A 112,625-nucleotide genomic window follows, 5' to 3' on the forward strand; every position below is an offset into this window, starting at 1 on the left:
ATGGCGGCGGTGATGGATGAAGTGAATACCGCCGTAGCCAGGTTGCCCAATCCGTCGGCGGCGATGATAGTATGCGCGCCTTCTACTGCGCCGGGCACGGTGAAGACCCCGCTGAATGTTCCGTTGGCTAGCACGGTGAGAGTCGCCGGAGCGGTCGGCAGGGCGATGGAATCATACGCCAGTGTTATCTGTCCGTTGGGGTAGAAGCCGGTGCCGTTGATGGTCACTTGGTCGCCGGTGGAACCTGTCGCGGCGCTGATGGTTATCTTTGCCGAAACAGTGAAATTCGCCGAGGCGAACATCGCGGCGTCGGTAGTCACTTTGGCGGTGATCACGTGGACTCCCGATGGGGAATTCGCGATAGTTAGGGTCTTTGAGAAGCTGCCTTTGGTATCAGTGGTGACAGTCGTGCCGGTAAGCGCCGTGCCGTCGAATTCAAAACCGACCACGACGCTGTCGCCGAACCCGGTGCCGTTCACGGTGACGTTTGTGCCCACAGGACCGGAGGCGGGAGACAGGATAATCTTGGACTGGTTGATGGTGAAGGTCTTATAGGCAAAAACGGTGGTGTACGTGTTGTCTCTAACGTAAACTGTGTGCGGCCCCCGGACTGCCGGCGGGATGACGATAGCGGTGGCGGGGATCACCCCGGAAGAATTGGCGGCTACCGTTACCAGGGGGGTGCTCGTAAGGCTGTCAAAGAAAATACTGACCGAGCCCAGGGCGGTGAAACCGTCGGCGTTGACGGTGATCGTATCACCTACGGCTCCGGCTTCAGATGAAAGGCTGATGATCCTGGGTAAAATCGCCAGTTGGGTGTTGTAGGTATTGAGCGCCGTGTCGATGGCTGTCACGACATGGGGCACGGGCAAGTAAGGTGTTTGTGCCAGGGTAAATGGAACGCTGAACGCCCCGTTCGCGTTTTGAGCCGTGGTTACCTGTACCACGGGCGTCCCTGTCGTAATCGCAGTGGTGGCAAAATAGATGTTCACCGCAAGGTTGGCGCCGAAGCCGGTGCCGTTCACGGTAACCGCGGTACCCGCTGTCGCCGATATGGTTGATAATGTGATGAAAGGGGTGACTGCAAAAGTACCGACATTGACGGGAGTCGGGTTGCCGTCGCCGAGTACCGCAATCTGGTAGTTGCCTTTGGGCACAACCGGAACCTGGAAGCTTCCAGTGACGATTCCGCCTGCGGGTATGGCTGTTGAAGCAACTACCGTTATGTTAATGGTGTTGTTCCCGGCGTCCAACCCGATGAAATGAACCGTGTAGTTGGTGCCGGTAACCTGAGTAGGTGATGTGCTGAAACTCACGAGGGTGCCCACCGGTCCTGTGGTCGGTGCCGAACTGACCGCGGACACCGGAGAAATAAACACACCTATCGCCAACGATGCGGCAATGATGAGAGCAGGGAACAACTTGAACACCGTTCTAATCTTCATTTGCCTGCTTTATCCTCCTGACATTCCAAACGTATTCCCAATTTGCCGGTATTATAACACACGATTTTCCGACTGTATCCAATTTTCTTTAGAAATATTACGATAGTTTTCCCTTGCCCTCTATAACGTCCTTACCGGCAATCCGATAGCCGGATCGGCCCGGCAAAAAATATTTTTTTCGCAACCCGCCAAAAACGACACGAAACGCTTGACAGAACGCAGAACGCTCGTGCTATCATGTTAGCGCATCGGCCGGACGTAACCGCCCGGTAAACCCCAACAAACCTGAAATGGCCCGGCTGGTGCAGAAAATTAGAACATATGAGCGTTTATTTACAAATGCATGGAGACGGCGAGGATCTCGATGAAGATCCGGCAGACCTTGGCGCGCCGTGCGAAAACGCGCCTGCGGATGACGACCCCCTCCCCGAATACACCCACTACCGGGACGAGGGCTGCGGTCTTTCCAACTCCTGCCTCAACTGCCCCTTTCCCCGGTGCGTCTACGAGGTGCGCGGCGGCATGCGGCGCTATGAGAAAGACAAAAGCGCCCGGGAGATCATCTTTCAGTACGGCCGCGGATTTAGCGCCAAGCAGATCGCCCGGATGCTGGATGAAAACCTGAGGACGGTCCAGCGGGTGATCAAGGAATTCAAACGTGACACTGACATCGATACCGAAAATGGAAGGGAGACATGGGATGAATAGTTTTGATTTCAATTCGGCCGCCAACGACAGGCGCCGGCGCTACCGTGAGCTGCTGGACTTTTATCACGGCCGTCATTGGGCGGGCACTCGCCGCGAAGAAAAGCGCCTGACATTCAATTACGCCGCGGCGGTGGTGGACAAACTGACCGCCTACCTGGTGGGCGGGCTTTCAGTGAAGGCCGTGTCCCATGATGCCTCGGCCGAAACGGTTTTGAAGGCTCAGCGATTGCTGGAAAAGACGGGCGTCGGCAACAATCTCGACCGGTTGGACTACGAGACGGAGATCGATGCCGCTGTGCTGGGTGACGGCTGCTACCGCCTCGGTTGGGATGCCGCCTCGGGGACGGTCCGAGTTACCTCGCCTGATATCGCCTCTGTCGACGTGGGATACGCCATCGATGGGGTCGCCGTCGAAAAGGTCACCCTGTCATACACCGTTTTCAAAGCTGTAGCGATTCAAGCCTGGGGCTTTAATGGTGGGACAGGCATCTTGCCTGCCGGCTCAACTATTCCCGGTGGGATCGGCATCCTGCCCGTCGATTCGGACAACGTCGATGTCGTCGAAACCTGGACCACCGCTGAATACCAGGTCGCCTGCAACGGCGAGGTCGTGACGGCCAGTCCGAACCCCTACGGCTTCATCCCGTTCATCGTCTTCCCCAACCTCCCCAAGCCAAAATCCCCGTGGGGCATTTCCGATCTTGAGCCGCTGGTCGAGGTACAGAGGGAACTGAACCGGTCTACTTCGCAGCTTTCACGCATCCTCGAGTTGTCCGGCAATCCCATTGCCGTGTTGGAGAACGTCGAATCGTCGCAGGATATCGCCGTCGCCCCCGGCGCGGTATGGCATATCCCGGAGGAAGCCAAAGCTTACCTGCTCGACCTATTGCAGGGTGGCGGAGCCCAGCTCCATTTGAATTACATCGACCTACTTTTCCGCATGCTGCACGACCTTTCGGAAATGCCGCGGGCGGCTTTCTGCGGTATGGGTCGGGACGTCTCCGGCGTGGCGCTGGAGCTTGAGCTTCAACCCCTCCTCCACCGCATCTGGCGCAAACGCCTCATCCGCACCGGCGTTTACCGCAGGCGAGCCGAGATGATGCTGGCGCTTTATGCCAAATACCTCGGCGAGAACTTTGACGGCGTCGGCATTGAGGTCACCTGGGCGCCGGTACTGCCGCGGGACATCGCCGCCACGGTAGCCTCGGAACAGACCCTCGTCCAGAGTGGCATTCACTCGCGAAAGCGGGCCATGGCAGGGCTAGGCATCGCCGACCCCGACAAGGAATTCGCCGATTGGCTGGCGGAACGGGAATCAATTTTGAAGATGAACCGGAGCAACAACCTGAAAGCGGGAGAGAGCGCGGTATAGGTGACGGCGAAGGCCATCAACACTCCAACTTCCCTTGCCCCGGGTGGGAGAGGGGAGCACATTCATATTAGTCAAGGAGAAACATGGAAACCGAACAGGAAATCACAACCGAATGTAGGGACACGGCGTGCCGTGTCCGGGAAAATGAAGCGGCGCCGACACCCGATACCGAGATAACAGCCAAGCTCATCGCCCGGGAGGCGGAGGTGGCGAAACTTTCTCAACAACTCGCCGAGAAAGATGATGTTATCGGGCGGCTGAACGCCAGCCTCAATGCTGCGGTTGCCGCCTATCGAGGAACAACTGTAACTCTGCACCGCGACCTGCCGGAAGAACTCATCGAAGGCGATAGCATTGCCGCCGTCGATGAATCTATCAAGAAAGCGATGTCGCTGGTCGCCCGGGTGAAATCTACGATGGCTACCACCGCCCCGCCCCTCGTCGCCGCAGGGAGGTCACGATCATCCGAGGGATTGTCCACGGTCGACAAGATCATGCTGGGTCTTTCCCATTGAAGACTGATAACGCTTTGGGTGGTGGTGCCCCGGTCTAGAGGTTCCAGCGAGCGGGGTTTGCGAGCTGGAACCTCTTAAAAAACCACCCCTTTCTACCGCGAGCATCGGAAGGGAAGGGGTAGGGGATAGGCACCGCATAATTAAAGCTGACAGCTGATAGCTGACAGCTCTGTAAAGGAGACAACTGAATATGGCAATCACATTAACCGAGGCAGCTAAATTATCCAACGACCTGCTGAAACAGGGCGTCATTGAGACCATCATCAAGGACTCCCCCGTTCTCCGCCGCCTGCCCTTCATCGAGATCACCGGCAACGGCTTGACCTACAACCAGGAGAAAACCCTGCCGGATATCGCCTTCTACGATGTCGGCGACACCTGGACGGAGAGCACGCCGACTTTCGAGCAGAAGACCGCAACTTTGAAGATCATGGGCGGCGACGCCGACGTGGACAACTTCTTGAAAACCACCCGCTCGAACGTCCAGGACCTGCAAACGGCGATCATCCAGCAGAAGGCCAAGGCGCTCAAGGACAAGTTCGAGCAGACTTTCATCTACGGCGATGAGAGCGGCAACGCCAAGGAGTTCGACGGCCTGCGCAAACTGATCGACACCACCACCGCCGGTGCCCAGGTCATCGCCATGGGCGCCGCCGGCGCCACCCTCACCCTGGACAAGCTCGATGAGCTGATCGACGCGGTAAAAGGCGGCAAGCCCGACCTGCTCATCATGAGCCGCCGCACACGGCGCAAGCTTAACTCGCTGCTGCGGGCATCGGGCGCTCTTCTCGAAACCGACCGGGACGCCTTCGGCAATTCCGTCCAGTACTGGAACGGCGTGGCTATCGGCGTCGATGACTGGATGCTGGATACCCACGTCGTAGCTTCGAGCGTTGAGACCGCCACCACCGGCGGCCTGTGCTCCACCATTTACGCCGTGCAGTTGGGTGAAGGGGCCCTTGCCGGCTTGTCCGCGCCGGGCATGGTCCAGGTGGAAAACGTAGGGGCGCTGGAGGACAAGGACGCCAGCCGGACTAGGGTGAAGTGGTACGCATCGTTGGCGCTGTTCTCGTCGGTCAAGGCTGCCGCACTGATAGGGGTGAAGGACTAGTGTTAAACCTCCCCGCCCGAACCCTCCCATTACTGTCTTTGCGAGGACTGCCTGACGGCAGTCCGTGGCAATCGTCCTCGAATAGTACACCTTCTCAACTCCTCTCCCCCAAGGGGAGAGGGTAGGGAGAGGGTGGTTCCCTGAAAACTGAAAACTGATGGCTGACAGCTGATAGCTGAAAGCTAAAAGGAGAAAAACAATGAACCTTACAGAAATGCGCGATATGGTCCGCCGCGACCTTAAAGACACCATACCTGCCAACTACCGCTGGACCGATGACACGCTCGACCGCCACCTCCGCCGCGCTGTTGCCGAGTACTCCTCGGCGGCGCCGCGGCAGATGAAGCAGACCTTCATCTCCACGTTCGGTTCGATGGACCTTGATATCTCATCGCTGGCCGACCGCACCTCGGTCATGGCGGTGGAATACCCCGTCGATCTGAAACCCCGGAAGTTCCGCCCTTTCACCGTCTGGGCTGACCGGCTGACCCTGGAGAACTGCGCTCCGCCGGACGGTGGCGAGATGGCCGTTTACTACGGCATGGCACACACCCTCGACGCCGCCGGCACGACGCTGCCTTCCCAGCATTTCGATCTCATCGCCACCGGCGCCGCATCCTATGCTGCCATCGAATGGGCAGCCTATGCCGTCAACCGGATCAACTCAGGCTCCAACGCGGCCTCGGACTATTTCCGCTGGGGCAAGGAGCGGATGGGCATCTTCCGCGATGAAATCCGGCGGCTGGCGCGGAAGAACTCCTTCCGCAGCGGCAAATTCTTCAAGCCGGTCGAAACGTACATCTGCCCGGCGGAGACGGATTTCTGGAAATAACAAGGAGATTTATGGATTTCTATCGTTTACTCTGGTCTCATCTCGGAGGCCGACCATGGACATATATCCTGCGCGACCTATGGCACAGGTTCGAATGGCTGTGGATCATCGGACTGCTGCTCAGCGGCTATCTTATCGGCCGGAACGGCTTCGACGAACTGTTGGGCTGGCTCATCGCCTTCAACCTCGGCTACGTCGCCGGACACCTTTTCTGGGGCAAGGACTACGTCCCCGGCCAGAAAGCCGATGCCGAATAAAAATCTCGATAAACGTAGCCGTTCGTGGTGAGCTTGTCGAATCCATGAACGACGGTAAGGCCGAAATCTTGTTCACCCTTCGACAGGCTCAGGGCGAACGGAGTTGGTAGAGATGATTATTGGTTGTTTTTTATTCAGAGGAGAAACCGATGCATGAATTGTCACCCTCACTCCTCGCCGCCCAGCAATCGCCCAGCCGGGAGGGATTCGTTTCATTCGTTTTACACAAGCATCCCGCCTGGAAAATACTCTGCACCGGAACCGAAGAAGACTGCCTACACGCCGCGACTTTTGCCGGCGACGGCTCAATCATTCGAGCGAGATTGGGTAACGTGGCCGACTCCCGCAAACTCTACTTCCAGCGTATAGCCGCGCCGGATGAGACCAGCAACTTCTCCGTTTGGACGTACACCGGCGAGTACAATGCCGTAGCCATTGCCGTCGCCACCCTGGGCGCCGAAGTCTCCATCCTGTGGATCAAGAGTGATCGCTCGATTAGGCGCATCAAGTCCACGGACTACGGCGCAACCTTTGGTGCAGCCGAGCTTGTAGACTACTCGCCGACGACGTCCTGCGGCGGCTTGTCCATGGCCTATAAACCGAATGGCGACCTTGTGGTGTTCTACGCCGACCAGGCGACCCTCTATGTCAAAGAAGAGTTAGATAATGTATGGCAACCCAGGACCGCCTGGAACAAGACCACAGACGCTCTCACCGGCATTTCCTGCGCCTATGACGGCGATTTCAACCTGGTAATCACCGGTTGCGATACTTCCGGCAACTGTCGCCTCTGGTCTCTGGTCTACGGCGATGGATCGGCTCTCCCGGCTGGGACGTGGGGTGACCTCAAGGAGATCGCCACCTCACCCGCCGCCGAAGGTTTTGAGTTCTGCTCGGCGTTCCTCGATAAATCAGATGTCTACCACTGCGCCTACGTCGAGAAGTTCACCGGCGACGAGGCATATTCCCGCGTTTACCTGACTTCAACCGTTCCCGGCGCATCTTTCGACGCGTGTCTGTGGACGGAACCTCAGCCGATGGACATCACCGGAGATTACGGCGTATCCATTGCCCATTCCACAGATTCATCGTGGCTTTGTTCAGCCAACTCGGTGCGACGGGCTCCTGTCGATGCTTGCGAGATCGATTTGACCTCCACCCTCATCGCCGCTCGATACGATCTCACCGAGACCGGCGGCAAAGCTGTTATTGAACTGGACAACTCAAATCTAGGCCCGTCTCCCGCCGCCCCCGGCGATGAGGTCATCGTCAGCCCCGGCTACATCACCGACGACGGCGCCGAGACGAGCGAGGGACTGTCATTCACCATCAGCCGCATCGAGAGATCAAACGGCAAGATTCTCATCGAGGCTTCGGACGGCTGGCAGAAACTGAAGGGCTGGCGGGCTAAAAACCTTTTCCGCTGGAACGCATCTGCCTCGATAACCAGCATCAAGGACATCATCGCCTGGGTGGTGGGGAGGGTGGGGCTGCGGCTGGAAGTTGTCTTGGCCTCGGACACTATCGAGACACTCTGCCCGGACTTCTGCTTGAATCCCGGCGCTGATGGTTTTTCGGCGGTCCGGCGCCTGCTATCGATGGTCCCCGACCGGCTCTTCATCGAGGGTAGCGCAGCTTATCTCAAAAATCCGGTTGCCGATGAGGGTCCAGGCTACGCCTACGGCTCTGAACATGGATTCGCTGCTTGCCTGCTTGCTGAATCCAGTATTGTTTCCACCTGCGAGATCGCTACCCCGAACAACTGCGGCCAACAGCTCTATGACGTCATTGAGGTCACCGACGAGGCTTCCGGCCTCTCCGCCGCCCGCTACCGGGTGACTGGCATCGCCCTGGACTACCGGCCTATGAGCGGCAAATACAAGATGAAATTATCACTCTGTCTTTGCGAGGACTTGCCTTGAATAATATCCCCTCGCCCGCTTACGGCGGGAGAGGGCTAGGGTGAGGGTTTGCACAACCATGAAGACTGTCAACTGTTAACTGTCTACTGTCAACTAAGGAGAACAATGAATATCAAACAGGCGTTACTCAAAAGCTTCAATACCGCCACTTTCATCGCCACGGTCCAACTGGTCGGTTCATCCCAGGCTTACCTTGAAAATATCACGGTAGCCCGCAACATTCCGACGGCAGAAATGACCGCGGGGCGTGCGGTGGCTGTCCTTTTCTTCGATGAATTCAGGGCGAACGATGCGGTGGTGGCGGCGGTGTGGTAGTTTTTTAGATTATTGACATCAAGGATTACAATAAAGAAAAGAAGATGAAAATTGTCATTGGAATTCTACTAGGTTGGTTGGTGCTTGATATAGCACTGTTGTTTATTCACCCTTCTTTTCTTAATCAACAAATTTGGTTTTGGACGTTTCACCCTTCGATACCATCCACTGCTTTAGTTATCACGCTTTTAGTACGTGCCGGACGGCCGAAAAAAGTTACCTGAAATCTTTCTTATCTTGGTGTTGTGGAATTGACCCTGGTTTACAATAGAGATTAGAAGATGAAAATTGTCATCGGAATTCTACTGGCTTGGTTGGCTATCATTCTTATCATCGGATTTTCGGGTGTTCCTCTAAAAGCGGGATCCGCGTTTGCCGATATTTGGATGTATTTTGGGCAGCCTCTAATCCCGATCGTCGGTCTGGTTATAGCGGTTGCGGTGAGGGCGCTCCTAGAAAAAAAGTCCGCATAATCTTTTAGTTTAAAGCCACCACATCATTTCATTGGAACAAAGGTTAAAAAAAGATTGAATATGGATATGTTAATGAAACCCCGGGTTATAAGCATCGCCTCAATGGGTATTATTCTGTCCACGTTCGCCTGGGCCTTATTTTCCAATTTGCTAGGATTTAGTAGTGATATTATGGCCTTAACAACTGCGACAATCGGGGTTGGATTGATGGGGTTTGCTAGCTACAGATTGCCGATAAAACCCAAAGTCGAGTATGTAATAATTCTTATTCTCATTTTCACGCTCAGCTACTTTCTGCTGTTTCCAATTTTAGGAACCAATTTTGCCAAATTTATTTGATCAAATCGAGCGAGAAATCTTTTAAAGTGCACATATCCATGCAAGTATTAAAATTTATTTTGCTCCTGGTTTCTGCAAGACGTTGGTGATCAATTGAAAATATCTTCGGTCGTCCTAACCATACTTGGCTTGCTCTCTACATTTTTCTCGTGGGTTGTCGTTAGTTTCAGTGAAAACGACGGTGATATTACCGTCACTGTTCCCACTCCAAATATCTATTACGAGATCGCTTTGGTTGTGATTACCTTGTTGATCATTACGATAGCAATTGGACAATTATCCAAGAAAATGTATCTCTCCAAAATTCAACTAGTGTTTGGATTGTGCACTGGATTATTGACCTTTATTATGATCCAAGAAATCAATTCGCCCTATTTTTATTTAAGCGGACGTTTCCCTTTAGTCTATGCTTTACGTTCCGGTGGATTGTTGGTGTTTCTCGTTAGCTTAATTCAATTTTTAAATGCAAGACAGAAAGAACGAGCTTTGGAACAGGAATCAGGTAAACGATTATCCCCGTAAAATCTTATCCATTGCTCTTCCATTTGCTAACTCATCGACCAGCTTATCCAGATATCGAATCTCCCGCATCGTCGGTTCTTTAATATCCTCAACCCTGATGCCGCAGATCAGATCCTGTATAAGCGTGCGGTAGGGGTTGGGGTGGGGGAGTGATAAAGGAGATTGCTTTCTAAAAAGTATAAATGACACAAGATAAGGAAAATTGACATTAGCTGTATAATGGAAATAACCTGTTGTCTAAGTAAAAGGAGGTCGAAGTGTTCAGAAAAGCTCGTCTGGTTGCTCTCATTTCTTGCGTCCTGGCGGTGACACTCCTTTTACCCTCCTGTCAGCTTGCCGTCGATAAAACCACCACTTCGCCGCCCCCGGCGGACTCTTCCTTACCTCCGCCAACCACGACCAGCTCCGGCCCGCCGGCAGTAGGTTCCCCGGCGGGGGAATTAGCTCCTTTTGATTTGGGTTTAGTATCGAATATAGGGGGGAAGATCGCGGCCGGTATAGCCGGCCCCGCCGCCAGCGCCGCCTTTAGCTGGATAATGAAACAGGCGGGACTGGGCTACCTTATCGAGGACCAGACGACCCAGACTCTGAACCAGATTACCTCGCAGCTAAACCAGCTATCCACCCAGATCGCAGCTTTGCAGCAACAGCTTAATAATGTGGAATACGACACCGTGGCTGCCGAACTCCTGCCCATCGTGAGCAAGATCAAGTCCGCGCATTTGCTGATAGCTTCCCTGGCTGAAGGCAGGAAGGTACCAACCGGGACAACCCTACCTCCTACCCAAAAAACGCCTCTTACCGCGGGCGAGGAGCAGATGATCAAGGACATATTAAACTACATCGGTGGGCCGGACGGACTCTACGTCAACAGGACTGTGATTTCCGACGCCATGACTGGAGATTTGCTGTCGAGCGGCTTGATCGAGAAATGGAGTCGAGTGGTAGCCGGCAAACATCATTTTTTTAACAAGGCCGACTCCGATAACCAGCAGCGAATGTACGGCTACTGGTTAGCCCTTCAGGCGATCCAGGAAGAGTTGATAATCGAATACATGCACTACATGGACTATACGACCACCGCCATCGAGAACGAGTTCATCGAGTACAATAAGGCCAAGGCCGCTCAAAAGGCTAAAATTCCGTGGGAACTGCCGGACAAAGGTTGGCTGGTGGTTCCTTTGGTTCCTAACCCACCTTATATTCCCGCCGGAACCTGCATTATGATCGACGCCCGCACTTTCGCCACCAGGGGCAAGATGACTTACGCCGTAGCGGTCAATACCCTGGCTACTCTCAATAGCGCCGATATCACGCGGAACAACTGGGAGATTCCGGTGGGGGGTTACGATTATAGCCGGCTCGATGGAATTGTAAACGAACCCGGGAACTACCTGAAAGCGATGTTCTGGAACCCGTATCCCACGCTTAGCGTCAATCAATGGATGGTATCGCAGGGCTGGACTGAGATGCCGGTAGACATGTATACCGCGTTCAGCTTCTGGACGTCGGGCCCTCCCGACGTCCGGGTAGCGTATCTGTCTTCGGAGAACAGTGGCAAAGGCGGCGTGAAGGTCGTTGGCGCAGCAGGAGGTGTGGGCATCCCGGAATATACCGGAACACACTATCTCTTGCCGGTGCGCCTGCTGAATCAAAACGAGTTCTACTTTTGCACCTAGTCAGGGAATCCCGGCCTGATAGTTGACCGCCGCAGCTTCGCCTGCGGCGGTTCTTTTAAAGCCATGGTGCTGACTGTCTTTTGACCCGGCGATAAACGGGAAACACCGCGAGTCGCCGTTATTTCCACAAAATCTTCTCCATCGCTTTTCCCTTCGCCAGCTCATCGACCAGTTTGTCCAGATAGCGGATTTCCCGCATTATCGGTTCTTCGATATCCTCCACCCGGATACCGCAGATCAGGCCTTTAATCAGGGTTCGGGAGGGGTTGAGGCGAGGAGCCTTGGCAAAGAAGGTCTCAAGACTAGTGCCGTTTCCGAGTAACGCTTCCAGCTCCGCCTGGCTATAACCGGTCAACCAATGGATGATCTCATCGACTTCCGTCTTTGTCCGTCCCTTTCTCTCGGCCTTGGCAATGTAATGCGGATACACGTTGGCGACAGGCATGGTATAGAGATTGTGTTTGGCCATGGAGATCCCCCTTAATTATCAGGCTTTAATCTACCATGTCGACCGGCGGAGCAAAAGGTACGGGTCAGTTTGACGCAACTCGGGAGCCCGGTTAGAGTTAAACCGGATCCCATTAGGTTTACCGGAAATCATCGCTAGGAGAAGATCATGGCTGAGAAGAAACCTTCGCAAGGATTGTCGGAAGATGAAAAGGCGGCATTGCAAGAGCACTTACAAGAGATTGCAGCAGGCAAGGCGGCAGAGGGCGAAGGCGCCGTGATGGCCAAGATCGCCGAGATGTCGGAACCGGATCGCGCCATGGCCACCCGTGTCCACGCTATTATCATGGCCGCCGGTCCGGGGCTCAAGCCGAGGACGTGGTACGGAATGCCGGCGTATGCCAAAGACGGCAAGGTCGTTTGCTTCTTCCAGAGCGGACTGAAATACAAGGTGAGATATTCGACGTTAGGCTTCCAGGACGCCGCGAACCTCGACGAGGGCAATATGTGGCCCAGCGCCTTCGCCATCAAAAAGCTGACCTCCGCCGAAGAGGCGAGGATCACCGCTTTGGTGAAGAAAGCCGTGAGCTGAGTCGGTCCGGTCAACCCTGATCGATCATCCGGATAAAAGCGCTCAGGACGAATATCGAAAGGCCCAGTCCGACTGTGATCAAAATCCAATCGTACGGTTTTAGTTTGGATCGGGGGATTGGTATCTCCCCTTTGGTATTCATGAACGACTTGATTCCATGAACCATAATTGCGATTCCGGGAATTATCATCAATAACACTGTCAGCCCGATGGCGCCGAGGCTGTCGTTTAATATGAGCCATGCCAATCCGATCACCAGCAGGACTCCGCCGGTAGTAAAGGCTAAGCGCGTTTCCTGGCGTCTATCCATGATTTGTTTGCGGGAAGAAGGGCTACTTTCCGTCTTTGGTCGCCTGGCGCAGGCAGTAGTTGCAGAGCATGATACAGTTGGAAGAGGTCGGCAGACCTTTGGAGTTGAGGGCGTGGTAGTTGGCCGCAGAGGTTCGCCAGAAGGCGGTATCGCATCGCTTGCCGGTGTGAATGCCGCACCCGGACGTGCACTCGCAGGTGGCTTCCGCCCGCTTGTAAACGAACTCCCTGATTTCCCAGGGGAAATCGAGTTCCGGCATAGATTTATCCTGCCCTGATTATAGTCTCCCGGCACCGTAAGTCAACGATTTGTTTTCAAAAATTGTGCCGTTGGTCTACAATTCCCCCGTGGATGAATCCAAACCCTTAAGCCATGTCAAGCCTGTTCTGATCGCCGCCCTGGTGTGCGACGTGGCGGTGAAAGACCCCACCACCGGGAAAATCTCCCTCATCGGTATCTTTGATAAGATTCACGTCAAGCAATTTCCCGCCCAGCGCCCCGTTTCCCTCTATGCCAAGCTCACCGAGGCGGAGGGCAATTACCAGTTCCAGGCTAAATACGTTTTTTCCAACACCGGCGAGACCCTCGCCGAAGCCAAGGGCGAGTTCGCCGCCAAAGAGAAGCTGGGAACCATCGAGCTCAACCTCCAATATCCCCCTCTCCCGATCCCCGGCGAAGGCCGCTACGACTTCCAGATCTGGGTCAACGGCCAATTCCTCGGCCAGACCTTCATCGACGCCGCTATTATGGGTTGATCTGCAACTACGATTGAATATTTGCCGTTGAGTAGAGCAGTGCGTCCACTGTAAACTATCGTGTGTCAACTCGCTTTAAATGTGACCTAAGTCATGTTTAAGAGGCTCAAAAAGCCTTAAAATATCCTGCAAGGTTAAACAGGATAACCGAGACAGACAAGAAATCTCCCATCTCTTCTCAACAAAAACCAAACTGCTTTGGAAAATCCCCGCCATTCGCCACTGAAATTCCCCAATCTCCCTCGATAACTCCTAAGAGTTATCCCCCATTCCGCCAAAAATACCTCTCACGAGGAATACCTTAAATACAGCTTCTAAGTTAGACTTAACATAATCCCTCGCAAGACAAAAATGGAGGAAAAATGAAACGTCAGACTCTAATCACTACCGTCGTCGCCTTGTGTACCCTTTGGATTGGAAGCGCCACAGGTCTTCTATTCCAGCATAACACCCCGGCGACGTCCGTCCTGCCGATCCCTGTTTACTCCGATGCCGCGACCCTGCCGCCGGCTCCGGTCGACGAAGGCAATCTGGCGGCTTTGATCCCGGCCACGACCAATCCGGTGGTAGAACCTTCGGTAACCCCGGTCGTCACGGCTCCTGTGGTGACTCCGGCTCCGGTTCCCGCCACCACTCCCGCTCCTGTACCGACCGTTGTTCCTGATCCGGTCCCGGCGCCTCTTCCGACTACCCCGGTTCCGGCTCCCGTTCCTACTCCTGCTCCATTACCCACTCCTACCCCTGCGCCGATTCCAACTACAACTCCTACCCCGGTACCGACGGTGACTTCGCCGCCTGCCCCAACTCCCGCCCTGCCCGCGGTTCCGACCGGCAGCCTGATCAAGACTCACAAATCCCTGCCGGAATATCAGGGGCTTTGCGTCGCCTGCCACTAGTTAAAACTGAATAGAGAAAAGGAGGCCCGGTGAAAACCAGGCCTCCTTCTTTTTGACCTCGAAAATGTTGGTGTTATTCTTTGGGTGTTAGGGTGCTTTATTGATTCAGGGAGGGTGACAGATGAAAATTCGAGGCGTTTACATCGCGGTTGTCGCGGCTTTAATGATATTCGCCCTGGCCGCTGTGGGGTGTGTGACCAATAATCCTACTACGACAACGGCTCCTCCCGGTACGACCGGCACTGTCGCTCCCCCGATAACCTATTACCCAGGCGGCGGTTACGGTCCGGGCGGGATGATGGGCAACGGCGGCATGATGATCCCGGGAACGGGCATCTACGACCCGAACGCCCAGCGGCTGACCCTGGCCCAGGCCACCGCCATCGCCAATAAGTTCATTACCTCCCGGCCTGATCTGGGCTTCAAACTCGGCGAGGTGATGGAGTTCCAATTCAACTTTTACGTCGATTATATCGAGACAAGCACCGGCATCCACGCCTTCGAATCTCTGGTCGATCCCTACACCGGCGACCTCTACCCCGAACCCGGTCCTTCCGTGATGTGGAACACTAAATACTGCATGATGTCGGGCGTGCTATGGGGCATATCCGCCGGTACCAGCCCGATGTCTCTGACCGCATCTCAGGCGCAGACCACCGCCCAGTCTTTCCTCAACGGTTATTTGCCCGGCTCCAAGGTGTCTGATGCCTCGCAGTTCTACGGCTATTACACCATGGATTTCACGTTAAACGGCAAGACCTACGGCATGCTTTCGGTCAACGGCTACACCGGCCAGGTCTGGTATCATAACTGGCACGGCCTGTACCTGGGACCGTAGCTGTGACTATCAAGGTATGATAGCCGCTTGCGTCACCGTGATCTGGTAACTATAAGCGTCGAGGTGGCCGAACTTGCCGTACTGGAAAAGTCCGGTGATTTCGACGTGGCCGTATTTTTCCGGATACCCTGACGGCGTGTTCGTCTGTTGCATGAGATTTTGATACACTGCCTGTCCCAAGTCCCCAGTTATCCAGATGAGCGGCTGGACCGGAGTGACGTTCGATGGGTCGAATGTGGACTGGACCAGGGCTGAAGCCAGAGCAGAGATCTCGAAGCCAGAAAAATAATAGCCATTTACAGTGACCGCTCTGCTGTTGTACAGGGCTGGATGGTCGATAAGCTCGCTAAAGCTGAACGGGACCGTCTTCGGTGTTCCGGCGCCGCAGCTGGTCGCCATGGCGATCAAAAGCAGCGTGATTCCGACCGGTAACCAGCGTGCCAGGATTGTTTGCATTGCGGTTTTCCTTTTCAAAGTCCCAATAAGGATAACGAAAGACTGCGGCAAAGGTTTGGTCCTTGACATCATCTTTCCTCCAAGGCCTGAGGCTGGGTTCGGGCATTTCCTTTCATCACCACACTCTATGTCTCTTCCCGGTATATAATGGTCAGTATCCTGGTTGAGGGGTTCCATGAACCGGATATTTAAGATCGCGGTTTTATTGTTAGCTTTAGTTCCACTCCTGGCAGGATGTGTTAAAGCATCTCCAGCAGGTACTGAGACAACTCTCCCACCTTCACAGAGTATCTGGTCCAAGCAGGGTACCCGCCCTTACGGCGTCATGGGGTTGCCCATGCCAGTAACTTTGACTGATGAGGACAAGGACAGGTTCTCTTTCGTCGCCAGGATCAGCAGTTCAGTGTTCGAGGTTGAAGCGACATCCTTCCTTTGGGTCGCAATCATCTGGACAAACAGCAGTGTTGTTGACACCGTCTGGGTTTTGGACGAACAGACGGCGCTCAAGGGAATTCCCGCCAACGTCAATCCCAACGCACTATGGTATCCAGGAGTAACCTTAACCCACATCGAAGGCAATATCACCTACCAGATGCAAGTTGCCTATGATTATGACAGTGAGATGATAGTATACTCCAACGGCTCCTATGTCCCGGTTCACTGGGGGCAACCACCCATCACCCTGCCGGTCACGATCACCTCTCTTCCGACCGGAAATTTGCCGACGCAAATATATTACCCATAACTTTCTTTCGAGCTGATGTGATTGGTATCACCGGCTAGGTCGTTGTTCACCAGCTTGACATAAATTGTGTGCTACCCCGCCGCTACCCCGGTGAATGTGTAGGTGGTTCCGGAGACATGCGCCCAGACCCCGAACGGCGGAATGGATGGCTGGCCGGGAGTCGTCGGCGGCTGGACATCGAGGTAAAAAATGAACATGTCCCTTGTTGGCGACATTCGGCTGGCCCTGCTTATCGACGACGTTGAAGTTGCTGACCTGCTGTGTGTGTTAAAACGCGCCGCCCGCATTGGGCATATCCGGGGTGACCTGCTGGGTGACATCCCAGTATTCGACGATCTTTTCTTCATCGAACCGGAACAGGTGGATCTGCCGCAAGCCTCCGGCGCCTGGCTTCGCCTTGTCGTTCAATAGTTGCGTATAGGCTGCCGCCATGTTGCCATCAACCAGGGCATAGCGGACGACAAAGCTGGCATCGGGGTTCTGGGCTCGTCCTTCTTTGTTGGCGGCGGTCATCGCCTTGGTAAGATCCGCCATGCCTCCGGTGATGTAAGGGTTGTGGGTCTTACAGTCCTGAGAGCACAACAGGAGCAACTCGTCGAACTTCTGGGCGGCGATTAATTCAAAGAACTTGTTTACGATTTCGCGTTGTTTTTGTAAACTTGGCATCTCTCGTTCCTCATGTCTAACATTATTCTTCTCACCAATTTTAAACTATTACGCCCCGTGGCAAAATCCGTAAAACTACCTGATAATCTCCAGAAAAGGCACCTATTTTTCGGCAAGCCGGAACGGACGGTTCTCGATGTTTTTCCGGGCGGCTTTTATTGATAAACTGGGGTCATGGAATATGTAGCCCTGTTCAGGGGTCTCAACGCCGGCGGAAAAAGCACAGTTAAAATGGCTGAACTGACCAAGGCTGTTTCGGAACTGGGATATGAAAAGGCGCGCTCGTACCTTCCGAGCGGGAACATCATTTTCGAGACCGATGAAGGTTCAAAGACGGTTACCCGGACGTTGGAAGACCTGGTCCTTGAACACTTCAAAATAGAAACGAAGATAGTCGTCAAAAGCTGCCATCAATTGACCCGGATCGTGGCGGAGATGCCGGGGGAATGGGAGAACCGGAAAGATCTTCGGCGCCGCGTCGTTTTTATCCGGGAGCCTGTCACACCCGATGATGTCCTGCGTGAAGTCGAGACCAGGGAAGGCATAGATTTTATCGAAGCCGGGTCCGGCGTACTGTACATGTCGACTTTAATGACCGCCTTGACCAGGAGCTGGTTTACTCGGCTGATCACCAAACCGATCTACAAGGAACTCACGATCAGGGATTACGGAACCGTCCTGAGGATTCTTGAACTGATGGCCTGCCGTTAATGCCAACCTCATCCGCTTGCGATTAGATCGATCTTCGGCCTTTGACAGTGCCTTGGCCAGAGAATCTTAAGTTGTCGTCGGCGCTCCCGCTACCGGAGTCATTTTCACCGTCAACTTATTGTTGATCGTGGTAATGATGAACGAAACCTCGGCTTGCTCATAGTCAAAAAGGCTTATATAAAATTTGTAGGCGCCGACCTTGATACCGGCGAAGATGACGTTTCCATTGCTGTCCGTAAGACCTGTCAGCTTCAGTTGTCCACCCGGCTGCGATTCCGAGGCTACTTTGGCTCCCTCCAAGGGCGCATTAGACTTTCCGGTGACTGTGATCTTGAAATCGACTTTATCGGGAATTGTCGGTCCCTGCGCGCAAGCTAAAGGGAATAGAGCCAGCAGAATTGCCGTGAGGGCGATAACAATCTTTTTCACCTTGTCAGGCCTCTTTTCAAATTATCTCCTCGCCTAAGTGAAGATCATAAGGCAAGTATAATTGAAATCGGCGCCTTCCTCCACCGCACGGCCGACGCTTCTTTTAACGTTCAACCGAGAATCAAAAGTACCGAAGATGTAAATAAGACTTGACAAATAGTTTATAACGCATTACAATACGCTCGATATCAGGTTGGGGGGAGTTTATGAAGAATCGAGTCACCGATAAAGCAATCTATCTCACAGCCGTCGCCATGGCGATCGCTTGGGTCTTTGCTGCGACGCTGCTGGGAATACTTCACACAAACCTTGCCGTTAGGATCCTGATCGGCATGGTGCCCGTGGCGGTGCTGGTGTACCAGGTCTGGTTGTGTTTCCGCTACACATTGGGGCAAGACGAGGTCCAGAAGAGGATCATCCTTGAGGGTCTATCCATCGCTTTTATGATTGCCCTTCCGGTGATCTTCTTCGTCGGCTTCCTCATGGAGGCTGGTGTCAGCCTGCCGTTCCGGTTCATCGATGCCGGCTACTTTCTGGAAGTGATGCTCGTGATCGGCTACACCATCGCCTGGAGGCACTACCAGTGAAAAACCGACTGCGGGTACTTCGGGCTGAGCGGGACTGGACGCAGGAAGACCTGGCGCAGCGGCTGGGCGTCTCCCGGCAAGCCATTATTGCCATCGAAAAGGAAAAGTACGACCCCAGCCTGCCGCTGGCATTCAAGATGGCTGAACTCTTCGATAGACGCATCGAAGATATTTTCGGATCTTGACTGATCTGACTCATTATCCTTTCCTTTCTTCATTGTGACGTCATTGGCGGCTGTCGATTGCCGGCCTCTGGGTTTCTTCTGGATAACCACCAGAAGTGGAATTTCGACAAATGGGCTGAAAACTGCCGTTTGTTTTTAAATTTTTAACTAAGTGGTAACAACATTCACCATTTTTTGTATGAAATAATGCAAACACAAAAATAAATATATTTGATAATAAATAAACGTATGTCGGTGTTTGTTGACATCATTTTTGATGAAAATTCCATAAATCATTAAAAGTAGTACTTTTGGTTAGGTCAGATAAACTAAATGCATCTTGAAATACACTATTTCGGCGCAAATAATTGGTAGGGTTTTACCAAATATTCCCGGGGATTTCATGAACAGAGGAGGTGGTGCAAATCAATAATCGCCGACGATCCATGGATTGTCATCATTTTGAAAATGGAGGAGAAACGGTGAAAAGGATTTTACTCATGGTTGCCATGGCATTTGTCATGGTACTTTCCGGAGCGCTGGTTGTTTCGGCCGCACCGAAAGGAATTGATTTTAACGGCGCCCACTTCAATCTAAATCTTGTTGGTAAATCCAAGACAATGCCGGGCGATTATAACAATCCCGACCGGCATACAATGTTCGTCCCAACCGATACCTCGGATTTCGAGTTTGATCTGAACACCCCGAACAACTTGGACCAGACTACGATGGCTGGCGTCAAAATCAATATGACCCAGGGTTCTGAATTTGCTGTTCTCGACGGCAATGCCACCGATGGTCAGGGATCCTTCCAGCTTGGCCCCGGCAAGTATCGCGTTTACATTGCGGTCAAGGCCAAAATGCCCAAGACTTCAGGAACTGTTGACATCACTGGATGGGTCCAAGCCTACGACAACCTCGGCCAACTTTGGTATTACATTCCTGTTGGAGACGTTTCAGTTAGCAAAGGTAAGGTGTGGACGGACGCTTCCACTCTTTTCTATGTTAACACTTCCGAGGATCAGTTTGGATTCCTCACTGGCGGCGAATCCAACTACGAACAAGGCTTAGGCATGTGGGTATTTGACTATATGGCTGGACTCGACGCTTGGGTCACCGACGACTATAATTTCTCTGACTTGGCTTACTTCTGGCAATTCCAGAACGATGGTGCCAAATTGATTCAAGTACGTTTCTATCCCGTCAACTAATACCCCACGGTCCCTGAACTATAAAATAATATCGTGTCACAAGGGCTGGCGTAGTACGCCAGCCCTTTCCCTTTCTTTTGGTAGATCGGAATTACATATTTGTTTAAAGGAGTGATATTTTGTAATATTTAGCGTCGCTCGATCGAAAACTGGGAAAGGAAGTTTGGGAAATGGTGCAATACCACACCGACCACACCCTCCCTGCTGATTCGGAGATTTTTGTTTTTGGCAGCAACCTCAAGGGTATTCACACCGCCGGTGCCGCGCTGTTAGCCAGGCAACAGTTTGGCGCGGAACCGGGAATTGGTATGGGACCTACCGGACGATCTTACGCTATCCCCACCGAGACCGGCAGTTTTAAACCCAGGAGCCTCCCCGAAATCGAAAAATCAGTCAACGATTTCATCGAATACGCCGGGAAAAATCCGGCGAAAAAGTTCTTCGTAACCAGGGTAGGTTGCGGATTGGCTGGCTACGAGAACCACCAGATCCTGCCGATGTTCAGGAATTGTCCGCAGAACTGTTCCCTTCCGAAAGAATGGCGAGAAGTCTTCGAGGATATGGCTTAGATAAAAATGCTGGGTTCTATCGAACCAGCATTCTGTAGTTGGCTTTAGTCCAAAAACTCGATGCAAGCCGGCGGCCGGGGTCTTATCTCAACCTCAATGCCGACTTCTTTGAACAGATCGATGAAGGAGTCGTCGGCGTACTTGCCGTAACTCACGAACCGCTTGATTCTGACATTGGCTAGCATCTTGGCGCACAGGATGCAGGGGGTGTGAGTACAGTAGACAGTCGCCCCCTCCAAATTTACCCCGTGCTGCGCCGCCTGGATGATGGCGTTCTGCTCCGCATGGACCGCCCGGCAGATCTCGTGGCGGGTGCCGGAGGGAATGTTTTTCTGATCGCGCAGGCAGCCGAGTTCCAGACAGTCACGGGTACCAGCGGGAGCGCCGTTGTAGCCAGTGGTCAGGATATGCTTGTTTTTGACCGCCACCGCCCCGACATGGTGCCGCCGGCAGGTGCTTCTCTCGGCCACCACTGCCGCGATTTTCAGAAAATATTCATCGATGTTGGGCCGTTTGAGGGCTGTGGATACTGGATTATTTGTAGTATTGGTAGTATTTAACATTGGTAGTATTGATTTCACCCGAATGTGTTATTACCGGCGTTTTCATCGAGTTGGTGCATCAACTGCTCCACCTGCGCCCGCAGTTCCTCGAAACTGCCGCCGTTGACCACCATGTAATCCGCCACGGCGACCGGTCCGGCTTTGGAAACCTTTTCGATCTCTGATTTATCGCGGGAGAATGTCTCTTCCCGTGTCAGGGGCCTCACGGCGCGTGTCGAAAGCCTCTGGGCTCGGGTAGTTGGAGAAGCCCATACCGCCGCCACTGCCAGATTGTCCCCGTAGCGCTCCTTGAGGAACAGGTACTCCTCCCAGGAGTACATCCCGTCGATAACCACCGGCCCTTTTTTCAAAGCTTCATCGATGCGGGGCAAGTTAAGTTTGGCGTAAGCCGCCATCCCCAATTCGGACCTCAGTGCTTCGCGCACGGCGCGCTCGTTAGCCTCGTTGAGTGGCAGTCCGCGCTTTTTAACCTCTTCGTCCGTCACATCGCCGAAACGGATGCGGGTGTAACCGTGACTCTCGAACATTTTCGAGGCGGCGGTCTTGCCGGCGCCGGCCATGCCGACCATGGCGATGATTTTAGGCGTGCTCATTGGGGGACATTATAGGGGGAATCGGGCGGCTGGGACAAACGGGTATTATCCGAAGGTCTACCCAAAATTGTTCGATCAAGTTAATACTAATTTGGTAAAATAAAAGAGGTGGGCTGCCCGCCTCTTTTAATTAGATATGGTCCCGTCTCGTTTCCCTTAATTCTTCTTCTTTTACCAGTTTCTCCAGAATCCCGTCGAGTCGTTCATAGGACTCGATGACGCCCTCCCGCATCCCCGATTGAAGCATGCCGTCCCGGTCGGCGACTGATTGGAACACGGTCTGCTCCGTCACCCTGGAGCGGCCGTCTGGCAGTTCCTCGAATTTAGTCGTCACCAGCGATACGTGTCCGGCCATGTCTTCGAACTCGAATGTATCGATAATGAGTTGGGGCGTTTTTACTTCGTGGTAAACTCCATGAAAACCGAACTCCTCGCCGTTTGGATTAATGTGAGTGAACCGGTAAGAGCCTCCCGGTTTGGCTTCGAGATAAGTGAACGTCATTTCCATATCTCGGGGACCCATCCACTGTACCATAAGCTCCGGGTGTACGGAGCACCTGAAAACGAGTTCCCGGGGGTAATCGAACTCCCTCTCGACGATGACCTCCTGTTTGCCGTGGTCAGCGGTGATGTTTGTGGTAGCCATGTGGGCGACCTCCTTAAAATCCATTCATTTCCAATATTACTACGGCTCTTTTGGAGCTCATAATATTCTGATAGTCGAGGTGATGTTCTGCGCTAAAAATTAAGGGCGTTTGGAGGTGAAAATTCGGTAGTTTTACGGATATATGGAGGTGCCCCGGGGGTCCATGATTGAAATCACCATAAGTTTAGGAGGAGAATGTCATGGCGGAAAAAACATTGTACGAACGTCTCGGCGGAGTGTTTGCCATTGCGGCGGTGGTCAACAAGTTCAGCGACGATATTCTGAAAGATCCGGTTGCCGGACTGAATTCGCCGAATCCCGACCTGAGGGCTTGGGGCACCCACCAGGCGGAGCGGTTGCCCGGTCTAAAATTCATGCGGACGCTGTGGGTCTGTACTGTCGCCGGTGGGCCGTTCAATTACGTTGGAACCCGGCCAGGCGAAACTCAGATGGGTTTGGAAAAAGCCCATTATAACCTTCACATCTCACCTGAGGAGTTCGATGCTGTGGCCAATGTTCTGGCCCGAACGCTCGACTTTTATAAGGTCCCCGCTAAAGAGAAGGGCGAGGTCCTTTCGGCTTTCACCGCTCACAAGCAGGAAGTTAATCTGGGGTACTTCGCGGTTCATACCATGGCCGGGATGAAGCACTGAAGCTGGCATACTCCAGTGTCGGAAAGAAAATATTGCGGCGTGGTTGTGGCTGGGTATGTTCCCGGTCACAGCCAGCCGTTTGGTGTCCCTTTACATCACAGGTTAGTCTGACTTCTGGCTTTTGATTTCATTCTCAAGGACATAGCTCAGGATTGTCCTGATGATTACCAGGCCGCCAAGGATCGCCAGTTGCTCCAGCGTCGGGGTCACGATGGTGCGCATGATGTCCGCGGCTATCAGAAACTCTATTCCCAGGAGCAGATGTGAGCCCAGGGAATAGCGGATCTTTTCAAAATTGAACAGCTTGTCATTTCCAGCTTCGAACTGGCCCCATTCCTCCTGCGCAACTCTGATGATGGCAATAACGACGCCATAAATAATGATGACGCCGGCAATAAGGCTTATCCCTAAACTTATGAATTCAAGAACGTGGGTCAACAGTTCGCGCCTTCCAGGTTGATCTTAATTATTTATACCCCATAACCACCGCAGCTCAAACAGGGCGGTGATGCACTGTTGTCAATTGAGGGATGAGGGACACCAATTCTTGCCAATCCCTACGTTTGTTCTTATATAGCCCCTCCCAGGGAGAAGGATCAGAGGGTGAGGGAGGTTTCCCATCTGGCAATTGGACTGGGGAACCCTTTTTGTTAGTTGATACTTAGGCGTTGTTTGGATTTTGATATTATCTTGAACCGAAAGTGATAATATAACGCCATGCCAAATTCAAATGTCTCGCCCTTCATCCTCATCGGCGCCGCGGTTATCGCCATGGTTTGCCTCGTTGTCGCTTTCCATTTCTACCGCCGCCGTCACCTCATCGATGACACGCCCACTTCGAAGACCCAGGGCGTCTTCATCGGCCTTTCCGAACTCAAGGGTACCGCCGAAAGCGAGACCCCCCTCGAAAGCTACCTCGCTGCCGCCCGCTGCGTCTGGTACAGCTACAGGGTTGAGGAGCACTATGTCCGAACCTCTGTTGATGCCAAAGGCCGTCCGACGACCCACAGCGGTTGGGAGAGCGTCGAAAAAGGCTCGAAAAGCGTTCCCGTGTTCCTCAAAGATGACACCGGCGTTATCCGCGTGTTGCCGGGTGGGGCGGAAGTACACGGCCAGGAGGTATTCAAGAAAGAGGTCAAGCGCGACGATCCGCTTTACTACGGCAAAGGCCCCGACCGTTCGATTTCCGGCTCGACCCACCGGCGGCGCTTTATCGAGGAGGCGATACCGCTTCATACCGGCATTTACGTCATCGGCCAGGCGCGCGTCCGCACTGATGCCGTTGCCGCCGAAATCGCCGCCAGCAAGGGCTCCTTATTCATCGTCTCCGTGCATCCCGAGAAACAGCACAGCGACATCTTCCGAGTATGGTACTGGCTGTGGCTCGGCATAGGGTTGGTTGCGGCGATGGTTGGGGCGGGAGTCTATTTCAGCCAAACCGCAGTTTTTGCCAGTATAGTCGTTCCAGTCGTTTTTGCGGCGTTCATTTATGGCCTGGCTGCATTTATCGGCTGGGTCTGGACTGCCTACAATAGCCTGGTCAACCTCCGGGCGAGAGTGCGCCAGGGTTTCTCCCAGATAGATGTCGAACTCAAACGCCGCGCCGATCTCATTCCCAACCTGGTGGCCGCCGTCGAGGGCTACCGAGCCCACGAAAGCGGACTTCAGCAATTGGCCGCCGAGCTGCGAAACCAACAGACCCTCACCATGGATACCCGGGACGGAGAACTTAAAGGCCTCGCCGCCAGGTTGTCGATCGTTGCTGAAAAATATCCGGATCTCAAGGCCAGCCAGTCATTCCTGGCGTTGCAGACGTCTCTCTCCGAGACCGAACAAAGGCTCGCGCTCGCCCGGGACTATTACAATTCGATCGCCACCTTTTACCGGACTCGCCTCGAGATTTTCCCGGACGGGGTTCTGGGGAGATTGCTCGGTTTCAAACCGATGGCTTTGCTGGAAGCCGCCACCTTTGAAAGGGCTCCGGTTGAGGTGAATCTGGCAGAGTGAAGCTTTTACACCGCGTTTACACGGTAACATGGATCTAATCTTACGATCTAACATTGGGTTCACATTGAGGAGGTTGTGGAAAAACTGGACCAGGCCAACAAAATAACGGCGGCTTGGGAGAGAATACACAACAAGTAGTCAATTCGAACGATGTCAAAGAGCCCTCTTTGCGAAGGCTCTTTGTTTCTCGAACGCTGTATAATCACGCTGTGAAACGGATAAATCCCAGGATCATCATCGCCATAATCGCGTCTTTCCTCGATGAACTGCTACTGGTCGTTGCGGTGGTGTGGATTCTGCCGAAATTCGGGATATCGGTGCCTGTCTGGCTCGTGGTCTTGCTCGCGGTCCTTTTTTTATTCTCCGGAGCCTGGGCTTTCGTGGTGGTGAAGCGAAAACCCAGCCTGGGTTTCGAGAATCAGGTTGGGATTAAAGGGATTGCTGGAACCATTATCGGCAGGAAAAAAGGGCTGGTTAGGATCGGTCGGCAGAATTGGTCGGCACAAACGGGAGGACCTGAAATTCGGCCGGGATGCAAAGTTGTGGTCGTATCGCAGAACGCCCTTATTTTGACCGTTGCGCTGGATGAATCTGACGAACCGGTGTAGGTGAAATATTCGCGTTATTGTGGAAGAAATTCGCAGGGTCATAACGCTTTTTGACTTCCACCAACCGTTCCCAGGTCTTACCGGGATAGGCGTCTCTTATCCTGTCTTTCTCATTAAGCCCAAGAAAATTGACGTACACCGCGGGATTTCCCTGGTCGAGCAACTTTGCGAATGACTCCGCCCATTGTTGGCGCGCTTTTCGTTCATCCTCGGTTCCATAAAAAGCCGCGATATTGGCCATGATAGGAGCTTTCCGGTTGGCATAGGCAGTTTCGTCAATCGGAACCCGGCTCATCGCACCACCGAGAACTCTTAGTTGAAGCGCCCGCATCGGCGCGTCAATCGAATTGAGATGAGCGATGATTTTTGCTAAGTTAAAGTCGATCGTGTTCAAGTGCAGGTTTAACCCAACGGCTTTCGGGTGGTAGCTCTCATCTTCCGGGAAATAGATTTCCTTATACCGCATCGGTTTGACCATATCCACAATAGGTTTAGCGAGCGCGCGAACAGGAGCGATCACTCTTTCACCTTCTTTTGGGTCTCCCGCGTAGACCATCAGCGCTATTACCGAGAGTTTACCGATCTGGTCTTTATCAATACCGGGCATCGGAGGAGTCGGCATAATGTTGATGATCGTCGACAATTCGTCAGGGGCTTTTTGGGCAATATCCACAAAACCCGCAATCACCTCGGCGGTTGCGGGTAAAAACATCATTCCACCATAACATTCGGCAAGATCATGAAGTTGGTACTTGAATTTCGTGACAACGCCAAAGTTGCCGCCACCGCCGCGAATCGCCCAAAAAAGATCAGGATGATTGTCTTTATCTATTCGTAAAATCTTCCCATCAGCAGTCACTATCTCTGCGGCTAATAGGTTATCGATTGTCAGTCCAAATTTTCGAACAAGATATCCAACACCTCCGCCCAGAGTAATTCCGCCCGAGCCTACTGAGCCGGTGTCACCGAATCCAAGTACAAGGTTATGTTTATCAAGTTCATTTGTGACCTCACCTGAGGTGAGTCCGGGCTCCGCCCATGCTGTTTTCAATTCAGTATCGATTTCGAGTTGCCGCATGTCGGTAAAGTCAATCACGATGCTATCGTCGATAACACTATAACCGGCAACGCTATGTCCGCCGCTACGGACTGCCAACTCATAATTGTTTTCTTTGGTAAAAGCGATGGTTTTCTGAACATCTGATGCATCCTTGACTCGAACAATCGCTTTCGGCTTCCTGTCGAATCCGCCGTAGAAAAGTTTCCGGGCTGTATCATAGTCCTGGTTATTCGGGAGAATTACTCTTCCTTTGATAGCTCTGGCAAAATCTTGCAGCATCACTTCGTCCACCCCTTGATATTCGATAATGTTATAGTACTCGCTCTGGCGTTGAAACCCTATATGGATGAGTGAAAACATTGTGAATTCTTGTTTCATCCGCTCAAAACAAAGGATTTTCTATAAAGCTTCCATTTCCTGAATAGTTTTGCTGCGAATATAGTGGTCAACCTCACTTTGTTAGGGAAGAAGCAACCTAAGTCCATTACGCGGCGGAAATGCGGAAAACGCTTGTATCATTAGAACACGTGTGAGTACAGCCGCTGGTGCGACGGGGTGGAAGGGAAAAGCAATGGCTAAAGAAATATTGGTTAAAGCGGTTCTTCTAAACTCTGAGAAAGTCAGTTCAAAATCAGTTTTGTTTTGATTGCCTCGTAACCTTTTACCATCACGCGGTTGTGATTCCACATCAACACTGGTTTGAAAACTATACCGAGTGCGTTCATCAACCAACCGGATGTTGATACATCCCATTGGTAAATGGTTCGGCAGCCATCGCCCTCCTCCTCGAGAGTCCAGATTCCCTCACCCTCAAGGTCGCCGGTTACTTTCATTTTCAGCCGCTTCCCGTTCTCGATTTCGGTGATTTCCAGGGTAAAAGCGAGCTCACCGACTAATCCCTGGACGGCGGCGTTAATACGTTGACCGATTTTGAGCGATTTGTCATGACCAATAATTTCAAAACGCTTCACCCCCGGCCACCATTGGGGCATCGTTTCACCATCCCGGATCAGTGACCAAACGCGATCGGGTGGAGCATCAAAGTGCCACTTTGTCACGAAATGGTATTTCAAATTGTCCATGATGTGTGCCTTACTCTTTTTCAGCCTTGTGGCAAATCCCCCAGTATCGCCTCGCCTTTGACCAGCCATGACACGCCGAAGGCTACGATGGCGATCGATTCCAGCCAGAAAGTCGGATGCAACGCGTTGATCGCATCATTCTTTGGCAGTATTCCCCCGAGGAACATGACGAGTATGCACCCCAGGATAACCCAGCCGCAGACCCGATACACGATATTACGCTCTAGCTTGCGGGGAGTTGGAGTTTGGGTGGGATCTGTTTTTGTAAAGAGAAACAACGAAAAATAGGCCAACATCAGGAACATGCAGGCCGCAAAGATCAGGTGAAAAGTGCCTACTGTCTTTGCCAGGTCTGATGGTTGCATCTCCGGTGTCGCCGGAAACAAAGCCACTCCGATCGAAAATATGCATGCAAGGATGCCAGCCGGACCGTCGCCCTTGTACCCTCGGTATGAAAAAAGAAAAACGCCGATCGCGCACAGACTTCCGACGAATATGTTTCGCATGCCGGTGTAGTAATAGGAACTGATGGAATTTTGAATGCCGGGGCTTTCGAATATCCATTTGCCGATCACAAGGACGAAAGGCAGCGAGATGCCGATTATGCCTACCGCCTTGCGTAAGGTCAGGTAGCAGCGGACTAAAACGTCGTTGGACTGCTGGGCCATTAGGAAATTATAACACCGGCAAAAAGCGAAGATTCAAATTGCTTTGGGTGGATGGTGGGCGCTATCAGTCAATAGACAGAACTTTTAGCTTAACATTCAGCCTAACCCCGAGATGAATGTGGGTGCGCCTAGATCAAGATAACAATCTAGCTTCTTGTGACGGGAAAAAATTTGAATCGATTGACTAGAGTCTCTATGTCAGAGACTGAACACGGTGGCGCTTCGTGTTTAATACAAAACCCTGTCAGTTTTAATTCCTAGGTCACTGTCATATTTTTGCTTATTTCGGCACTTATCACTTTCCACTATCCTGTTTCTAGTATCTCATTTAGGAAGGCGTAGGGTATTGACTGGAAAGTAAAAATAGCTTTGACAAGATACTAAAGAGGAAAGTAGCAGGATAGTAGATTTAGCTTTGAATGATCCACCGTAGGCTGGTAATTGGAAAGTAGACGATACTGGAAAATTAGCTTCGACTGGATAGTGACTGGAAACTAGCACGGGCGAAGTGAATCAGTCGCCCAGCAGAGTGGAATAATCAAAATTAAAAAACAATCACCTGAACAAAAGCAGATAAAGTGACCTGGACGGGGAGACGGAGGAGAGTCGTGCGCTCTCCGAAACGCAACCGGATGTTTTTCAATGAATCGATAGGATTTCGCCCGAAGGAGTTCAATTGTCCCTCGGGTGTTTTTAGATGTTGTCTCTTTCAAGGAGTCGGACACTGCCTGAAGCACGACTTATCCTGGAGTGGATTTCCTTTGAGCTATTAAGGGGGGACGACGTAGGATATTCGATGTTCCTATTTACTTTAGATTTATTTTATATTCAACTAGTATTTTAGATTGTTTGTATACCTGAGGCAATAAATGATCCCGGAGCTTTAGGAGTATATTTGCCAAAAACTCTTTTTCAATATCAGTTAAACACTCCATCGAATCATGGCCGGCGGCTTCAATGTCTTGTCTGGCGTTCTCGAAAAGATCCCTTCCATTTTGAGTTAGTTCTACTCTAACCATGTGTTTCTCTTTGAGGTCTTTATGCTTAGTGACCAGACCTTGGTTTTCTAGTCTGCCGATCATTGCCGACACTGCTGCAGGTTCAAAAATCACAGACTTAGCTATCGAGTACGGAGTAGGCAAACCATTGAAGTTATTGATTTCATGTAATATCGCGAATGCTTCTCCGCTAAGATTAATTTTCTTTTTCTTTAGCCAACGTGACCATAACTTCGTAAGCAAATGGCTACTTTGGAAAAGCAAAATTCTTAAATACCAGTCAAGATCTATTGTTGGCGATGGAGTGACCGCGGGTTTCTTAGGCACTGCAAGAGCCCATCCTTTCTGCAGCATTCTATCTTTATTCGACAGCTCGAGCAACAATAACTGTTTAATTGGTCGTTTAGAGTCAATCCTAAAAAATTCTTGGTTCTAATACTTTAGGACGATGACACTAACAGATAGTAGACCTATACTAGTAGACGTCTACTATCTCTCTATTGAGGGTGAGACCAATGCGATTTCTAGTTATCGAACCTGTGCGAGCAGATTTGGAGGCGATCAACTCCATTTTTAAGATGTGTTGGCATGGGATCTTGATTATAGCGGCTCATACCGGCGCTGAAGCATGGGAAACGATTGAAAAACGTTTGCCTGACTTGATAATTCTTGATCTCACAATGCCTGACATTGACAGTTTTGAAATGGTTAAAAGTGTTCGTTTGTTTTCCTCTGTTCCCCTGATCGTCATAGATGCAAATCAAAATGAATCGTCGTTGGTTAGATCGTTTGAACTTGGTGCGGACGATTATCTCATCAAACCACTCCGGCCCTTAGAATTATTGGCGCGTACGAAATCTTTAATGCGACGAATATCGACTAACCGAAACGACCAGATTTTGGTTGCAGGGATGCTTCGATTACATGCCTCTCTCCACATGGCATACCTCGGCGATAAGGAAGTGGCTCTTACCCGGACGGAACATGTAATTTTACGCCATTTGGTAGAGAACATGGGTAATACCGTCTCCCACCGAAGCATCGCCCAAAAAGTCTGGGGGGATGATTCTGTTGATTCATCGGCCAGTTTAAGGGTTTATATTGAACACATAAGGAAAAAACTCGGCGACAATTCACGTTGTCCCTCATTAATTCTCACTGAGACTGGTTTTGGTTATCGACTCATTCCCCCAGAAACGAGAGTTAATGAACCTGTAATGGTGTAGCATCTACCTTCTTCCCTTTATATTTCTTTATCTGAACCTATAACTCTTTACGTTGACTTTATTTAGCTAATTACAACTCGTTACCGTTTTTTACGCCTTTCGATAGATTGATTGTCTATCATTGTGCGCATGAATATCCTGATTATCTCCCGTGATCAGGCAACTTCATCTCTGATTTCTAACGTAGTGCAAATGCGATGGCCAGAATCTGGGAAAGTGGTAATTGTGCACAAGTTAGATAAAACCCAAATGATCGGACAAGACGCTTATGATTTGGCAATTGTTGACGGTGACCTGAAACGTCCAGCGATGGGAATTATCTCGCGCTTGCGAAAGTATCCTAACTTACCGCTTTTATTCGTTGCTGATCCACATGGCGATCAAATGGAGACAGCTTGGGTGTTAAATCACGGCTGCACAGATTATCTATTCAAACCTATTAACGTCGATGATCTAATTTCAACGCTTGAGTCTATGGATGGTGTAGCGCGATTGCGTACTAGTCCTTCGGCAAGATTTCCGGTTATTAACCTAAACGGAAGTAAAAATTAGATGGACAACCAACAAATAATTAGCCGAAAAACCTTTATAAAAAATCTTGAACGAAGGACTTTAAGATGTCACCCAAAATCCTTCTCTAACAATTTGCTACGGAGTCTAGTTCACACGCCAAATCGACTAGATCAAATTCGGGTGATCAAATAATCGACATTTTGAACGGTAAGCATTCGTGTGCTCGAGATAGCGCCAGTGATAGTTCCTGATTTCTGTACGAAATAGCGATTTGTACGAATTGAAGATGCTTGATTTCATCGAAACCCCAACGTTTTCCGAAGTAAAACTCTCCGCAAATGGCTTGCGAGTGCTAGAGAAGCGTTACCTCAGGCGCAATAGAATAGGTGAGATGATTGAAACTCCCGAGGATATGTTCCACCGGGTAGCCAAAGCTGTTGCCTCAGCTGAATTCAAATACAAGTCTAAAGCTAACGCCGGCTCGGTCGAAAATGAATTTTATCAGGTGATGGCCAATCTCGACTTTTTGCCCAATTCCCCGACCTTGCTGAATGCTGGTACTGAAGATGGGCAATTAGCCTCGTGCTTCGTCTTGCCTATCCCAGATTCTGTTGAAGAGATCTTCGATGCGATCAAACACACCGCTCTAATTCACAAAAGTGGCGGAGGCATCGGATTCGACTTATCGCAAGTCAGGTCTAAAGGCAGTCCTGTCGGGAAACACCCGAACGCTGCAGGTGGACCCGTAGCGCTTATAAATGTCTTTGCCAAAGCAGCCGACTACATCAGACAGGGGGGTATTCGCCGTGGCTGCAACTCCGTAGTCCTGAGCGTAGACCACCCCGACATTTTGGATTTCATCAAGGCCAAGAACGACCCGCTAGCTCTAACCAATTTCTATAATTCTATTTCAGTTACCGACGATTTCATATCAAGAGTATTGGCTGGAACAGATTATCCTCTCATTGATCCACACTCAGGCAGCGAAGTTAAACGTCTGAAAGCTCGCGACGTCCTTAACCTCATTGTCGACCAGGCATGGCATACCGGTGATCCCGGCTTGGTCTTCATCGACCGTATTAACCTAGACAATCCCACACCCGCCTTTGGCAATATGAAAACCCTCACAGGCTGCGGCGAGCAAGCTCTACTTCCATACGAGTCATGTAATCTCGGATCCATCAACCTCGCCCGAATGCTTATGGATAACGGCGATGGGCTGAAGATCGATTTCGATAAGCTCGAGCGGATTGTGCCGTTAGCAGTTCGTTTCCTGGATAACATAATCGATATCAACCATTTCCCGGTCAAAGAAGTTGAACGGGCGACGAAACTTACTCGCAAAATTGGACTTGGTGTCATGGGATTCGCCGACATGCTTATCCGACTGCGGATCCCATATAACTCGACCAAGGCTATTACAGTGGCCGAGACAATTATGGAGTTTATCAATGACCTAGCCCATAAAGCCTCCCAACGGCTTGCTAGGGAGAGAGGTGTCTTCCCAGCGTGGCACGGCAGCACCTACGAAATAATAGGCATTCCAATGCGTAATGCCTGCTGCACCACTATCGCTCCCACGGGAACGCTGTCCATCATTGCTGGGGTCTCGAGCGGAATCGAGCCCATCTTTGCGGCGGTCTTTGTCCGCAACATCCTGGATGGTGAGAACCTCTTGGAGATCAACCCCTATTTCGAAGAAGTGGCTCGAGAGCGCGGTTTTTACTCCAGGGAACTCATCGAGCAATTGGTGACATCAAATCATTTATATCTTAGGAAAGAGGTTCCCGAGGACGTCCGAAAAGTCTTTGTAACAGCCCATCGGGTCTCGCCGGATTGGCATGTGAGGATTCAGGCTGCCTTCCAACGGCATACCGATAACGCGGTATCCAAGACAGTCAACTTCCCCAAGAGTGCCACTAGGGAGGATATCGCCAGGGTATTCATGATGGCTTATAAGCAGGGTCTCAAGGGAATTACCGTATATCGGGACAACAGCCGGGACTTACAGCCTCTATCTACCAGTGAGGAAGGGGTCAAGTTATTGGAGAAAATTGAATATTTATCGTTTCAAAAGAGGAATTAAATGCTATTACTCATAATTGTATTCATTATCGCAGCGATCGTAATTATTGTGATTGGTGCTCATAACTCATGGATAAAGAATTGTCTCGATGACGCAGGTCCTTTTGGTTCCGCAACAGGCCTTACCGCCAGAAAAAGACTAGGCATTCTACATTTAACTTACGTTTGGAATGAAAAGAATCGAAGTACTGAAACTGACGTAACTGATTTCAGTCAGAAACAAGAACCAGCGCCTTTGTCACAGGAATGGTTAAAAAGTGTCTACAGGAAAGCGTAGGTTCAACGATCGAAAGGTATTAGATGTCAACATGAACTTGCTGGGTATTAGGGTCGACAGGTCGTATTCCACCTACGAAGGATTGACATGATAGAACAACAAGTCCACAACGTGATGTCGTTGCAGGAACAAGCTTATTGGCGGCATCTCACCGACGAGTATGAAAGTTATCTCCGTCTAATGTCGCTACGAAATCCTATGGCAGTCAAGTTCGGGGTGAAGTCCTGCCAACGTTGTGGTCAATGCTGCCTCCGCTTCTGCACCCCTCGCCCCGACGAAATCGAACCGATTGCCAATTACCTCAAAATATCGGTTAGCGAGTTAATCGGAAAATATATGGTCATTGACACTCCTGATTGCAAGACCTTTTTCCTACGTTGGGCTAAACATGGCGAAGAGGACATCACCGGTGGGCGTATACCCACTCTAAGGACGTACGACCGAGGATATTGCATCATGTTCAACGAGAAGACACGGACTTGCCTGATTCATCCGGTGCGCCCCCGTGAAGCTAGATATGTCAAATGTTGGCGACAAGACAATGGCTTGGACAGAAATGAATGGGGCATAAGCGCCTGGAAAGAAAACGACATATATAAATTTATCGGCGATTGCGACCCTAGTTTAATGCGACCTCCGAGGGCTGCAGGAATAAATAAGTCTCCACCGACACAGAGAGGGCTTACAGCTTAACATGAGAGAGCTACTGGTCAATCCGTCCAACGACACAGGCACCAAAGACGCCATGACGATAAAAATGTCGATGAGGAAGTTATATGGATCGTTTTAGCCAATATCATCCCGAAGAAGCCCTCGTTTCCTGGAGCGGCGGGAAGGACTCGGCTTACGCCTGCTTCCTAGCCATGCGCCAGGGGCTAAATGTACGCTACCTGGCCTCAATGATGACCACGAACAACAACCGACTTTTTCCCCACTATCTGACTCCTGAAATCATGCAAGCCCAGTCTGACGCTATTGGCATACCGCTTGTTCAGCAGTGGGTGACCGTACCCGCGAAGGTGACACGCGATAAGACCAGGGTGACCGATTATGACGCAAAATTTACCGATATGCTGAAAAAGGCAAGAATTCAGGGTGTCACCTGTGGCGTCTTTGGTGTTGTGAGTGTAGGCAACCCATTTTACCAACAACAACACGAATGGGTCCATGAAGTGTGCCGTCCTGCAGAAATACGTCCTTACCTGCCCCTTTGGGGAATTGACCGCCAATCAATACTCACAAATATCATCGCTGATGGTTTTAAAGCCATCATTGTAATGTGCGACAACCATCGCTTGGGTAAGGAATTTCTCGGTCGTGTCCTTGACGAAGATCTTCTAGCCGAGTTTGTCGAACGACACCGGTCGACTCCCGATGGGAAAGTTGGCCTATACCACACGTTTGTTCTTGATGGACCAATTTTCAAAAAGAGACTAGAAGTGGATGAGTCCGCCGAGATCAAACTTAATGATATGTGGTATCTGGATATCAAGCGCTTCCACCAAGCCGAAAAATCCACCAAGGAGCCATCCATCATATATCAGGAAGAGGAGTTAGCTCTTGTCTAATGAGCAAAGTCGGAACCGATATTTCTAATTTAACCTCGTTCGGCAATGAGACAGGTTATTGAATTTCGCGTAGCAGCATATGGTACCAGGTGGGTTTGCGTGGAAAGAAACGTGGAGGATAAGACATGATAAGTTGACACTCAGGAAAGTCTGAGAAAAGCTAACGAAATAGAAAGAAAGGGAAGTAAATGTCTACTTTTCATAGTGCTATTAGCCGCCGCGAATTCATGAAAGGCTTAGGGTTAGCAGGAGTTGGCGTCGGAGCTTCAGCCCTAGTGGGACCTACCTTCCACGATATGGATGAAATGGTCGCCGCTCCCACAGCGATTTCCAGAAAACCTTGGTGGGTAAAGGTAGTCGATACGCCACCAATGCCGATGGATCTAAGTGTACTAAAGCCTGGCCGAACCAAGGCCTTGCCTCCTACAACCCCCGCGCAGGACAATTTGGGACCCTACATCGCGTACTTTCAGAAACAATTCCCTGATTGGAAACCATCAGGCCATTGGAGTGATTATCGAAACGGCCACACAGCCCAACAATTTGCAGACATCAAGTGGGATGCATTGGTCTCTCATCCCTGGATGATTCCTCCACCGGCGATGAAACCCCCGTATATTATGGGAATGAGGCCCCAAGGTTTCCGTGAATATGCAAGTTGGAAAGAGAGAGGATATTCATCACGGTGGCAGGGCACTCCTGAAGAAGCCTTGAAAATTTGTAAGGTGTCTGCACAGTTGGCAGGCGCTGCCGATCTCGGAGTTATTCCAGTCGACGACAATTTCCTTAGGGTGATGTGGGGGAATAACGGGACAACACAGTATGAATTCGGTGACGTTGAAGACTTTGTGTTCACACCCAATGACATCGCTCCTACGAAGGTGGTGATTCCAAAAACATGTAAATGGTACCTGCACTGGACGAGCCGTAATCCTTATTGGCAGGCTAATCAATATTGTGCGACGGCTGGATATGAAGGTATTGTCTCAGAACATCCATACTGGGTTAATACTCTACAATCTATAGAGAATTTCTTATGGGGCCTTGGCTATCTTTCTCTAAGTAATGTACATGGTACATATCAACCATCGGGTTATGCCGGCGTTATGGCAGGAAGTTCTGAGTTAGGACGAGCTGGGTATGCCATGAGTCCGAAGTACGGACTAGGGATGCGTGCCATGTGGGGCTTCCTTACCGACCTTCCACTCGCGGAAACTAAACCGATAGATGCCGGTATGTGGAAATTCTGCCACAACTGCGGTATCTGTGCCGAAGAGTGTACTTTCCAATCAATTCCGAAAGGGGATCCAACCTGGGAGGCTCCTTCTGATTATCAGTACGCTGACCGCTATAATCCCGGTTACTTGGCCTGGCGTAATGATACAACCAAATGCCATCACTGCCCCGTTTGTATGACTGTCTGTCCATTTAGCCGCAACAACCCAAGTGACGCGAGCATCCATGATATAGTTAAAGCCACCACAGCTAATACTTCAGTTTTTAATGGTTTCTTTGCGAAAATGGAGAGGACCATGGGGGGAAATAAGTTTAAACACCCTGATCTTGTCTGGGAAGCGGACTTTGAACCTATGGGAGTTTGGAGCGAGTGAAATTCTGTCAATTGACCTGAAGTAAAGCCTAAATAAAACAGGTGCCTAATTGGTTGAATCCGAAGGAGAGGTGCTGTTCGTATATTGGCACCTCTCCTTAATTTTTAGACCTTGATAAAGGGGGCAAATGAAGGTACATTGTAAAATTCTCAGTTGTTCGATGAAGGTTGTTGTTATCTCAATCCTGTTAGTTTCTGTTTGCGGGTGCTCGAATGAATCTCATGGGTCTAACCGTTTTTCGATTAAACCTACCTTTCAACAGGATACATTGGTATCAACATCAAGCGATGGCAGGGTAATCTTCGCCGATACTTGTGGAAAATGCCACATGTTGACAGAGATCTCCCTTCGGATTAGTAATTTGAGTGAAGCCGGTCTAAATCTCTATCTTACTGCTCATTACCCAAATTTTGCGTTACTCAATGCTGGGCAACAATCGACCTTGCAAGATTTTCTTAAAAGTTCCGTAGCGTCTTCGACAAGCAAATAAGGCAGAGAACATAGTCAAGTAGAAAATTTCTAACAAATTGACGAAATGTTCACTGTCCTCTTGAATAGACCCATTATCCTAAGTTAAAGATCACCTGTTGGTTACGCCCTGGAAACTTGTGTCGTTGGCGTTGTTTGCCGTCCGGGAGGTTGTCTAAGTCAAGCATATGGTTCAGTCTAGTGGATTTATACATTGAGATAGCATGGTAATTAAGGATTCAGTCCAGGTAAATAACGCAGTGGGCACACACTTAGTCCAACGATGAAACCAGAAGGGAGTATGTCGGCTCCCCTCTGGTTGTTCGCGCAACTCGCAGGACTACTTCTTGCCGCCGCCCTTCGGTGGATTGGTGGTTGGGGGTGGAGTGGTGCTAGGGTTGGCGGCTTTAATATCTATATTACCACCGCCAATGGATTGAGGGTCGGTGTTCGGTAATCTAACCGGCTCGCCAGAGACAAGAACATGGTTGATGTGAATGCCAAAGGTGTCCGGTATAGTTACCTTCTTACCATTGCCGGAAGCGCCGGAGCCGTTGTCGACAAAACTGATGGTAAAGGTAACGCCCGTCTCCGACACTACCCAATCGCCGAGGCCGCCGCGAGCCGTGGCGTCCCAACGATACAGTGTGCCTGTGCCGGAGCAGGCGCCGCTAGACGAAGCGGCAAGGTAGACGTAGCTGGTGAGATCGCCCTTCAACCGCCATTTCCCGTTGTTGATGAGCAGTATTTGTCCTTTGTAAGTCAAGGGATTAGCTAATGGATCAACGACTTTAACCGTGAAGCCGAAGTTAACGCGGCCGATACCTTCAGCAGTGTACCAGCCGCCGCCCGCCGCCGCTGCTCCAGGGTCGGCGATAGTGAGGGTTGCCTCATCACCGGCTGCATCAAGGTAATTACTACCGGCAAAGTCTGCGTAGAGATCGTAAATGCCAGACATACCCGAGGTATCGTTGATGGTCACTGAAGCCACACCGGAACTATCGGTAATTCCAGACCGTGTATAGCTGCCAAAGGTGAAGGTAATCGTCTGACCTCCTATGTACCCGGCAGGTCCGGTGAGTTTAGCGGACAACGTAAGACTATTACCGGCGACAACCTCCTGGGTGCCGATGTAGAGCAACGAGGTCAAGCCCTTGAAATTGGCCGTGACGGATTTGGCAGCGTCAATGGTGATCGAAAGCGGATTGACTGTAGCCGTGGCTGAGCCGATGTCTCCCGTCCACTTCCAGAAATGCCATTGGGAGTTAGGATTAGCGGTAAGCTGCTTTGTGGTACCGCTGTCAATCCAATCGCCGGTCACCGCGCCGAAGATAGACCCGGACACTCCGTGCTCGGTTGGTGATACAACCAGGGTGAGTTGGTACTGCACACCGTATTTGGCGGTGATGCTTCTGGCTTGGTTCATGGTCACGGAAACCGGGTTACTAGTATTGGGCGATGAAGACACATCGCCAGTCCAGTTCTTGAAAGCCCACCGTTTGCCCGAGCCATCAGCCACCGGAGTGGCGGCTGACAAGTTGAGCGCCGTGCCGTTGTCATACCAGGTGCCATCAACGGCGCCGGAAACATTGCTGAGGTTACCAGGGACGCCTTCGGTGATGGCTAGAGTCAGCTGGTACTGAGTTCCGTAATTGGCGGTGATGCTCCTGGCCTGGGTCATGGTTACAGAAACCGGGTTACTAGTATTGGGCGATGAAGACACATCGCCAGTCCAGTTCTTGAAAGCCCACCGTTTGCCCGCGCCATCAGCCACCGGAGTGGCGGCTGACAAGTTGAGCGCCGTGCCGCTGTCGTACCAGGTGCTATCAGCACCGCCGGAGAGGTTAATTAGGCTACCGGGGACACCCTCGGTGATGGACAGAGTTAGCTGGTATTGGGTCTTGTATCTGCCGGCCGAACCTCCGTAAATACTCACCGTTCCCGACCAGGATCTTCCTCCAACGTTATTCCAGACATACCGCTTTCCGGCACCCTCCACAACCAATGGCGTATGGAATTCGAAGCTGTGACTGGTGCCATCAGCCCACCAGAATTCCTTATATAGCCCATGCGTGAAATCCGAGTAGCCGTAGCCTGTCCCATCAGCCGTGAGGATGGCGCCGGTAAAGTCGTCGTCCACACCTGTCAGGCCGAAATAGATGTGCCATTCGTGCGTCCAAGAGGCGGTCTCGGTAATCGGTCCGTTCACGGTCACACCATCGGTGGCCGGGTTATCGGTACCAGAATAAGAACCGGTACCGCTGCCCGTCCAGCCATTGAACACGTAACGCTCCTGACCGCTGTAAGTCAATGATGGCGGCGTGGCCGATAAGGTGACTTTGGCGCCAGCATCATACCAGTGTTCATCGGTGGTATTTGGCGAGGTCGTACCTAAGTTGGTAGACACGCTGAGCTGGTACTGCGTCTTGTAGTTTGCGGTAATGGTCACAGGGCCGGTAACCAGAAAGTCGGTGGCCGGTGTTGGTACCGGCGATGTTACAACAAACCGCTTGCCACTAGTCGTACTTGCGATCTCAGGCTGGAAGTTATAGCTTACCTTCCAGTTGACTCGAACCCAGTATTCAAACACACCGAAGTAACCGTCGCGGTAGAATGAATCTACTGGCGGTGGAGATGATTGGTATTTACCAGCCTGGAGTACCCAGCCCGAGGCTGTTTCATCCAGTCCAGTCTGGGTAAAAGTTATACGGTATTCGTGCCACCACTGAGCGCCAGCCTGGGTCGGCGCGTTGATGGTGAAGATGTAAGGGTTATCCGTGTAGGTATGCACATCCACACCCGGAGTGCCGGGATTGGTTCTGAAGTCCCATGAGTTCCACACATATCGTTCGCCATCAACAATCGCGGGAGCCGTCGCCGTGATGGTGACGCTAGTGCCGGCATCAATCCAATGCTCGCCCATAGACGGGTCGGTAGTGCCAGTTCCGACCATGGTGAGCCTGTATTGCGTAGTGTAGTTGCCAGTTATAGTTACCGCTGATTCTGGATGGAAGTTGGATGACGGATCGTCTCCTGAGGTTCGGACAAACCGTTTTCCGGCAGAGGAACTGGCGATAACAGAATGATATTCGTACGAGATTTCATTAAAATCGTTGACCCAATATGAAGTATCGCTGAAGTTACCGCTGATTGTCTCCTGCCACTCAAGGATTTTGCCATTTACCGAAGGCCTCCAGGCACGGACATCAACTACGACGCCCGTCGCGGTGTTATCTAGGCCGGTATGGGCGAAGGTTATCAGGTACTGCATTCCATAGGTGGCTGAGTATGTCCCGGCCGCCGTGATAGGTGAAGACCCAGACTGGTTTCTTTTGACGAATCGTTCGCCGGTAGTGCCTTCAACTGGGGATGCCCAGCTGAAAGTGGTGCCGCTATCGAGCCAAGCGGCGCTGGGTAAGTGAAGATAATCATAGTCGGTCGTCCCTACCGTTAGAACGGTGTTGGTGCCGGCGTCGCTGCTGATTCCGGCCTGGGTGAAAGTCACCAGATATTGGGTGCCATAGTTGGCAACGACAGTGCCAGGCCCGGATACTGTAAAAGCGCTGTTGTTTTGTGCCGTAGACAACCCGGAGGTTGAACCCCAGACATATTGTTTTCCGGTTGCACCAGCTACGGTGGCGCTGTAGGCGAAATCGATAGTGGAGCGGTAATCGTACCAATCCGAATATTGAAGCTGGTGTATCGTTTTGTTAACGCCGTTAATAGTTAGCACAGTGCTGGTATCGGCGTCAGTACCGACACCGCCCTGGGCGAAGGTTACCTGATACTGGAGGACCCAATTCCAGGTGACACTGGATGACGCTGTGAGATTAAAAGTTGTCGAGTTGCTGTTGCCGCTTGCCGGGACGGAACCAGTGCCTGTCCAACCAGTGCAGCGGTACCTGCTGGATCCTGAGGTTTCAACTGGGGTCGTTACAGATGAAGTGATTGAGGCTCCGGCATCATACCAGCCCGCTCCGGTAGGCGTACCCTGGGCGGAGATAACGGTCACCTGGTATTGTTCCACGTAGTAAGCAGTAGCATTGACCGGCGCTCTCATCGGCACGATAATCTCTTGCTGCGACGTGTCGACTGGTGTTCCATCGATGACAACGGTCCAATGGTCGAAGCGCCATCGATGGCCAGTGCCGTCACCAACCGTGAGTGCCGCCGAGAGGGAAACATTTGTATCGGGGGCATACCAACCGCCCGTGCCTGTGATGTTGGCCGTTCCGCCGGGTACCCCACCGGTTACAGCTACGTTTAACTGGTACTGAGTATGATATGTGGCGAGGACAGTGCCCGCCGAAGGAGACAGATTCCCACTTTGCGAAGTGCTCAAGCCGGAGGTGCTGGCCCAGATATACTGTTTACCGGTCCCGGCTGCGACTGTCGAATTGTAGGCGAAGGTTATAGTTGAGTTGTGATCATACCAATCTGTAAACTGCAATTGTGTGACTATCTTATTATTGCCGTTTACCGTTAGGACTATCGCGCTGCCAGCGTCAGCCGTGATACCCCCTTGGGCAAACGTGATTTGATATTGGAGAACCCAATTCCAGGTGATGCTGGAAGGTCCGTTGATGTCAAAGGTGACCGAGTTTCCGGAGCCGGTGGCCAGGACGGAACCAGTGCCTGTCCAGCCGGTGCAGCGATATCTGGTCACACCGGAGGTGTCCGCAGGAGTGGTTACCGATACGGTGACAGAAGCGCCGCTGTCGTGCCAGCCGGCACCGGTTGGAGAGTCATGGGCTGATGCGATTGTCAGCAGATACTGTGTTTTATAAGTACCGGTGACGGTGGTTAAACCAGTTGTGATGGTGGCCGGCCGATCATCGCCTTGGAAAACGCATCGGGTATTATTAGCCTCGTTATGGACCGAGGCGGGGAAGACTCCCGTGGGCGCATGGCCGCCGGGCACCCACTCGATATAGTATCCGCCGGTTTCAATACCAGGCGGTGTGACCGGCAAGGTACTGCCGGCGGTCATGTAGATTACCAAGAATTGCGTCTCGAAAGTGACGTTTATAGTGGTATTCTCGGTTATGTTCGGGCTTCCGCTTTCCGGCGTCGGTACGTAACGAGTGAAACCAGACTCGATAATGCCGGTGAGCCAGTTATTGACCCCCGGGGTCACCCCGGTGATCACGATATCAGCGCCGGTACCCGTGTGGACCTCGCCGTCGAGACTGACCCCCCAAAGGGTATCGGCGGGCAAGCCTGACTGGTGAAAGGTGACTTGGCATTGAGTGGTCCAATTAGCCGTAGCCGTCTTTGGAGCATTCATTGTGATGTCATTCGAGATTGCACCGGTACCCGAGGCGTCACCTGACCAGCCGGCGAAGATATAAGGAATAGTTCCATCGATTACCGTCAGCGGGCTAATCGTGGCCTGAGCTTTGGCACCAGCTTCGTACCAGCCTTGGCCACCGGCGGTACCGTGGCCGCCGTTATTCACGGTGAGGTAGTACTGAGTAGTATAGGTCCCAGCGATGGTTCTCGGCCCAGTGATGGCGTCAGGCCGGTTATCTGTGATAAAGACATATTTGATTGTCTCATCGCTATTGTACTGGGGGCTGGCAAAAACGCCGGTAGCCGCCTCACCGGACTTGACCCACTCGTCCGTGGGCACTGTTAGGCCTGCCGGGCTGGAAGCATAGGTCACTTTATATTCCGTGCCATACGTTGCGGTAACCGATGAGGGACCAGTCAGACTAAAACTACCGGTCTGCTCAACCTGGCCATTGGCGCTCCCGGTTCCCGAAGTACCAGTCCAGGGATTACGATAGCCAGGGATGATATTGGCAACGGGTGAAGTACAAATAAAAGATATGCTGGTGCCGTAAGGAATATCACTGAAGATACCCGATGCAAGCCCATTTGTACCACAAGTCACTGAGACGGGATCACCATCGCCAATGGTCACTCTGAATATCTCGGCACCGTCTTCGGCAGAGGGAGGCAAACCGGCGAAAAATTGCAGACCGAAGGTATTGATGGCGAAGTTGGCGGTATAGGTCACCGACTCAGTCACGTTGCTCGGGAAGCTCGGCGTCCAGTCGACGAAGTGGAAGTGGGCAGCAGGCACCGGAGTTGGCACGGTAAATGTGGAAGCCCAGGAAGTGTTGTATGGAACATTTGAGAAGGTGGCGGTGCCGCTGAGCGAGCCGTTGCTGCCGGCCTCAAAGGTCACGGTATACATGGCAACCGCATCATTGTCGATGATTGTGCCGATGCCATCCTGTTTGGTGATGTTAGCCCCGCTGGCAGTGGACAACCTGATGATAAAGTTTTCATCTTCTTCGTGAACAGAATCGTCAATGGTAGGTTCTGTTATCGTACGGGTCAATGGGCTACCCGGGTTAAAATTCAAGATACCGAGGGTATTATTACAATCGCTGCCGATAACGGCGGTGCCGCTAATCGTATCGTAATGGACGGAAACGGTATTACCGCTGGGAGCGCTAAGAGTCACGGTAAAAACCGCGTTGCCACCCTCGGTAACGGTGACATCGTTGATCGAAAGCAATGGCGCAGCATCGTCATCGTTGATGGTGTAGGTGTGAGTGGTCGGGGCTCCCAACACCGCATTGACCGGGGAACTGAGACTGACAACAATCGTTTCGTTCGGTTCGTCCAGGCTGTCGTGAGCAACGGTGATGGGGATGTTCTGGCTGGTGACCCCGGGAGCAAAAGTGAGCGTACCGCTGGCCGGAGTGTAGTCAACCCCACTTCCGCCGGCGGTGCCGCCAGTGACGGAATATTGCACTGTCACCGTCGTGGCAACAGATGGCGTCAGGTTGACGGTGAGATTGGCATTCGCAGCCTCGAAGCCGTTCGAGGTCGCTATGGTAAATTGCACGGTTGGCGGGCCGGAACAGCGGGCATTGACCGCCCCCGGCGTGTTCAGAGCTTCCGCCGCTGTCTGCGTTCCGGCAAATCCGGGCAGGCCGGCGCCATCGAAGTCGTTTTTGACCCATGCCCCGGTGCCGTTTGGCAGGCGGGAGCCGCCGCCGGCATCGAAGAGGGTCGGCCAGGGGTAGAAAAATTCTTCTGTGGGCATGGGATTATATACCGCTATCGCATCGTACTGTAACAGGGTGTTCCAGGGCTTGATTTCCGAGTCGCGGTCGTTGTTGGCGTCCAGGTCCTGGCCTAGCGTCCCGGTGAAACCACTGACCAGGAACATGTTAAAACTGCCGTTCTCGAGTTCATTGTGAAGGAAAGGCGTCCGCCAGAAACCCTGGGCATCGGTGGTGCCGACGTTATAGATCCGGTCGATGACCCCTGGATTTTCACCAGGGTCGTTTTCGACAATCAGGATTTTGAAGTCGGAATAGTCGGTCGCTGGTGCCCCATATATCTCGATATATTCATACGTATCATCGCCTGCATGGTCGGCGACAAACTCGTTAATAACGGGCGGCGTATCATCGTTGCGGAGCATAACCCCACCCGGGTTGAAGTAGTTCAGGGACGCCCCGACAAAGTTGGAAAGGTTGAGCCAGAAATATTCGTCGGATTCATACCGTTTATCGCCCGAAACGGTGATGTTGATCGTTTTGCTGGTCTGGCCCGGCATAAAAGTCAGAGTACCCGAGACAGGCGCGTAATCGGCCATCGTCCCCGATCCCATCGCGGTGCCGTCGGCCGTGGCATAGTTGACGCTCACCGTGCTGGCGCCCGCCGCCGCCCCCCAGATGTTGATAGTCACCGGAACGGTATGCGGCCCGGAGTTACCTTCAATTGCATTTACGGGGATAACCTCCAGGTAAATCTCAGGATCGTCGTCATCTATCGTCCACGTGGCGGTGGTGATCGCCCCCAATAAAGCATTAACGGGGTTAGACAATGTATATATTATGGTTTCAGGTCCCTCATACATCTGGTCATTCAGGTGGTAAATACCTCTGACCGATTTCCGGGTCTCACCGGGAAGAAAGGTGACGCTACCCGACGATGCGTTGTAATCGACTCCGGGCGTGGCTGTACCCGGGGTGACCGAGTAGTTCACGGTTATCGTGTTGGTCGAAGCATTGCTGAGGACTATGCCGAAACCCATCTCGCCGGGAGCTGCTTCGGACTGGTGGGGATTGGCATATTCAAATTTGACATAGGGATTTACGTAGGTAAAGTTGATGACCATCCATACCGCCGAAACGCGGACGTCGGGTTGGGCATCATTAGTATAGACTCCGAACCCTTGGATCTGCGTTATCTCCCCCCCTACCCATTCTTGGCCTGTAGCAGGATTGACGTCCCAGGTATAGCTAAATGTGGTAAAATCACCCTCCCCCCAAATGTTGGTTCCTGGGGGATTGTGAGACCCCGCATGGTAACGCAAGCCTCCTATCTGTAACGATGATTGGATGTTATTGCCATCGAAAACTGCGTAGTCATTGTCTCTGGCCCTGTAGAAAATTGTCACGTTTGCATCGGTGTAGTTGGGGACCCCAAATGACGCGTAGCGAAACAGCATGTAACTGTTCTCATCGTTGGTCTCGCCAGCTTTAACATAATCGTCATCGTCCGGGGGGTATTCATCGACGCAGTCCCAACCGTGCTCCCCGCCGTTCCTAGTCCAGCTGCCGGTGAAATCCAAAAATCCTGTCGGATGACGTTCAATAGGTTCGCCGGGCAGATCAGCCGCCGCCACCGGTACAGGTGTGGTCGGCAACAGGAGGATGAATGCCATAATTAATGGGGTCAAGAATCCGAGCTTCATCAAAATCCGCGCTTTCATTTTGTCCTCCTTATGGGCTCTTTAATTTTCAAGATCGTCAAATCCCTTTGACTGCCGGCGCACTCTCAAGCTGTTCGTTGATTACATTGATAGGAATATCGATGAAAGCCAACAGCAGGACTTTCATTGATCTTTCGTTTCTTCTCCACTCCCTGTTTTAGTTCGTTCGTGAAGCGAAACCAATTGGGACGGCCGGTCCTATAGTTCGGAAAGTTGTTGCCTGAGACAATTGTGAAGAGTTCGTTAAAAATAAAAACCGACCTGTTCACAGGTCGGTTTCACTGTTGGCTCCCCGCTACCCAAGTGACCATTTACAGATGGCGGTTCACAGCCTCCTGGAGAACGAGTTCACTAGAGCGAAGTTTATTCTATTCTTGAGATTAATAGACGTCAATATGATGTTTCCTCACCCTACCTCACTATAAATCACAATTTGAAATCTGGAGGACTAAACCGAATTAAAATCTGAAATTATTACTACATCATTTAATCTACAAAACCTATTGACTTCAGTCAGTTAACCTGTCTATTATCACCTTGCCCTCATTCCTTCCGAGTGAGCCGTAAATGAAAAATAGGCTTTGCTTTTCGATAAGCTTATTTCTTCTAATCTCTCTAAACTTCTTTTCGGGTTGCACCGGAGATAATCAGCCTGCGTCTTCACAGAATGTCAGCCTTCGACAACTATCATTCCGACAACCCAGACGAAAACCCTTCCCCCAGTCGATGCTTTCATGAAAGGCATGTGGTTCAACGATTGGGGTTAGGCATTCGACCAACCAAGACCACCCGTCTATGGCCCGTTATATTCACCCGCCCAAGCCGACACGTCACTTAATGATTTGGCAAATACAGGGGCGAATTGGATTTCTGTTGTCGTTGGTCTTTTTCAGGAAACGGTTTCTTCAACAAGTATTACAAAGAATCAATATAAGACAGCATCGGACCAAGCACTTCGACACATCGTAGAGCTGAGCCACAGTTTCGGGATAAGGGTCATTCTGGTGCCATTTTTAACCTTGTCTAATGATCCCGAACACTCCTGGGTACAGATTGGTTCGGCTTTCATCAATGAAACCCAATGGCAGCAGTGGTTCAGTTCATATCGAGATCAGGTTAACCACTATGCGTCGATTACCCAAGAGTTTGGGGCAGACATGTTTTATATCGGAAGCGAATTACCTGGTACCACACTTCGAGAACAAGATTGGCGGCAGGTGGTCAAAGCGGTCGGCGAGCGTTTTAAGGGGCCAATTAGCTATGACAGCGTCTTCTGGGGAAATCCAATCCCCGAGTATAAACGCATAAAGTGGTGGGATGTTTTGGATTATGTTTGTACCGATTTTTGGATGCCGTTAACGAACAAAAACAATCCAATGATAGAAGAATTGAAGCGAGGTTGGCTGCGGACTGGCTTCTTAATTTCTCGAGAAGATATCGCCAAACAGTTCAACAAGCCTGCGATTATCTCTGAAATTGGTTACTCAAACTTAGACGGGGTCAATACAGATCCTTCAGGCGCTCGTTTAATAGGAGCCGCCGAGGATCTTCAAGAGCAGGCTGATTGCTACCAAGTTGCACTCGAAATGGTATGGGATAAGCCTTGGTTAAATGAATTTTCTGGTGGCAATGGAATGCCATTTCATTACCTATACTATGGCCCGGCGATCCCCCATGGAAAGCCTGCCGAGAACGTATTGAAGATTTTTTACCTGCTTAAATAGTTCAATAGCCCGCTTCAGGTCACAATTTAACAAATTGTTGAGCGTTTAATTAAAATGTCCACGCGGGATCAAAGCTACTCCCAAAGCTAAAGAGCTACCCCAATAAAGGAAGATTTATAGTAATACCTGTATTTCACAGTATTGGGTATTGGTCGTAAACACATCGTTCAACAAATTAACCTGCAATATAAGCCTGGGTTGTATTTTGTTCTGTGTCATGTATTCATTTAATTTATTAGTTTGCAGATGGGCATTCTGCAAGTTAAAACTAACGCATAAATACTCTCCAGTCGGAATGGTTGATAACAACGCCTTATTTGAGCGCTTATTGGCAGTAACCGCATTGTATACCATTGATGGACGAATTTCGCCTTTTTTATCAGGAATACAATAATAACCGGTTTCATATGTATCCAGAAGATTATTTTCCTCAATAATCATAAGAAATTTTGAAAATAACACCATTGCGTCCTTTTCTCCAATATCGTTGCTTACTTTTTGCGTAAGGATATACCGCTTAGGTATTAATCTAGTAGCAACCTCCCGGTTGGCAATCACCGAGATGGAGTGATCAATAGTATTGCGGGCCTGTTCTATCGTCTGAATTGAATTTTGCAACAGAGCTATTTTATTCAGCATGCTTACTTTTTGTTCAGCAAGATATTCCATTAACTGACCGGTATCCCTTTTTTCAAGAATTCCCACCATGTCTTTGGGGCTTACTTCAATAGACCTTAAAGCTCTTATTACATCTAGTTGGATTAATTGTTCAAAGGAATAATAGCGATATCTCGTCACCGGATCAGTGTAAAACGGATTTATAAGACCAATCCTTTCGTAAAAACGTAGTGCTTTTATTGTAATGCCTTTTATTTTAGACGTCTGCCCGATTGTAAAAAGATTATTATTCATGCTATTGACTCTCCCCTAAGGGGATAGTTTACATTAGACATTAGTTAAAAGATAGCGACGCAACATTCTGATAATGGCAAAAACGACATGACAAATATCAGCAGAGGGGAATTTATATGAAAAAGTTTATGGTAATCTGGACGAGCCAGGCGATTTCGCTCTTTGGCAGCGCCGTTGTGGAATTCGCCTTGGCCTGGTATCTAACAATCAAGACCGGCTCAGCTACTATTCTGGCTACCTCAATGCTGGTGGCAATCCTACCTCAGGTAGTTCTGGGGCCGTTCATCGGGCCATATATCGACCGCTGGGACCGCAAACGCATTATGATCGTAGCGGATATCGCTATATCCACGTTGACGATAGGATTGGCGGTGTTATTCTGGCTGGACGCCATCCAAATCTGGCATATCTATATAGCAATGGCAGGACGCGCCGTTGGGCAGGCCTTCCACTTTCCCGCCAGTATGGCAGCGGTGACCATGATTGTCCCGAAAAAAGACCTCACCCGGGCAGCCGGGCTGAATCAAATGATACAGGGCGTTATTACCATCGCTGGACCGCCTGCGGGGGCTTTTCTGTTCGGCATCCTGCCAATTCAGGGCGTTCTTATGGTGGACATTATGACGGCGGTGATTGCTGTTTTATGTCTGATTCCGATTGTGATACCGCATCCCAAACAGGCCACTGATAAGCCCAGCACTTCGATTATTTTCGAGATGATAGAAGGCTTCCGCTATATATGGAAATGGAAGGGTCTGACGTGGTTGATAGGTCTTTCAGCAATTATCAGCGTATTTATTGCTCCGGCCATCGCGCTGCTTCCCATAATGGTAAACCAGGCCTTGGCTGGAGATGTGCTAAAGCTGGGCTGGATTGAAGCGGCATTTGGAGTAGGTATAATCTTGGGAGGGCTGTTGTTAGGGGTTTGGCCGGGTTTTAAGAACAGGATAATAACCTGTTTAACTGGAGTAATTCTTTGCGGTCTGGCTGCCACCACGATGGGCTTAACATCCCAGGGCTGGTTCCAGGTGGGTCTGGCCTCAAGTTTCATCGTTGGATTCGGCATGTCGTTTGCTAATGGACCGATAATGGCTGTGTTGCAGGCTACAATTGAGAAAAACATGCAAGGACGGATATTTTCTCTTATGGGTTCAGTAAGTTCAGCAATGGTACCTATTGGACTGATAATTGCTGGCTCTACCTCAGATGCTATCGGTATCGGGCCTTTGTTCTATATTTGTGGAATTGCCGTCATGATGACAGGAATTATCCTTTTCTTTGTTCCAGCTCTGATGAATTTTGAAAATCAGATGAAACCTCATCTTACCGAATTAGTGCAAGGCGAGTAGAAATGCCTCGTTATCGTAAAGATATCATTCTTCAGAACAAGCAATAACAAACTGGTCTGTTTATTCTTTAAATGGTGGGCAGTACAGGATTCGAACCTGTGACACCCTGCGTGTAAAGCAGGTGCTCTAACCAGCTGAGCTAACCGCCCGCGTAGAATGTAATTGTAGACTAAAGCGCCGTTTGATGTAAACGGGTTACGGGTTGGCTTTGATATACTCCGTGACCAGCTTGTGTGCCTTTTCGTCGGCGCAGAGGGATTCCAATTCGCGGCTGGCATCGCGGTACAATGTGATTCCCTTGACCCCTTCGCGATAACCGAACAGGAAGATATCGGCCTGTTTCTGCGGCGTGGTGGTGTTTGGCACGTTGGTCATCTTGGACACCGCGCCGTCGGTGTGGCGCTGGAAGGCTGCCTGGATGCGGACATGTGCCTCGGGGCTGATGCGGTTGGAGGTGGCGAAGACCCTTTTGACGGTCTCCGGTACCGATTCAACCCCTTGCAAGTCAGCGCAGGTGACCAATTCCTGTAGCAGGTCGCCGGAATAGAAACCCTGGTGCCGCGCTGCGGCTTCGAAATAGGGGTTGATCTCCAGCAGGTTCTCGCCGTCGAGGACGTTCCTGACGAATACTGTGGCATAGAACGGCTCGATTCCGACGTTGCAGCCAGCGATGAGGCTTATCGTGCCGGTCGGGGCCACCGTGGTGCAGGAGGCATGTCTCTGCGGGCGTCCGCCGGGGGCGTCCCATTTGCTGCCCTTCCAGGCTGGGAAAACGCCGCGCTTTTTGGCCAGTTCCTCTGATGCGTCGTGGGCGGTATCGGTGATGAACGCCATTACGTATTCGGCCATCTTGACCGCCTCGCCGGAATCGTAGGGGATGCCCAGGAGCACCAGCATGTCGGCGAAACCCATGACCCCCAGGCCGATCTTGCGGGTTTTCTTGGTGACTTCTTCGATTTGCGGCAGCGGATAATGGTTGACATCGATGACGTTGTCGAGGAGGTTTATCGCGGTCTTGATCACGGTGCCGAGCTTATCGTAATCAACGACCGATTTACTGCCGTCCGGCTTGACCATTTTTGCCAAGTTGATCGAGCCCAGGTTGCACGATTCGTAGGGGAGGAGGGCCTGTTCAGCGCAACCGGTGACCGTCTCGATGGGGCCGAGGTTTGGCGTCGGGTTGCCACGGTTCACCCGGTCGATGAACACCAAGCCCGGATCGCCTGTCTTCCAAGACTGTGCAACGATTTCCTTAAAAACCTCGACGGCATTTAAATGACCGGTGACCTTGCCTGTTCGGGGGTTGATCAGGTCATAATCGGTCCCTTTGCTGAGCGCTTCCATGAAAGCGTCGGTTATGGCTACGGAGATGCAGAAATTGGTCAATGCCATTGGGTTGTCTTTGGCGGCGATGAACTTGAGGATGTCGGGGTGATGGACCGAGAGCAGGCCAATGCTGCAGCCGCGGCGGACTCCACCCTGGCGGATGACGTCGGAAGCAATGGAGAGGGCGTTAAGGAAGTTGACTGGGCCGCCGGCGATGCCGGTTTCGCCGCCTACCTTATCTCCGGCGGGTCGCAAACGTGAAAAGGAGAAACCTGTTCCGCCGCCGCTCTTGTGGATGATGGCGGTGTATTTCATGGCATCGAAAATGCCTTCGATCGAATCTTCCAGCGGCAGGGCGAAACACGCGGCGAGCTGGCCGTTCTTCTTGCCGGCGTTCAGCAGGGTTGGGGAATTGGGGAGGAATTCGAGGTGAGACATGACGCCGAAGAATTCTTGTTCTTTGGCGTTAATGTCGGCCGTGGGATCGTAATTGAGTTCGGCCGCGGCCAGAGCTTTGGCTACCCGCTGGAAAAGGCCTTCGGGGGTTTCAATCACCCGACCGCCGGAATCCTTTCGCAGGTACCGCTTTTCCAGTACTCGCCGGGCATTGGGTGTCAGTTCGATCCGGTCGCAAGCTTGAGGGGAGGGGTTTTTTGAGTTTTGGACTTTGGTCATTTGGATTTATTTAGGATTTAGATATTGGAATTTGGAATTTTTCTCCTACTCCACTTTGAGAATGTTTAAATACCAGAAGCCGTCCTCCAGTACTTTTCGCGACTCGACAATCTGGAGCGGTTTCTTAAAAAGGGGACCGCCCAAAACAGTCGTGTGATAGGCCCCGGCCTCGGCGGGGCGCGAGATATGCTTTTCACGCCTTACATCGTCCCAGGCTTTCAAAAAATCGGCGTCTAGTTTCTTGCCCAGCCACTCCTCGCCCATTACATCGGCCCTGGTAGTGACCACGATCGCCTCAAAGCCTCGATTGATGAATTCTTTGAGGATACGGTCCTTGGACATGCCGTCGAGGGGAAGATGTGCTTCGATACCGGCTTCACGACAGACGCAATCGATCCACTGTCTCTCGACATCGCCGTTGCCGAAAACGCCGCCGTCGACACCTTGTTTCTTGAGTTCCTTAAGGCATTTCTTGAAGTCCGCCTCGTAGCGGAATCCATTGGTAACCAATTGGATGAGCGGGATGCCCATGGCCTCAGCCTGGGCTTTCATCAGGTCCGAGGATAGGCCGTGGGTGCAGGAGGTACGGCCGTCTTCGTTCAGGATATTCAAAAGGTGGGTCACCTTCATTCCCGAATCCTGGGCAAGGGCCAGCGACAGGCAACTGTCTTTGCCGCCGCTCCATGAAGCTACAACCTGTTGACGCAAGGCTACCTCCGTGAAGAAGTTATCGCGAAAAAATACGCCGGTTAATTATGTTCACCGGCGAACAGTCAATATTAGCAAGACTGCTCATTTTTGGCGGTAATTATCCCTTGACAACAAGTACTTAGTATGTTATAGTGTAGCTAATCGAACCAGGGAGCAAGGAAATGGAACGCTACACTATCAAGGACTTCAACAAGGACTTCCCGGATGATGCCGCTTGTCTCGAATGGCTAAGGTCTTATCTTTACGCCGATGGAATCACTTGTAAGACTTGCGGCAAGGTCACTAAGCATCATCGCGTGACTAACCGCGCTTGTTTTGCCTGCGACAATTGCGGAACGCAGGTCTATCCAATGACTAATACAATCTTTGAGAAATCCAGCACTTCCCTAAAACATTGGTTTTATGCCATCTTCCTAATGAGCCAAACGCGTTGTGGTATTTCAGCCAAGCAGATTCAGCGTGAAACAGGCGTTACCTATAAGACAGCCTGGCGGATGTTCAAGCAGATTCGGAGCCTATTAGGTGAGGATTGTGCCCCGCTGAAAGGTAAAGTTGAGGCTGACGAAACTTACATCGGTGGCGCAAGAAAAGGTAAACGGGGACGTGGCGCAGACGGTAAGACTCCCGTTGTTGGTGTTGTTGAGCGCAAGGGCAAGGTTGCAGCTAAGGTGACTGGTGATCTCAAATCCAAATCCGTCAAGCCGTTTGTCATAAAGAAAGTCGAGCCGAGTTGTACGCTCTATACGGATGAATTTCAGGGTTATCGCGGGCTAGGCTTCTACGTCAATGGGCATGAAACTGTCAATCACAATAACGACGAATGGGTAAGGGGGGACGCACATACAAATACGATTGAAGGTTTTTGGTCTTTAATGAAGCGGGGAATTAGCGGGGTTTATCATGCGGTTAGCCCCAAATACCTTCAGGACTATGTGAATGAATACGCTTTCCGGTATAACCATAGAGACGATGAAAAACCGATGTTTAGGTCTTTTCTGAATCAGATTGCTCCACCTTGCGGCAAGCCTGTTTCAGGTCCTTAAAAAAATCATCGCGAGTAGGATGGTTGTTTGAATCGGGGTCTTCTTTTTCCCATCCCATGCTATCGTATTCGGCCTGAGCCCACTTTTGTCTGTATTCTTCCTTGCTATACACTCCGTTCATCTTTCATCACTACCTTTCTAATCAACCGTTACCGTGGTCGTCTCGTTTCCAACTCCAGGGGCTACTTGGCTCCGAGCTTTCGCCTCTGTTAGCAATTTCAAAACATCTTCTTTGGGTAAGTCCTTTTTATAACCATGTTCAATCAGATAGTAAACAGCATGGGGCGCACCAGAACCAATGGCAATATATCCTACACTGTCATGGCAGTTCAAATCACCCGGATTCGTGATTGAGAACAACTGGCAGCCCCCATCTCCCTTTCCAGCTACTATCAATTGTACCCCAACATCATTATTGCGCAAAGCGCCGTCAATCATCTGGATAATAGCGGGGGCTAATTTAGTTTGGTTATTATAGTAAGTGTCGAGGGTGAGTCCGCGTGGTTCGATTTCTGCCCTTAGGATTTTAAGTTTGCGTACATTGGAAAAATGTGCCCTAGCGATTTCGGCAATAGCGTCAACTGTGTTTGTGCCCTTGTTTTTAACATCCTTTTTAGTCGCACCGAGCATTTCGTTGGCGGTTATCACATTGCCCGATATTAAAGCATAACAAGTTGGTGGATCATTTAGAGGCATGATTTTGGTGATATCATCGCGTTCAAACTCATAACCCATCGGGAAATGAGACGTTACCATTTGGTCAGAGATCAAGACCAACCCCTGCCCGTTGCTGTATGATGCCGCGATACATATAGTCATGGCGGGGATTATAGAACACTATTAAATAAGAATTGTACTTGCCGCTAAGGGATACTTACCAAATATATTTTGACATTTACGTGTAAACCAACAAGAGATTGCTTCGCTCTCCTTCGGAATCGCTCGCAAAACGAGGAAGGTGGCGTCTGCGCCACCAAAAGTGGTATAAGTTCCAGCCATGAGCGACGATACCAAGAGCCAGGTCGAGGGGCATCGCGGGCGGCTTCGTGAGCGTTTCAAAAAGGGCGGCCTTCCAGCCCTGGCCGACTATGAGGTCGTCGAACTGCTGTTGACCCTCGGCCAGCCGAGGAGCGATTGCAAGCCCGCCGCCAAGGAAGCCATCAAGCGTTTCAAGACCCTCCGCGGCGTGCTGGAAGCCTCACCCGAGGAACTGTTGGAAGTCGCTGGCATCGGGCCCAACAACTGCATCGCCATCCGGCTCATCGCCGATGCGGCGCGGGAACTGCTCAAGGAAAAGATCGTAGACGGGAAGACTGTCACGACCCCGGAGCAAGTGAAGGATTACCTGAACGCATCGATGGGTGGGTTGAAGAAAGAGGTCTTCAAGGTGATCTACCTGGACAACCAGAACCGGGTAATTGAAACCATCGATATGTTCCACGGCACGATAAATGCCTCGGCGGTGTGGGTGCGTGAGGTCATCGAGGGCGCGTTAAAGCGGCATGCGGCAGCAATGATCTTCGTCCACAACCACCCCTCAGGTTCTATCACCCCCAGCCAACAGGACCGAAACATCACCAGGGACCTGGTACTAGCCTCCGAAGCGGTGGGCATTCGCGCGCTCGACCATATTATCGTCGGTGGGGACAAGCATTTCAGCCTGGCATCAGAAGGATTGATGGACAAATATGTGGCTGAGTTTCAGGGGCTGCGGGGGAAGCGGTAATCTAGGTTTTCCCCTTCTTTTCCATCGCCAGCAGTTTTTGCTTGGTCTTGATCCCACCGGAAAAACCACCCAAACCCCCGTCGGCCGCGACAACCCGATGGCAGGGGATAAGAATAGGAACGGGATTGGCGCCAAGTGCCTGCCCGACAGCCCGCGCAGCACCCGGTTTGCCGATTTCTTCAGCCAGTTGGCCGTAGCTTTTGGTCTCGCCGTAGGGAATGCGACAAGCGGCTTCATAAACTTGCTTCTGGAATTCGGTGGTCCCGGTAAGATCTATGCCGTCGTTGAAAACGACCGGCTGCCCCACAAAATAATGTCTCAATCTGTCACCCAGGCCGCTGCCGGGAGAAAGATCCTGTTCTTCTATCCCCAAGTCTGTCAACACGGATTTCCGGTTCCTGGCCGGAAGAGTAAGGCGCCTTACCCCGTTTTCTGAGGCTTCGATACCCACCCATCCCTGGGCAGTTTCGACCATTTCATATTTTGATCCCGGTTTGGGCTGCAATCGTTTTTGGGCCATTATCGCGTCACCAAGTTTTCGTTCAAGCTTTGCGGCCGGTTCAAGCGACGTCGATCTCCATCAGCTTAAATCCGCCGATCTCCTGGCGGTACAACAGGCTCACCTTGCCCTTGGCGTTGCGGAAAAGCAAGAAGTCATCTTTAGAATCGTTGATCCGGTCGACAGCCTGCGCCAGGGTCATAGGTTCCGCTGTAACCCGCTCGATGTCTATAGCCACATCGCTTTCAGTGGATAAGAGGGGCGGAGTCGGTTTGGTCTCCGTGTAAGTCACCGATCCAAAACGCTGGCTTTCACGATCAAAATCATTGCCCTTATTCTTGAAGTCCAGGGCTTGACGCTCCATCACCCCGGCCAGGTTATCGACCGCGGTGATTAGAGAGGCAGCGCGGCATTCGGAGGTGCGCACCGGACCCAGGATATCCAGGAAGCCGCGCGCGACGAAACGATCTTTGGCGGCCCTGGTGTTTTCCTCTAAGAGTTCCAAGCGTAATTCCCGGGCCTGGGGTACGTGACGCCCAATCTTATTGAGACTGCGCTCTACCTGTTTTCGGGTAATGTCATCCAGAGTCAGATTCTTGGCGGTGATGATGAGTTCCACGGGATGCCTCCTTGAACCTCTTCATATTTCCCTGGCCAGGGTCAATGCCCTCACCTCTTGCGCTCCCGCCGACGCCAGCGCCTTCGCGCAGGCAGAGAGGGTAGCGCCCGAAGTGGCCACGTCATCGATCAGGATGACCCGGCGGCCCATGAAATTATTATAACACCCGAAAGCGCCAACTACTGCAAGGCGCCGCTCTTCAACCGAACCGCTGTCTGCCTGGGGAGGTGTCGCCTTAAGCTTTCTGAGGGCCTCGAGGAAGACCGGCAACCCGGTCAATTTATGGATCGAGATCGCCAGGAGTTGAGACTGATTATAGCCTCGCTCGCGGAGACGGGATTTGTGCAGCGGCACAGGAACGAGGGCATCCCCCACAAAGTCGTTGGTCTTCAGGAAATCAGCCATGAAACCGCCAAGAGTCGGGGCGATATCTCTAAGGTTGTTATATTTGAGTTGGTGGACCGCTTTTTTGATGACCCCCTCAAAGCGGAACACCGAACTCAGTTGCCTGAGTTCAGGCGAAAGGCTGTCGCAGTCGGGGTGATGGTCAAGGCTCTTGCCGCAAGCGGGGCAGAAGGGAGGTTCCTGGAATGGCAAACTGGGGCGGCATCTTGGACATAAATAATCGCCCTCCCGGCCGCAACCCAGGCAGTACTTGGGGAAAAACACATCCAGCAGCTTCTCACTGCTGCCAAGGAGCCGCCCGAACATGGAGACTAAACTAAAAGTTTACCGGATTGCGCTGACGGCCGTTGACGCCGTTGCCGATAGGCTCGTTGATATAAACGTCCCCGTTGCGGATCTTCAGGTTATAGCCGCATTCGGGATTGGTGCAAACCCAAGCCTTATAATGGATCGGCGCGCCCTGGTTGCCGAAGTCCGACAAAGGCACCAGGTCGCCGGTCTGGCATTTCTGGCATTTGGGAAAACTTGATACTTCCACAGAAACTACCTCCCAACCAAATTGCTTTGATTGGGAAAGAAGTATATATCATGTCATATGGCTTATCAAGGTTTTTTATCAAATAATTGTTAAGGTTGGCGTATACAAAAAGAGCCCCGGAATAACCGGGGCTCACGTAAGCACCTTTTTTAATTCTGGGTTAAGCAAAATTCTTCAGGGTATTGATTATTATGTCCGCACTTTCGACAAAATCGATCATTGGCCGTACCGACCACTGAGTTAACGGGGATAATGGAAACGTAAGCAGCAATTTCATCAATTCCTCGTGACTGGAGACGTTCATGATGAAGACGCCACCGCCGTCTGTGAAGCTATACACCGCTTCAAGCTGACCAGCCTCTTTGTGGCGCTTGACCCAGGCCTTAGCCGCGCGAAGATAGTTTACCTGGTCAGTGTGGCCGGCTCCGGGAATGACCTGATGACCGGTGACCAAATATTTCATATCACAATCTCCTGATCGCGCCCGGCGGTAAATTTTGGAACGTTTTTACTTTAACATCTGGAAGGCCCGGGCACAAGACCGATGTCAGGATTTTTTGGTTATGGTCATGTTCAGCCGGTAATCGGACGTCGAGATGGTCTGGTTCATCTTCGGATAGGGCGTGACATTGAAGGCAATCTTATAGCGATCATATTCCTGGGTCGTCGGGTCCGTGGAACCTAACTGAGTAAGGGTTATCTGCGCCTTTTTGCCGTTTAAATCCAGCGTCACCAGACATTGGACCTGACCTGCCCAGATACAAGTCGCCCCATCCGGGCACCGGCTGTCGTTGAGTACTTTGTCAAATGTTACTTTCAAGCTTTCGGCTGAAATATCGGCAGATTGTCCAACCTTCAGCGTAAACTTATCTCCGAGACTTGCAGAAATCGAATTGGATCCCGATCCACAACCAGCCAGGGCAGACCCGAGGATCAGCATTCCCAGAAAAACCACTGCCAGCTTTTTCATAGCACCTCCAATGAATTTATTTAAATGACTCCCCCAGCACTCTCTATAACGCCTGAGCCGCATTTCAGTTAGCCTTTCCGCAAACGGAGCAGCCTTGCATTGACCGCCACGATGACCGTCGAGAGCGACATTAAAACGGCTCCGGCCGCCGGGCTGAGTAAAACGCCCAGACCGTAAAAAGCGCCGGCGGCTGCCGGAATGGCCAATGCGTTATAACCGGTCGCCCAGGCAAGGTTTTGCGTCATCTTGCGGTAGGTGTCCTGCGATAATTCGAAGATGGATAGGACATCCGCGGGATTGGAACGGACCAGGATGACATCGGCCGTTGCCTGGGCGATCTCGGTACCGGCGCCAACAGCGATGCCGAGATCGGCCTGAGCCAGTGCCGGCGCATCGTTAACCCCGTCGCCGGTCATAGCAACCGAGAGTCCACGAGACTGGAGTTCTTTTACCCTAGAGGCTTTTTGTTCCGGCAGCACCCCCGCCAGATACTCGTCCAGCCCGAGTTCCGAGGCCACCCATGCCGCAACCTCTTCCCGGTCTCCGGTCATCATGATCACTCTTTTACCCAGGCTCTTTAGCCGAGCCACCGCACCCCTCGATTCCGGACGAATAACATCAGCCAAAGCTATAGCGCCGGAAACCTTCCCGTTGACGACGACGAACACCACCGTCTTGCCCTGTTTAAAGAGTCCCTCGAGTTTAGAGCGGTCATAAGAAAGCTTCAACTCTTCTAGGTAACCGGGGCTAGCCACCAGAACGTCGTTCCCGCGAACCTTACCCTGGGCACCGCGGCCTGAGAGCGATTTAAATTCGGATAACTCGTAGTTACCGGCAGCCTCATCCACAATACCGCGGGCAAGGGGATGGGATGAATGCTGCTCCACCGAGGCGGCAAGTTTCAGGAGTTCAACTCGATCCAGGTCGGCCAGTACGACTATATCGCTCACCCCGAACTCCCCAGTGGTCAGGGTACCGGTCTTATCGAAGACGATGGCATCGATAGCACGAGCGCGTTCAAAGGCATTTCGGTCACGGATCAGCAGCCCTCGGCGCGCCGACAAGCTCGTCGAAACGGCGATCACCAGAGGCACCGCCAGACCGAGAGCGTGTGGGCAGGCGATGACCATAACCGTGACCATCCGCTCCACCGCAAATCCCGCAGGGCGGCCGGAAACGGACAGCCAGGCCGCCAGGGTGATCAGGCCTGCACCGACAGCAATGACGGTCAGCCAGCGGGCAGCCCGGTCTGCTATGTCCTGGGCGCGGCTCTTTGATTCCTGGGCTTCGGCTACGAGGCGCGCCACCTGGGAAAGGTAGGATTCCTCCCCGGTGAGGCTCACAGCGATTATGAGCGAACCCTCTCCATTGACCGAGCCGCCGATGACCTTAGCTCCCGAGGACTTATCGACCGGTGCCGATTCACCGGTAAGCAAAGATTCGTCGACAGAACTCTGGCCACTTTCGACTTCGGCATCGGCCGGGATTTTTTCACCCGGCTTGACTAGGACCCGATCGCCCTTCAGCAATTGATCGGCTGGGACATCCTCGATCATGCCGGTTCCAGAAAAGCGGTGGGCAACCGCGGGAAGCAGCTTGGCTAGCTCCTCGACCGCGCGTGACGCCCCGGCGACGGAACGCATCTCGATCCAGTGTCCCAGGAGCATGATGTCCACCAGGGTCGCCAGTTCCCAGTAGAAGATCTCTCCCGTTAGGCCCAGACTCACCGCCGATGAATAAAAAAAGGCGACGGAGATGGCCAGCGTCACCAGGGTCATCATGCCGGGGTTGCGTTCGGACAGTTCCCTCTTAAAGCCGACAAGGAAAGGCCAGCCGCCGTAGAGGTAGACAAAAGCCGCCAGAGCCCACAGCAACGCACTGGCACCGGTAAAGTCGAAGTTGAAATTGAAGGTGTCCTGGATAAATGGGGATAAAACCAGGATCGGTATGGTAACCGCCAGGCAGATCCGAAACCGCCGCGCGAAATCCGCCGTCATGTGTCCGGCGTGACGCCCGCCGCTCATTTTCGAGTGGTCCATCCCGGGCATAGCGGACATATTCACGCCTGTGCGGGCATCATGAGCCATATGAGACACCCCGTGCCGACCCATCTGATTATGAGAGTAAGCCATTCCACCCATTTCCATAAATCCATTCTATGGTAGGAGGAACTCAAGTCGGTAATCGGCTGTACCCGAAGGAAATGAAAAAGGCGACCTCGATGAGGTCGCCTCAAGTGAAAAACGCGGATAATGCTCTAATGGCATGAACCGCAGGATGATGACGAGCAGCTGGAGCAGCCGCCTCCGCCCCCCATGCTCTCGCCCCCTGAACCCTTGGCCATAAACGTGGAAGCAATCCGTTTTGCCTGCCCTTTGCAGACCGGACATTCTGCTGGATCAGATGATTGGCTCATCGGGCGCAGCAGGTCGAATTTCTTGCGGCAATCCATGCAACGGTATTCATAAATCGGCATTGTTTTCAGTCTCCTATCGTTACTTATTTTAATCCCGCGAAGCCCACGGCGTCAATTCCCCCTAACATAAAATTGCTACGCCGACATCCAATCTGTTATATTTACGCGGATTTTCCCCTGGCGTGACTGGATTGAACTGGCCTCAGATTCTACTTAACTCGGCAGTAACCGGAAGCCTGTACCTCATCTCAGCCATTTCGCTGACGCTGGTGTATGGGTTAGCCAAGTTTCCAAACTTTGCACACGCCGAGATCATGTCTCTCGGCGGTTTCATGGGCTTCTGGATCAGCGAACAGCTTGGCGCTCCGTTGCCGGTCGCCTTCCTTGTTGCCTTTATCTCCGCCGGCATCGCCGGATTCCTGAGTTACCGGTTGATTTTCAAGCCGTTGTCGGACAAGGGAGCCAGCCTTATCCACCTCATGGTCGCCTCCATGGCTCTCGGCTTCATTCTGCGCCACACCGAAGGGCAGATCTGGGGTTTCGCCCCGCTAACTTTCCAAAAGATAGTTTGGCCTAGCTGGGAAGTGGGCTCAGTCCACATAACACTGGACTGGATCATCCTCATCGCCACCGCGATTTTAATCGGCATCGCCCTTCATTTCATGATGACCCGGACCAAGATCGGTAAAGCCATAAGAGCGACAGCTTCCAATCCCAAACTCGCTTTGTCATCCGGGATCAATACGACAAGAGTGCTGGTCATCACCTGGTTCGTTTCTGCCGGTCTGGCCGGTATAGCCGGGCTTTTTCGCGGCGTTGAAACCCGCGTCTCACCCTACCTGGGGTGGGATATTCTGCTACCGACCTTTGCCGTCGCCATGCTGGGCGGCATCGGCAGCTTTTACGGGGCCATGGTAGCGGCGATCATCATTGGGCTGGCAGAGAATATCGGCGTAGTGTTGCTTGCCCAGGCAGGACTCTCCACCGATTACAGGATGGCGATCCCATTTATTATCCTCATCGCAGTATTGATCTTCAGGCCGCAGGGTCTGGCCAAGGCTTTCAAGGGAAATTGATGCGATGAACAGGAGAAAATCCGAAATCCGAATATCGAAATTCGAACCAAATTCGAATAATCAAAACTCGAAATACCAAACTGTTTCGGGTTCGGGATATTCGCGCTTTGGATTTGTTTCGTGCTCCGGATTTCGTGCTTCGAGTTTGAAATAAAATGGATCCGATACTTGTATACATATTAAACGCACTGGTGTACGTGGGGATCTTCTCCATCGTCGCCCTGTCGCTGAATGCCGAGTACGGCTATACCGGCCTCGCTAGCTTCGGCAAAGTCGCCTATTTCATGATCGGAGCCTACGGCTTCGCGATTCTGGTTGAAGCCGGGATTCCCTGGCCTGTGGCTATCATTCTTGCCGCGATCATCGCCTCTTTTTTCGGCTTACTTGTGGCGTTGCCGGCGATACGTCTCAGAGAAGACTACTTGGCGATCGTCACTCTGACCTTCGGTGAAATTCTGCGCATATTCATCAAAGCTGAAGATTGGCTGGCCAACGGAGTGTGGGGCATCTCAGTGCCGCCGTCATTTGCGACAGGCAACTTCTCCAATCAGCTGATCATCAACATCATCCTGGTGGGCGCCGTTCTGATTATCTGCTACTTCTTCATGCGGCTGCTGGCGAATTCGCCTTTCGGGCGGATCATGAGAGCCTTGCGGGACGATGAAACCGCAGCCGATGCCATCGGCAAGAACAGGGTGAAATACAAGGCGCAGGTATTCATGATCGGTTCGGCCATGGCCGGAGTTGGCGGGGCACTGTTCGCCAATTTCATCGGCTATATCACACCCGACTCTTTCCTGCCGATAATCACATTTACCATCTGGATGATGGTCATCCTGGGCGGACCGGGCTCCAATATAGGCGTGATTATCGGCGCCGCGGCGGTCCAATTGTTCGAACGCGGGACGATAATCCTCAAGGACTATATTCACCTGCCCATCGACCCGACCAACGTCCAGAACATTCTGTTCGGCTTGATCATCATCGTCATACTGATGTACCGCCCGAGCGGGCTTTTCGAGGAAAGCAAGGTGAACACACTCGGAACGAGGAGGGCCATGCGATGGTTGAACCCCTCCTCAAAGTAGAAAACCTGATAAAAAACTACGGCGGCCTGTGCGCCGTGGATGGCGTCAGCCTGGAGGTCGGGCGGGGCCAGTTCGTGGCGCTGGTCGGTCCCAACGGCTGCGGCAAGACGACGCTTCTATCTTCGATATACGGGCTCCGGCCTTCTGACGGGGGTCAGGTCACTTTTGCCGGGAGGCACATAGAAAAACTATCGCCTCACCAGATATTCGACCTGGGTATGGGCAATGCATTCCAATTCCCCCGGCTGTTCCCGAGCATGACGGTACTGGACAATATGATCATCGCCGCACGCAACCAACGAGGCGACCACCTCTGGAACTCACTCTTCCGCCGCGGCGCTTGGCACCGCGACGAGGAGCGGCTGGCTATCCGGGCGATGCAGCTTTTGGAGCTGCTGAACCTGTCCCACCTGACCTTTGCCAAGGCGGGAGAAATGTCCGGCGGCCAGCAGAAACTCCTGGAAATCGGCCGGACGCTCATGGCCGAACCTGAAATGATGCTGCTGGACGAGCCGGCGGCCGGAGTTAACCCGGTGCTTGGAAGGCAGATCTTTGCCGAACTCGACAAGCTAAAGCGCGAAAAAGGCATGAGTTTCCTGATCATCGAACACCGCCTGGAACTTATCATGGCATTCACCGACTGGGTGTACGTGATGGACCGGGGCAAGATCGCTCTCCAGGGCGAACCGGAAAAAGTGATCAACGACCCGGTCTTCTTTGAAGTTTATATCGGCGCTACCAAGGAGAAATCCTAGATGACCGATATTTTCACCGCCTCAAAAATCGTTGCCGGTTATGGCGACGTCCACATAGTGAACGGCGTCTCTTTGCGGCTTGAGGAAGCCGGAAGTGTGGCCATCGTCGGTCCAAACGGCAGCGGCAAATCCACCCTGGTCAAGAGTTTCTTGGGGTTCGCCCACCTGTTCAGCGGCAAAATCACTTTCGAAGGCAATGACATCACCGGACTTTCGTCGGATAGAACTGTGGCGCTGGGCTTGGGTTACGTTCCGCAAACCGACAACGTCTTCAGGAACCTGTCCATCCAGGAAAACCTGGAAATGGGCGCCTTCATCCGCACCGACCGTTCCCAGGTCAAGGCCGATATCGAGAGCATGTACCAGATATTCCCTGAACTTGAGCGGCGCAAGAAGTTTTATGCCGGAAGCCTTTCGGGAGGCGAACGTCAGATGCTGGCGATCGCCCGGGCGATGATGGCTAAGCCGCGGGTGCTTCTACTGGACGAACCCCTCGCCTCCCTTTCCCACAAAGCTGCTGAGGGTATCCTGGATAAGCTGAGACTGATCAACAGCCACGGTACGGGACTCATCGTCATCGAGCAGGATACCCGGCGCATCCTGGCTTTTGCCAAGCGGGCTTACATCCTGGTAGGAGGACAACTTGCCCTGGAGGGTGAAGCCTCAACTATCCTGGAAAACGAGGACGCCAGGAAAAAATACCTTGGACTCGCCGGTTAACCTTCCGGCACGAAATTTAATTTTCTGCTGATAATTTTAACCCACAAAAGTCCTAACACTAACTTTACAAACGTGATGGCACTAGGGCTTTGGTACTATCAGTGTTGACAGGTAATCGTTAAGCGTTGTAATATCAGCCAAATTTCTCATTTTATGGAAAGGGGGACCCAGGTGTTTAAAAAGGCAGTTATTCTTCTCCTGACACTTGTCATGGCAGTCACCTTTGCCGCCTGCGGCAGCGGCAACAACAACACTACAGGCCCAACCACCTCCGCTCCGCCCGCCGACGTTAACCTCGGCGTGGTTATGGATCAAACCGGCGCCCTGTCAGGCATCGGCGGAAGCTTAGTCAAAAGCATCCAGCTTGCCGTCGAACAGGCAAATGCCACCGGCGGCATCAACGGCGCCAATATCAAACTGTGGATTGAAGACGGCAAGACCGACCCAGCTGCGGGCTTTGAAGCCATCAAGAAATTAGCCCAAATTAACGGTTGCAAGGTCATAATCGGCCCCATGATCTCCGGTGCGGCCATGTCATCAGGTCAGTGGGCTCTTGATAATAAGGTCCTGCTGATTTCACCCTCGGCGACTTCACCTGATATCGCACAGCAGGCTTGGCGCCAATTCTTCATCAGAACCGCCACCACCGACGATGTCCAAGGCAAGGCTATGGCCAAGATCATCACCGACGCCGGAACAAACAAGAAAGTCGCCTTCATGGTACAGAACAACCAGTACGGCGTCGGCATTGCTAATGCTGTTACCGCTGCTCTGGCTGGTAAGGCTACTATTGTCTCCACCATCAAGTACGACCCGGTTAAGCTCGACTACCTGTCTGAATTACAGCAGATCAAGGCCGCTGCGCCGGACTTCATCGTCCATGCCGGATACGAGGATGATGCCATCATTGTCTTCAAACAGGCCGCTCAACTCGGACTCGGCAAGCCGATCCAGTGGATCACCTCCGAAGGCGTCAAGGCTGCCAAGACCCTTACCGACGCCCAGGCTGCTGCCTTCATGGCTCAGTCTGTTGTCGGTACCAACCCGGTTTCTCAAGGCACCCAGTTCGACACTTTCAAGGCTGCCTACAAAGCCAAATTCAACGAAGAACCGGGGACTTATAACGACACCGTTTACGATGCCACGAGGCTGGCGATCGCCGCAATGAAGACCGCCGGTACCACCGATTCCGCCAAGATCGCCGCCGCCGTACTGGCCGCCGGTCAAAACTATGCTGGCGCCTCCGGCCCGATCACCTTCAACCAGTACGGTGACCGGACCTCCGCCACCTTCGAGGAATGGGGTGTCGTCCAGAGTGGCAGCACCTATACCTATACCCAGATCAAGCTGATCACATCCTAGAAAAACTCGTTGACTACTAAAGAGAGGCGCTCATCGGAGCGCCTCTCTTTTTATTGCTAGCCTGAACGTTATGTTATAATTTGCGCCTAGTGGAGGCGGATAGGCTCTGGTGGGCCTCGCGGTCTTCAAAACCGTAGGCGGCGGCGCAAACCGTCGCGGGGGGTTCGATTCCCTTCCCCTCCGCCACTTACCCCAAATTCCGTTCCGAAAGGGGGTGGGGCAGATGGCTAAACGCCTGACCGAATATTCAGCGTACTCCGGTTGAGCGGCTAAGATAGGTCCGGGTGACCTAGCTAAAGCCCTGTGCGGCTTGCCTCTTAAATCCTACCCCGAAGTCCTGGTCGGCCTGGATAAAGCCGACGATGCCGGAGTTTACCAGCTCACGCCCGAAATCGCCCTGGTGCAAACGATCGATGTTATCACTCCCATCGTCGACGACCCCTTTGCTTTCGGGCAGGTAGCCGCCGCCAACTCTCTTTCCGATGTCTATGCTATGGGCGGTCGCCCGGTGACGGCGATGAGCTTCGTCGGTTTCCCAAGCGGTAAAATGGAAATAGAAATTCTCCGGCTCATCCTGGAGGGCGCCATCTCCAAGCTCGACGAGGCAGGCTGCGCGTTAGTGGGCGGCCATTCCGTGAAAGACGATGAGATCAAATTTGGGCTATCGGTGACCGGCGTTATCGACCCGAAGAATGTGCTCACCAAGGGCGGGGAGAGGCCGGGGGATAAGCTGATCTTGACCAAACCGCTAGGCACGGGCATCCTGAACACCGCACTCAAAGGCGGCCAGCTTAATGAAACTGAGACGGACGCAGTCATTTCGCAGATGGCATCCTTGAATAAGTCCGCCGCCGAAGTGATGACCGCATTGGGAGCCCACGCCTCCACCGACATCACCGGTTTCGGGCTTGTCGGCCATGCTGCTGAAATGGTCACTCTCGGCGAGGTTTGTTTCAGATTGAATTGGAATAAGATACCATTGATGGAAGGTGCGGAGCGCTGGGCCAAAGCGGGGCTGATCCCGGGGGGGGCATACTCCAATCGGGAATATCGAGAGGACTTACTCGATATTGAAATGGACCTCAAAGAGTGGATGCTGGATATCCTCTTCGATCCGCAGACATCAGGTGGTCTTCTGATCGCCGCCCCGGGATCAGTCGCGGACGAAATGCTCAGACGGATTCGCGCCGCTGGTTGCCAGACCGCCGCCATTATCGGCGAAGTGGTCGCCGAACCTAAAGGCAGGATAATCATCACTGAATAGAGGCAGAAAAATGCCTAACGAAAACCAGAGCGAACTGCGCAAGTTGCCTTCAGTTGAAAAGGTGCTGTCCAGTCCTGAACTTGCAGCTGACATCGAACGTTATTCTCACCCTGTAGTCACCGCTACCGTTCGCGAAATCGTCGATAAAATCAGGGATAACGTTTCAAAGGGCGGCCAAACCCCACCCCTGGACGCGATCCTCGAAATGGTCAAATATCACCTTATTATTGAGTGGCCCGGCTTGTTGGAACCTGTGATCAACGCTACAGGAATCATTCTGCACACTAATCTCGGCCGGGCTCCTTTGTCCGCTGCAGCCGTCGAGGTACTTTCAAAACTATTAGGCGGCTATTATGCCCTGGAACTCGACCTTGCCACAGGCGAGCGCGGAGTGCGCGCCCAATCCATGGAAAAGCTGTTGCAGATAGCCAATGGGGCTGAATCAGCCCTGGTGGTCAATAATAACGCCGCGGCTGTGTTGCTTGTTCTGTCTACCCTTGCCAAGGGCAGAGAGGTTATCGTCTCCCGCGGCGAATTGGTACAGATCGGAGGCGGTTTCCGGGTTCCTGAGGTAATGGCTGCCTCCGGGGCGATACTCCGCGAGGTAGGCACCACCAACCAGACTTTCATTCGCGACTTCGAGACTGCGGTTTCAGACCAAACAGCGATGCTACTTGCAGTTCACCGCTCCAATTTCGCTATCCGCGGCTTTACCCACGACGCCTCGCTACCGGAACTCAAGGAACTGGCCAAGCAGTTCGACCTGCCGCTGATCTATGACCTCGGTTCGGGCGCTATTATCGACACCGCTACGTTCGGTATGACCCATGAGCCGACGATTGGGGAAGCGCTGGCTTCCGGCGCCGACATCGTCTGCATCTCCGGCGACAAACTCTTCGGGGGGCCGCAGTGCGGCATCATCCTGGGCAAGAAGTTCTATGTCGACAGACTCCGCAGGAATCCCCTGCTGAGAGCCCTCAGAATCGATAAATACGCCGCCATCGCCCTCACTGCCACCGTTTTACAATACCTCAAGGGACAGGCCGCAGAACTGCCCGTCTACCGCATGATGGGCGAGACGCTGGATAATCTGACCCGCCGCGCCGATGTTTTGGTTGAGAACCTGGCGACGGCCGATTTCTCTGCAGAGGTGACCGATGGCGAGAGCCTGGCAGGCGGCGGTTCTCTGCCGGATGAAACCCTGCCGACCCGTCTGGTTGTTGTTGCCGTAAAAGGCTCGATGGATGAATTCTGCCGTAAGTTACGGCTTGGTACACCCCCGGTGATGGGATGCGTTCGCGAGGGCAAATTCGTCATCGATCTGCGGACGGTCTTTCCCGACCAAGATACCATATTGGTCAATGCCATCGCGGATGCCGGAAAATCCAAGCATTAATGTCTGAATTCTAAATAAATCCAAATATCTAAATACAAAATCCAAACCCTGGGGATTTTGAATTTGAAGTATTGGATTTTAACATTGTTTAGTGCTTAGCTATTGGGATTTAGGATTTGAGCTGCAACATCTTGAAATTGGGGACTGATTCTTGATCACATTAGGAACGGCCGGTCACATCGACCACGGTAAGTCGAGCATAGTGAAGGCGCTCACCTCCATCGATCCTGATCGCCTACCGGAGGAAAAAGAGCGCGGCATGACGATCGACCTGGGTTTCGCTTGGTTCGCCTTGCCTTCTGGTGAAAAAGTCGGCCTTGTCGACGTCCCTGGCCACCAGCACTTCGTCCGTAACGTCATTCCGGGCCTCACCGGCATCGACGCCGCAATGCTCATCGTCGCCGCAGATGACGGATGGATGCCGCAGACTGAAGAGCACCTGCAGATCATCGACCTTCTAGGTATAGATCGAGGTCTTGTCGTCCTCAACAAAGTCGACCTTGCCGAAGCCGACTGGCGGGAAATGGTCAAAAACGATATCGTAGCTCACCTTGCCTGCACCAGCCTCGAGGGAACCCCGCTAATCGAGGTATCAGCCAAAACCGGCCAGGGCATCGACGGATTAAAGACCGCTATCGAGGAATTGGCTGTCGATGTCCGTCAACAGGACATCAAGAAGCCTCGCCTTCCGATCGACCGGGTCTTCAACATCAAGGGCACCGGCACGGTAATCACCGGCACTCTGCATCACGGCTCGTTATCCCTCGGGGATGAAATCGTCATACTTCCGAAAGGCATTTCAGCCCATATCCGCGCTATCGAAAGCTACAAAGAGCACTTGGCTAAAGCGGTTCCCGGCTCCCGCGTCGCCCTGAACCTGTCCGGCGTCAAGAAAGATGAACTCGAACGCGGCGATATCATCGTAAAACAAGGGCAGGAGACGCCTTTATCAAGATTTTTGGACGCGGAATTGCGACTATTGCCCGGGGTCAAACAACCTCTTGAAACCGGGACCGAAGTCTCGGTTTTCTTTGAAACAACCGAACTCCCGGCCAGAGTCATCGGGCTGGAAGGCAAAGAGGTTGCCCCAGGCACTCCGGCCATGGTGCAGCTCAGGCTCGATCGCGAGGTTTCAACCTTAATCGGCGAGCGTTTCATCCTTAGAAAAAGTTCCCCGGCCGAAACCATTGGCGGCGGGCGGATCCTCGACCCATTGGCTGAACGATACCAATTAAAAACCGCCGCTCAAGAACTGGACCGGCTCATTGCTCGCCGCAAACTAGACCTGGATTCACTGGTAACGACCGAGTTGTTAAAATTCCATTTCGCAGTCAGGCGCCGCTTCCTGAGCGACAGTCCTTTCAGTGAAGCGGCAATTTCGAAGTCAATCGAGGGATTGACTCAAAAAGGGAAGTTGAACGCTCGCGGTGACTGGCTCGTCGGTGGCGATTTCTGGATCGACCAAACGCGCAAATTGTTCGATGTGCTGGCTGGAGAACACAAGGCTGAACCGCTCAAGAAAGGATTGTCTCAGGCGGAGGCAGCAGCGAAGCTGGCTCTGCCGCCTGAGCTGTTTGCCGCCCTCGTCGATGAACTCGTCAGCACCAATAAAATCATCCGCTCCGAAGACATCCTGGCTCTTTCAAGCCATAAGCCGATGCTCTCAGGCGGACAGTCGGATATGGAGAACCGCATCATTGCGGCGATAGGAAAAAACCCGACAGCACCGCCTACCAGGACCGAACTGCTCCAATCCCTGACCGGGGCATCGAACGTCCTTCGCTACTTGTTGGAGCAGGGGAAGGTCATCGAACTGCCGGACGGCATATTGCTGTCAGCCGCCCAGTACCGTTCAACAAGGCAAAAGGTTATCGATGTTTTGAAATCGAAGGGCCAAATTGCCATCCAGGACATGGCAGCCATCACGGGATTCTCCCGAAAATATTCGATCCCGTTTCTGACCCGATTGGACCAGGAAGGCATTACCAAGCGCCAGGAAAACGTCCGGATTCCAGCCCGCAAGCTGGAATAACATTCTCGGTCTTTTTAGCGCGTCGTGGTCGGTGGTACCGACGTTGTGGGGGCGGTAGTCACCGTTGCGGAAGTTGTCGGAGGGCGGGTCGTCGTGGTGACAGGTGTGAATGTCTGGGTCGGCTCAGGATTTATGGCCTCATTGACCCCGAAAACCAGGCTGATGACTGCTGCGGCAATCACCGGGGCTGTAACCACAATGCTTTTGGTCAGTGACGCATCAGCCATTTTCAACCTCCAAAAGAACCCTTAAGAATATCTGACTATTCCGGCAGGACCTGCACCGCACCCTCGAAACCGCTGGTGGTGTACTTGTTCATGTTCTTGTCGATGAGGAGCGCCTCAACTCCCGGCAGGCTTTCCAGAAGCGACAGGGCGTCGGTTTTGCCCAGAACCATCGCCGAAGTAGACAGTGCATCGGCGTAGGTCGTATCGGAGGCTAGAACCGTCGCCGAAGCCAGTTCCCTCGGCGAATGACCTATCCTCGGATCGATGATGTGATTCCAGCTGAAATCGGGGGTAAAGGTGTTTTCATAGTCCCCGGAGGTGGCGATAGAATCGTTGGTCGTCTGGAAGACCTCATAGTAACCCGCCAGGGCCCTCGGGTGAGTCAAGCCGATCTTCCACGGCTGTCCGTCGTCCCTGGCGCCCCGGAGTGACATATCGCCGGAGCCAGCGACGAGAACTCTCGAATAACCGCGGCCGCGGAGCAATGACGCGGTCTGGTCAACCACAAACCCCTTGGCGATGCTGTCAAGGGTTAGGCACATGCCCGGCGCCGCCAGTGAAATCCTCTTATCTTTGACCTCGATGCCTGAATAATTCACGAGGTCTTTGGCCGCATCGATCTGCTTTTCGGACGGAGGCGCGCCGCCGTCGGCAAAACTATCGACATAGAGGTTGAGGAGCGGCAGAACGCTTACGTCATAGGCGCCGCCGGTGATGTCGGATATATGTTTGGCTTTTTGCATGATGCCTAGAAGTTCGGGGGCGGCATTATCGACATAACCGTCACGGTTCAACATCGCCAGATCGCTGCCCGGGTCGAAACGCGACAGGATCGATGACAACCGCTCGACCTCGGCAAAGCCTCCCTGAATCGCCTTGGCGGCCAGTTCCGGTTCGGTGTCAACGAGTTTGATAGTGATGAACGTCCCCAGGAGTTGGCGCGTCTCGCTGACCTCTTTAACTCCGCCGGTAGCCAGCAGTTCTCTGATCCCCAATCCGCCAAGTGCCAGGACGCCTGCCCCGACGGCACTGATACGGACGAAATCGCGCCGGGTGAGTTTTTTGTTCAACATAATTCCTGCCTCACTGGAGGTTAAGCATTGATCTTAGAAAGCAGCACCGCCGCGATGAGCAGCACCCCGGCCGCCACCAGGATTCTCAGTGCGTACAAATATACTTTACGCTTGCCGGCCTGCTCGGCGGACTCGGCCTTTTCAGCCGCTCTCCTAGCCTCCACCACGGTGGTATAGCCGACGCCGGGCGTGATGGCGTTCCACATGCAGGCCTCCACGCAGCGGCCGCAGAAAACACAGGCGCTGGTGTCAAGTGAATAGTCTTTAAGGTCGTAGCACAGGTCGCACTTGAGACAGCGCTCGGCGTCGAGTTTGGCCGCTTTTTCTTCAAGTGTCTGCTCCGAAGCGGCCATGCTGCCGTCAGCCGCCCGTACCTGTTTCACCGGAACCGGTGAGGGCATTCTTCTTAAGAGGCTCCGGATTGGCGTTACCGCTTTGGAGGACTCCGGGGGAGCCAACTGCTGGTCGAGGTTGCCGCTGCCGCCTAAGTATCTGTCAACCATCGAGGCGGTCCAGCGTCCGGCGGCGATCGATTCGACTACCGAACGCTGTTCGTTCACGGCGTCGCCGGCGGCAAAAACGCCTCTTCTGCTGACCTCGAGATTTCCCTGTGGCGTGTCGCCGGCCCTGCCAAGCGCCGAAATCACTATGTCGGCCGGGTATCTTTCCTCGGTGTTAGGCAGCGGATCATAGCCTAACTCGCCTGCCCGATCGTAACCGAAGGCACGGATTTTCTGCCCCAGAATACCGGCAGCTTTGCTATTTTCCGAATACACACGGTAAAAGAGTGACGAGGAATGGACGATAACACCCTCGGCCACGGCTTCATCGACCTCGAACGAGTCGGCTTCACGATCACCGGTGTGTTCCTGGCCGAAGATGTGGACTTCCTTGGCGCCGGAGCGCGCCGCGGCCACCGCCAGGCGGAAGGCCAGGCTGCCGCCGCCCAGGATGATCACTTTCTGGCCAAATTCCACCGGCTTACCGGCGTCGACGTCAGCCATGACGGTCTCACCATCGGAAACCCCGGCATCCCGGGAGCCGGGAATGGGCAATTTCAAGGACTTTCCCCAGCCGAGGATGCCGATAGCCAGTACCGACGAGTCAAAACCCTGGGCAAACAGGGAATCGATTGATTCGACCCTGGAGTTAGTTTTGATGTCTACCCCGATGCTCTCGATGGTGCCTATCTCGAGGTTCATCACGTTCTTGGGCAGTTGGTACTCAGGAATACTTGAGAGCATCTTGCCGCCCTTGTCCGGCAGCGCCTCGAACACAGTTACCTTGTGCCCCAGGAGAGCCAGGAAGTAGGCGGTCGACAAACCGGCCGGACCCGACCCGATCACCGCCACTTTTTTACCGGTGGCGGGGGCGATCTTCAGATTCTTGCGCCATGAGCCATCGTCTTTTTCGGCGGCGAAGCGCTTGAGCGCTCTGATGAGGAGCGACCCTTCGTACTCGTTGCGCTGGCACTCTGCCTCGCAGGGGTGCTTGCAGATGTAGCCGAGCACCAGCGGGAACGGCACCCGCTCGCGCATGACCGCCACTGCTTCGGCATACTTGCCCTCGGCGATAAAGCGGATGTACCGGGAGGCGTCCAACCCCGCCGGACACGCCTGGGAGCAAGGGGCGGTACGCATGCGTTTCTTGACCTGCCGGGTACGATTAAGGGTGATGGCGTCAACCGGACAGGCGCGGTCGCAGCGGTCGCAGGCGGTGCATTTGGCTTCAGACCACTTGAATTCCTGGTGTGCGCCAAACGTCTGCCTGCCCCTTGAAACGGCTTGTTCCGGGACGATGACGATATTCTTATTGTCGATTTTAGCCAATTCAGTTTCCTCCGGCGCTAGCGGGCGGTGAGCCGTCCGTAGGTACTTACCGCCCATGTCCGAATCTTAAGCACGATATCCATGGTGGCGCCCACCGGACACAGGTAATGGCACCAGAAGTTGTAGATAAAGAGGCCGACCCCGAGGACCGACACTACAAGTATCCAGTTGGACAGGTTGCCCTGCAGGCTGAAAACGGTATTCCACGGCTCGAATACGGCAAGTTGTGGCGACCTGAAGATGAACACCAGCATGACTACTGCCCACAGGATGAAGTACCGGCTGTTCCTGAGGGTTATTTGGAGCCGGCTGACAGGCCTCACCTGGCTTCCGCCCAGGAAATGGATGCCTTCCTGGAGCGCCGAGAAAGGACAGATCCAGAAACACCAGAAGTTCTTACCCACTGTAAGCGCAAGTATCAGGACGCCAAATACCATGATGTAAAGAAGGGGATTGGTGAATATCGAAGGCGCGTAGCCGATCGGGAAGACGATGAAGTTGATGAGCGATAGCATCGCCGATGCCCAAACTCCGAATACCGCCAGGCCGAAAATAAGCATGACATAGCGCGGCCAACGCTTCTGTTTAAGTGCGGGGATTGTCCTGAATGCAACAACGAGGGCGAGGGCAATAATGAGGAGGATCTCCTCCGGACCGATTTTGAGTTGCTGGGCGGGTCCGACGAACGGCTTGCCGAGTTGTTCGGCCAGGAGCAGGCGCCCGCCGTAAACACCCTGGGCTACGCCGGTGGACGAACGCGTGGCGCCGGTTGATGCATCAATGTCGGTCCCGATAGTGAACGGGTCAGAGAAAGTCCGCCCTATATACTGGCTGAAATAGTTGGGGAAATCTCCGAGGGCTTTGTTTAGCCTGGCGTACCATACCGGCGTCTCTTTGAGTTCCGGCACCTGGACGTTGGTGATGGTGCCGTCCATGGTCCAGGCCACCATCACTACCATCGGGCCGGCATAGCCCTGTCCCTTGCCAGCGGTGACCCAGCCGGTCTGGGTACCGTTGGCCGATGCTGAATAAAGGTACTGTCCGTCGGAGGGTTTGCTTGAAACAAGCTCGAAAGTAGCGTTGGGGACCACATCCGGGAGGTATTTGGCGACGTCAGTGTTGAGATTGAGTTGTCCGAAGATCCAGGCGCCGGCGAGGGAAACTACGGCCGCGATGACAAGCACCGACCTGCCGTGATTACGCCAGAAACTGCTTTGCGTCAAATCATGCCTCGCTTCCTGTACCCCCGTCACCCCACGCGGGTAAACCGCCCTTAACAAAAGAAGTATCGGCAGATTATAGTTCTGGATTTTTGGAGTGTCAATACGCCAATAAACGCAGATAGCGAATATTTTGGTGATAAAATTAGAAAGTATAACGTTTAATCAGTTTAGGTCCGTAGAAAAAGGGATAAAAAAGGAAAAATGACACCAGGGGGAGAACAAATATTTTTAAGAGAATTCCCCGGTAAGGGTAAAACACCCGGTGGGTATCAGGCTATCGCGGGGACTCTTGGTTTACGCTTTTTGACAATCTTGGTCAGCCAGATACTCAGCTCGTAAAGGATAATGAGCGGAGCCGCCACAATCGACTGGTTGATCGGATCGAACGTCGGTGTGATGAAAGCTGAGATAATGAAGGCCAGCACAAACCATATCTTCCGTTTCGACGCCAGCCATTTTGAGGTGACCAGGCCCACGGCAGACAGCGCCATCAAAATGATAGGCAGCTCGAAAACTAAGCCAATTATCACCAGCATGCGCAGGACGATATCAACGTAATTCGAGATACGGGGCATGACGGTGACGTCGCCGATGGTGAAAGTGAACAGGAAGTGAATTGCCGGCGGCAAGGCGACGAAATAGGCAAACGCTACGCCGGCCAGGAACATGAGGACGATGAAGGGGAAGAATAAAAACAGGAAACGCTTCTCTTTTGCGGTGAGGGCTGGGGTTAAGAAAGCAAACATCTGGTAGATTATCCAGGGCATGGCGATGATAAAGCCGGCGGTCATGGCGACCTTGAAGTAGGTGCTGAAGGTCTCCAGCATCTCGGTGGCGATGATGTTCCCGGCAAGGTCCCCGGCAGGACGCTCGAGGAGCAGTACAAGCTTATCGGCAACAAACATGCCGATGACGACGCCGACGACAAGACCGAAAATAGACCTGATAAAGCGCTGCCGCATCTCGGTGAAATGTTCGGTGATGGGCAAACGTTTTTCGTCAATCATGTATCAGAGTGGTTCTTTCAAATATCCGACTATTTTTTATCGGAAGGCTTTGTGGGAGAACTGTCGATAGCTTTAGTAAATTCTTTTGTCATGTCGGTGGTAACCCTGCGGAAACTGCGCAGGAATTCACCGGCTTTCCTGGCAAATTCGGGAATCTTGTTGGGACCGAAAACAAGCGTGGCAACCACGAGAATCGTTAGGATCTCGAAGGTGCCCATGCCAAATAAATTCATCTAACCAACCTTGCTCACAGTCATGAAGATTAACCCTTCAACCAGCCTTGGGGCTTCTTTTCTGTTCTAACACGCGGCGGTTGATCGCTTTAGCCGCGGCACCGTCGTTGAGGCTGGTGACGACTTTGGTCTTGTTTTTGTCTCCACCGACAGCTTGCCGCAGTTGTCGCACGCCTTTACCCAGATTTTTCCCCAGGGAGGGAGCAAAACTGGCGCCGGTGATAACCAGGATAATTGTAAGTATGAGAATTATTTCGAGAGGACCAAATTTCATATTAGCCTTTCTTGGCCTGGTCAGCCTGCCATTTCTTGAAAGCGGTTAGATCTTCTTCGCTCACCTTGGCGGGAGCGTCCATCTCAGCGACCTCAGCTTTGGGTTGTTCGGCAACGGTTTCGGTGGCTTCAGTGTTCTTGGCTTCTTCGCCTTCGCCAGCTACGCCCTGTTTGAAGGACTTCAGCCCTTCACCCAGTGACTTGCCGATCTGGGGCAATTTACCGACACCAAAAATCAAAATCACAACAACTAAAATCAGAATAATCTCGGGCGGTCCTAACCTCATTTCAACCTCCTCAGTTGAAGTAAACCTAATTTGCGAATTACGGTTAATGATACCGCTCATTCATTTATTTTGTCAATCGTCACTAGACATAATGTTAGAGAAATTAGCAAACTCTTACAAGGACTGCTAAATGGCAATCCAAAAGCCCTTGTCACTCAACTTGTCCAACGCTATCATAAATGCTAATGAGCATTAAAGACCGGACACCCGCCCTCACCCGCATTAGCAATAGCGATTTCCAATGGGGAAACCGCACCTTCATCATTGGCATACTTAACGTCACCCCCGATTCCTTTTCCGGGGATGGCGTGGGGGCAGATATCGACGCTGCCATTGCCAGGGCAAAGCAACTGGTTATGGAAGGCGCGGATATTATCGATGTCGGGGGCGAATCAACACGCCCCGGTGCCCCTGAAGTCACCTCGGGGGAAGAAATCACTCGGGTTGTCCCTGTCATCCGGAAGCTAGCCTCCGAGATCGAAGTCCCCATCAGTGTCGACACCTATAAATCAGAGGTAGCGGATGCCGCCGTCAGAGCGGGGGCTTCGATGATAAATTCGGTGTATGGTTTGAAACGCGACCCGAAGTTGGCTGAAGTCGCCTCCCGTTTGAATGTTCCGATCATCTTGACCTCATCCCAGCGGGATAACCCGGCTACAGATATCATCAAGGCCATTCTTGCTGACCTAGGTAGTGCTGTTTCAGAGGCTGAATCCGCCGGAATCAAACGAGAAAACATTATCGTAGACCCGGGATTCGGTTTCGGAAAAACGGTGGTGCAGAACCTTGAACTGCTCAAAAGGTTGGATGAATTCAGGTGCTTGGGCAAACCCATTCTTCTCGGTACTTCCCGCAAATCAACCATCGGAAAAATCCTGGGAGACGTGCCCCTGGACCAGCGTCTTTTTGGAACTGTGGCCACTACGGTCATCAGCATCATGAACGGCGCCGATATCGTCCGCGTTCATGACGTTAAAGAAAACGTCCAGGCCGCGAGGATGACCGATGCCGTAATCCGGTGTTCCTTGATGGGTGAAAATCAGTTTCACAAGGTTTATCTAAGCTTGGGTTCAAACTTGGGCGACAGGTTGTCGAACCTGGAATCAGCAGTAAAACTTCTCCGGGAAAGAATATCAATCGCGCGAATCTCGCCGGTCTACCAAACCGAACCCGTCGGGGTGACTGAACAGCCCAAATTCCTGAACATGGTGGTCGAAGTGTGCACTGTTCTAGCCCCGGGGGAATTACTACTTTTCTTGAAGGACATTGAGCAACAGTTAGGACGCGGCTCAGCCGGATCGGAAGCTCCGAGGCCGATAGACATCGACATCCTTTTTTACGATACCCTAGTAATGACCAATGAATCGCTGGTTATTCCCCACCCCCGGTTGTCCCAGAGGGCTTTTGTGCTTGTTCCATTGCATAACCTTGTGCCCGACCTCGTTCATCCGGTTTTGAAAAAGACTGTTCGCGAGATGCTGTCAGCCCTGAATAATCCTCTAGGAGTCGAATTTTATCGTTGCAATCTACCCAATCTTTAATATGCAGAGGTCAAGCTATGTACTACATAACCGTCGAAAACCATTTTGACGCCGCTCATTTTCTACGCGGTTACGTTGGAAAATGTGAAAACCTTCACGGTCACCGCTATAAAGTGGCGGTAAAGCTTTCATCAGCTACGCTCGATGAGGTTGGCTTGGCTTTTGACTTTAGAGACTTGAAGAACGTCTTGAAACCCATCCTCAATCGCTTGGATCACACCCTCCTGAACGATGTATCGCCTTTCGACAAAATAAATCCCTCGGCAGAAAACATCGCGCGGAGCATTTTCAAGGAAGTCAAGGCGGGCATCGAGGGAGCAACCCTCGAATCAGTTACGGTATGGGAATCCCCCGAATCCTCAGCGGAGTACCGCGAGGACTAATCTTCGATCCTGAACAAAGGGTAAGCTGCCTCGCCGGCTGAATATTTATCGCCCCCAAATACTCCGTGTCCGGTCGTTACCGACTTGCCGATGACACTGAGATCCAGCTTGTCGGGGCAGTTCGTGTCGATGCGTCCGATCAGGTACGGTCCTTCATCTAAAGCAACGAGCGCCATCGCATAGGGAAGCTCCTTTTCCCGCCCCTCCGCCGCTACAAACAAGGTGGTATAGCTGGCTATTTTTCCCTTGCCGGAAAGCTGAATAATCTCAAGTTCTGCATTGCCGCACCGGGGGCAAACCGCCCGCGGCGGGCAAAGAATGTCTCCGCAGCCACACCTCAGACCAAGCAGGCGCCCTTCCCGTAAGGCGATGTCGTATTCTTTGAAAGAGAGCTTTATCGCCATCACCAGCCTCGCTCGAAGACCATGCTGACCATGGTGCCGCCATCGCCGCCCAGGGTGTCGGTCAAGCCGATTCGGGCATCCGGCACCTGGCGTTCCGGTTCTACCTCTCCGCGCAACTGCCGCACGATCTCAAAGACCTGCGCTGCGCCGGTGGCCCCGATGGGATGCCCCTTGCTCTTCAGGCCGCCGGATGGATTGATCGCCACTTTGCCGCCGATGTCCGCTTCACCCTTCATCCACGCCTCCCCGGCTTTTCCGTAATCGAAGAATCCCAGGCCCTCAGCGGCGATGAGACTGGCGATAGAGAAACAATCGTGTAGTTCACACACATCTATATCTGCCGGGGTGACCCCAGCCATGGCATAAGCCTGCTTCGAGGCTAGTTCTCGAGCCCTTAACCTGGGCAAATACTCGCCCTGCGATGCCAGCGGTCCTGATGAAGCCTGTCCCGCCCCGGCGATGAACACCGGCTTCGGCGACAGCACCCTTGCCTTGTCCTCAGCGGCGATGATCAAAGCCGCTGCCCCGTCGGAGAACGGGCAGCAGTCGTGGAGCTGGATAGGAGTGGCGACAGTGAAACTCTTGAGCACGTCGGGAATAGTGACTGATTTTCGGAGGTGGGCTTTGGGGTTGAACATACCGTGTTTATAGGATTGGACCGACACTTGGGCCATCTGCTCTTTCAGCTTTTCGATCGGCAGACCATACATGGCAGCATACCTATGTGCCAGCAGTGCAAACACACCCGGGAAAGTCATTCCGGCCGGGAATTCATATCTAGAATCGGAGAACATGGCGAAAGTGCGGGTGGCAAGGGGTGTGCCCAACGAAGCGGCACGTTCGACGCCGCCGGCAATCACAATGTCATAAATCCCCGAAGCGACGAGCAAGAAAGCGTCGCGCACCGCCATCGACGCGGAGGCGCAAGCGCCGTCGTAACGGTTGGCCGGCACGTTCCAGGTGCCGATGTAATCGGCGATAAACGCTGGAGTCATACCTTGGCCTTCGGCGAAATCCCCGAGCGCGTTTCCGACAAAAAGCGCTTGGACGTCCCGTGGCTGCAAATGGGCATCAGCCAGGGCGTCGAAGGCCGCTTCCGCGAATAGTTCTGAAAGGCTTTTATCTTGGGCACCCGAAAATTTCGTCTGCCCGATCCCGATTACCGCAACTTTACGCATACAACTCCGCGGTTAACTCTTTTGGATTTCCTAACTGAACGCCTTACCTGAATTTTCGGACCGTGAAAGCCACAACCTTCGGTCACGTATATCCCGATCGAACACCAGCCGGTTAATCAGGAGTTCTCCGGTCGAAAGATCGGTTGCGAGGTCGCTCCGGCCGCCGGCCAGCAGCCTCCTGGCGTAGGCGACAGCGGTGATCGCAACCATACCTGCAGTCACCGTAGTCTTATGGTCGATGCCGAAGAATTCCGCGAAATAATAGGCCAGGATCGGCAGGAGCAGCAGGCCGATGAAGACACCTAGCGATAACTGTTTAAAGGGAGCCAACGAGAACGCAATCAGCAGAACAGTGAGCCCCAAGAGTGGCGAGAATGCCAGGATAACGCCAAGGCTGGTCAGGATGCCCCGGCCGCCGCGGAAATTCAAATAGATCGGCCAGTTGTGCCCGGCAATTCCGGCGATGCCGACCACAAATTGCAGCCCGGTGTCCAACCCGGCCCACCGCGCCGCCAGCACAGCCAAAATGCCTTTTCCCAGGTCAAAAACGGCTACAGGTAACGCCCAGCGTTTTGAAGTCGCTGCCAGAACGTTAGAGGACCCTACGTTCCCGGAACCATATTTTCTGAGGTCTATGCCGCGAGTCCATTTGGCAACCAGGTAAGCCACCGGAATGCTACAGATCAGATATGCGGCTACGGCCAGGATTAAAACCATAATTTCTCCGAAATCCTAAATTCAGGCAGAAGGAACCCTAAATCTCTCCGTGCCTGGGATTTTCTCGTCGTTGAAGTAGTCCCTCGACGGCGGACATCGGCACCGGTTGACCCCCGATCATTGTCTCTGTCGAAGGGTCGAGCCCATGGTAGTCGGTGCCCCCTGTCGCAACCAGTCCCAGCCTCTCTGCCAACCGCTTCAATCTTTCGATCTCCCAATCCTTGAAGCTGGCATAATGGACCTCGATGCCGGCCAATCCGGCCGGGATGAGTTCTTCGATAAGCTTTTCATATCCGGGCAGGGTCAGCGGGTGGGCCATAACCGGCACGCCTCCAACTGATTTTATGAGCGCCACAGCTTCGGCAGGGGCCATCTTGATGCGTTCGACATAGCCCGGGCCGCCGCGGCTGATATATTTATCAAAGGCTTCGCCGAGGTAATTGATATATCCTTTTTCCAGCATCGCTTGAGCGATGTGCGGCCGGCCGATCACGGCGTCCCCGGCAATTTCTTTGACACGCTCCCATTCGAGGGGCACCCCAAGCTCTCGCAGACGTTCGACGATAGCCAGACCCCGGTCCTCGCGGGAAATTCGCATGATCTTGAGCCGGCGGATCAACTCCGGGTCCTGCCAGTCGATGAAGTAACCCAGGATGTGGACGTCGCCGGAGGCAACGTCGGTGGACATCTCCACGCCGGGGATGACGGTCATGTTAGGGAAATTCTTAGCCTCGGTCAGAGCCTCGGCGATGCCGTCCACCGAGTCGTGGTCGGTAAGCGCCATATACTTGAGTTTGAGGTAGCCTGCCTTGCGCACAACTTCGGAGGGTGAGAATACGCCATCGGAGGCGGTCGAGTGCAGGTGCAGGTCGACGCGGCTGACCATCAGATAGCCGCCTCCCGGTCGACTCGTTCTATGGCGATTGCTTTACCCTCTGAATTTGTTGTTATCAGCACCGAGTTAAAGGTAATTCGCGAGCCTTTGGCTACCGATAAGCGTTCGTGCATACCGGTGAGAAATCGCTTGAGTACATCGTCTTTATCATCGCCGATGATAGAGTGCCACGGACCCACCATCCCGATGTCCGAGACGCACGCGGTCCCGCCGGGCAGTATCCTTGCGTCTACAGTGCCAACATGGGTGTGAGTACCGACCACCGCCGAGACCCTGCCGTCAAGATACCAGCCTATCCCCTGTTTTTCGGAGGTTGCTTCGGCATGGAAATCGACGATGGTGTTACTCGGTTTCTTTTCTAAACTGTCCAGCAGAGCGTCCATAGCGCGGAAGGGATCATCGATTGTATTCATGAAGGTGCGCCCCATTAGGCTGACCACCAGGACCCCTTTGACGACAACGAACCCCTTGCCCGGGACGCCCGGCGGATAGTTCAGCGGCCGCAGCACCGGGGATGGTCCTTCGAGCATCGGGATGATCTCGGATTGCGCGAAGATGTGGTTGCCGGAGGTAATGACGTCGACGCCGTAGGAGAAAAGTTCGTCGGAGGTTTCGGGGGTCAAGCCTTTGCCGCCGGCGGCGTTTTCACCGTTGGCAATGACAAAATCGATGCCCAAACCCAACTTCAGCGCCGGCAGAATTTCCTTGACCGCCCGCCGCCCCGGTTTGCCGATGACGTCGCCGATGGCAAGTATTTTCATGAATCCCCAATTCTAGATTAAGGGTAGCGTACAACGCCCTATTATGCCACTCATTGGGCAGTCGTTCAATAACTTACGAAACCGCGAGAGAAAAGGAGGGGCTTTCGCCCCTCCTCGATAGTCACCGAATTTGATTGGGATTTCGATATTCGTGTTTCGGATTTATTTACCTTGCGTAATCGGTGGCGCGCGTTTCCCGAAGAACCGTTACCTTGATCTGGCCGGGATAATCCAGCCCCTCTTCGATCTTCTTGACGATATCGCGGGCCAGTCTCATCGAACCTAGATCGTCGATCTCTTCGGGCTTAACCAGGATGCGGATCTCGCGGCCGGCCTGGATGGCATAAGACCGATCCACGCCTTTGAAGCTGTTGGCGATCTCCTCCAGGGCTTTAAGGCGCTTGATGTAATTCTCGAGCGATTCGCGCCTGGCGCCGGGACGGGCGCTTGAAATGGCGTCGGCGGCAGAAACCAGGAAACCCCAGATGGAGGTCTCGGTCTGGTCGAAATGATGTTCAGCGACGCCCCGCACCACGTCCGGGTTCTTGTCCCACTGCTTGACCAGGTCGGCGCCGATGGCAGCGTGGGTGCCCTCGATATCGCGGTCGACAGCCTTGCCGATGTCATGCAGGAAGCCGGCCCGCTTGGCGACGTTGACATTGATGCCCAGGTCGGCGGCCATCATACCCGCCAGTTGCGCCACTTCGACCGAATGCTGCAACACGTTCTGGCCGTAGCTGGTGCGGTATTTGAGGCGGCCCATGATTTTGATCAGTTCGGGCCGCAGTCCGTGGACGCCGGCGGAATAGGCAGCCTGCTCGCCGGCAGCCTGCATCGCGGCTTCGACCTCTTCCTTAGCCTTAGCCACCACCTCTTCGATGCGGGCGGGGTGAATGCGGCCGTCGATGACCAGTTTGGATAATACCTGGCGGGCGATCTCTCGCCTGACGGGGTCGAAGCTGGAGATAGTCACCGCCTCCGGAGTATCGTCGATGATGAGGTCGACGCCTGTGGCCTGTTCCAGGGCGCGGATGTTGCGGCCTTCGCGGCCGATCAAGCGCCCTTTCATCTCGTCGGACGGGATCGGCACGACAGATACCGTCGTTTCAGTCACGATGTCCGATGCGGTGCGCTGGATGGCATGGATAATAATGTTACGCGCCTTCTCGTCGGCCTCTTCCTTGATGCGCTGTTCCCACTGTCGTATCCGCCGCGAGGACTCAACCTGCATCTCGGCTTCGACCATCTCCAGGAGGTGGTCTTTGGCTTCCTGGGTGGTCAAACCGGCGACTTCTTCTAATTTGCGCTGCTCCTGGCCGCGAAGCTCTTCCACTCTGGCCAATTCTTCGTCAATGGATTTTTCGCGGGCCATCAGGGCGTGCTCGCGCTGGTCAAGGGTTTCCAGCTTATGCTCCAGCGTCTCGACCTTCTGGGTCACCCGTGTTTCCTGTTTAGCCAATTCGGTACGGCGTTCGCGCAGTTCATTTTCATTGGCGAAACGCATTTTTTCGGCTTCGTCGCGGGCGCTCTGGGCAATTGTTTTAGCCTCGGCGTTGGCCTCGGCAATGGTGTGGGCGGCTTTGCGCTGCGCCACCCTGAGTTTGCGGCTGTAAATCAACTGTTTTGAAATAGAAATGAAGAAACCCCCAGCCACGCACCCGATTATGAAGGCGGCTAACACTGTTAAAGGATTCGTAAAGTCCATATTTTTAACCCCCGATTATTTTAAGTTTGTTGCCGTTTTGCCTGGGGGATAACGGCCTATCCTTGTTCTCTGTTCAAAAACTTTATTTGCCGTGATCAACCCCATCCGCATTGAGTCGAACGAGCGTCCGCTCGATGGTATTCCAATTGAAACCTCTGCGCCTCAAGAAGTCTGTCACCTTGTGCCGCGCTTCTTCCGCCGGCAATGTTTGAAACCGCTTGAGCCGCGGCAGAGCCGCCTGGTAGGCTGCCTCTCCGTCATCGATCGTTGAAACAGCATCGTTGGCGGTGGCGGCGTCGATGCCCTTGGTTTTAAGTTCCCGTTTGATGATGTAGGCCGACCTCGGGCTACCGGCAGCCCGGTTTTCGCTCCAGGATCTGGCGAAAGCGGCGTCGTCAATGAGGCCGGATGATTTCAACCGTTCGACCGTCGACTCGATCTCAGTCTCGCCATAACCCTTGCGGGCCAGCCGCTGCCGCATCTCGGATTCAGTGCGCGCCCGGTAACCCAGCAGTTTCAAAGCTGCCTGGTAGCAGGCATCGGCCAGTTCTTTAGGCGACCGTTCGAGGTCTTCGTTATCGATAAGCCTGGCCTTAACCATTTTCCCGGGTTGTCTCGCCAGAGGCAACTTTTCCCCCAAAAACAGTATCGGGCGGAGGGATGCCATGCCTCGCGCCCGACACCAAAGGGTTTTACCTAAACTAAGAGCCTTATTTTGGAGGCTATTCGGTCTCGATAAAGCTTGCGTTGGTGGCCGCCGTGGCACGGATATCCTTTTCGACGGCATCCGCCGTCTCCGGGTGCTGGACGAGGAAATTCCTCGCCGACTCCCGTCCCTGCCCCAGGCGAACATCACCATAAGAGAAGAAAGCACCGGACTTCTTGATCACGTTTGATTCGACGCCGAGGTCGATCAGGTTGCCCTCTCGGGAGATGCCCGAATCGAACAAGATGTCGAATTCGGCGCTCCTGAACGGAGGCGCCACCTTGTTTTTGACCACCCTCACCTTGACGTGGGTGCCGATGGCGGAGTTGCCGGATTTCAGCGTCTCTACCCGCCGCACGTCCAGCCGGACCGAGGCATAGAATTTAAGCGCCCGGCCACCGGGGGTGATCTCCGGGTTGCCGAAGACGATGCCCACTTTTTCGCGAAGCTGGTTGATGAAGATGACGGCGGTGCCGGTCGAACCGATGGCCGCGGTCAGTTTCCTTAAGGCCTGGCTCATCAGCCGTGCCTGCAGGCCGACGTGGGAGTCACCCATATCGCCTTCAAGCTCGGCCTTGGGCACCAGTGCGGCCACCGAGTCGATGACCACCAGGTCGGCGCCGCCGGACCTTACCAGTTTTTCGCAGATATCGAGGGCCTCTTCTCCGGTGTCAGGCTGGGCGATGTAAAGCTCATCGAGGTTGATGCCGCAGGTCTTGGCGTATTTCGGGTCGAAGGCGTGCTCTACGTCTATGTAGAAAGCCTTCCCGCCCTGCTTCTGACACTGGGCGATGATGTGCTGCGCCAGCGTGGTCTTGCCTGAACCTTCCGGACCGAAGATCTCGGTCACCCGGCCGCGGGGGATGCCCCCGACGCCCAGGGCCAGGTCCAGTGAGATGGAGCCTGTCGGGATGACGTCCACCGCGACGGTGGAGGCCGCGTCCGACAGCTTCATGATGGCGCCCTTGCCGAATTGCTTCTCGATCAGCCCGACGGCTGCTTCCAGTGCTCTTTGCTTCTCTAAGTCAATATTCGCCATGTTCTTCCTTCCATCATACCATAGGCTTCAAATGCTTGTCATAACGAGGTTATGAGTCGTCGATTACCGCGTTCCCGATCCAGGATAACGGTATTTGTTTGCCTCATTTTTACCGATATCGACGGAAACAACTCCTATTTTCATATTGAAAAAGAGCCAGAAAGCGACGGCGCCGGTTTGAAACAATTCCTTGATGTCACAAAACCAATGGGGAGGTTGAGATTCTTCACTTCGTTCAGAATGACAATAGGGTGGGACACACTGGCTATCATAGCACACGCGTACTAGAACACGCAAGCGATTTTTGTCGTTTTTAAAGGTTAGCTAAAAAATATTCCAGCGCCGGGGAGACTGTCGCAAGAATTGTCGGCCCCCACAAAGAGGACCCGGTTTTGGTAACGGAGTGGGTAAAATTCGGAGAGGCGGCTCAGGCTATTATAAACACCCTATCGCCAGGGCGAACCCGTTCCAAGACTTTAATGCCTACCGATTGTCCGGCGCCGGCTGCTGCGACTTCTTCTCGATCGATTTGCATCGATTCGACGGTCTGCGCTAGATCTGTGGTGTGTCCTTCAATGTGGATCCGATCGCCCTTCTTCAGGGAGTCGATCAGATCGATGCCAGCCACCCCAAGGTGCGAAAAGTAATCACTTACTGTGCCAACCATCGTTTCATCAGCCATCTTTGCCCTCCGTATTCAAAACCATATTTATCTCGATCAGAATCCGAAAACAGAGGATCTTCAACAACATCTTTCTTCAAGTTCCTTTTTTCGAGGGGAACCAGGAGTAACCGTCATAGTTCCATAAAACGCGTTTACACTGCGGACAGAGGAGAGTTATCCGGTTTCCATCCTGTTCCTTGACGCCTTTGACCAGGGATTTGCAGAGTGGGCAGTAGGTTTTTTGCGTTGTAAGTTTCATCGCCATTTACCCCTTTATAATTCTAACCCATCCATCAATAGCGGATTGGCCTGAAAAATCCTGATTTCATACGTCCGCAAGTTGTTCCTAATCAATTTTCTGGTCGCAAATACGTAATCAACCTGGCAATATTAAGCGAACAAGTTGATGAATTTTGGTACTCCTACGGATTTTATATTGGTTTGTCATCCTTTATTATGACTTCAAAATTGCGAGGAGGGGTTGAATGAAACGGGCACTTTTGGTCATGATGGCAGCGGCAATAATATGCATCGGAGGGGCTGTGCCTGTCTCAGCCCACGACGGATGGATACAGAGCAATGTATCCAGGGTAACCACCGGGGACATGGTCTACATCGACATGCCGTTCGGTAATCACCAGAATATGCATCGCGACTACCTGATCTACGGATCGAAGTGGGATCTTACGGCATCAACGTTCGTACTCCACACTCCTGACAAAAGGACTACGGATTTGGGCGACAGGGTTATCGATGTCGGGAAAGACGAAACAAAAATAATCGGCGGGGTCCAGTACACGGATAAAAACGGGTATCTGGTGACTTCGTTCCAAACGGACAAAAAAGGAATATATATCGTAGACGCCAGACAAGATACTGTCGTAAGTTATGCTCCCGAACGGTCCATAAAATGTGCCAAATCAATAGTCGGATCTGTCGAAGGATCCACAAAAAGCAATCCTGCCTTGAATGGTTTTGATCAGACCCTTGGCCAGGTGCTCGAAATTATTCCCTTGAAGGACACCACCAATCTCAGAGTGGGAGATACGTTGCCATTCCAGGTATTGTATAAAGGCGAACCTCTTACGGATGGTCATGTCAGCGTAATTCCCCGGGGGACTGTTCTCCCGGAAATGGGAACTCCAAATCCCTTTGACCTGATGACGGACTCCGAGGGTAAAGCCAGTTTCACTTTTACTGAAGCGAACTACCATCTCATTGTGGTCCATGTCGAAACCGATGAGAGCGGCGTTTTAAACGGAAAATCGTACTCGTTCACGAAATATACCGGCGATTTAACGGTAATCGTGAGCCCCGCACCATTACAGGATTCGGGCAACCGGAATTGGTTCACCAGGGCAATCGACAATGTTCGAGGGTTTTTTCAAACCATAAGCCTGTCCATCGGCAATTTTTTCAGCAGATAGAATCATAAACTAGAATTGATGTGGCGTTTGAAGTCAACAAGCCGAGGGTAATTACCCTCGGCTTGTCAGCTTTCAATTAGAAAACGTAAACCGCGGTTACACCACCACGTCCTGGATCAGACCGATGACGTTGTTGTCCGCGTCGCGCACTCTGGCGACGAGTTTGCCCCGCCCCACATCGATAACTTCCTGTTCAATTCGAGCACCAGAAGCAACCAGAGACTTCAAGCTCTTCTTGATATCGCTGACCTGCCAGTAGATAGTTGCCCCGGTCATTCCCTTGGCGTGTCCGGCCGGGTCCAGGCCGATCTCCTGGTCGCCGTCGCGAAAACCGACATAGTACGACTGGTCCGTATACGGAGGTACCCCCAGCAGGCTGGTATAGAGCGACTTGGCTTTTGCGATGTCTCTGACAGGGAAGATTATCGTCTTTATGCCAAAGTTCATAACTCCTCCTAACCGAGCGGCGTCAGGTTCCAGAAGGCCGGCTGCCTAAATAATAACATTTACTAAATTGTTTTTGTCATCTTTTCTCAGAAGATTGGCAGACCACGATACTCTTCAAAAATAGGGGCTTCTCTCCGCCCGAACGAGTAGTTCTACGGATACAAAAAGTTCAGGTAACGGGATATTGTCTTAATCGGAAAAAACAAACTAGGAGGAATAGCATGTCCAAAGGTCGAGTCCTGAAATGGTCAGGATTGATATCGTTAATGGTGGTTTTAGGCACCCTGCTCACCGCTACGCCGGTACTAGCCGGTAACGGGAAGATGTGGGGTGGAGGTGGTGGAGGTGGAAGCGGCGGCGGTGGCGCTGTGCTCACCCAGGTTGAAAAAGACTGGCTAGTACACATGAGGGAAGAAGAGAAGCTTGCCAGGGATGTTTACCTGACCCTTTACGCCAAATGGGGAGCAGCCACATTCAGCAATATCTCGTCCAGCGAACAGAGGCATACGGACGCCGTTGAAAGCCTCCTGGATAAATATGGCATAGCTGATCCTGTAACCAATGAAAACATTTTAGGCCAGTTCACGGCATCCTCGGGCTTCAATGAATTGTACGCCGCGCTGGTTGATCGCGGTATGTCGTCATTGAACGAGGCATTTAAAGTAGGAGTGGATATCGAGGTTCTTGATATTGGGGATCTTCAGGAAGCGATATCTCTCACTACCCACACTGACATACAAAATGTATATGGCAACCTGCTCAATGGCTCGTATAATCACCTCGCGGCGTTCACATCCAAGGTAAGATAGTCGAAAATACAGGCACAAGGGAGAGAGGGACACGTTTGAAAACGTGCCCCTCTGATTTTTCTCGACCTGTCGCCATACTCCTACATAATCGCAGCTTAAAACCTCGCCGAACATAGAAGCCGTCGGCACCGTCGGCGTTTACGAAGTCATTCCGATGTAACCGTTAGAAAATCTGGGTTTCTCCCGCAACTCTCATGACAACCATGAAGCAACTAGCGGTCTGAATCATCCCGGCCGTTTACAGATCCCGGTAGTATCCGTCTATTTAGCTTCTGTCTGATCCTCGATCGGTGCGGTTGGTGCGTTGGTTCTGACAGAATCAATTCCGTTGAGAAGACTCCCCTTCGTGGTATACCCTTCTCCAGAGTCAGCTATAATATTCCCGTTCTGGTGGCGGAGCCTCCACCGGAATTCGCCCTTTTTATCTTGAAACAGTTCAAAGGTAGCCGCCATTCTCACATACTCCTAATGTCTATTTTGCATCTCGATAAAAATCCGCCTGATAATGGGTTATCCGTTTAATAATATGATCCCGGCAGCCAACACAAAAAAAGCGGCCGCTACTATTATGGCGACCAAGGTAACCAGATCATTTTCGAGTAATTCCTGTTTTCGCGGGGCAGTCCGAACAGCCGCCTTCGGCGCACTTTGTGAAGCATTTGGAACCGCAGCCCTGGAGTCCGCACCCGAAGCCGGTCTGTCAGCAGGCTTGGAGGGTTGAGGTTCATTAGCCGGGCGCACATAGGCCTCTGATGCTTGACCCGAGGCAGTGTCAAAAGGTGCTTCATTAGTCTGCGACGATTGGGCCGGTGCTATATTTTTTACGGATTCCGACATTTGATCGCTAACTACTTTTTCGCCTGCAACATCTGAGGTTAATTGTGCAGCCTCGACCCTGGGGCTTTCGGTTGACAGTTGAGGTTCATTAGCCGGGCGCACATAGGCCTCTGATGCTTGACCCGAAGTAGTGCCAATTGGCACTTCACTAGTCTGCGACGATTGAGCCGGTGCTATATTTTTTACGGATTCCGACATTTGATCGCTAACTACTTTTTCGCCTGCAACATCTGAAGTTAATTGTGCAGCAACGACCCTGGGGCTTTCGGTTGACCGGGAGATATTCTTGTCGGATACGTTGGCTAATGAAACATTTTTCTTTACCGATTCGATTCCATTGATAGCGGCAGCTTTCGTCGAATAACCTTCTGCAGAATCGGCGATGATATTTCCATTCTGGTGCCGGAGTCTCCATCGGAATTCGCCGGCTCTGTCTTTAAACAATTCAAATTTAGCCGTCATGATATTCCTCCTCGATCTCTTTCTTGCTCGGCAGTAATGATGTTGGAAGTGACATCGTTATGAGTGACCGATCATGGGTATCGATTCTCAGTGTCAGGTATGCACTGGGCGCCCGGGATTTTGATTTCCCGGGCATCCAACAGCAGAAGTGTGAAAAAATGACCTAGTAGGTAACTATCCGGGGCAACTCTTTGGCTTGCTTCACCCAATCAGTCACGGCTGAGAGAACAGGCATACGACGGACAAGCTTTTTTTCCATATTGACTTCAGTCAACTTGGCGAGGAGATTGTCAGGCTTGCGTTGGGCTAATTCCTTGACGGTGTCGACCCCCGCAGCCTCCAACAAGTCGCTGAACTCCTCACCAACTCCCTTGATGCGGAAGAGATCTGCCCGGTTGACCCACTCCAATATAGATACTTCACCGATGCCTGTCTTTTCCGCAATTTCCTTCCGTCCTTTTGGTGAGGCTCCCATTTCCAGTAATTTCTCGACAGTCTTGATGCCGACCGTATTCAGTTTTTCTGCGTTCTTCGGCCCAATTCCCTCGATCTCAGAGATACTTGCCATCATTTTCCTCCTTTTTATTGCACAGCCAGTTTACCTAGCGTAGCTCTGAAGTACAGTTGGGGCAGCGCGTAGCCTTGATCGGGATGGATGTCGTGCAGTAGGGGCAGTCCTTGGTAGTCGGAACGGCCGGAGCGGCGGCGGCAGCCTTCTTGGCGGCTTCGCGGGCGGCGATCATATTGAGAGGCTTGACCACCACGAAGAAGATGGCGGCAGCGACGATCAAAAAGCTGATGATGACATTAATAAAAACACCGAAGTTCATAGTGACAGCCCCCGCGGCCTGAGCGGCGGCCAAGGAATCATAAGGTCCGGCGGTGGCACCTTCCTTAAGAACGGCATACATGTTGGTGAAATCGACACCTCCAAGGAGCATGCCGATAGGCGGCATCAGGATGTCCTTGACGAAAGAGTTGATAACGGCACCGAACGCCGCACCGATGACGATACCAACAGCCAGGTCGACGACGTTGCCGCGCATGATGAAGGTCCGGAATTCTTTGAGCATTTAACCTCCTTCTATATATTTCCCAATAAATCATATGCCTGGCTAACAGCGCTAACAAGATATCTAATCATCACTAAACTTAACTAAACATTACCATTTTCCCTAGAAACACTTTTATCAATATGAAGAATCTGTTTACCGTCACCCAAGCACCCTGTGAACGGATGAGTATTTCCCAAAACAAAACGGGAGGCTTTTTGAGCCTCCCGTTTCTCTTGTCTTTAAAAGATTCAGTCAATCCATGGTCGCGGAAAAGAATGCAGTTACGGTTTCGTCTGAATTCAAAACGATGGTGGTGCTGGCCGAGCGGGTATCGGTAACGGCGCCAAGCCAAAGGTTAAACGTCCAGTGTATATCACCAATGGCGCTTAAATTAACAACGGTCCCCTTTGGGTAGGTATATTTGCCGGCAGCAGGGGTGGTCTGGCCGCCACCTTCGATCAACATCGTCAGAGTGACATTGGAGACAGCGGGCGAAGTTGTCGTTGTCACGAGGTGGGAAGTGGTCGGGACCACGGTGTTCTGGTTTCCTTGCGTTGCCGGAGGGTTGGTTCCGCCTGAGGAGCACCCCAAGGACACTAAACTCAAGATCAAAATCGAAGAGATCGCCAGGATAAAATTGCTTCTCAAATCGCTTCCAAACTTGCCATCTAGCGGCAATTTTTATTAACGATCATTATATCGCATTTTGGCCTTGGTGGCGATTTCTGGCCATTGGACGCCATCAGCTTGCCGGAACAATCCTGTCCTGTCCTTGCAGAGCTGGAACTTGTAATTGGATAACGGGCCGAAAGTATACTTTTAAAAAAGAATGGAGCCTCAATTAGTCCTGACTGCCTGGAATATTGCAGGTATTAAATCCTCGGCTACATCGTCTTTAAGCACATAGCCAAGAGCGCCAAGTCTGTAGGCTGCTTCCTTGCATGCCTTTTCGGCGATTGATGTGACTAAAATAGCCTTAGTGGGCAAACATTTTGCCCGTATATGATTCAAGACTTCAAGCCCGTTTAAACCGGGCATCCGAACATCCGAGAGCAATATATCGGGACGCAATTTTTCTAGGGCTATAACCGCATCAGTCCCATTTGAGGCATCCCCAACAACCTCGACGCCGTCTTCAGTCTCCAGAAAGCACTTTAAGGCGCTTCTTACTGCCGGGTGATCATCTGCAATCAGTATCTTGATCATCTCAACTCCCCGATGCTTATTAAGGCTCAACTTTGCGATTCGATGGTATAATATCCAAAGAGTTAAAAATATGGGTCTAAAGTATACTTTTTGAAGAGGAAAGCCATGTCTGGCAACGAATTGCTTGAAAACATTGTGGGCAGCTTGAGCTTCGTCGAGAAGACCTGTGATGTTATGAGATTGGTCGATCCGTTAAAAAAGGAGAGTGGACTCAATCTGAAAAGTGGCGAAAATGCTGCCGAAAATCTAAACGCTACCTGCTTCGACTTCTGGGAACGGGGCCATGTTTGCGAGAACTGCATTTCGATGCGGGCGCTGAACCAGAAAAGAACAACGGTGAGGGTAGAGGAGAAGGACGGTTCCATATACACCGTCACTTCGGTTCCGGTGTTAGGAAATGGCTCTCAGACAAGGGTTGTCGAGTTAATCAAAGATATAACAAAAGACGGAATCATCAATTTCGAGGGAGTGGAAATCACAAATCTCCGTCACCTGGTCGATGGAGTAAACCGCCGCACCGTCAAGGACGCGCTGACGCGGGTCTATAACGAACAATATTTGATGGAGCGTCTACCCCCCGATATCATCGATTCCAAGAAAAAGGGCGTGAATATCGCTCTTTTTCTCGTAGAATTGAACTTGGTTGTAGATGAAAAGAATGGCTATGACCCCGTCCAGGTGCGTCTGCTCAGGCAAGTTTCAAGTGTTCTGAACAAGATGAAGCAAAAGAAGGGTGATTGGATTTCAAAATTCGGCAAGATGGATTTTGTGCTAATTTTCCATAATGTGACAGAAAACGGAGCAAAAAGACTGGCCAAACGTATCTACGAAGCGACGGACCTGTTGAAAATTGAGCCTGCGTTCAATGACCTCAAATTTCGGACAGTTGTGGGTTTTCATATTTTGAGTACCGAAGAGTTGACTCCTGATCAATTCATCGACAAAGCAAGAGAGTATTTGTTAGCTTCTGACTCGCGAAATCCTAAGAATTCATCCAAGTCATATGAAAAGGAGTTTGATCGATATTTACTCTCACCTCGCGAGCGGGAAGTCGCAATTGCGGTCACAAAGGGAATTTCAAACGCGGAGATTGGAAATTCACTTTTTATAGGATTATCGACGGTCAAGAAACATACCTCTGCCATTTTCGAGAAAACGAGGACAAAATCCAGGGCGGCTTTTGTGTCATTAATGGCCCATCCGGTGTCCAACTGACACCCATACCTATTACACTCGATCGAGTTTGAACGGCATTAAGGAAGGAGTTGACAGATGCTCTTACTTGTTCTCTTGATCGCGGTCCTGGTAGTCCTGTTCGTTGTTCCATTCAGAGGGGAATCGGGCGGGATCGGCAAATTGTTATTCAAGGGGTCGATGATCTGGAATGTTTTCTGGTCTTTAGCGGTGCTATTTGGAATCAGCCTTCTTGGGTTGGTCCCCGGTTTGGCCGACCTGTTTTTGGGTGCAGGGTACGCCGTCTTATTTCTGGCCATAATTGTTCTCAGTGTTGCACTAGTGATCCTGACAAGGAGAAGTGGTCTCAAAGGTAGTATCAGGACATCGCTACTGGTCACCGGAATATCGCCTTTAGCTATACTGGTGGTTTTCATAATCGGCTCCGCCTTTTATGAGGTGGCATCTTATGCGGCAGACATAGCCAACACCATAATCTATGGTTTGATGGCTGCATTCGTTGTGAGCATAGCTGTAACCATTTACCTGAAGAATAAATTGGTTCGCGGCATCGGATCATCGTAGCGCCAGGATATCTGGGGCGAAATATTTGTTTGTCCATTGAGTCATTCCTTGGATCTTAAAAAACCTCTCGACTGTGGGCAGGTAACGGAGTACTCTTAGGATACTGATAATAGCGTTTTCTGAGACGGTTGCCGCTTGGAAAGCGGAGGAGGCGACCAGATGGCCACCGAAAAAAGGAACGGCAGAAAGACCGGGGAACCGGTCAAGGAGACCAAACCTTCGCCCAAGTCCGAAACCGCCGCGGCCAAATCCAAAAACGACGAAGCCGTTAAACCTGTGGCGCCCAAAAAACCTGTCTCCGGCGTTGCACACGATGATTTCCCCATCGTCGGCATCGGCGCGTCGGCGGGCGGTCTTGAGGCATTCACCAAGTTCCTGACCGCCGCCCCAATCAACACCGGCATGGCTTTTGTCCTCATCCAGCATCTCGATCCCAGCCACGCCAGCAATATGGTCGACCTCTTGAAACGCTACACAACGATGCCGGTCCAGGAGGCAACCGACGAGGTCAAACTGGAACAGGACCATGTATACATGATTCCCCCCAATCGCAATATGACCATCCACGACCATACCCTGAAACTCCTGGAACAGTTCGAACGGCCGGGCATAGCTCACTCGATCGACCTGTTCTTCAAATCTCTGGCTGTTGACCTCAAGGAAAAGGCCATCTGCATCATCATGTCCGGCACCGGCACCGACGGGACGCTGGGGGCCAAGGCGGTCAAGGGTGAACTGGGGTTGGTCATCGTCCAGGACCCGGAAACCGCAGCCTACGACGGCATGCCGCGCTCGGCCATCTCCAACGGGGTGGCGGATTTCATTCTTCCGGCCGAGGCCATGCCGGCCCAGCTTGTCGAATACGGCGAGAAGTCATACGGCAAGCGGCTGGTGCGCCACAGCGAGGTTGAAAAGGACACCGCCAACCTGGCTCTCATCCTGCAGCTCATCCGGGCCCGCACCCGGCGCGACTTTTCCGGCTACAAGCAGTCAACTATCGGCCGCCGTATCGAGCGGCGGATGGGCCTGAACCAGATCGACACCCTGGATCATTACCTGCATTATCTGAGGGAGCACCCCTCGGAGATCGATGCCCTGGTCAAGGATTTTCTGATCAACGTGACCTCTTTCTTCCGCGATCCGGAAGCCTTCGCCGCGTTGAAACAGCAACTTAAGAATCTCCTGACGAGCCGGCAAGAAGGAACGGAGATTCGGGCCTGGATCCCGGGCTGCGCCACCGGCGAGGAAGCCTACTCCATCTTGATGACGCTCGAAGAAGCAGTGGATGAACTGAAAAAATATTTCGTTATCCAGGTTTTCGGCACCGACCTGGACCCCGACGCCGTCTCCATTGCCCGAAGCGGCATTTACCCGGCCTCCGTTTCCACCGATATCTCCGAAGAACGGCTCAAAAAATTCTTCGCCCGCAAGGACGACGCCTGGCAGATCAAACGGGAATACCGGGAGAAACTGGTTTTTGCCGTCCAGGACATCATCGCCGACCCGCCGTTTACCCGCATGGACCTGATCTCGGCGCGCAACCTGCTGATCTATTTCGACTCCGATCTGCAGAAACGGATGATTCCCCTTTTTCACTATGCGTTGAACCCGGCCGGCATCCTGTTTTTGGGCACCGCCGAGACTATAGGCGAGTTCACCCAGATGTTTTCTCCGCTGGACCGCAAATGGAAAATCTACCGCGTCGAAAACAAAAACCAGCCCGGATTTTTCCTGCCCTCGAACCGTCAATGGACCAGGGAACATCCGCTGCCGGAGCGCCTGGCTGAGACACTTCCCGCGCGTCCTTTCCCGGTTGCTACTCCGCCGGAAATGGTACTCCTGGAAGCTTTGCCGCCTGCGGTGGTCATCGACGATAACCAGCAAGTCATCTATTCCCATGGCGACACCCGGAGATACCTGGGGTTCCCCGGGGGCAAACCCAATGCCTCCCTTATGGAAGCGGCCCATCCCGAGATGCGGCCGCAGCTTGCCGCGGCGCTCAGGCAGGCGGCTCAGGAAAATCGTGAGGTAGTGACCGAAAAAGCCAGGGTGGATATCCTCGGGGCCAGCCAACCGGTCAGAGTCACCGTCAGGCCGATATCGCCTGCCGGCCCGGGCGAAACCGGCCGTTTCATCGTCACTTTCCAGGAACTGCCCAAATCCAAGATCCGTCCGCCAAAATCATTGGCGGGCACCAGCACCCGGGTTACCGAACTGGAACAGGAACTCCAGTTCACCAGGGAGACTTTGCGCTCCACCATCGAGCAGTTGGAGACGGCCAACGAGGAACTGCGCTCCACCAACGAAGAATACCAGTCCACCAACGAGGAACTGCAGAGCACCAATGAGGAGTTGGAGACTTCCCGCGAGGAACTTCAATCGGTCAACGAGGAATTGTCCACCGTCAATTCCGAGCATCAGCTCAAGATAGACGAACTGTCGACGGTCAACGACGACATGAAGAACCTGTTGAACAGCACCGGGGTGGCCATCGTCTACCTGGATACCAGCCTCAAGGTCAAGCGTTTTACGCCTTCCAGTACGGAGATCTTCAATTTCATCGCCTCCGATGTAGACCGCCCGATCCATCACATCACTTCCCAGATCGGCGAATATGACATCGCCTCCAAAGCCTCCGAAGTCCTTGACACGCTTATTCCGGTGAAGGAGATCGTCCAAAGTAAAGCGGGCAAATGGTACACAATCCGCATCTTGCCCTATCGCACGATAGAGAATTCTATCGCCGGAGTGGTCATTTCCTTCACGGACATCAGCGAGCAGGAACGGCTTAAGCTTGCCCTGTCCTACTCCGAAGCCGTCATCGACACCCTGTTCGAATCGATGGTAGTGCTCGACGCCGACCTGAAGGTGACAACGGCCAACAAGGCTTTCCAGGACTCCTTCAAAATCTCCAGGGCGGAGGCCGAGGGCAAGCTGCTGTTTGACCTCGGAGATGGCAGCTGGAACATTCCGGCGTTGAAAGAAGCGCTTAAAGCGGTGCTGGAGAAGGGTCATGATTTCCTCGGCCATGCCATCGAAGGGGATTTCCCGCGTGTCGGCCACCGCAGACTGTGCCTAAATGCAAGGCGCCTGCATGACAAGAGCAGCGACCTGAAGCGGGTGCTGCTGGCCATCGAGGATGTCACCTCTTCTAAGAAAGAGAGTTGCTCGTAGGGGGCATTATCTTACCCTCACCCTAACCCTCTCCCATCGACGATGGGCAAGGGGATTCGGAAGCAGGTACCGGCAGCTCGACGGTGATCCGGGTGCCGGTGCCCAGGTTTGAGTCTATCTTGAACTCCCCGCCCAGCGCCAGCGCCCGTTCGCGCATGCCGACCAGCCCGGTGGTGTGGGTCTTGACAGCCGAGTCGAAACCTATGCCGTCATCGGTTATCACGATGGAAAGCCTGGTTCCCTTTTGCGTCGCCTTTACGTTCAATTCCGAGGCCGCCGCGTGGCAGACCACGTTGGTCAAGGCTTCCTGGGTGATGCGGTAGGCCGCCAGCGCCACTTCTTTGGGAATAGACCTAAGCTCCGGGGCAACGGTGACCTCACACTTGATGCCGCTGCTGCGCTCGAATTCTCCCACGAGGCACTCCAGGGCCATAGGCAGGCCTGCGCTCATGAGAATGCCCGGCGACAGGGTGTGGGAAAGCTCCCTGGTTTTACCCATGGCCTCCTTCACGCCAAGCAAAGCGTCCTGTAGCAATTTTTCATTCGGCCGCCTGATGGCCTGGGCGAGAAGCAGCGTAACGTACGTCAGGGTCTGGCCGATATCGTCGTGGAGCTCGGCGCCGATTCTGGCGCGCTCTTTTTCCTGGATCTCCACCAGGCGTTGCGCCAATGTCCTGAGTTCCGCGGTCCGCGAGGAAACCTCCTGTTCGAGATGATCCCGGTACCGCCGGAGATCGTTATCAGTCTTTTTTCTCTCGGTAATATCCAGGATGGCAACCCGGTATCCGGCGGGCGCCCCTTCCGGGCCTTTCAACACTTCAGTGATGAGTTCTGCGTCAAACACGGCGCCGTCTAACCGGGACATTTTCGCCTCGCAGGTGGAAAGAAAACCGTTAGCGGCTGCGTTTTTCAGGCAAAGAAAAAACGAATCGGCGTCTTCCCGGGCGATGAAGCGTGATAAATGGGTTTTAATGAGCCTGGCGCGGTCTTCGCCGAGCATTTTGCATGCGATGAAGTTGACGTTAAGCAGGCGCTGATTCCGGTCCAGGGTGACATAACCGACCGGCGCAAAGTCATAAAGGCTGGCATAGGCGTCCCGCGATGACTGGAGTTCGATCTGGGCTTCGCGAAGCTCTTCGTTTTGAAGTTCAAGCTCGACCTGGTGCACCTGGAGTTCGTGAAGGATCTCGGTGAGGTCGGTGGCGGGCGCGGTAGCCGCATCGGAAGGCGTACCGCGCGCTATCAACCGCTCCGCCATCCTGCGCAGAGCGTTGTTATTTATATCCCGGTGTTCCTCCTTGAAGCCATACCACCCTCGCTCATCCTAATGTCAATTCAGCGAGGCGTTGAGACTTACAAATGCAGCGCCAGGCCACCAATTCCGATTATAGACTCTTTTTACCGAAGTCGTTATAGACCAACATAATACCGATTGTCATTCGTCAGCCTTGTCGCCGGTTTCTCCGCTGGCCGGTTTGCGTTGCCAGGGGTGGTCGCGGGGGCCGGAGCGGTGCCCCAATGGCAGGGTGCGGCCGGTCTGGATGGAACTGAAACCGTAGCGCTTGCGGATGCGGTCGAGTGCTCTATCGATGGCGGTCGATCTTATCGAAGCACTGATCGAAAGCGGCAATTGGGCTTTGCCCTCCGACAGATTGGCGACGCCGACGCCGAGCAGCCGTACCGCCTGGCGATTGCTCTCCAACGCTTTATCGAGCAGTTTCAATGCCTCATCGAAGATGACCTCGTTGGAGTCGGTGGCGTAGCCAAGGCTCTTCTGGCGGGTGATGGCAGAAAAATCCGACCAGCGCAATCTGACGTGGACCACTGATCCTTTGCTGCCGTAACGTCTCAATCTGGCGCCGATCTGTTCCGACAGGTAGCGGAGCGTCGCCTCGAGAAACTCCCGGTCTCGGCTGTCGTGGTCGAAGGTGCGCTCGGTGGAAATGGATTTAGCCTCCGAAGGCGGGTGGACGCGGCTGCGGTCGATACCCTGGGCGTGCAGTTTTAGCATCTCGCCGTAGGAACCGAACCGGCTGCTGAGGGAGTCAAGGGGCATACTGGCGAGTTGACCGAGGGTTCTGATGCCCAGGGAGTTCAAGGCTTTTTCGGTGACACCCCCTACACCCGGCATCCGGCCGATGGGCTGAGGAGCCATGAACGCCGCTTCGCCGCCGACAAGCACCTCCACCATGCCATCCGGCTTGGCTGCCTTGGAGGCCACCTTGGCGGTTATCTTACTGCCCGCCAGGCCTATCGACGCGGCGATGCCGATCTCGTCGCGGATGCGTTTCCTGATCTTTTCTCCCATCGCCCTCAGGCTGCCGTGGATGCTTTCGAACCCGGTGACCTCGAGATATGCCTCGTCTATTCCCGCCGGTTCCAGGAACGGCGAAAAGTCGGCCAGGATCGCCATGAACTTCTTGGAAGCCTCGGAATATCGATCCCAGTTCCCGCCGATAAAAAGGCACTTGGGACACCGCCTCTGCGCCTCGATGAGCGACATGCCCGAATGGACGCCGAACTTCCTCGCCTCGTAAGACGCCGTTGTCACCACGCCGCGGCCTTGGCCCGGGATGCCGCCGACAGCCACCGGCTTACCCTTGAGTGAAGGGTCGAACACCTGCTCCACGGACACGAAGAAGGCGTCCAGGTCGATGTGCATGATGCGCCGGGGCTTTTCGGCAGGGTTTAAGTCCGACATTATTCGCCTCGCGAGACGAACGTCTTGATCCGCTTCTCGAGGTCGGAGCGGGGTACGAGCAGACGGCGCTGGCAGGTGTTGCAGATGATGCCGATATCGGCGCCCAGGCGATAGACTTTCCACTCGTAGCCGCCGCAGGGGTGGGGTTTTCTCAGGCGCAGGACGTCGTTAAGCTTGAAATCGACCATCAAGGCAATCACCAATAACCAAGACACAAATTGCAAACAAATCACGATTACCAATCACCAAATTACACGAGTTTGGTTATTGAGATTTGGTTGCTTGTTTGGTTATTGTATCTTGGAACTTGGTTATTCCGCCAGATAGCGGTTAATTTCGTCCCGCAGCTTGAGAGCCGCTGTCCTAGCCGCGGCGGCAAAATCCGGACCGCTTGAGGCGTAGATTATTTGCCGGGATACATTGATAATGCCCAGCCCGTCGCCGGTATTGCCATATTTGACAGACAGTTCCAGCGAACCGCCCTGGGCGCCGACCCCGGGGATGAGGAGAGGGAGGGTTGGGTGGGCGTCGCGGATGGCTTTCAATTCATCCGGCTGGGTAGCGCCGACCACTAGGCCGAGGTTGCCTTGCCTGTTCCAGGATTCAACCTTGTCGGCGACAACCTGGTAGAGAGGTTTCCCGCCGCAGTCGAGCGACTGGAAATCTGCGGCTCCGGGGTTAGAGGTGCGGCAGAGAACAAAAATTCCTTTATCGCTGTACTCGATGAAGGGTTCCAGGGAGTCGAAACCCATGTACGGGTTGACGGTGACGGCATTGGCGCCGAGTTCATCGAAAGCAGAGCGGGCATAAGCTTTGGCCGTGTTGCCGATATCGCCGCGCTTGGCGTCCAGGATGACTGGGATATTATTGGGTACTGTATTGATGACCTTTTTCAGGGTAGAGCAGCCGTCGTCTCTCAGGGCTTCGAAGAAAGCCGCGTTCGGCTTGTAGGCGCAAACCAGGTCGTAGGTAGCATCGATGATTCCCTTGCAGAACTCGAAAACCCCGATTCCGGCCGGTAATTTCCCAGGTTCCGGATCGAGACCCACGCACAGGCAGCTTTGGTTGTGGCGGCGAGCACCGGTGATTTTGGTCAGGAAGTTCATCGGCACAATACTAGCAGTGTGTATCAGTGGTTTCAAGATGTATTGTTCCAATACTTGTAGTTATTTGACATGTGATAGCGCCGGTGATAGCATTAACCTGCTGTGACAGACCTGCAAAAACTGATCCAGAAATTCCTGTCTGATAATCAACACATTACCGTCGAGGACTGTCACCGGATCCTAATTGAGTTCGGATTCGAATTAAGAAAGTCTGGCGGGAGCCACCGCGTCTATCATAAAAAAGGCGCCAAGCCAATATCAATAATTGATCCCAAGAAAACAAAGTACATTAATAGCCTGTACGTTAGAGCCCTTGTAAAGGACCTGGGATTGGAGGGGTTGAAATGACACCTGCGACTGAACGAAAACCGCTTGAGTACTATTTGGATGCAACATATCCGGTTACTATCGAAGCAGCGCCAGAGGGTGGCTATTTTGCACAAATTGAAGACCTGCCGGGTTGTTATTCCCAGGGAGAGACCGTCGAAGAAGCGATACAAATGATCGAGGAAGCCCGCCGCCTATGGCTTGAAGTAGCTTGTGAAGAAGGCATCGACATCCCCGAACCGCGAAGTGGCGGTGATTATTCCGGCAAGATTCTACTCAGGGCGCCCAAGAATCTACACAGAGCCCTCGGCAGGATAGCTGACAAAGAAGGCGTGAGCCTCAATCAGTATCTCGTGGCGACCCTCTCAAAAGCAGTCGGTGTCTATGAAGGATCCAAACGTGCTTCACAACCACTTGAACCAAAGGTCGTAGAGCGTAAAGGAAAGGCAAGAATATCAGCGACCTCGGTAATTTCAAGGTCTGGCTCATTTCGTGGCAAAGAGCAGGTAGTAGAACCAATCTTGAAAAAGGTTCAATAACCCCGGTTGCATCAGGACCCGTCATCCCGTATAATCATATGCTTGTTGTCAGTGTATAAGTTTTAGGAGGCATCCCTTTGGCCAATATCAAGAGCTCGATTAAAGATATCATCACCTCGGCGAAGAAGACCGAGCGCAACCGCGCCGCCACTAGCGGCCTTAAGACCGCTGTCCGGAAGGCCGAAAAAGCCATCGCCGCCAAGGATCCGGCCGCCAAAGAGGCCGTTGCCGCTAGCCAGAGCGCCCTGGACGTCGCCGCCAAGAAGAAGCTGGTCCATCCGAACACCGCTGCCCGCAAGAAGAGCCGCATCGCCAGGAAGCTCAACGCCGCCAAATAGCTTTAATATCATTCATAATCAAAAGAGAGGCTTAAAAGCCTCTCTTTTTTGTTTCGTGCGCTTTGTATATGTTTGAGAACGATGAACACCAGGCAGTAGGTTGTCACCTCACTGAACTTGGGGTACATTCTTAGTCCCCTTCCGGGACAATCTTCAGGATATAGGGTTTCAATCCATTTCTTGACGGCAATGACCCTCAGCTGCTAATATGCCTATATATGAATATAGGCAGGTAAATATGAGAGATCTGATAAAAGTATTCAAAGCCTTGTCTGATGAAAACAGGCTCCGTATCCTGAATCTTCTCTTGCTTAGAGAATGCTGCGTCTGCGAAGTGGTTCAAGTTCTGGGTATCTCCCAAACCCGCGTATCTAGGAGTCTTAGCCAGCTATATGACGCCGGTCTTTTGGACCGGCGTTCCGAGGGTCTTTGGAACATTTACACTTTATCTTCCCATCTTACAGATGATTATCGCAATCTCATCGTCAAGGCGGTTGAACAAGCATTAAGTAACAACCCAATCGCCGTCAACGATCGAAAGCAACTTGCTCAGAGTAAAAGATTATGCCCCTCTGCTGCAGGAATAAAAGCTGCCCAGTTTAATCCGGCCAATTCCTCGTGTTCGTAATAGAAGGAGGGAAAATGTTAGAGATAAGGAAATCCGCAACCTCGTTTAATGAGCGGGAGATGTTGCAGTTGGAAAGCATCATCCTCGATCGAGATGCACCTGGGGCACTCGTATTCCTTAAAACAGCTGTTTATGACAAGATCGAACAATCTCAACGGGGCAAGTTGAAGAACCTCCTGGACGGCACCACCGACCCATCACAATCTTTCAATCAGCTGCAACGAAAGTAATATCTGGAGCGGGCGTATGTTTGGAAAAATCCTCTATCCAACCGATTTTTCAGAGCCATCTCAGAAAGCTCTCGATTCCGTGAGACGACTTTTCCAAGGTTGTGTTGAAGAAATTTTAGTGCTTCATGTTTTTGACCGCCGTGAGTTGCGTAATCTCGCAACGGTCGGTGGAATAATCGGTAAGTATCCGATTGACCTCGATGAAGAGTTCAATCGCCTGGAATCGGAGCATTTAACCAAGGTGAAAAAGATTGTCGATGACTTGAAATCGGTTGGTTTTGCAGCTACAGGGATCGTCAGAGAAGGGATTCCCCTCCGAGAGATTTTAAATGTTGCCGATGAGGAGAAGGCCTCAGTAATCGTTCTTGGTTCCCATGGAAAAAGCAATTTTGAAGAGGTGATACTGGGCTCTGTGTCAGAAGGTGTTATCAAACAAAGCCAACAACCGGTCTTGGTGATCAAACGGGACACACGGAGGAGAGGCTGAGAATAATGAACCAAGAAAAATCCGTCGCAGCCAGACTTTCGGTACTTGACCGGTTTTTAACATTATGGATTTTCCTGGCGATGGGGGCAGGCATTCTTTTAGGGCAGATAGCGCCAAAGATTACCGACGCTATCACCTCACTTCAGGTCGGGGCGATCTCTATTCCGATCGCCATCGGCCTGATCCTGATGATGTACCCTCCACTCACTAAGGTGAATTATGATCAATTACCCAAGGTCCTTAAAAACCTGAAGCTCCTGAGTTTCTCCCTGGTCATGAACTGGATCATCGGGCCGCTGGTCATGTTCGGCCTGGCCATTTTGCTGTTGCGCGACAAGCCGGAATACATGGTTGGGCTCATTCTGGTGGGGTTGGCACGCTGCATCGCCATGGTCATCGTATGGAATGACCTGGCTAAAGGAGACCGCGAGTTAGCGGTAGGAATGGTGGCCTTCAATGCCCTGTTCCAGATGTTACTGTATGCGGTATATATCTTTATCTTCATCGCTTTCCTTCTGCCAAAGTTGGGTCTGGTGGAGGATATTTCCGCCAGCATCTCTATTGGAGAATCCGCGCGCGTGGTATTCATATTCCTGGGTATCCCACTTATCGCAGGCATACTCAGCCGCTACTGGCTAATCAAGGCTAAAGGCAAGGAATGGCTGGAGAGATCATATTTGCCCAAAGTGAGCTATATCACTCCAGTTGCACTACTTTTCACAATAATCGTCATGTTCTCCCTAAAAGGTGAAAACATCATCGCCCTACCTCTGGACGTGGTTCGTATCGCTATTCCGCTGGTTTTGTACTTCTGCTTCATGTGGTTTGTGACGTTTTATACCGCCCGGAAAATCGGAGCTACGTATCCTCAGACTGCAGCGGTTTCATTTACAGCCGCATCCAACGATTTTGAATTGGCTATCGCCGTCGCCATCGCAATCTTCGGTCTTCATTCGGGTGAAGCCTTTGCCACTGTAATTGGGCCTCTAATTGAGGTCCCCGCCCTTATCATATTGGTCAACGTTGCTCTGTATTTCAAACGCCGTTACTTCGAGAAACCTTTTCAGGTCGTATATAACTAAAAGGAGAAAAAATGGACATCAAGGCAACGATCATTGTCTTCCCTGAAAGCAATCCCTGCGGTCCAAAATCTTCCTGCTGAGGGCCGAAAGGACAATCGTCGGAGACGATTGAAGCGATTAAGGCAACTGTAGAAAAGGCAGTCAAAGTCCAGGCAGAGGTCATCGATATCCAGACGATCGACACCGATGACGTCAAGTTTGCGCCGGTCGTCAAAGCCTTCAACACCTATGGCATAGGTGCCTTGCCCATCATCACGCTGGATGGCAAGCCAGTTTGCATGGCCACGACTTATCCTTCACAAATAACTGCGGTTTTGGAGAGGGAGATACGGAAAAAAACAGAGGCGTAGTAAGTACGCTTCAGATTTGGATAATTAATCATAATCATTTTTCAATCGGAGGAAACAAATTGAAAACCATTGAGATTTACGATCCTGCTATGTGCTGTTCAACCGGGGTATGCGGCCCATCTATCGACCCAGAATTGATGAGAGTTGCGACTGTGATCAATGCTCTTAAAAGTAAGGGTATCAATATTCAAAGATACGGTCTCTCAACCGATACACAGCGTTTTATTTTGAATCCTGTCATCAGCGATCTTTTGGAAAAAGAAGGCGCAGGTGTTTTGCCAATCACGTTGGTTGATGGGATTGTTGGCAAGACCAAAACATATCCTACTAATGAAGAGTTCGCGGATTGGCTTGAGACTCGGCTTGATGTAGTTCAAACAATAAGGCAAGGTGGATGTTGCGGTGGACAGAGGGATGCTGCTACATGATTACAACGCGATTGGAGCCATTTTCTCTCGGCACATTCAGCCCGACTAAATACCTGTTCTTCACCGGTAAAGGAGGGGTGGGCAAGACCTCAATCGCCTGCGCCGTCGCTGTAGGGATGGCGGACAATGGGGAAAAAGTGCTGCTTATCAGCACGGACCCCGCCTCAAATCTGCAGGACGTTTTCGGGACCGAACTCGATGGCAAGGGCAAGGCCATCGAAGGAGTGCCCGGTCTGTGTGTAGCCAATTTGAATCCGGAAGAGGCGGCGAGGGATTACCGCGAATCGGTTATCGCTCCATATCGAGGCAAACTACCGGCGAGCGTCATCGCTAACATGGAAGAACAACTTTCCGGTTCATGCACGGTGGAAATCGCGGCTTTCGACCAGTTTTCGAAATTCATCACCGATGAATCGGTCAGCCGAGGCTATGATCACATAATCTTCGATACTGCGCCTACTGGTCATACCCTGCGGATGCTGCAATTGCCGTCAGCCTGGACCAATTTCATAAGCGAAAGCACACACGGCGCATCTTGTCTCGGACAACTTGCCGGCTTACAAGATAAAAAAGCGATGTATCAACACGCCGTTGAGAACCTGGCGGATGCCAAAAAGACTGCCCTTGTCCTGGTGTCACGGCCGGAGGATCTTCCTCTTATCGAAGCCGAGCGTTCAAGCGCCGAGCTAAAAGACATGGGCATCGGCAACCAGATTTTGATTATAAACGGGGTGATGGGCGAGGCAACAGATCCCATATCAAGAAAGATGTTCAACAACCAACAGCAAGCTTTGGGAAACATGCCTCGCGGGCTGGGAGACTTCCGGACCTTTGCTGTTCCGCTTCGCTCCTATAATGTCCTGGGAATTGCGAGATTGAGAGCCTTCTTTCAACAGGATTCATTTCCCCCCGGCAAGAGCAAGGCGGGGTTCATCAGGGTCAAGGCTATCCGTGACCTGGTGGAAGATCTTTACAAGACAAAAAAGAAGGTCATCTTCACCATGGGCAAGGGCGGCGTCGGTAAAACGACTGTCGCAGCGGTCATAGCCCTGGAATTAGCCAATAAAGGGGTCAGGGTTCACTTGACATCAACCGATCCGGCGAACCATCTTCAATATGTTTTTAGAGGGTCCAGGAACATAACACTCAGCAAGATAGATGAAAAAGCCGAATTATTAAAGTATACGAATGAGGTCTTAACCAAAGCTCATCAAACTATGAACGAAGAGGATTGCGCCTATATAGCCGAGGACTTGCGATCCCCTTGCACCCAGGAAATAGCGGTATTCCGGGCATTTGCGGAAATTGTCGATAAGGCAGAAAGCGAAGTCGTGGTCATCGATACCGCCCCAACCGGGCACACACTGCTTCTGCTCGATTCTACCCTGAGCTATCACCGGGAGGTCCAGCGGACAAAGGGGGAAATCCCGGATTCGGTCCGCCATCTTCTGCCCCGGCTTCGAGATACCGCACAAACCGAAATCGTTATCGTCACATTACCTGAGGCGACGCCTGTTTTTGAAGCGGAAAGGCTTCGGGGAGACCTCATCAGAGCTGGCATTAACAATAAGTGGTGGGTTATCAATCAAAGCCTAACCCAGGTTCAAACCAACGATTCACTGCTTTTGGCGCGAGCTGAAGCAGAGATACCCTGGATAAACATGGTTGATAAAATCAGTGATAACAATTTTGTTGTCATACCTTGGCTCCAAGATGCTTCAATTCAAAACCTAGTGGATGCTAAGAGTTAGTTACCCCTATATAGTCTGTTCGCGCTGATGTACTCCGCAACCGGCGGCGGTACCAAATGCCCTATGGGTTCACCCAACCTTACCCTCTGCCGTATCGTCGTCGCCGAGACATCGATTTCCGGCTCGGTGAGGATCACCGTCCGGACGGCCAGCCCCGGCACCCGCGCTTCCAGTTCGTGCAGATCCGGGCGCGGAGAACCCACCCTCGGTGCGGCCACCAGGCAAGCGGATGCAATGATGCGGTCGGGATGGTGCCAGGAAGGCAGCGATGTTAGATTGTCCCAACCCAGGATGAAATAGAGTTCGTCGTTGGGGTAGTGCGCCTTGAGTTCCTGGAGGGTTTGCCAGGTGTACGATGGACCCGGACGCCTGACCTCAAGGTCATTGACGGAGTAATAAGGTTTGCCCGCCGTTGCCAGTTTGATCATATCAAGACGCTGCCGGGCCGGGGAAACCTTCATCGAGGCCTTGACCCAGGGCAGGCCGGCGGGAATGAAAACGATCTCATCGAGGCACAGTTTCCGCCGGGCTTCTTCAGCTATCTGCAGGTGACCGACATGCGGTGGGTCGAAAGTGCCGCCCAGGAGGCCGCGTCTCACCAGTAGAACTCCCCTTTGCCGATAAAAAGTTTCTCGCCGGGTTGGATCTTGGCAGATTTTATCGCCCGGAGAACCCCCCACCGCCACAACTCGCTCAGGATCTGGCGGCGAACCTCGGGGTCGTTGAGGTCGGAACCGGCCACCAGGCGTTCGTACTCGTCCGAATGAACATGGTAGCCGTCAGAGTCACGGGTGATCTCAACCTTCTCCCGCTGAGGCGCCGGCCGGAAGACCTTGATCGGTTCTTCATTGGCCGTTTCCAGAGATTTTTCAGGTTCTGAAAGGACTCGGTCTAGTTCAGCCAGGAGAGAATCGACACCCTCTCCGGTTGCCGCCGAAATGAACAGGGCTTTGTGACCGGCGGCCTTGAACATTTCTTTCAGCACGGGAATCCGGTCTTTAACTACCGGCAGGTCGATTTTATTTATTACGACGATCTGCTGCTTCCGGGCGAGCAGGGGATCGTACAGCAAAAGTTCGGTATTGATCTTGACCATATCGTTGACCGGCTCGGTCGATGATCCGTCGATCAGGTGCACCAGCACCCGGGTCCGGGCGACGTGGCGTAAAAACTGCAGCCCCAGGCCTTTGCCCAGATGAGCGCCTTCGATCAAGCCCGGGACATCGGCCACTACCCAGCTACGTCCGCCGGCCTGGACTACTCCGAGCGCTGGCTCGAGGGTGGTAAATGGATAATCAGCGACCTTCGGCCGTGCTGCCGAGATGGCTGCCAGAAGCGATGATTTCCCGGCGTTCGGTAAGCCGATGATGCCGGCGTCGGCGATGAGTTTCAGTTCCAGCGACAAGGTTTTGGTCTCGCCAGGCACGCCGACCTGGGCCAGCCGCGGCGCCTGGTTGGTGGACCCGGCAAAATGGGGATTGCCTAAACCGCCCTTGCCGCCCTTGGCGACGACAACGCGCTCCCCGTCATGTGACAGGTCGGCCAGGATTTCGCCGGTTTCTTTATCGCGGATCACAGTGCCTACAGGCAGGTTGATGACGACGTCCTCGCCACTTTTACCGTATTTCTTTTGACCCTGGCCCCGGGCGCCGTCACCGGCCTTGAAATGGCGCTGGTGGCGGTATTTCATCAGGCTGCCGATGTCTTTATCAGCTTCGATAATGACGTCGCCGCCCCGGCCACCGTCGCCCCCATCCGGTCCACCGCGGGGAACATATTTCTCATGACGGAAGGTGGCTACGCCGCGCCCGCCGTCACCGCTTTTTACTTCAATTTCTGCCTGGTCTATCAACTATCGAATCCATTCTAATGGTCGTTAACCATTCTGTTTCAGTATATCAAAATAACAATGCTTTAACAGTTGTATTTATAGAAAAGTTACTGTGCCAATCGCCATGCCCGCCCACTTAGCCTACCCTAATCGTGAAGGTTGTGGCGGTTATCAAATGTTGCGGTGATTTGTCTAATAGTTGTTGCGGTTTCCGCTGTAGAAAGCCTTGAGTTATCAACATATTTTGGCCGCTGTGTTCATCCGGATCAACCCTGGATAAGGTCCACCAAGAACCCCTTAGCATAACAAATAGTTATTGAATGCCTACCGGCAGCTCGTTCGATAACTTTTTGTTATAACTAAAGAAGGGGGCGGCATCACCGTCCCCTTCTTGAATAACCGGTTTTTTTCTAACGTCTGTCGCCGCCGCCTGTAAGCAGGAGGACCCAATACAAGAGCTGGCCGACGGCCGCCAGCAGGGCTGCTACGTAAGTCAGGGCAGCCGCTGAGAGAACAGCGCTGGCGCCTCCGGCTTCGGAGACCGAAGCCAACCCGGTCGACCGTAACATTGATTTCGCCCGGGCGGAAGCGTCGAACTCCACCGGCAGTGTCACCAGGGTGAAAAGCACGGCAACTCCGAAAAGGGCTACGCCCAGCCAGGCCAGATTTACAAAGTTCAGCAGGATACCGACGAAGATCAGGATAAACCCGAAGTTGGAGCCGACGGTAGCAACCGGTGCCAGGGCGCTCCGGATCTGCATCGGGGCGTAAGCCTTGGCGTGCTGCACCGCGTGGCCAACTTCATGGGCGACGATGCCCATCGAGGCCACCGAGGCCTTGTTGGCCACATCAGGCGAGAGCCGAAGGACCTTGACGCGCGGGTCGTAGTGGTCCGAAAGCTTGCCCTTGGTCATTTCGACCTGGACGTTCTGCAGGTTGTTCTGGTCCAAAAGCCAGCGGGCTACCTGCAGGCCGGTCATATTGCGGTCGTTAGCTACCTTGGAATATTTGCCGAAAGTGGAGGAAACCTTCCACTGGGCGTAAAGCATCAGAAGCAGTGGGGGAACGATCAAAGCCAGGTAAAGACCCCAGCCACCCAACATATCAAAAACCTCCATTACATAACGCTAGTTGACCGGTTAGAGTATACCAGATTTGATGGGGTAGAGACAATGATTGTGTTCTAATAGACCAAATTTGTCTGGTGAAGTGATAGAATAAGGGCTTGAAAAGGAGGAACCAATGGAGATCAAGCTGAGCGACAAACCTGCGCAGCCGGTGGCCTTCATCCGGCTCCATATCCCCCAGGCTAAATTGCCCCAGACCATTGGCGAAACCTATATGAAGATTATGGAATACCTTCAACGTGTCAAATCGCCACTGGCTGGCGAACCTTACGTGGCTTATTACAACATAGACATGAACGACCTTGACGTGGAGATGGGATTTCCCGTGGCGGCACCTGTCCAGGCTCATGACGATATGAATTTCAGGGAAATTCCTGCTGCCCGCTACGCCTCAACCGTTTACAAAGGTCCGTATGCCGGGATGGAAACTGCTTATGGCGAATTTATGAAATGGCTGGAGGAGACGGGATTGAAACCGGCTGGACCATGGTTCGAGTATTATCTGAATTCGCCGCAGGAGGTCCCGGAAAGCGAATTTCTAACCAGGATCGAGGTTCCAGTTGAATAGGGAATTTCTAATCGAGAACTGAACCGATAAACCCCCGCGCCCCCCGCAGGAATTCCTCCCCGGTCATCGGCTTCTTGCCTTCTATCTGAAGTTTCTTGATAGAGAGCACACCTTCGCCGGTCGCGATACCGATGGCGGAGGCTTCGCCCGAAAGCCCAATGACCGTTCCTGACACTGCGCTCGGCTTGACGCTTAAGGGAATCGTCTCGATGAGCTTGATCAGTTTGCTTTCCCAGCTGGTAAAGGCTCCAGGCCAGGGTTGGTACGCCCGGACCTGCCGCCAGATCTCGATGGCGGATTTTGACCAGTCGATTCTCCCGGCTTCCTTAGAGAGCATTGGGGCGTAACTGGAGCCTTCTGAAGGCTGAGGTGCTGCATCGATCGTGCCTTTGATCAACTGAGGCAGCACGTCCAGCAAGGCCATCGAGCCGATGATCGCCAGGTTTTTGGTCAGAGTCCCGGTGGTGTCCCAATCGAGGATCGGGATCATCGAACGTGAATAGACGGCGCCGGTGTCGATCCCGACGTCCATGCGCATGATCGAAACGCCGCTGAACTCATCCCCGGCCCTAATAGCCGCCGATATAGGAGCCGCGCCGCGGTGTTTGGGCAGCAGAGAGGCGTGGACGTTGACACAGGCAAGGCGGGGGATATCCAGTACCGCCAGGGGCAAAATAAGACCATAGGCGGCGACGACGATAACGTCAGGGGCGAATTGGCGGAGTTCTTCCTGGGCTTCTGGTTTCTTAAGTGAGCGGGGTTGAACGACTGTCAATCCGTGCCTTTCGGCGAGTTGTTTCACCGGAGATGCCGCCAGCGCCCTACCCCTGCCGGCGGGGGCGTCGGGGCGGGTGTAAACCGCGGCGATTTCGTAGCGCTCGTCGATAAGGCCTGAAAGAATCGGCGCCGCGAACTCTGGAGTGCCCATGAAAACGGTTCTTGCCATAGTACTATTTTCTGGGCGATTGTAGC

At 52.6% G+C, this 112,625-nt stretch carries 119 protein-coding genes, 2 tRNA genes, 2 pseudogenes and 1 riboswitch (1 of these 124 running past the window's edge); of the genes and pseudogenes, 60 read left to right on the forward strand and 63 right to left on the reverse strand.

The genetic code is table 11. The features are described from left to right. Positions 1-1,445, reverse strand: partial view of a hypothetical protein gene (locus tag HX448_RS09785; RefSeq protein ID WP_102331024.1) — the 5' portion only. The gene continues 688 nt to the left of window position 1, outside the view; only the first 1,445 of its 2,133 coding nucleotides appear in the window; its start codon is at positions 1,443-1,445; its stop codon lies beyond the left edge, outside the window. 339 nt (positions 1,446-1,784) lie between these two features. Between HX448_RS09785 and HX448_RS09790 the strand changes: the two genes are divergently transcribed. The 10 genes from HX448_RS09790 (at position 1,785) to HX448_RS09835 (ending at position 9,811) form a co-directional block, all read left to right on the forward strand. Then, positions 1,785-2,153, forward strand: coding sequence for a helix-turn-helix domain-containing protein (locus HX448_RS09790; RefSeq protein WP_102331025.1), 369 nt, complete (start codon positions 1,785-1,787; stop codon positions 2,151-2,153). After that, the gene (locus HX448_RS09795; RefSeq protein WP_102331026.1) at positions 2,146-3,525 is read left to right on the forward strand and encodes a phage portal protein; all 1,380 of its coding nucleotides are present in this window, start codon (positions 2,146-2,148) and stop codon (positions 3,523-3,525) included. Before HX448_RS09790 ends, HX448_RS09795 begins: the two co-directional genes overlap by 8 nt. A gap of 83 nt (positions 3,526-3,608) precedes the next feature. Beyond that, positions 3,609-4,040, forward strand: coding sequence for a hypothetical protein (locus HX448_RS09800; protein ID WP_102331027.1), 432 nt, complete (start codon positions 3,609-3,611; stop codon positions 4,038-4,040). Between the two features lie 190 nt (positions 4,041-4,230). After that, positions 4,231-5,151, forward strand: coding sequence for a major capsid protein (locus HX448_RS09805; protein WP_102331028.1), 921 nt, complete (start codon positions 4,231-4,233; stop codon positions 5,149-5,151). A gap of 199 nt (positions 5,152-5,350) precedes the next feature. After that, positions 5,351-5,983 carry a phage adaptor protein gene (locus HX448_RS09810; RefSeq protein WP_102331029.1) on the forward strand — a complete coding sequence of 211 codons (633 nt, stop codon included), beginning with the start codon at positions 5,351-5,353 and terminating at the stop codon, positions 5,981-5,983. 11 nt (positions 5,984-5,994) lie between these two features. Beyond that, a complete protein-coding gene (locus HX448_RS09815; protein ID WP_102331030.1) occupies positions 5,995-6,240 on the forward strand; it encodes a hypothetical protein in 246 nt (81 codons plus the stop codon). 149 nt (positions 6,241-6,389) lie between these two features. Continuing rightward, positions 6,390-8,162: a hypothetical protein gene (locus tag HX448_RS09820; RefSeq protein WP_102331031.1), complete on the forward strand. Its 1,773-nt coding sequence runs from the start codon at positions 6,390-6,392 to the stop codon at positions 8,160-8,162. Positions 8,163-8,267: 105 nt separating this feature from the next. Continuing rightward, positions 8,268-8,477, forward strand: coding sequence for a hypothetical protein (locus HX448_RS09825; RefSeq protein ID WP_102331032.1), 210 nt, complete (start codon positions 8,268-8,270; stop codon positions 8,475-8,477). A gap of 281 nt (positions 8,478-8,758) precedes the next feature. Continuing rightward, positions 8,759-8,950 (forward strand): hypothetical protein, encoded by a 192-nt coding sequence (locus HX448_RS09830; protein ID WP_102331033.1) that lies wholly within the window; start codon positions 8,759-8,761, stop codon positions 8,948-8,950. A gap of 432 nt (positions 8,951-9,382) precedes the next feature. Continuing rightward, positions 9,383-9,811, forward strand: coding sequence for a hypothetical protein (locus HX448_RS09835; RefSeq protein WP_102331035.1), 429 nt, complete (start codon positions 9,383-9,385; stop codon positions 9,809-9,811). Here the strand turns inward: HX448_RS09835 and HX448_RS09840 are convergent. Continuing rightward, positions 9,800-9,958: pseudogene (locus tag HX448_RS09840) on the reverse strand (DUF2200 family protein); the annotation flags it as partial. The gene HX448_RS09835 and the pseudogene HX448_RS09840 sit on opposite strands and share 12 nt — an antisense overlap. Positions 9,959-10,068: 110 nt before the next feature. On the opposite strand from HX448_RS09840, the gene HX448_RS09845 reads away from it, so the two are divergent. Continuing rightward, the gene (locus HX448_RS09845) at positions 10,069-11,490 is read left to right on the forward strand and encodes a hypothetical protein (RefSeq protein ID WP_102331036.1); all 1,422 of its coding nucleotides are present in this window, start codon (positions 10,069-10,071) and stop codon (positions 11,488-11,490) included. Positions 11,491-11,608: 118 nt separating this feature from the next. Here the strand turns inward: HX448_RS09845 and HX448_RS09850 are convergent, their stop codons facing one another. After that, entirely contained in the window at positions 11,609-11,959 is a 351-nt protein-coding gene (locus HX448_RS09850) for a DUF2200 domain-containing protein (RefSeq protein ID WP_102331037.1), read from the reverse strand. A gap of 147 nt (positions 11,960-12,106) precedes the next feature. On the opposite strand from HX448_RS09850, the gene HX448_RS09855 reads away from it, so the two are divergent. Continuing rightward, positions 12,107-12,529, forward strand: a complete 423-nt coding sequence (locus HX448_RS09855) for an iron chaperone (protein ID WP_102331038.1) — start codon at positions 12,107-12,109, stop codon at positions 12,527-12,529. Between the two features lie 10 nt (positions 12,530-12,539). Here HX448_RS09855 and HX448_RS09860 read toward each other — a convergent pair whose 3' ends face one another. After that, positions 12,540-12,839 (reverse strand): hypothetical protein, encoded by a 300-nt coding sequence (locus HX448_RS09860; RefSeq protein ID WP_102331039.1) that lies wholly within the window; start codon positions 12,837-12,839, stop codon positions 12,540-12,542. A gap of 22 nt (positions 12,840-12,861) precedes the next feature. Continuing rightward, positions 12,862-13,098 (reverse strand): hypothetical protein, encoded by a 237-nt coding sequence (locus tag HX448_RS09865; protein WP_102331040.1) that lies wholly within the window; start codon positions 13,096-13,098, stop codon positions 12,862-12,864. Between the two features lie 49 nt (positions 13,099-13,147). Here HX448_RS09865 and HX448_RS09870 point away from each other — a divergent pair, with 49 nt between their 5' ends. The 3 genes from HX448_RS09870 to HX448_RS09880 all read left to right on the forward strand — a co-directional run bounded on the left by HX448_RS09870 (position 13,148) and on the right by HX448_RS09880 (position 15,328). After that, positions 13,148-13,594: a DUF6941 family protein gene (locus tag HX448_RS09870; RefSeq protein ID WP_102331041.1), complete on the forward strand. Its 447-nt coding sequence runs from the start codon at positions 13,148-13,150 to the stop codon at positions 13,592-13,594. Positions 13,595-13,956: 362 nt separating this feature from the next. Continuing rightward, positions 13,957-14,490, forward strand: coding sequence for a hypothetical protein (locus HX448_RS09875; protein ID WP_102331042.1), 534 nt, complete (start codon positions 13,957-13,959; stop codon positions 14,488-14,490). Between the two features lie 121 nt (positions 14,491-14,611). Next, a complete protein-coding gene (locus HX448_RS09880) occupies positions 14,612-15,328 on the forward strand; it encodes a peptidase M4 (protein WP_102331043.1) in 717 nt (238 codons plus the stop codon). A 9-nt stretch (positions 15,329-15,337) separates the two neighbouring features. Here HX448_RS09880 and HX448_RS09885 read toward each other — a convergent pair whose 3' ends face one another. Beyond that, on the reverse strand, positions 15,338-15,784 hold the full coding sequence (locus HX448_RS09885; protein ID WP_162485944.1) for a hypothetical protein: 447 nt from the start codon (positions 15,782-15,784) through the stop codon (positions 15,338-15,340). 175 nt (positions 15,785-15,959) lie between these two features. On the opposite strand from HX448_RS09885, the gene HX448_RS09890 reads away from it, so the two are divergent. Then, the gene (locus tag HX448_RS09890; RefSeq protein WP_162485945.1) at positions 15,960-16,529 is read left to right on the forward strand and encodes a hypothetical protein; all 570 of its coding nucleotides are present in this window, start codon (positions 15,960-15,962) and stop codon (positions 16,527-16,529) included. A gap of 71 nt (positions 16,530-16,600) precedes the next feature. On the opposite strand, the gene HX448_RS09895 is transcribed toward HX448_RS09890, so the two are convergent. Both HX448_RS09895 and HX448_RS09900 read right to left on the reverse strand, forming a co-directional pair. Further along, positions 16,601-16,744, reverse strand: coding sequence for a hypothetical protein (locus tag HX448_RS09895; RefSeq protein ID WP_162485946.1), 144 nt, complete (start codon positions 16,742-16,744; stop codon positions 16,601-16,603). A gap of 52 nt (positions 16,745-16,796) precedes the next feature. Further along, entirely contained in the window at positions 16,797-17,195 is a 399-nt protein-coding gene (locus HX448_RS09900; protein WP_102331046.1) for a nuclear transport factor 2 family protein, read from the reverse strand. A gap of 174 nt (positions 17,196-17,369) precedes the next feature. Between HX448_RS09900 and HX448_RS09905 the strand changes: the two genes are divergently transcribed. Then, the gene (locus tag HX448_RS09905) at positions 17,370-17,906 is read left to right on the forward strand and encodes a DUF1697 domain-containing protein (RefSeq protein WP_102331047.1); all 537 of its coding nucleotides are present in this window, start codon (positions 17,370-17,372) and stop codon (positions 17,904-17,906) included. A gap of 66 nt (positions 17,907-17,972) precedes the next feature. On the opposite strand, the gene HX448_RS09910 is transcribed toward HX448_RS09905, so the two are convergent. Continuing rightward, positions 17,973-18,335: a carboxypeptidase-like regulatory domain-containing protein gene (locus HX448_RS09910; RefSeq protein WP_102331048.1), complete on the reverse strand. Its 363-nt coding sequence runs from the start codon at positions 18,333-18,335 to the stop codon at positions 17,973-17,975. A gap of 206 nt (positions 18,336-18,541) precedes the next feature. On the opposite strand from HX448_RS09910, the gene HX448_RS09915 reads away from it, so the two are divergent. From HX448_RS09915 to HX448_RS09930, 4 genes are all read left to right on the forward strand, one after another. Beyond that, complete coding sequence (locus HX448_RS09915; RefSeq protein ID WP_102331049.1) at positions 18,542-18,922, forward strand: hypothetical protein; 381 nt, start codon at positions 18,542-18,544, stop codon at positions 18,920-18,922. After that, on the forward strand, positions 18,919-19,107 hold the full coding sequence (locus HX448_RS09920; RefSeq protein WP_102331050.1) for a helix-turn-helix transcriptional regulator: 189 nt from the start codon (positions 18,919-18,921) through the stop codon (positions 19,105-19,107). The genes HX448_RS09915 and HX448_RS09920 overlap by 4 nt, the downstream gene beginning before the upstream one ends. A gap of 461 nt (positions 19,108-19,568) precedes the next feature. Further along, a complete protein-coding gene (locus tag HX448_RS09925; protein ID WP_162485947.1) occupies positions 19,569-20,297 on the forward strand; it encodes a hypothetical protein in 729 nt (242 codons plus the stop codon). A gap of 170 nt (positions 20,298-20,467) precedes the next feature. Next, positions 20,468-20,866, forward strand: a complete 399-nt coding sequence (locus HX448_RS09930) for an A1S_2505 family phage non-structural protein (RefSeq protein WP_102331052.1) — start codon at positions 20,468-20,470, stop codon at positions 20,864-20,866. 44 nt (positions 20,867-20,910) lie between these two features. Here the strand turns inward: HX448_RS09930 and HX448_RS09935 are convergent, their stop codons facing one another. The 3 genes from HX448_RS09935 to HX448_RS09945 form a co-directional block, all read right to left on the reverse strand. Next, the gene (locus HX448_RS09935) at positions 20,911-21,429 is read right to left on the reverse strand and encodes a deoxycytidylate deaminase (RefSeq protein WP_102331053.1); all 519 of its coding nucleotides are present in this window, start codon (positions 21,427-21,429) and stop codon (positions 20,911-20,913) included. 14 nt (positions 21,430-21,443) lie between these two features. Next, on the reverse strand, positions 21,444-22,022 hold the full coding sequence (locus tag HX448_RS09940; RefSeq protein ID WP_102331054.1) for an AAA family ATPase: 579 nt from the start codon (positions 22,020-22,022) through the stop codon (positions 21,444-21,446). A gap of 130 nt (positions 22,023-22,152) precedes the next feature. Continuing rightward, a complete protein-coding gene (locus HX448_RS09945; protein ID WP_102331113.1) occupies positions 22,153-22,668 on the reverse strand; it encodes an SRPBCC family protein in 516 nt (171 codons plus the stop codon). 200 nt (positions 22,669-22,868) lie between these two features. Between HX448_RS09945 and HX448_RS09950 the strand changes: the two genes are divergently transcribed. Further along, positions 22,869-23,321 (forward strand): globin domain-containing protein, encoded by a 453-nt coding sequence (locus tag HX448_RS09950; protein WP_102331055.1) that lies wholly within the window; start codon positions 22,869-22,871, stop codon positions 23,319-23,321. A gap of 102 nt (positions 23,322-23,423) precedes the next feature. Here the strand turns inward: HX448_RS09950 and HX448_RS09955 are convergent, their stop codons facing one another. Further along, positions 23,424-23,759: a DUF1622 domain-containing protein gene (locus HX448_RS09955; protein ID WP_162485948.1), complete on the reverse strand. Its 336-nt coding sequence runs from the start codon at positions 23,757-23,759 to the stop codon at positions 23,424-23,426. Positions 23,760-24,038: 279 nt separating this feature from the next. Here HX448_RS09955 and HX448_RS09960 point away from each other — a divergent pair, with 279 nt between their 5' ends. Together HX448_RS09960 and HX448_RS09965 are read left to right on the forward strand one after the other, a co-directional pair. Further along, on the forward strand, positions 24,039-25,328 hold the full coding sequence (locus HX448_RS09960; RefSeq protein WP_226846761.1) for a LemA family protein: 1,290 nt from the start codon (positions 24,039-24,041) through the stop codon (positions 25,326-25,328). Positions 25,329-25,537: 209 nt separating this feature from the next. Further along, positions 25,538-25,936, forward strand: a complete 399-nt coding sequence (locus tag HX448_RS09965; protein ID WP_162485949.1) for an NfeD family protein — start codon at positions 25,538-25,540, stop codon at positions 25,934-25,936. Here HX448_RS09965 and HX448_RS09970 read toward each other — a convergent pair. The 4 genes from HX448_RS09970 to HX448_RS09985 all read right to left on the reverse strand — a co-directional run bounded on the left by HX448_RS09970 (position 25,893) and on the right by HX448_RS09985 (position 30,071). Beyond that, positions 25,893-27,374 carry an FAD-binding oxidoreductase gene (locus tag HX448_RS09970; protein ID WP_226846763.1) on the reverse strand — a complete coding sequence of 494 codons (1,482 nt, stop codon included), beginning with the start codon at positions 27,372-27,374 and terminating at the stop codon, positions 25,893-25,895. The two genes, HX448_RS09965 and HX448_RS09970, sit on opposite strands and share 44 nt — an antisense overlap. A 242-nt stretch (positions 27,375-27,616) precedes the next feature. After that, positions 27,617-28,078 carry an SRPBCC family protein gene (locus HX448_RS09975; RefSeq protein WP_102331058.1) on the reverse strand — a complete coding sequence of 154 codons (462 nt, stop codon included), beginning with the start codon at positions 28,076-28,078 and terminating at the stop codon, positions 27,617-27,619. A gap of 20 nt (positions 28,079-28,098) precedes the next feature. Then, entirely contained in the window at positions 28,099-28,746 is a 648-nt protein-coding gene (locus tag HX448_RS09980; protein WP_102331059.1) for a DUF998 domain-containing protein, read from the reverse strand. 806 nt (positions 28,747-29,552) lie between these two features. Beyond that, positions 29,553-30,071, reverse strand: coding sequence for a MarR family winged helix-turn-helix transcriptional regulator (locus tag HX448_RS09985; RefSeq protein WP_226846765.1), 519 nt, complete (start codon positions 30,069-30,071; stop codon positions 29,553-29,555). Between the two features lie 188 nt (positions 30,072-30,259). Between HX448_RS09985 and HX448_RS09990 the strand changes: the two genes are divergently transcribed. The 6 genes from HX448_RS09990 to HX448_RS10015 all read left to right on the forward strand — a co-directional run bounded on the left by HX448_RS09990 (position 30,260) and on the right by HX448_RS10015 (position 37,023). Then, on the forward strand, positions 30,260-30,970 hold the full coding sequence (locus tag HX448_RS09990) for a response regulator transcription factor (protein WP_102331060.1): 711 nt from the start codon (positions 30,260-30,262) through the stop codon (positions 30,968-30,970). A gap of 111 nt (positions 30,971-31,081) precedes the next feature. Continuing rightward, positions 31,082-31,522: a response regulator transcription factor gene (locus HX448_RS09995; RefSeq protein WP_102331061.1), complete on the forward strand. Its 441-nt coding sequence runs from the start codon at positions 31,082-31,084 to the stop codon at positions 31,520-31,522. Positions 31,523-31,769: 247 nt separating this feature from the next. Further along, the gene (locus tag HX448_RS10000) at positions 31,770-33,569 is read left to right on the forward strand and encodes an adenosylcobalamin-dependent ribonucleoside-diphosphate reductase (protein WP_102331117.1); all 1,800 of its coding nucleotides are present in this window, start codon (positions 31,770-31,772) and stop codon (positions 33,567-33,569) included. Positions 33,570-33,932: 363 nt separating this feature from the next. Further along, complete coding sequence (locus tag HX448_RS10005; RefSeq protein ID WP_102331063.1) at positions 33,933-34,538, forward strand: YkgJ family cysteine cluster protein; 606 nt, start codon at positions 33,933-33,935, stop codon at positions 34,536-34,538. An 83-nt stretch (positions 34,539-34,621) separates the two neighbouring features. Next, positions 34,622-35,413 (forward strand): Dph6-related ATP pyrophosphatase, encoded by a 792-nt coding sequence (locus HX448_RS10010; RefSeq protein ID WP_102331064.1) that lies wholly within the window; start codon positions 34,622-34,624, stop codon positions 35,411-35,413. Positions 35,414-35,601: 188 nt separating this feature from the next. Beyond that, complete coding sequence (locus HX448_RS10015) at positions 35,602-37,023, forward strand: reductive dehalogenase (protein ID WP_102331118.1); 1,422 nt, start codon at positions 35,602-35,604, stop codon at positions 37,021-37,023. 808 nt (positions 37,024-37,831) lie between these two features. Here HX448_RS10015 and HX448_RS10020 read toward each other — a convergent pair. After that, entirely contained in the window at positions 37,832-46,234 is an 8,403-nt protein-coding gene (locus HX448_RS10020; RefSeq protein WP_102331065.1) for a Calx-beta domain-containing protein, read from the reverse strand. 262 nt (positions 46,235-46,496) lie between these two features. Next, positions 46,497-46,579, reverse strand: a riboswitch (cyclic di-GMP riboswitch). A gap of 473 nt (positions 46,580-47,052) precedes the next feature. On the opposite strand from HX448_RS10020, the pseudogene HX448_RS10025 reads away from it, so the two are divergent. Next, positions 47,053-47,958 (forward strand): annotated as a pseudogene (locus HX448_RS10025) (glycoside hydrolase family 113); the annotation flags it as partial. A gap of 114 nt (positions 47,959-48,072) precedes the next feature. Here the strand turns inward: HX448_RS10025 and HX448_RS10030 are convergent. Then, on the reverse strand, positions 48,073-48,870 hold the full coding sequence (locus HX448_RS10030; RefSeq protein ID WP_102331067.1) for a MerR family transcriptional regulator: 798 nt from the start codon (positions 48,868-48,870) through the stop codon (positions 48,073-48,075). A 116-nt stretch (positions 48,871-48,986) separates the two neighbouring features. Here HX448_RS10030 and HX448_RS10035 point away from each other — a divergent pair, with 116 nt between their 5' ends. Further along, the gene (locus HX448_RS10035; RefSeq protein ID WP_102331068.1) at positions 48,987-50,219 is read left to right on the forward strand and encodes an MFS transporter; all 1,233 of its coding nucleotides are present in this window, start codon (positions 48,987-48,989) and stop codon (positions 50,217-50,219) included. A 72-nt stretch (positions 50,220-50,291) separates the two neighbouring features. On the opposite strand, the gene HX448_RS10040 is transcribed toward HX448_RS10035, so the two are convergent. From HX448_RS10040 to HX448_RS10050, 3 genes are all read right to left on the reverse strand, one after another. Next, positions 50,292-50,368: transfer RNA gene (locus HX448_RS10040), tRNA-Val, on the reverse strand. A gap of 46 nt (positions 50,369-50,414) precedes the next feature. Further along, on the reverse strand, positions 50,415-52,220 hold the full coding sequence (locus HX448_RS10045; protein ID WP_102331069.1) for an adenosylcobalamin-dependent ribonucleoside-diphosphate reductase: 1,806 nt from the start codon (positions 52,218-52,220) through the stop codon (positions 50,415-50,417). Between the two features lie 45 nt (positions 52,221-52,265). Continuing rightward, entirely contained in the window at positions 52,266-52,928 is a 663-nt protein-coding gene (locus HX448_RS10050) for a Dph6-related ATP pyrophosphatase (protein ID WP_102331070.1), read from the reverse strand. A 164-nt stretch (positions 52,929-53,092) separates the two neighbouring features. Here HX448_RS10050 and HX448_RS10055 point away from each other — a divergent pair, with 164 nt between their 5' ends. Next, complete coding sequence (locus tag HX448_RS10055; protein ID WP_102330945.1) at positions 53,093-53,974, forward strand: IS1595 family transposase; 882 nt, start codon at positions 53,093-53,095, stop codon at positions 53,972-53,974. Positions 53,975-54,112: 138 nt separating this feature from the next. Here the strand turns inward: HX448_RS10055 and HX448_RS10060 are convergent, their stop codons facing one another. Next, positions 54,113-54,745 (reverse strand): Ntn hydrolase family protein, encoded by a 633-nt coding sequence (locus tag HX448_RS10060; RefSeq protein WP_102330944.1) that lies wholly within the window; start codon positions 54,743-54,745, stop codon positions 54,113-54,115. Between the two features lie 226 nt (positions 54,746-54,971). Between HX448_RS10060 and radC the strand changes: the two genes are divergently transcribed. Next, positions 54,972-55,700, forward strand: coding sequence for a RadC family protein (radC, locus tag HX448_RS10065; protein WP_102330943.1), 729 nt, complete (start codon positions 54,972-54,974; stop codon positions 55,698-55,700). 1 nt (position 55,701) lies between these two features. Here radC and HX448_RS10070 read toward each other — a convergent pair whose 3' ends face one another. The 8 genes from HX448_RS10070 to HX448_RS10105 form a co-directional block, all read right to left on the reverse strand. Beyond that, complete coding sequence (locus tag HX448_RS10070) at positions 55,702-56,220, reverse strand: methylated-DNA--[protein]-cysteine S-methyltransferase (RefSeq protein WP_226846768.1); 519 nt, start codon at positions 56,218-56,220, stop codon at positions 55,702-55,704. Between the two features lie 40 nt (positions 56,221-56,260). Beyond that, positions 56,261-56,818 carry a sigma 54 modulation/S30EA ribosomal C-terminal domain-containing protein gene (locus HX448_RS10075; RefSeq protein WP_102330942.1) on the reverse strand — a complete coding sequence of 186 codons (558 nt, stop codon included), beginning with the start codon at positions 56,816-56,818 and terminating at the stop codon, positions 56,261-56,263. A gap of 21 nt (positions 56,819-56,839) precedes the next feature. Further along, positions 56,840-57,529 (reverse strand): ComF family protein, encoded by a 690-nt coding sequence (locus HX448_RS10080; RefSeq protein ID WP_102330941.1) that lies wholly within the window; start codon positions 57,527-57,529, stop codon positions 56,840-56,842. Between the two features lie 10 nt (positions 57,530-57,539). Further along, on the reverse strand, positions 57,540-57,761 hold the full coding sequence (locus HX448_RS10085) for a hypothetical protein (protein WP_102330940.1): 222 nt from the start codon (positions 57,759-57,761) through the stop codon (positions 57,540-57,542). A 160-nt stretch (positions 57,762-57,921) separates the two neighbouring features. After that, positions 57,922-58,224, reverse strand: a complete 303-nt coding sequence (locus HX448_RS10090; RefSeq protein ID WP_102330939.1) for a muconolactone Delta-isomerase family protein — start codon at positions 58,222-58,224, stop codon at positions 57,922-57,924. 84 nt (positions 58,225-58,308) lie between these two features. Then, complete coding sequence (locus HX448_RS10095) at positions 58,309-58,731, reverse strand: hypothetical protein (protein WP_102330938.1); 423 nt, start codon at positions 58,729-58,731, stop codon at positions 58,309-58,311. A gap of 68 nt (positions 58,732-58,799) precedes the next feature. After that, the gene (locus tag HX448_RS10100; protein WP_394573311.1) at positions 58,800-60,878 is read right to left on the reverse strand and encodes a copper-translocating P-type ATPase; all 2,079 of its coding nucleotides are present in this window, start codon (positions 60,876-60,878) and stop codon (positions 58,800-58,802) included. A gap of 110 nt (positions 60,879-60,988) precedes the next feature. Beyond that, positions 60,989-61,207: an FmdB family zinc ribbon protein gene (locus tag HX448_RS10105; protein WP_102330937.1), complete on the reverse strand. Its 219-nt coding sequence runs from the start codon at positions 61,205-61,207 to the stop codon at positions 60,989-60,991. A gap of 131 nt (positions 61,208-61,338) precedes the next feature. Between HX448_RS10105 and HX448_RS10110 the strand changes: the two genes are divergently transcribed. The 9 genes from HX448_RS10110 (at position 61,339) to selB (ending at position 70,840) form a co-directional block, all read left to right on the forward strand. Further along, positions 61,339-62,223 (forward strand): branched-chain amino acid ABC transporter permease, encoded by an 885-nt coding sequence (locus HX448_RS10110; protein ID WP_162485936.1) that lies wholly within the window; start codon positions 61,339-61,341, stop codon positions 62,221-62,223. 155 nt (positions 62,224-62,378) lie between these two features. Beyond that, positions 62,379-63,311 carry a branched-chain amino acid ABC transporter permease gene (locus HX448_RS10115; RefSeq protein WP_102330935.1) on the forward strand — a complete coding sequence of 311 codons (933 nt, stop codon included), beginning with the start codon at positions 62,379-62,381 and terminating at the stop codon, positions 63,309-63,311. Then, on the forward strand, positions 63,287-64,066 hold the full coding sequence (locus HX448_RS10120; protein ID WP_102330934.1) for an ABC transporter ATP-binding protein: 780 nt from the start codon (positions 63,287-63,289) through the stop codon (positions 64,064-64,066). The genes HX448_RS10115 and HX448_RS10120 overlap by 25 nt, the downstream gene beginning before the upstream one ends. Next, complete coding sequence (locus HX448_RS10125) at positions 64,067-64,786, forward strand: ABC transporter ATP-binding protein (protein ID WP_102330933.1); 720 nt, start codon at positions 64,067-64,069, stop codon at positions 64,784-64,786. Positions 64,787-64,957: 171 nt separating this feature from the next. Continuing rightward, positions 64,958-66,148 (forward strand): ABC transporter substrate-binding protein, encoded by a 1,191-nt coding sequence (locus HX448_RS10130; RefSeq protein ID WP_162485935.1) that lies wholly within the window; start codon positions 64,958-64,960, stop codon positions 66,146-66,148. A 91-nt stretch (positions 66,149-66,239) separates the two neighbouring features. Next, positions 66,240-66,334 (forward strand) — tRNA-Sec (locus HX448_RS10135). A gap of 88 nt (positions 66,335-66,422) precedes the next feature. Further along, complete coding sequence (gene selD / locus HX448_RS10140; RefSeq protein WP_394573344.1) at positions 66,423-67,412, forward strand: selenide, water dikinase SelD; 990 nt, start codon at positions 66,423-66,425, stop codon at positions 67,410-67,412. Positions 67,413-67,422: 10 nt separating this feature from the next. Next, entirely contained in the window at positions 67,423-68,808 is a 1,386-nt protein-coding gene (selA, locus tag HX448_RS10145) for an L-seryl-tRNA(Sec) selenium transferase (protein WP_102330930.1), read from the forward strand. A gap of 151 nt (positions 68,809-68,959) precedes the next feature. Next, a complete protein-coding gene (gene selB / locus HX448_RS10150) occupies positions 68,960-70,840 on the forward strand; it encodes a selenocysteine-specific translation elongation factor (protein ID WP_102330929.1) in 1,881 nt (626 codons plus the stop codon). A 14-nt stretch (positions 70,841-70,854) separates the two neighbouring features. Here the strand turns inward: selB and HX448_RS10155 are convergent, their stop codons facing one another. From HX448_RS10155 to tatA, 8 genes are all read right to left on the reverse strand, one after another. Continuing rightward, positions 70,855-71,067 carry a hypothetical protein gene (locus HX448_RS10155; protein WP_162485934.1) on the reverse strand — a complete coding sequence of 71 codons (213 nt, stop codon included), beginning with the start codon at positions 71,065-71,067 and terminating at the stop codon, positions 70,855-70,857. A 35-nt stretch (positions 71,068-71,102) separates the two neighbouring features. Further along, entirely contained in the window at positions 71,103-72,140 is a 1,038-nt protein-coding gene (locus tag HX448_RS10160; RefSeq protein WP_226846770.1) for an FAD:protein FMN transferase, read from the reverse strand. A 20-nt stretch (positions 72,141-72,160) separates the two neighbouring features. Further along, positions 72,161-73,969 carry an FAD-dependent oxidoreductase gene (locus tag HX448_RS10165; RefSeq protein ID WP_162485933.1) on the reverse strand — a complete coding sequence of 603 codons (1,809 nt, stop codon included), beginning with the start codon at positions 73,967-73,969 and terminating at the stop codon, positions 72,161-72,163. Between the two features lie 17 nt (positions 73,970-73,986). Continuing rightward, positions 73,987-75,192 carry a 4Fe-4S binding protein gene (locus HX448_RS10170; protein WP_102330926.1) on the reverse strand — a complete coding sequence of 402 codons (1,206 nt, stop codon included), beginning with the start codon at positions 75,190-75,192 and terminating at the stop codon, positions 73,987-73,989. Between the two features lie 269 nt (positions 75,193-75,461). Beyond that, positions 75,462-76,199: a twin-arginine translocase subunit TatC gene (tatC, locus tag HX448_RS10175; protein ID WP_102330925.1), complete on the reverse strand. Its 738-nt coding sequence runs from the start codon at positions 76,197-76,199 to the stop codon at positions 75,462-75,464. Positions 76,200-76,228: 29 nt separating this feature from the next. After that, positions 76,229-76,432, reverse strand: coding sequence for a Sec-independent protein translocase subunit TatA/TatB (locus HX448_RS10180; protein ID WP_102330924.1), 204 nt, complete (start codon positions 76,430-76,432; stop codon positions 76,229-76,231). Positions 76,433-76,469: 37 nt separating this feature from the next. Beyond that, positions 76,470-76,706: a twin-arginine translocase TatA/TatE family subunit gene (locus HX448_RS10185; protein ID WP_102330923.1), complete on the reverse strand. Its 237-nt coding sequence runs from the start codon at positions 76,704-76,706 to the stop codon at positions 76,470-76,472. 1 nt (position 76,707) lies between these two features. After that, positions 76,708-76,992 carry a twin-arginine translocase TatA/TatE family subunit gene (tatA, locus tag HX448_RS10190; RefSeq protein ID WP_102330922.1) on the reverse strand — a complete coding sequence of 95 codons (285 nt, stop codon included), beginning with the start codon at positions 76,990-76,992 and terminating at the stop codon, positions 76,708-76,710. A 185-nt stretch (positions 76,993-77,177) separates the two neighbouring features. On the opposite strand from tatA, the gene folP reads away from it, so the two are divergent. Together folP and queD are read left to right on the forward strand one after the other, a co-directional pair. Next, positions 77,178-78,533, forward strand: a complete 1,356-nt coding sequence (gene folP / locus HX448_RS10665; protein WP_162485932.1) for a dihydropteroate synthase — start codon at positions 77,178-77,180, stop codon at positions 78,531-78,533. 17 nt (positions 78,534-78,550) lie between these two features. Then, a complete protein-coding gene (gene queD / locus HX448_RS10200) occupies positions 78,551-78,916 on the forward strand; it encodes a 6-carboxytetrahydropterin synthase QueD (RefSeq protein WP_102330920.1) in 366 nt (121 codons plus the stop codon). Here the strand turns inward: queD and HX448_RS10205 are convergent. The 9 genes from HX448_RS10205 to HX448_RS10245 all read right to left on the reverse strand — a co-directional run bounded on the left by HX448_RS10205 (position 78,913) and on the right by HX448_RS10245 (position 87,003). Continuing rightward, positions 78,913-79,320 carry a Zn-ribbon domain-containing OB-fold protein gene (locus tag HX448_RS10205; RefSeq protein ID WP_102330919.1) on the reverse strand — a complete coding sequence of 136 codons (408 nt, stop codon included), beginning with the start codon at positions 79,318-79,320 and terminating at the stop codon, positions 78,913-78,915. The two genes, queD and HX448_RS10205, sit on opposite strands and share 4 nt — an antisense overlap. Beyond that, positions 79,320-80,498: a thiolase C-terminal domain-containing protein gene (locus HX448_RS10210; RefSeq protein ID WP_102330918.1), complete on the reverse strand. Its 1,179-nt coding sequence runs from the start codon at positions 80,496-80,498 to the stop codon at positions 79,320-79,322. Before HX448_RS10210 ends, HX448_RS10205 begins: the two co-directional genes overlap by 1 nt. Before the next feature lie 30 nt (positions 80,499-80,528). Continuing rightward, positions 80,529-81,215, reverse strand: coding sequence for a glycerol-3-phosphate acyltransferase (locus tag HX448_RS10215; RefSeq protein WP_102330917.1), 687 nt, complete (start codon positions 81,213-81,215; stop codon positions 80,529-80,531). A gap of 37 nt (positions 81,216-81,252) precedes the next feature. Further along, complete coding sequence (locus tag HX448_RS10220; RefSeq protein WP_102330916.1) at positions 81,253-82,101, reverse strand: PHP domain-containing protein; 849 nt, start codon at positions 82,099-82,101, stop codon at positions 81,253-81,255. Then, complete coding sequence (locus HX448_RS10225; protein ID WP_102330915.1) at positions 82,101-82,871, reverse strand: TIGR00282 family metallophosphoesterase; 771 nt, start codon at positions 82,869-82,871, stop codon at positions 82,101-82,103. Before HX448_RS10225 ends, HX448_RS10220 begins: the two co-directional genes overlap by 1 nt. A 166-nt stretch (positions 82,872-83,037) precedes the next feature. Then, complete coding sequence (gene rny / locus HX448_RS10230; RefSeq protein ID WP_102330914.1) at positions 83,038-84,576, reverse strand: ribonuclease Y; 1,539 nt, start codon at positions 84,574-84,576, stop codon at positions 83,038-83,040. Between the two features lie 82 nt (positions 84,577-84,658). Then, entirely contained in the window at positions 84,659-85,243 is a 585-nt protein-coding gene (locus HX448_RS10235; protein WP_162485931.1) for a regulatory protein RecX, read from the reverse strand. A 55-nt stretch (positions 85,244-85,298) separates the two neighbouring features. Continuing rightward, positions 85,299-86,321: a recombinase RecA gene (recA, locus tag HX448_RS10240; protein WP_190259877.1), complete on the reverse strand. Its 1,023-nt coding sequence runs from the start codon at positions 86,319-86,321 to the stop codon at positions 85,299-85,301. A gap of 427 nt (positions 86,322-86,748) precedes the next feature. Then, positions 86,749-87,003 carry a translation elongation factor-like protein gene (locus HX448_RS10245; RefSeq protein ID WP_102330912.1) on the reverse strand — a complete coding sequence of 85 codons (255 nt, stop codon included), beginning with the start codon at positions 87,001-87,003 and terminating at the stop codon, positions 86,749-86,751. Positions 87,004-87,470: 467 nt separating this feature from the next. Between HX448_RS10245 and HX448_RS10250 the strand changes: the two genes are divergently transcribed. Continuing rightward, complete coding sequence (locus HX448_RS10250; protein WP_102330911.1) at positions 87,471-88,412, forward strand: DUF4198 domain-containing protein; 942 nt, start codon at positions 87,471-87,473, stop codon at positions 88,410-88,412. A gap of 96 nt (positions 88,413-88,508) precedes the next feature. Here the strand turns inward: HX448_RS10250 and HX448_RS10255 are convergent, their stop codons facing one another. Continuing rightward, positions 88,509-88,859 carry a VOC family protein gene (locus tag HX448_RS10255; protein WP_102330910.1) on the reverse strand — a complete coding sequence of 117 codons (351 nt, stop codon included), beginning with the start codon at positions 88,857-88,859 and terminating at the stop codon, positions 88,509-88,511. Between the two features lie 221 nt (positions 88,860-89,080). Between HX448_RS10255 and HX448_RS10260 the strand changes: the two genes are divergently transcribed. Next, a complete protein-coding gene (locus HX448_RS10260) occupies positions 89,081-89,668 on the forward strand; it encodes a DUF2202 domain-containing protein (RefSeq protein ID WP_102330909.1) in 588 nt (195 codons plus the stop codon). Between the two features lie 261 nt (positions 89,669-89,929). Here HX448_RS10260 and HX448_RS10265 read toward each other — a convergent pair whose 3' ends face one another. The 6 genes from HX448_RS10265 to HX448_RS10290 form a co-directional block, all read right to left on the reverse strand. Beyond that, complete coding sequence (locus tag HX448_RS10265) at positions 89,930-90,121, reverse strand: HVO_2922 family protein (RefSeq protein ID WP_102330908.1); 192 nt, start codon at positions 90,119-90,121, stop codon at positions 89,930-89,932. Between the two features lie 57 nt (positions 90,122-90,178). Then, positions 90,179-90,967, reverse strand: coding sequence for a DUF1508 domain-containing protein (locus tag HX448_RS10270; protein ID WP_102330907.1), 789 nt, complete (start codon positions 90,965-90,967; stop codon positions 90,179-90,181). A gap of 163 nt (positions 90,968-91,130) precedes the next feature. Then, entirely contained in the window at positions 91,131-91,538 is a 408-nt protein-coding gene (locus HX448_RS10275; RefSeq protein WP_102330906.1) for a DUF4332 domain-containing protein, read from the reverse strand. 31 nt (positions 91,539-91,569) lie between these two features. Next, complete coding sequence (gene mscL, locus HX448_RS10280; RefSeq protein WP_102330905.1) at positions 91,570-92,040, reverse strand: large conductance mechanosensitive channel protein MscL; 471 nt, start codon at positions 92,038-92,040, stop codon at positions 91,570-91,572. A 234-nt stretch (positions 92,041-92,274) separates the two neighbouring features. Next, positions 92,275-92,670 (reverse strand): InlB B-repeat-containing protein, encoded by a 396-nt coding sequence (locus tag HX448_RS10285; RefSeq protein ID WP_162485930.1) that lies wholly within the window; start codon positions 92,668-92,670, stop codon positions 92,275-92,277. A gap of 189 nt (positions 92,671-92,859) precedes the next feature. Beyond that, positions 92,860-93,228, reverse strand: coding sequence for a response regulator (locus tag HX448_RS10290; protein ID WP_102330902.1), 369 nt, complete (start codon positions 93,226-93,228; stop codon positions 92,860-92,862). Between the two features lie 105 nt (positions 93,229-93,333). On the opposite strand from HX448_RS10290, the gene HX448_RS10555 reads away from it, so the two are divergent. The 3 genes from HX448_RS10555 to HX448_RS10305 all read left to right on the forward strand — a co-directional run bounded on the left by HX448_RS10555 (position 93,334) and on the right by HX448_RS10305 (position 98,160). After that, the gene (locus HX448_RS10555) at positions 93,334-94,443 is read left to right on the forward strand and encodes a LuxR C-terminal-related transcriptional regulator (protein WP_226846772.1); all 1,110 of its coding nucleotides are present in this window, start codon (positions 93,334-93,336) and stop codon (positions 94,441-94,443) included. 57 nt (positions 94,444-94,500) lie between these two features. Beyond that, positions 94,501-94,986 carry a hypothetical protein gene (locus HX448_RS10300; protein ID WP_102330901.1) on the forward strand — a complete coding sequence of 162 codons (486 nt, stop codon included), beginning with the start codon at positions 94,501-94,503 and terminating at the stop codon, positions 94,984-94,986. A 159-nt stretch (positions 94,987-95,145) separates the two neighbouring features. Then, on the forward strand, positions 95,146-98,160 hold the full coding sequence (locus HX448_RS10305; protein WP_102330900.1) for a chemotaxis protein CheB: 3,015 nt from the start codon (positions 95,146-95,148) through the stop codon (positions 98,158-98,160). Positions 98,161-98,182: 22 nt separating this feature from the next. Here HX448_RS10305 and HX448_RS10310 read toward each other — a convergent pair whose 3' ends face one another. From HX448_RS10310 to pyrF, 4 genes are all read right to left on the reverse strand, one after another. Next, complete coding sequence (locus tag HX448_RS10310) at positions 98,183-99,406, reverse strand: PAS domain-containing sensor histidine kinase (protein WP_162485929.1); 1,224 nt, start codon at positions 99,404-99,406, stop codon at positions 98,183-98,185. Between the two features lie 189 nt (positions 99,407-99,595). Continuing rightward, positions 99,596-100,861 (reverse strand): DNA polymerase IV, encoded by a 1,266-nt coding sequence (gene dinB, locus HX448_RS10315; protein WP_102330898.1) that lies wholly within the window; start codon positions 100,859-100,861, stop codon positions 99,596-99,598. After that, entirely contained in the window at positions 100,861-101,049 is a 189-nt protein-coding gene (locus tag HX448_RS10320) for a DUF951 domain-containing protein (protein WP_102330897.1), read from the reverse strand. Before HX448_RS10320 ends, dinB begins: the two co-directional genes overlap by 1 nt. A gap of 123 nt (positions 101,050-101,172) precedes the next feature. Next, positions 101,173-102,003, reverse strand: coding sequence for an orotidine-5'-phosphate decarboxylase (gene pyrF, locus HX448_RS10325; protein WP_336470077.1), 831 nt, complete (start codon positions 102,001-102,003; stop codon positions 101,173-101,175). A gap of 66 nt (positions 102,004-102,069) precedes the next feature. Here pyrF and HX448_RS10740 point away from each other — a divergent pair, with 66 nt between their 5' ends. The 9 genes from HX448_RS10740 (at position 102,070) to arsA (ending at position 108,127) form a co-directional block, all read left to right on the forward strand. After that, entirely contained in the window at positions 102,070-102,315 is a 246-nt protein-coding gene (locus HX448_RS10740; RefSeq protein WP_102330895.1) for a type II toxin-antitoxin system HicA family toxin, read from the forward strand. Next, positions 102,312-102,833 carry a type II toxin-antitoxin system HicB family antitoxin gene (locus tag HX448_RS10335; protein ID WP_102330894.1) on the forward strand — a complete coding sequence of 174 codons (522 nt, stop codon included), beginning with the start codon at positions 102,312-102,314 and terminating at the stop codon, positions 102,831-102,833. The genes HX448_RS10740 and HX448_RS10335 overlap by 4 nt, the downstream gene beginning before the upstream one ends. Positions 102,834-102,910: 77 nt before the next feature. Next, entirely contained in the window at positions 102,911-103,171 is a 261-nt protein-coding gene (rpsT, locus tag HX448_RS10340; RefSeq protein WP_102330893.1) for a 30S ribosomal protein S20, read from the forward strand. 238 nt (positions 103,172-103,409) lie between these two features. Further along, on the forward strand, positions 103,410-103,799 hold the full coding sequence (locus tag HX448_RS10345; protein ID WP_162485928.1) for an ArsR/SmtB family transcription factor: 390 nt from the start codon (positions 103,410-103,412) through the stop codon (positions 103,797-103,799). Positions 103,800-103,813: 14 nt separating this feature from the next. Next, positions 103,814-104,029 (forward strand): hypothetical protein, encoded by a 216-nt coding sequence (locus HX448_RS10350; RefSeq protein ID WP_102330891.1) that lies wholly within the window; start codon positions 103,814-103,816, stop codon positions 104,027-104,029. Between the two features lie 16 nt (positions 104,030-104,045). Further along, positions 104,046-104,516 carry a universal stress protein gene (locus HX448_RS10355; RefSeq protein WP_102330890.1) on the forward strand — a complete coding sequence of 157 codons (471 nt, stop codon included), beginning with the start codon at positions 104,046-104,048 and terminating at the stop codon, positions 104,514-104,516. Positions 104,517-104,521: 5 nt separating this feature from the next. Beyond that, positions 104,522-105,598, forward strand: coding sequence for an ACR3 family arsenite efflux transporter (gene arsB, locus HX448_RS10360; RefSeq protein WP_102330889.1), 1,077 nt, complete (start codon positions 104,522-104,524; stop codon positions 105,596-105,598). Between the two features lie 409 nt (positions 105,599-106,007). Then, the gene (gene arsD, locus HX448_RS10365; protein ID WP_102330888.1) at positions 106,008-106,376 is read left to right on the forward strand and encodes an arsenite efflux transporter metallochaperone ArsD; all 369 of its coding nucleotides are present in this window, start codon (positions 106,008-106,010) and stop codon (positions 106,374-106,376) included. After that, positions 106,373-108,127, forward strand: coding sequence for an arsenical pump-driving ATPase (arsA, locus tag HX448_RS10370; protein WP_102330887.1), 1,755 nt, complete (start codon positions 106,373-106,375; stop codon positions 108,125-108,127). The genes arsD and arsA overlap by 4 nt, the downstream gene beginning before the upstream one ends. On the opposite strand, the gene nadD is transcribed toward arsA, so the two are convergent. The 3 genes from nadD to HX448_RS10385 form a co-directional block, all read right to left on the reverse strand. Further along, complete coding sequence (gene nadD, locus HX448_RS10375) at positions 108,124-108,729, reverse strand: nicotinate-nucleotide adenylyltransferase (protein WP_102331104.1); 606 nt, start codon at positions 108,727-108,729, stop codon at positions 108,124-108,126. The two genes, arsA and nadD, sit on opposite strands and share 4 nt — an antisense overlap. Beyond that, a complete protein-coding gene (gene obgE, locus HX448_RS10380) occupies positions 108,723-109,979 on the reverse strand; it encodes a GTPase ObgE (protein ID WP_102330886.1) in 1,257 nt (418 codons plus the stop codon). Before obgE ends, nadD begins: the two co-directional genes overlap by 7 nt. Positions 109,980-110,368: 389 nt before the next feature. Continuing rightward, positions 110,369-111,061 carry a zinc metallopeptidase gene (locus tag HX448_RS10385; RefSeq protein ID WP_102330885.1) on the reverse strand — a complete coding sequence of 231 codons (693 nt, stop codon included), beginning with the start codon at positions 111,059-111,061 and terminating at the stop codon, positions 110,369-110,371. Between the two features lie 139 nt (positions 111,062-111,200). On the opposite strand from HX448_RS10385, the gene HX448_RS10390 reads away from it, so the two are divergent. Next, positions 111,201-111,653, forward strand: a complete 453-nt coding sequence (locus tag HX448_RS10390) for a GyrI-like domain-containing protein (RefSeq protein WP_102330884.1) — start codon at positions 111,201-111,203, stop codon at positions 111,651-111,653. A gap of 7 nt (positions 111,654-111,660) precedes the next feature. Here the strand turns inward: HX448_RS10390 and fmt are convergent, their stop codons facing one another. After that, positions 111,661-112,599 carry a methionyl-tRNA formyltransferase gene (fmt, locus tag HX448_RS10395; RefSeq protein ID WP_102330883.1) on the reverse strand — a complete coding sequence of 313 codons (939 nt, stop codon included), beginning with the start codon at positions 112,597-112,599 and terminating at the stop codon, positions 111,661-111,663. Positions 112,600-112,625 lie beyond the last annotated feature (26 nt).

The sequence above is a fragment of the Dehalogenimonas etheniformans genome (genome assembly GCF_014672715.2).
GTDB classification, from domain to species: domain Bacteria; phylum Chloroflexota; class Dehalococcoidia; order Dehalococcoidales; family Dehalococcoidaceae; genus Dehalogenimonas; species Dehalogenimonas etheniformans.

Bases quoted from the DNA above. Each gene is read 5' to 3' on its own strand.
- HX448_RS09790 (WP_102331025.1), top strand. From the start codon at position 1,785: ATGCATGGAGACGGCGAGGATCTCGATGAAGATCCGGCAGACCTTGGC.
- HX448_RS09795 (WP_102331026.1), top strand. From the start codon at position 2,146: ATGAATAGTTTTGATTTCAATTCGGCCGCCAACGACAGGCGCCGGCGC.
- HX448_RS09800 (WP_102331027.1), top strand. From the start codon at position 3,609: ATGGAAACCGAACAGGAAATCACAACCGAATGTAGGGACACGGCGTGC.
- HX448_RS09805 (WP_102331028.1), top strand. From the start codon at position 4,231: ATGGCAATCACATTAACCGAGGCAGCTAAATTATCCAACGACCTGCTG.
- HX448_RS09810 (WP_102331029.1), top strand. From the start codon at position 5,351: ATGAACCTTACAGAAATGCGCGATATGGTCCGCCGCGACCTTAAAGAC.
- HX448_RS09815 (WP_102331030.1), top strand. From the start codon at position 5,995: ATGGATTTCTATCGTTTACTCTGGTCTCATCTCGGAGGCCGACCATGG.
- HX448_RS09820 (WP_102331031.1), top strand. From the start codon at position 6,390: ATGCATGAATTGTCACCCTCACTCCTCGCCGCCCAGCAATCGCCCAGC.
- HX448_RS09825 (WP_102331032.1), top strand. From the start codon at position 8,268: ATGAATATCAAACAGGCGTTACTCAAAAGCTTCAATACCGCCACTTTC.
- HX448_RS09830 (WP_102331033.1), top strand. From the start codon at position 8,759: ATGAAAATTGTCATCGGAATTCTACTGGCTTGGTTGGCTATCATTCTT.
- HX448_RS09850 (WP_102331037.1), bottom strand. From the start codon at position 11,959: ATGGCCAAACACAATCTCTATACCATGCCTGTCGCCAACGTGTATCCG.
- HX448_RS09855 (WP_102331038.1), top strand. From the start codon at position 12,107: ATGGCTGAGAAGAAACCTTCGCAAGGATTGTCGGAAGATGAAAAGGCG.
- HX448_RS09860 (WP_102331039.1), bottom strand. From the start codon at position 12,839: ATGGATAGACGCCAGGAAACGCGCTTAGCCTTTACTACCGGCGGAGTC.
- HX448_RS09865 (WP_102331040.1), bottom strand. From the start codon at position 13,098: ATGCCGGAACTCGATTTCCCCTGGGAAATCAGGGAGTTCGTTTACAAG.
- HX448_RS09875 (WP_102331042.1), top strand. From the start codon at position 13,957: ATGAAACGTCAGACTCTAATCACTACCGTCGTCGCCTTGTGTACCCTT.
- HX448_RS09880 (WP_102331043.1), top strand. From the start codon at position 14,612: ATGAAAATTCGAGGCGTTTACATCGCGGTTGTCGCGGCTTTAATGATA.
- HX448_RS09885 (WP_162485944.1), bottom strand. From the start codon at position 15,784: ATGCAAACAATCCTGGCACGCTGGTTACCGGTCGGAATCACGCTGCTT.
- HX448_RS09890 (WP_162485945.1), top strand. From the start codon at position 15,960: ATGAACCGGATATTTAAGATCGCGGTTTTATTGTTAGCTTTAGTTCCA.
- HX448_RS09895 (WP_162485946.1), bottom strand. From the start codon at position 16,744: ATGTCGCCAACAAGGGACATGTTCATTTTTTACCTCGATGTCCAGCCG.
- HX448_RS09900 (WP_102331046.1), bottom strand. From the start codon at position 17,195: ATGCCAAGTTTACAAAAACAACGCGAAATCGTAAACAAGTTCTTTGAA.
- HX448_RS09905 (WP_102331047.1), top strand. From the start codon at position 17,370: ATGGAATATGTAGCCCTGTTCAGGGGTCTCAACGCCGGCGGAAAAAGC.
- HX448_RS09915 (WP_102331049.1), top strand. From the start codon at position 18,542: ATGAAGAATCGAGTCACCGATAAAGCAATCTATCTCACAGCCGTCGCC.
- HX448_RS09930 (WP_102331052.1), top strand. From the start codon at position 20,468: ATGGTGCAATACCACACCGACCACACCCTCCCTGCTGATTCGGAGATT.
- HX448_RS09935 (WP_102331053.1), bottom strand. From the start codon at position 21,429: ATGTTAAATACTACCAATACTACAAATAATCCAGTATCCACAGCCCTC.
- HX448_RS09940 (WP_102331054.1), bottom strand. From the start codon at position 22,022: ATGAGCACGCCTAAAATCATCGCCATGGTCGGCATGGCCGGCGCCGGC.
- HX448_RS09945 (WP_102331113.1), bottom strand. From the start codon at position 22,668: ATGGCTACCACAAACATCACCGCTGACCACGGCAAACAGGAGGTCATC.
- HX448_RS09950 (WP_102331055.1), top strand. From the start codon at position 22,869: ATGGCGGAAAAAACATTGTACGAACGTCTCGGCGGAGTGTTTGCCATT.
- HX448_RS09960 (WP_226846761.1), top strand. From the start codon at position 24,039: ATGCCAAATTCAAATGTCTCGCCCTTCATCCTCATCGGCGCCGCGGTT.
- HX448_RS09970 (WP_226846763.1), bottom strand. From the start codon at position 27,374: ATGAAACAAGAATTCACAATGTTTTCACTCATCCATATAGGGTTTCAA.
- HX448_RS09975 (WP_102331058.1), bottom strand. From the start codon at position 28,078: ATGGACAATTTGAAATACCATTTCGTGACAAAGTGGCACTTTGATGCT.
- HX448_RS09980 (WP_102331059.1), bottom strand. From the start codon at position 28,746: ATGGCCCAGCAGTCCAACGACGTTTTAGTCCGCTGCTACCTGACCTTA.
- HX448_RS09990 (WP_102331060.1), top strand. From the start codon at position 30,260: ATGCGATTTCTAGTTATCGAACCTGTGCGAGCAGATTTGGAGGCGATC.
- HX448_RS10000 (WP_102331117.1), top strand. From the start codon at position 31,770: ATGCTTGATTTCATCGAAACCCCAACGTTTTCCGAAGTAAAACTCTCC.
- HX448_RS10005 (WP_102331063.1), top strand. From the start codon at position 33,933: ATGATAGAACAACAAGTCCACAACGTGATGTCGTTGCAGGAACAAGCT.
- HX448_RS10010 (WP_102331064.1), top strand. From the start codon at position 34,622: ATGGATCGTTTTAGCCAATATCATCCCGAAGAAGCCCTCGTTTCCTGG.
- HX448_RS10015 (WP_102331118.1), top strand. From the start codon at position 35,602: ATGTCTACTTTTCATAGTGCTATTAGCCGCCGCGAATTCATGAAAGGC.
- HX448_RS10020 (WP_102331065.1), bottom strand. From the start codon at position 46,234: ATGAAAGCGCGGATTTTGATGAAGCTCGGATTCTTGACCCCATTAATT.
- HX448_RS10030 (WP_102331067.1), bottom strand. From the start codon at position 48,870: ATGAATAATAATCTTTTTACAATCGGGCAGACGTCTAAAATAAAAGGC.
- HX448_RS10035 (WP_102331068.1), top strand. From the start codon at position 48,987: ATGAAAAAGTTTATGGTAATCTGGACGAGCCAGGCGATTTCGCTCTTT.
- HX448_RS10045 (WP_102331069.1), bottom strand. From the start codon at position 52,220: ATGACCAAAGTCCAAAACTCAAAAAACCCCTCCCCTCAAGCTTGCGAC.
- HX448_RS10055 (WP_102330945.1), top strand. From the start codon at position 53,093: ATGGAACGCTACACTATCAAGGACTTCAACAAGGACTTCCCGGATGAT.
- radC (WP_102330943.1), top strand. From the start codon at position 54,972: ATGAGCGACGATACCAAGAGCCAGGTCGAGGGGCATCGCGGGCGGCTT.
- HX448_RS10070 (WP_226846768.1), bottom strand. From the start codon at position 56,220: ATGGCCCAAAAACGATTGCAGCCCAAACCGGGATCAAAATATGAAATG.
- HX448_RS10080 (WP_102330941.1), bottom strand. From the start codon at position 57,529: ATGTTCGGGCGGCTCCTTGGCAGCAGTGAGAAGCTGCTGGATGTGTTT.
- HX448_RS10090 (WP_102330939.1), bottom strand. From the start codon at position 58,224: ATGAAATATTTGGTCACCGGTCATCAGGTCATTCCCGGAGCCGGCCAC.
- HX448_RS10095 (WP_102330938.1), bottom strand. From the start codon at position 58,731: ATGAAAAAGCTGGCAGTGGTTTTTCTGGGAATGCTGATCCTCGGGTCT.
- HX448_RS10100 (WP_394573311.1), bottom strand. From the start codon at position 60,878: ATGGAAATGGGTGGAATGGCTTACTCTCATAATCAGATGGGTCGGCAC.
- HX448_RS10105 (WP_102330937.1), bottom strand. From the start codon at position 61,207: ATGCCGATTTATGAATACCGTTGCATGGATTGCCGCAAGAAATTCGAC.
- HX448_RS10115 (WP_102330935.1), top strand. From the start codon at position 62,379: ATGGATCCGATACTTGTATACATATTAAACGCACTGGTGTACGTGGGG.
- HX448_RS10120 (WP_102330934.1), top strand. From the start codon at position 63,287: ATGGTTGAACCCCTCCTCAAAGTAGAAAACCTGATAAAAAACTACGGC.
- HX448_RS10125 (WP_102330933.1), top strand. From the start codon at position 64,067: ATGACCGATATTTTCACCGCCTCAAAAATCGTTGCCGGTTATGGCGAC.
- selA (WP_102330930.1), top strand. From the start codon at position 67,423: ATGCCTAACGAAAACCAGAGCGAACTGCGCAAGTTGCCTTCAGTTGAA.
- HX448_RS10155 (WP_162485934.1), bottom strand. From the start codon at position 71,067: ATGGCTGATGCGTCACTGACCAAAAGCATTGTGGTTACAGCCCCGGTG.
- HX448_RS10160 (WP_226846770.1), bottom strand. From the start codon at position 72,140: ATGTTGAACAAAAAACTCACCCGGCGCGATTTCGTCCGTATCAGTGCC.
- tatC (WP_102330925.1), bottom strand. From the start codon at position 76,199: ATGATTGACGAAAAACGTTTGCCCATCACCGAACATTTCACCGAGATG.
- HX448_RS10180 (WP_102330924.1), bottom strand. From the start codon at position 76,432: ATGAATTTATTTGGCATGGGCACCTTCGAGATCCTAACGATTCTCGTG.
- HX448_RS10185 (WP_102330923.1), bottom strand. From the start codon at position 76,706: ATGAAATTTGGTCCTCTCGAAATAATTCTCATACTTACAATTATCCTG.
- tatA (WP_102330922.1), bottom strand. From the start codon at position 76,992: ATGAGGTTAGGACCGCCCGAGATTATTCTGATTTTAGTTGTTGTGATT.
- folP (WP_162485932.1), top strand. From the start codon at position 77,178: ATGAGCATTAAAGACCGGACACCCGCCCTCACCCGCATTAGCAATAGC.
- queD (WP_102330920.1), top strand. From the start codon at position 78,551: ATGTACTACATAACCGTCGAAAACCATTTTGACGCCGCTCATTTTCTA.
- HX448_RS10205 (WP_102330919.1), bottom strand. From the start codon at position 79,320: ATGGCGATAAAGCTCTCTTTCAAAGAATACGACATCGCCTTACGGGAA.
- HX448_RS10210 (WP_102330918.1), bottom strand. From the start codon at position 80,498: ATGCGTAAAGTTGCGGTAATCGGGATCGGGCAGACGAAATTTTCGGGT.
- HX448_RS10215 (WP_102330917.1), bottom strand. From the start codon at position 81,215: ATGGTTTTAATCCTGGCCGTAGCCGCATATCTGATCTGTAGCATTCCG.
- HX448_RS10220 (WP_102330916.1), bottom strand. From the start codon at position 82,101: ATGGTCAGCCGCGTCGACCTGCACCTGCACTCGACCGCCTCCGATGGC.
- HX448_RS10225 (WP_102330915.1), bottom strand. From the start codon at position 82,871: ATGAAAATACTTGCCATCGGCGACGTCATCGGCAAACCGGGGCGGCGG.
- rny (WP_102330914.1), bottom strand. From the start codon at position 84,576: ATGGACTTTACGAATCCTTTAACAGTGTTAGCCGCCTTCATAATCGGG.
- HX448_RS10235 (WP_162485931.1), bottom strand. From the start codon at position 85,243: ATGGCATCCCTCCGCCCGATACTGTTTTTGGGGGAAAAGTTGCCTCTG.
- recA (WP_190259877.1), bottom strand. From the start codon at position 86,321: ATGGCGAATATTGACTTAGAGAAGCAAAGAGCACTGGAAGCAGCCGTC.
- HX448_RS10245 (WP_102330912.1), bottom strand. From the start codon at position 87,003: ATGGCTGATGAAACGATGGTTGGCACAGTAAGTGATTACTTTTCGCAC.
- HX448_RS10250 (WP_102330911.1), top strand. From the start codon at position 87,471: ATGAAACGGGCACTTTTGGTCATGATGGCAGCGGCAATAATATGCATC.
- HX448_RS10255 (WP_102330910.1), bottom strand. From the start codon at position 88,859: ATGAACTTTGGCATAAAGACGATAATCTTCCCTGTCAGAGACATCGCA.
- HX448_RS10260 (WP_102330909.1), top strand. From the start codon at position 89,081: ATGTCCAAAGGTCGAGTCCTGAAATGGTCAGGATTGATATCGTTAATG.
- HX448_RS10265 (WP_102330908.1), bottom strand. From the start codon at position 90,121: ATGGCGGCTACCTTTGAACTGTTTCAAGATAAAAAGGGCGAATTCCGG.
- HX448_RS10270 (WP_102330907.1), bottom strand. From the start codon at position 90,967: ATGACGGCTAAATTTGAATTGTTTAAAGACAGAGCCGGCGAATTCCGA.
- HX448_RS10275 (WP_102330906.1), bottom strand. From the start codon at position 91,538: ATGATGGCAAGTATCTCTGAGATCGAGGGAATTGGGCCGAAGAACGCA.
- mscL (WP_102330905.1), bottom strand. From the start codon at position 92,040: ATGCTCAAAGAATTCCGGACCTTCATCATGCGCGGCAACGTCGTCGAC.
- HX448_RS10290 (WP_102330902.1), bottom strand. From the start codon at position 93,228: ATGATCAAGATACTGATTGCAGATGATCACCCGGCAGTAAGAAGCGCC.
- HX448_RS10555 (WP_226846772.1), top strand. From the start codon at position 93,334: ATGTCTGGCAACGAATTGCTTGAAAACATTGTGGGCAGCTTGAGCTTC.
- HX448_RS10300 (WP_102330901.1), top strand. From the start codon at position 94,501: ATGCTCTTACTTGTTCTCTTGATCGCGGTCCTGGTAGTCCTGTTCGTT.
- HX448_RS10305 (WP_102330900.1), top strand. From the start codon at position 95,146: ATGGCCACCGAAAAAAGGAACGGCAGAAAGACCGGGGAACCGGTCAAG.
- dinB (WP_102330898.1), bottom strand. From the start codon at position 100,861: ATGTCGGACTTAAACCCTGCCGAAAAGCCCCGGCGCATCATGCACATC.
- HX448_RS10320 (WP_102330897.1), bottom strand. From the start codon at position 101,049: ATGGTCGATTTCAAGCTTAACGACGTCCTGCGCCTGAGAAAACCCCAC.
- HX448_RS10335 (WP_102330894.1), top strand. From the start codon at position 102,312: ATGACACCTGCGACTGAACGAAAACCGCTTGAGTACTATTTGGATGCA.
- HX448_RS10345 (WP_162485928.1), top strand. From the start codon at position 103,410: ATGAGAGATCTGATAAAAGTATTCAAAGCCTTGTCTGATGAAAACAGG.
- HX448_RS10350 (WP_102330891.1), top strand. From the start codon at position 103,814: ATGTTAGAGATAAGGAAATCCGCAACCTCGTTTAATGAGCGGGAGATG.
- HX448_RS10355 (WP_102330890.1), top strand. From the start codon at position 104,046: ATGTTTGGAAAAATCCTCTATCCAACCGATTTTTCAGAGCCATCTCAG.
- arsB (WP_102330889.1), top strand. From the start codon at position 104,522: ATGAACCAAGAAAAATCCGTCGCAGCCAGACTTTCGGTACTTGACCGG.
- arsA (WP_102330887.1), top strand. From the start codon at position 106,373: ATGATTACAACGCGATTGGAGCCATTTTCTCTCGGCACATTCAGCCCG.
- HX448_RS10385 (WP_102330885.1), bottom strand. From the start codon at position 111,061: ATGTTGGGTGGCTGGGGTCTTTACCTGGCTTTGATCGTTCCCCCACTG.
- HX448_RS10390 (WP_102330884.1), top strand. From the start codon at position 111,201: ATGGAGATCAAGCTGAGCGACAAACCTGCGCAGCCGGTGGCCTTCATC.
- fmt (WP_102330883.1), bottom strand. From the start codon at position 112,599: ATGGCAAGAACCGTTTTCATGGGCACTCCAGAGTTCGCGGCGCCGATT.